Annotated in this window: 104 protein-coding genes; 52 read left to right on the top strand and 52 right to left on the bottom strand. The window is 55.2% G+C overall.

Translation table 11 applies throughout. The annotated features are described in order from the left end of the window. Window positions 1–257 precede the first annotated feature (257 nt). Window positions 258–920 (top strand): EF-hand domain-containing protein, encoded by a 663-nt coding sequence (locus ACHZB8_RS15285; RefSeq protein ID WP_316861574.1) that lies wholly within the window; start codon window positions 258–260, stop codon window positions 918–920. A 193-nt stretch (window positions 921–1,113) separates the two neighbouring features. Here ACHZB8_RS15285 and ACHZB8_RS15280 read toward each other — a convergent pair whose 3' ends face one another. From ACHZB8_RS15280 to ACHZB8_RS15260, 5 genes are all read right to left on the bottom strand, one after another. Beyond that, window positions 1,114–1,602 carry a GNAT family N-acetyltransferase gene (locus ACHZB8_RS15280; protein ID WP_316861573.1) on the bottom strand — a complete coding sequence of 163 codons (489 nt, stop codon included), beginning with the start codon at window positions 1,600–1,602 and terminating at the stop codon, window positions 1,114–1,116. Between the two features lie 38 nt (window positions 1,603–1,640). Then, window positions 1,641–1,907, bottom strand: a complete 267-nt coding sequence (locus ACHZB8_RS15275) for a hypothetical protein (protein WP_316861572.1) — start codon at window positions 1,905–1,907, stop codon at window positions 1,641–1,643. Between the two features lie 137 nt (window positions 1,908–2,044). After that, on the bottom strand, window positions 2,045–3,541 hold the full coding sequence (locus ACHZB8_RS15270; protein WP_316861571.1) for a sigma-54 dependent transcriptional regulator: 1,497 nt from the start codon (window positions 3,539–3,541) through the stop codon (window positions 2,045–2,047). Between the two features lie 240 nt (window positions 3,542–3,781). Then, on the bottom strand, window positions 3,782–5,479 hold the full coding sequence (locus ACHZB8_RS15265; RefSeq protein WP_316861570.1) for a hypothetical protein: 1,698 nt from the start codon (window positions 5,477–5,479) through the stop codon (window positions 3,782–3,784). A 218-nt stretch (window positions 5,480–5,697) separates the two neighbouring features. Beyond that, entirely contained in the window at window positions 5,698–5,895 is a 198-nt protein-coding gene (locus tag ACHZB8_RS15260; RefSeq protein ID WP_316861569.1) for a heavy-metal-associated domain-containing protein, read from the bottom strand. Between the two features lie 143 nt (window positions 5,896–6,038). Here ACHZB8_RS15260 and ACHZB8_RS15255 point away from each other — a divergent pair, with 143 nt between their 5' ends. Continuing rightward, entirely contained in the window at window positions 6,039–6,875 is an 837-nt protein-coding gene (locus tag ACHZB8_RS15255; protein ID WP_316861568.1) for a patatin-like phospholipase family protein, read from the top strand. A gap of 65 nt (window positions 6,876–6,940) precedes the next feature. On the opposite strand, the gene ACHZB8_RS15250 is transcribed toward ACHZB8_RS15255, so the two are convergent. After that, window positions 6,941–7,588 carry a DUF6101 family protein gene (locus ACHZB8_RS15250; protein WP_316861567.1) on the bottom strand — a complete coding sequence of 216 codons (648 nt, stop codon included), beginning with the start codon at window positions 7,586–7,588 and terminating at the stop codon, window positions 6,941–6,943. A gap of 285 nt (window positions 7,589–7,873) precedes the next feature. Here ACHZB8_RS15250 and ACHZB8_RS15245 point away from each other — a divergent pair, with 285 nt between their 5' ends. From ACHZB8_RS15245 to lpxK, 5 genes are all read left to right on the top strand, one after another. Beyond that, complete coding sequence (locus tag ACHZB8_RS15245; RefSeq protein ID WP_316861566.1) at window positions 7,874–9,244, top strand: TldD/PmbA family protein; 1,371 nt, start codon at window positions 7,874–7,876, stop codon at window positions 9,242–9,244. Then, complete coding sequence (locus ACHZB8_RS15240) at window positions 9,231–10,064, top strand: 3'(2'),5'-bisphosphate nucleotidase CysQ (RefSeq protein WP_316861564.1); 834 nt, start codon at window positions 9,231–9,233, stop codon at window positions 10,062–10,064. Before ACHZB8_RS15245 ends, ACHZB8_RS15240 begins: the two co-directional genes overlap by 14 nt. 203 nt (window positions 10,065–10,267) lie before the next feature. Further along, entirely contained in the window at window positions 10,268–10,966 is a 699-nt protein-coding gene (locus ACHZB8_RS15235) for a lysophospholipid acyltransferase family protein (protein WP_316861563.1), read from the top strand. 298 nt (window positions 10,967–11,264) lie between these two features. Then, complete coding sequence (locus ACHZB8_RS15230; RefSeq protein WP_316861561.1) at window positions 11,265–12,578, top strand: 3-deoxy-D-manno-octulosonic acid transferase; 1,314 nt, start codon at window positions 11,265–11,267, stop codon at window positions 12,576–12,578. A 23-nt stretch (window positions 12,579–12,601) separates the two neighbouring features. Continuing rightward, a complete protein-coding gene (gene lpxK, locus ACHZB8_RS15225) occupies window positions 12,602–13,621 on the top strand; it encodes a tetraacyldisaccharide 4'-kinase (protein WP_316861560.1) in 1,020 nt (339 codons plus the stop codon). Window positions 13,622–13,652: 31 nt separating this feature from the next. Here lpxK and ACHZB8_RS15220 read toward each other — a convergent pair whose 3' ends face one another. After that, window positions 13,653–13,874 (bottom strand): DUF2093 domain-containing protein, encoded by a 222-nt coding sequence (locus ACHZB8_RS15220; RefSeq protein WP_316861559.1) that lies wholly within the window; start codon window positions 13,872–13,874, stop codon window positions 13,653–13,655. 153 nt (window positions 13,875–14,027) lie between these two features. Then, window positions 14,028–15,500: an MATE family efflux transporter gene (locus tag ACHZB8_RS15215; protein ID WP_316861558.1), complete on the bottom strand. Its 1,473-nt coding sequence runs from the start codon at window positions 15,498–15,500 to the stop codon at window positions 14,028–14,030. On the opposite strand from ACHZB8_RS15215, the gene ACHZB8_RS15210 reads away from it, so the two are divergent. After that, window positions 15,388–15,618, top strand: a complete 231-nt coding sequence (locus tag ACHZB8_RS15210; protein ID WP_394706208.1) for a DUF6767 domain-containing protein — start codon at window positions 15,388–15,390, stop codon at window positions 15,616–15,618. The genes ACHZB8_RS15215 and ACHZB8_RS15210 overlap by 113 nt on opposite strands. A 117-nt stretch (window positions 15,619–15,735) precedes the next feature. Here ACHZB8_RS15210 and ACHZB8_RS15205 read toward each other — a convergent pair whose 3' ends face one another. Together ACHZB8_RS15205 and ACHZB8_RS15200 are read right to left on the bottom strand one after the other, a co-directional pair. Next, window positions 15,736–17,523, bottom strand: coding sequence for a DEAD/DEAH box helicase (locus ACHZB8_RS15205; protein WP_316861557.1), 1,788 nt, complete (start codon window positions 17,521–17,523; stop codon window positions 15,736–15,738). Window positions 17,524–17,834: 311 nt separating this feature from the next. Beyond that, the gene (locus ACHZB8_RS15200; protein ID WP_316861555.1) at window positions 17,835–18,143 is read right to left on the bottom strand and encodes a DnaJ family domain-containing protein; all 309 of its coding nucleotides are present in this window, start codon (window positions 18,141–18,143) and stop codon (window positions 17,835–17,837) included. Between the two features lie 229 nt (window positions 18,144–18,372). Between ACHZB8_RS15200 and ACHZB8_RS15195 the strand changes: the two genes are divergently transcribed. Further along, entirely contained in the window at window positions 18,373–20,055 is a 1,683-nt protein-coding gene (locus ACHZB8_RS15195; protein WP_316861554.1) for a cache domain-containing protein, read from the top strand. A 134-nt stretch (window positions 20,056–20,189) separates the two neighbouring features. Here ACHZB8_RS15195 and ACHZB8_RS15190 read toward each other — a convergent pair whose 3' ends face one another. Then, complete coding sequence (locus ACHZB8_RS15190; protein WP_316861553.1) at window positions 20,190–21,113, bottom strand: proline dehydrogenase family protein; 924 nt, start codon at window positions 21,111–21,113, stop codon at window positions 20,190–20,192. Window positions 21,114–21,350: 237 nt separating this feature from the next. Further along, window positions 21,351–22,850, bottom strand: coding sequence for a metalloprotease TldD (gene tldD, locus ACHZB8_RS15185; RefSeq protein ID WP_394706209.1), 1,500 nt, complete (start codon window positions 22,848–22,850; stop codon window positions 21,351–21,353). Between the two features lie 261 nt (window positions 22,851–23,111). On the opposite strand from tldD, the gene ACHZB8_RS15180 reads away from it, so the two are divergent. The 5 genes from ACHZB8_RS15180 (at window position 23,112) to ACHZB8_RS15160 (ending at window position 26,877) form a co-directional block, all read left to right on the top strand. Beyond that, on the top strand, window positions 23,112–23,540 hold the full coding sequence (locus ACHZB8_RS15180) for a hypothetical protein (RefSeq protein ID WP_316861549.1): 429 nt from the start codon (window positions 23,112–23,114) through the stop codon (window positions 23,538–23,540). A 224-nt stretch (window positions 23,541–23,764) separates the two neighbouring features. Then, window positions 23,765–24,865 carry an A/G-specific adenine glycosylase gene (gene mutY, locus ACHZB8_RS15175; RefSeq protein ID WP_316861548.1) on the top strand — a complete coding sequence of 367 codons (1,101 nt, stop codon included), beginning with the start codon at window positions 23,765–23,767 and terminating at the stop codon, window positions 24,863–24,865. Further along, window positions 24,862–25,332 (top strand): GNAT family N-acetyltransferase, encoded by a 471-nt coding sequence (locus ACHZB8_RS15170; protein ID WP_316861547.1) that lies wholly within the window; start codon window positions 24,862–24,864, stop codon window positions 25,330–25,332. The genes mutY and ACHZB8_RS15170 overlap by 4 nt, the downstream gene beginning before the upstream one ends. A gap of 76 nt (window positions 25,333–25,408) precedes the next feature. Further along, window positions 25,409–25,759 carry an antibiotic biosynthesis monooxygenase gene (locus ACHZB8_RS15165; protein ID WP_316861545.1) on the top strand — a complete coding sequence of 117 codons (351 nt, stop codon included), beginning with the start codon at window positions 25,409–25,411 and terminating at the stop codon, window positions 25,757–25,759. A gap of 227 nt (window positions 25,760–25,986) precedes the next feature. Beyond that, window positions 25,987–26,877, top strand: a complete 891-nt coding sequence (locus tag ACHZB8_RS15160) for a bifunctional helix-turn-helix transcriptional regulator/GNAT family N-acetyltransferase (RefSeq protein ID WP_316861543.1) — start codon at window positions 25,987–25,989, stop codon at window positions 26,875–26,877. Here the strand turns inward: ACHZB8_RS15160 and ACHZB8_RS15155 are convergent. Next, the gene (locus ACHZB8_RS15155; RefSeq protein ID WP_316861541.1) at window positions 26,859–27,320 is read right to left on the bottom strand and encodes a hypothetical protein; all 462 of its coding nucleotides are present in this window, start codon (window positions 27,318–27,320) and stop codon (window positions 26,859–26,861) included. The two genes, ACHZB8_RS15160 and ACHZB8_RS15155, sit on opposite strands and share 19 nt — an antisense overlap. Before the next feature lie 118 nt (window positions 27,321–27,438). Continuing rightward, entirely contained in the window at window positions 27,439–28,524 is a 1,086-nt protein-coding gene (locus tag ACHZB8_RS15150; RefSeq protein ID WP_316861601.1) for a site-specific DNA-methyltransferase, read from the bottom strand. Window positions 28,525–29,079: 555 nt separating this feature from the next. Here ACHZB8_RS15150 and ACHZB8_RS15145 point away from each other — a divergent pair. Next, window positions 29,080–29,631 carry a DciA family protein gene (locus ACHZB8_RS15145; RefSeq protein WP_316861540.1) on the top strand — a complete coding sequence of 184 codons (552 nt, stop codon included), beginning with the start codon at window positions 29,080–29,082 and terminating at the stop codon, window positions 29,629–29,631. Between the two features lie 80 nt (window positions 29,632–29,711). On the opposite strand, the gene ACHZB8_RS15140 is transcribed toward ACHZB8_RS15145, so the two are convergent. Continuing rightward, window positions 29,712–30,089: an SH3 domain-containing protein gene (locus tag ACHZB8_RS15140; RefSeq protein ID WP_316861539.1), complete on the bottom strand. Its 378-nt coding sequence runs from the start codon at window positions 30,087–30,089 to the stop codon at window positions 29,712–29,714. Window positions 30,090–30,237: 148 nt separating this feature from the next. Here ACHZB8_RS15140 and ACHZB8_RS15135 point away from each other — a divergent pair, with 148 nt between their 5' ends. From ACHZB8_RS15135 to ACHZB8_RS15115, 5 genes are all read left to right on the top strand, one after another. Continuing rightward, window positions 30,238–30,681 (top strand): MarR family transcriptional regulator, encoded by a 444-nt coding sequence (locus ACHZB8_RS15135; protein ID WP_316861537.1) that lies wholly within the window; start codon window positions 30,238–30,240, stop codon window positions 30,679–30,681. A gap of 205 nt (window positions 30,682–30,886) precedes the next feature. Then, on the top strand, window positions 30,887–31,312 hold the full coding sequence (locus ACHZB8_RS15130; protein ID WP_316861536.1) for an organic hydroperoxide resistance protein: 426 nt from the start codon (window positions 30,887–30,889) through the stop codon (window positions 31,310–31,312). Between the two features lie 290 nt (window positions 31,313–31,602). After that, on the top strand, window positions 31,603–32,229 hold the full coding sequence (locus ACHZB8_RS15125) for a class I SAM-dependent methyltransferase (RefSeq protein ID WP_316861535.1): 627 nt from the start codon (window positions 31,603–31,605) through the stop codon (window positions 32,227–32,229). A gap of 192 nt (window positions 32,230–32,421) precedes the next feature. Next, window positions 32,422–33,120 (top strand): thioredoxin domain-containing protein, encoded by a 699-nt coding sequence (locus tag ACHZB8_RS15120; RefSeq protein WP_316861533.1) that lies wholly within the window; start codon window positions 32,422–32,424, stop codon window positions 33,118–33,120. 129 nt (window positions 33,121–33,249) lie between these two features. Continuing rightward, on the top strand, window positions 33,250–36,756 hold the full coding sequence (locus tag ACHZB8_RS15115; protein ID WP_316861532.1) for an AAA family ATPase: 3,507 nt from the start codon (window positions 33,250–33,252) through the stop codon (window positions 36,754–36,756). Between the two features lie 6 nt (window positions 36,757–36,762). Here the strand turns inward: ACHZB8_RS15115 and ACHZB8_RS15110 are convergent, their stop codons facing one another. Together ACHZB8_RS15110 and ACHZB8_RS15105 are read right to left on the bottom strand one after the other, a co-directional pair. After that, the gene (locus ACHZB8_RS15110) at window positions 36,763–37,287 is read right to left on the bottom strand and encodes a GNAT family N-acetyltransferase (protein ID WP_316861530.1); all 525 of its coding nucleotides are present in this window, start codon (window positions 37,285–37,287) and stop codon (window positions 36,763–36,765) included. 66 nt (window positions 37,288–37,353) lie between these two features. Then, window positions 37,354–38,190 (bottom strand): methyltransferase domain-containing protein, encoded by an 837-nt coding sequence (locus tag ACHZB8_RS15105; RefSeq protein ID WP_316861528.1) that lies wholly within the window; start codon window positions 38,188–38,190, stop codon window positions 37,354–37,356. Between the two features lie 308 nt (window positions 38,191–38,498). Here ACHZB8_RS15105 and ACHZB8_RS15100 point away from each other — a divergent pair, with 308 nt between their 5' ends. Further along, window positions 38,499–39,197 (top strand): glutathione S-transferase, encoded by a 699-nt coding sequence (locus ACHZB8_RS15100; protein ID WP_316861526.1) that lies wholly within the window; start codon window positions 38,499–38,501, stop codon window positions 39,195–39,197. A gap of 102 nt (window positions 39,198–39,299) precedes the next feature. Here the strand turns inward: ACHZB8_RS15100 and ACHZB8_RS15095 are convergent, their stop codons facing one another. Beyond that, window positions 39,300–39,794, bottom strand: a complete 495-nt coding sequence (locus tag ACHZB8_RS15095; protein WP_316861525.1) for an NUDIX hydrolase — start codon at window positions 39,792–39,794, stop codon at window positions 39,300–39,302. Window positions 39,795–39,876: 82 nt separating this feature from the next. After that, window positions 39,877–40,386: a hypothetical protein gene (locus ACHZB8_RS15090; protein ID WP_316861523.1), complete on the bottom strand. Its 510-nt coding sequence runs from the start codon at window positions 40,384–40,386 to the stop codon at window positions 39,877–39,879. A gap of 322 nt (window positions 40,387–40,708) precedes the next feature. On the opposite strand from ACHZB8_RS15090, the gene ACHZB8_RS15085 reads away from it, so the two are divergent. Further along, entirely contained in the window at window positions 40,709–41,497 is a 789-nt protein-coding gene (locus ACHZB8_RS15085) for an SOS response-associated peptidase (RefSeq protein ID WP_316861522.1), read from the top strand. A gap of 374 nt (window positions 41,498–41,871) precedes the next feature. On the opposite strand, the gene ACHZB8_RS15080 is transcribed toward ACHZB8_RS15085, so the two are convergent. The 4 genes from ACHZB8_RS15080 to ileS all read right to left on the bottom strand — a co-directional run bounded on the left by ACHZB8_RS15080 (window position 41,872) and on the right by ileS (window position 47,994). Next, window positions 41,872–42,936, bottom strand: coding sequence for a porin (locus ACHZB8_RS15080; RefSeq protein ID WP_316861521.1), 1,065 nt, complete (start codon window positions 42,934–42,936; stop codon window positions 41,872–41,874). A 504-nt stretch (window positions 42,937–43,440) separates the two neighbouring features. Next, entirely contained in the window at window positions 43,441–44,220 is a 780-nt protein-coding gene (locus ACHZB8_RS15075; RefSeq protein ID WP_316861519.1) for a hypothetical protein, read from the bottom strand. Window positions 44,221–44,427: 207 nt separating this feature from the next. Next, window positions 44,428–44,964, bottom strand: coding sequence for a signal peptidase II (gene lspA / locus ACHZB8_RS15070; RefSeq protein ID WP_316861517.1), 537 nt, complete (start codon window positions 44,962–44,964; stop codon window positions 44,428–44,430). Between the two features lie 111 nt (window positions 44,965–45,075). After that, the gene (ileS, locus tag ACHZB8_RS15065; protein ID WP_316861515.1) at window positions 45,076–47,994 is read right to left on the bottom strand and encodes an isoleucine--tRNA ligase; all 2,919 of its coding nucleotides are present in this window, start codon (window positions 47,992–47,994) and stop codon (window positions 45,076–45,078) included. A gap of 535 nt (window positions 47,995–48,529) precedes the next feature. Here ileS and ACHZB8_RS15060 point away from each other — a divergent pair. Further along, on the top strand, window positions 48,530–49,405 hold the full coding sequence (locus ACHZB8_RS15060; protein WP_316861514.1) for an N-acetylmuramoyl-L-alanine amidase: 876 nt from the start codon (window positions 48,530–48,532) through the stop codon (window positions 49,403–49,405). Window positions 49,406–49,475: 70 nt separating this feature from the next. On the opposite strand, the gene ACHZB8_RS15055 is transcribed toward ACHZB8_RS15060, so the two are convergent. Continuing rightward, window positions 49,476–50,471: a bifunctional riboflavin kinase/FAD synthetase gene (locus tag ACHZB8_RS15055; RefSeq protein WP_316861512.1), complete on the bottom strand. Its 996-nt coding sequence runs from the start codon at window positions 50,469–50,471 to the stop codon at window positions 49,476–49,478. A 213-nt stretch (window positions 50,472–50,684) separates the two neighbouring features. Continuing rightward, on the bottom strand, window positions 50,685–51,200 hold the full coding sequence (locus ACHZB8_RS15050; RefSeq protein WP_316861510.1) for a hypothetical protein: 516 nt from the start codon (window positions 51,198–51,200) through the stop codon (window positions 50,685–50,687). 352 nt (window positions 51,201–51,552) lie between these two features. On the opposite strand from ACHZB8_RS15050, the gene ACHZB8_RS15045 reads away from it, so the two are divergent. Both ACHZB8_RS15045 and ACHZB8_RS15040 read left to right on the top strand, forming a co-directional pair. Then, window positions 51,553–53,016 (top strand): MATE family efflux transporter, encoded by a 1,464-nt coding sequence (locus tag ACHZB8_RS15045; protein ID WP_316861509.1) that lies wholly within the window; start codon window positions 51,553–51,555, stop codon window positions 53,014–53,016. Window positions 53,017–53,177: 161 nt separating this feature from the next. Beyond that, a complete protein-coding gene (locus ACHZB8_RS15040) occupies window positions 53,178–53,789 on the top strand; it encodes a DJ-1/PfpI family protein (protein ID WP_316861508.1) in 612 nt (203 codons plus the stop codon). 28 nt (window positions 53,790–53,817) lie between these two features. Here the strand turns inward: ACHZB8_RS15040 and ACHZB8_RS15035 are convergent, their stop codons facing one another. After that, window positions 53,818–54,270 carry a MaoC family dehydratase gene (locus ACHZB8_RS15035; RefSeq protein ID WP_316861507.1) on the bottom strand — a complete coding sequence of 151 codons (453 nt, stop codon included), beginning with the start codon at window positions 54,268–54,270 and terminating at the stop codon, window positions 53,818–53,820. 575 nt (window positions 54,271–54,845) lie between these two features. Between ACHZB8_RS15035 and ACHZB8_RS15030 the strand changes: the two genes are divergently transcribed. Together ACHZB8_RS15030 and ACHZB8_RS15025 are read left to right on the top strand one after the other, a co-directional pair. After that, entirely contained in the window at window positions 54,846–55,229 is a 384-nt protein-coding gene (locus ACHZB8_RS15030) for a response regulator (protein WP_114009869.1), read from the top strand. A gap of 357 nt (window positions 55,230–55,586) precedes the next feature. Beyond that, entirely contained in the window at window positions 55,587–56,315 is a 729-nt protein-coding gene (locus tag ACHZB8_RS15025; RefSeq protein WP_316861505.1) for a protein phosphatase CheZ, read from the top strand. A gap of 1,034 nt (window positions 56,316–57,349) precedes the next feature. Here the strand turns inward: ACHZB8_RS15025 and ACHZB8_RS15020 are convergent. Then, the gene (locus ACHZB8_RS15020) at window positions 57,350–59,035 is read right to left on the bottom strand and encodes an electron transfer flavoprotein-ubiquinone oxidoreductase (RefSeq protein WP_316861504.1); all 1,686 of its coding nucleotides are present in this window, start codon (window positions 59,033–59,035) and stop codon (window positions 57,350–57,352) included. 111 nt (window positions 59,036–59,146) lie between these two features. On the opposite strand from ACHZB8_RS15020, the gene ACHZB8_RS15015 reads away from it, so the two are divergent. The 3 genes from ACHZB8_RS15015 (at window position 59,147) to ACHZB8_RS15005 (ending at window position 61,065) form a co-directional block, all read left to right on the top strand. Next, entirely contained in the window at window positions 59,147–60,130 is a 984-nt protein-coding gene (locus ACHZB8_RS15015) for a uracil-DNA glycosylase family protein (protein WP_316861502.1), read from the top strand. 109 nt (window positions 60,131–60,239) lie between these two features. Then, entirely contained in the window at window positions 60,240–60,485 is a 246-nt protein-coding gene (locus tag ACHZB8_RS15010) for an excalibur calcium-binding domain-containing protein (RefSeq protein ID WP_316861500.1), read from the top strand. Window positions 60,486–60,672: 187 nt separating this feature from the next. Further along, on the top strand, window positions 60,673–61,065 hold the full coding sequence (locus ACHZB8_RS15005) for a hypothetical protein (protein ID WP_316861498.1): 393 nt from the start codon (window positions 60,673–60,675) through the stop codon (window positions 61,063–61,065). 141 nt (window positions 61,066–61,206) lie between these two features. Here the strand turns inward: ACHZB8_RS15005 and ACHZB8_RS15000 are convergent, their stop codons facing one another. The 5 genes from ACHZB8_RS15000 to ACHZB8_RS14980 form a co-directional block, all read right to left on the bottom strand. Continuing rightward, entirely contained in the window at window positions 61,207–62,922 is a 1,716-nt protein-coding gene (locus ACHZB8_RS15000) for a cell wall hydrolase (protein WP_394706207.1), read from the bottom strand. Window positions 62,923–63,754: 832 nt separating this feature from the next. Further along, a complete protein-coding gene (gene meaB / locus ACHZB8_RS14995) occupies window positions 63,755–64,735 on the bottom strand; it encodes a methylmalonyl Co-A mutase-associated GTPase MeaB (protein ID WP_316861497.1) in 981 nt (326 codons plus the stop codon). A gap of 101 nt (window positions 64,736–64,836) precedes the next feature. Next, entirely contained in the window at window positions 64,837–65,466 is a 630-nt protein-coding gene (locus tag ACHZB8_RS14990; protein WP_316861496.1) for a LysE family transporter, read from the bottom strand. Between the two features lie 452 nt (window positions 65,467–65,918). Further along, window positions 65,919–68,594 (bottom strand): pyruvate, phosphate dikinase, encoded by a 2,676-nt coding sequence (ppdK, locus tag ACHZB8_RS14985; protein WP_316861495.1) that lies wholly within the window; start codon window positions 68,592–68,594, stop codon window positions 65,919–65,921. A 57-nt stretch (window positions 68,595–68,651) separates the two neighbouring features. Beyond that, window positions 68,652–69,074 carry a GNAT family N-acetyltransferase gene (locus ACHZB8_RS14980; protein ID WP_316861494.1) on the bottom strand — a complete coding sequence of 141 codons (423 nt, stop codon included), beginning with the start codon at window positions 69,072–69,074 and terminating at the stop codon, window positions 68,652–68,654. A 389-nt stretch (window positions 69,075–69,463) separates the two neighbouring features. Here ACHZB8_RS14980 and ACHZB8_RS14975 point away from each other — a divergent pair, with 389 nt between their 5' ends. From ACHZB8_RS14975 to ACHZB8_RS14955, 5 genes are all read left to right on the top strand, one after another. Then, on the top strand, window positions 69,464–69,904 hold the full coding sequence (locus tag ACHZB8_RS14975) for a helix-turn-helix transcriptional regulator (protein WP_316861491.1): 441 nt from the start codon (window positions 69,464–69,466) through the stop codon (window positions 69,902–69,904). Window positions 69,905–70,105: 201 nt separating this feature from the next. Beyond that, window positions 70,106–70,612 (top strand): arsenate reductase ArsC, encoded by a 507-nt coding sequence (locus ACHZB8_RS14970; protein ID WP_316861489.1) that lies wholly within the window; start codon window positions 70,106–70,108, stop codon window positions 70,610–70,612. Further along, entirely contained in the window at window positions 70,612–71,274 is a 663-nt protein-coding gene (locus tag ACHZB8_RS14965) for an aquaporin (protein WP_316861487.1), read from the top strand. Before ACHZB8_RS14970 ends, ACHZB8_RS14965 begins: the two co-directional genes overlap by 1 nt. A 93-nt stretch (window positions 71,275–71,367) precedes the next feature. Continuing rightward, a complete protein-coding gene (locus ACHZB8_RS14960; RefSeq protein ID WP_316861486.1) occupies window positions 71,368–71,835 on the top strand; it encodes a GNAT family N-acetyltransferase in 468 nt (155 codons plus the stop codon). Between the two features lie 132 nt (window positions 71,836–71,967). Next, window positions 71,968–73,311: a DUF3422 domain-containing protein gene (locus tag ACHZB8_RS14955; RefSeq protein ID WP_316861599.1), complete on the top strand. Its 1,344-nt coding sequence runs from the start codon at window positions 71,968–71,970 to the stop codon at window positions 73,309–73,311. Between the two features lie 74 nt (window positions 73,312–73,385). On the opposite strand, the gene ACHZB8_RS14950 is transcribed toward ACHZB8_RS14955, so the two are convergent. The 4 genes from ACHZB8_RS14950 to ACHZB8_RS14935 all read right to left on the bottom strand — a co-directional run bounded on the left by ACHZB8_RS14950 (window position 73,386) and on the right by ACHZB8_RS14935 (window position 78,596). Then, on the bottom strand, window positions 73,386–73,658 hold the full coding sequence (locus ACHZB8_RS14950; RefSeq protein ID WP_316861484.1) for a hypothetical protein: 273 nt from the start codon (window positions 73,656–73,658) through the stop codon (window positions 73,386–73,388). A gap of 263 nt (window positions 73,659–73,921) precedes the next feature. Beyond that, window positions 73,922–74,806 carry a 4-(cytidine 5'-diphospho)-2-C-methyl-D-erythritol kinase gene (locus ACHZB8_RS14945; protein ID WP_316861483.1) on the bottom strand — a complete coding sequence of 295 codons (885 nt, stop codon included), beginning with the start codon at window positions 74,804–74,806 and terminating at the stop codon, window positions 73,922–73,924. A gap of 518 nt (window positions 74,807–75,324) precedes the next feature. Next, complete coding sequence (locus tag ACHZB8_RS14940) at window positions 75,325–77,274, bottom strand: tetratricopeptide repeat protein (RefSeq protein WP_316861482.1); 1,950 nt, start codon at window positions 77,272–77,274, stop codon at window positions 75,325–75,327. A gap of 296 nt (window positions 77,275–77,570) precedes the next feature. Further along, window positions 77,571–78,596: a polyprenyl synthetase family protein gene (locus tag ACHZB8_RS14935; RefSeq protein WP_316861480.1), complete on the bottom strand. Its 1,026-nt coding sequence runs from the start codon at window positions 78,594–78,596 to the stop codon at window positions 77,571–77,573. A 141-nt stretch (window positions 78,597–78,737) separates the two neighbouring features. Here ACHZB8_RS14935 and ACHZB8_RS14930 point away from each other — a divergent pair, with 141 nt between their 5' ends. The 4 genes from ACHZB8_RS14930 to ACHZB8_RS14915 all read left to right on the top strand — a co-directional run bounded on the left by ACHZB8_RS14930 (window position 78,738) and on the right by ACHZB8_RS14915 (window position 80,623). Then, window positions 78,738–78,932, top strand: a complete 195-nt coding sequence (locus tag ACHZB8_RS14930; protein ID WP_316861479.1) for a hypothetical protein — start codon at window positions 78,738–78,740, stop codon at window positions 78,930–78,932. A gap of 55 nt (window positions 78,933–78,987) precedes the next feature. Further along, a complete protein-coding gene (locus ACHZB8_RS14925) occupies window positions 78,988–79,224 on the top strand; it encodes a DUF2007 domain-containing protein (RefSeq protein WP_316861477.1) in 237 nt (78 codons plus the stop codon). Window positions 79,225–79,235: 11 nt separating this feature from the next. Beyond that, a complete protein-coding gene (locus ACHZB8_RS14920; protein WP_316861476.1) occupies window positions 79,236–80,084 on the top strand; it encodes a methyltransferase in 849 nt (282 codons plus the stop codon). Between the two features lie 137 nt (window positions 80,085–80,221). Next, complete coding sequence (locus ACHZB8_RS14915; RefSeq protein ID WP_316861475.1) at window positions 80,222–80,623, top strand: lysozyme inhibitor LprI family protein; 402 nt, start codon at window positions 80,222–80,224, stop codon at window positions 80,621–80,623. A gap of 46 nt (window positions 80,624–80,669) precedes the next feature. Here ACHZB8_RS14915 and ACHZB8_RS14910 read toward each other — a convergent pair whose 3' ends face one another. The 3 genes from ACHZB8_RS14910 to ACHZB8_RS14900 are packed head-to-tail and all read right to left on the bottom strand — an operon-like array spanning window position 80,670 to window position 83,450. After that, entirely contained in the window at window positions 80,670–81,215 is a 546-nt protein-coding gene (locus tag ACHZB8_RS14910) for an N-acetyltransferase (RefSeq protein ID WP_316861473.1), read from the bottom strand. A gap of 10 nt (window positions 81,216–81,225) precedes the next feature. Beyond that, window positions 81,226–82,425, bottom strand: a complete 1,200-nt coding sequence (locus tag ACHZB8_RS14905; protein WP_316861471.1) for an amidohydrolase — start codon at window positions 82,423–82,425, stop codon at window positions 81,226–81,228. Then, the gene (locus ACHZB8_RS14900) at window positions 82,422–83,450 is read right to left on the bottom strand and encodes a Gfo/Idh/MocA family protein (RefSeq protein ID WP_394706206.1); all 1,029 of its coding nucleotides are present in this window, start codon (window positions 83,448–83,450) and stop codon (window positions 82,422–82,424) included. The genes ACHZB8_RS14905 and ACHZB8_RS14900 overlap by 4 nt, the downstream gene beginning before the upstream one ends. Window positions 83,451–83,770: 320 nt before the next feature. Between ACHZB8_RS14900 and ACHZB8_RS14895 the strand changes: the two genes are divergently transcribed. From ACHZB8_RS14895 to ACHZB8_RS14885, 3 genes are all read left to right on the top strand, one after another. After that, window positions 83,771–84,673: a S49 family peptidase gene (locus ACHZB8_RS14895; RefSeq protein WP_316861469.1), complete on the top strand. Its 903-nt coding sequence runs from the start codon at window positions 83,771–83,773 to the stop codon at window positions 84,671–84,673. Between the two features lie 65 nt (window positions 84,674–84,738). Continuing rightward, window positions 84,739–84,954: a hypothetical protein gene (locus ACHZB8_RS14890; RefSeq protein ID WP_316861467.1), complete on the top strand. Its 216-nt coding sequence runs from the start codon at window positions 84,739–84,741 to the stop codon at window positions 84,952–84,954. Between the two features lie 594 nt (window positions 84,955–85,548). Beyond that, window positions 85,549–86,487, top strand: coding sequence for a hypothetical protein (locus ACHZB8_RS14885; protein WP_316861466.1), 939 nt, complete (start codon window positions 85,549–85,551; stop codon window positions 86,485–86,487). Between the two features lie 62 nt (window positions 86,488–86,549). On the opposite strand, the gene ACHZB8_RS14880 is transcribed toward ACHZB8_RS14885, so the two are convergent. From ACHZB8_RS14880 to ACHZB8_RS14870, 3 genes are all read right to left on the bottom strand, one after another. After that, window positions 86,550–86,927: a rhodanese-like domain-containing protein gene (locus tag ACHZB8_RS14880; protein WP_316861465.1), complete on the bottom strand. Its 378-nt coding sequence runs from the start codon at window positions 86,925–86,927 to the stop codon at window positions 86,550–86,552. Window positions 86,928–87,194: 267 nt separating this feature from the next. Beyond that, on the bottom strand, window positions 87,195–87,998 hold the full coding sequence (locus ACHZB8_RS14875; protein WP_316861464.1) for a hypothetical protein: 804 nt from the start codon (window positions 87,996–87,998) through the stop codon (window positions 87,195–87,197). A 39-nt stretch (window positions 87,999–88,037) separates the two neighbouring features. Beyond that, a complete protein-coding gene (locus tag ACHZB8_RS14870; protein ID WP_316861463.1) occupies window positions 88,038–88,967 on the bottom strand; it encodes a LysR family transcriptional regulator in 930 nt (309 codons plus the stop codon). 131 nt (window positions 88,968–89,098) lie between these two features. On the opposite strand from ACHZB8_RS14870, the gene ACHZB8_RS14865 reads away from it, so the two are divergent. Continuing rightward, the gene (locus ACHZB8_RS14865) at window positions 89,099–89,359 is read left to right on the top strand and encodes a hypothetical protein (RefSeq protein WP_316861461.1); all 261 of its coding nucleotides are present in this window, start codon (window positions 89,099–89,101) and stop codon (window positions 89,357–89,359) included. A 59-nt stretch (window positions 89,360–89,418) separates the two neighbouring features. Here ACHZB8_RS14865 and ACHZB8_RS14860 read toward each other — a convergent pair whose 3' ends face one another. Continuing rightward, window positions 89,419–90,000: an ATP-dependent Clp protease proteolytic subunit gene (locus ACHZB8_RS14860; RefSeq protein WP_316861596.1), complete on the bottom strand. Its 582-nt coding sequence runs from the start codon at window positions 89,998–90,000 to the stop codon at window positions 89,419–89,421. A 454-nt stretch (window positions 90,001–90,454) separates the two neighbouring features. Here ACHZB8_RS14860 and ACHZB8_RS14855 point away from each other — a divergent pair, with 454 nt between their 5' ends. The 5 genes from ACHZB8_RS14855 (at window position 90,455) to ACHZB8_RS14835 (ending at window position 97,098) form a co-directional block, all read left to right on the top strand. Next, complete coding sequence (locus ACHZB8_RS14855; RefSeq protein ID WP_394706205.1) at window positions 90,455–91,627, top strand: PA0069 family radical SAM protein; 1,173 nt, start codon at window positions 90,455–90,457, stop codon at window positions 91,625–91,627. An 812-nt stretch (window positions 91,628–92,439) separates the two neighbouring features. Further along, complete coding sequence (locus ACHZB8_RS14850; RefSeq protein WP_316861458.1) at window positions 92,440–94,458, top strand: EAL domain-containing protein; 2,019 nt, start codon at window positions 92,440–92,442, stop codon at window positions 94,456–94,458. Between the two features lie 229 nt (window positions 94,459–94,687). Then, window positions 94,688–95,545 (top strand): TIGR01459 family HAD-type hydrolase, encoded by an 858-nt coding sequence (locus ACHZB8_RS14845; protein ID WP_316861456.1) that lies wholly within the window; start codon window positions 94,688–94,690, stop codon window positions 95,543–95,545. Between the two features lie 184 nt (window positions 95,546–95,729). Continuing rightward, window positions 95,730–96,566, top strand: coding sequence for a folate-binding protein (locus ACHZB8_RS14840; RefSeq protein ID WP_316861454.1), 837 nt, complete (start codon window positions 95,730–95,732; stop codon window positions 96,564–96,566). Window positions 96,567–96,747: 181 nt separating this feature from the next. Further along, window positions 96,748–97,098 carry a hypothetical protein gene (locus ACHZB8_RS14835; RefSeq protein ID WP_316861452.1) on the top strand — a complete coding sequence of 117 codons (351 nt, stop codon included), beginning with the start codon at window positions 96,748–96,750 and terminating at the stop codon, window positions 97,096–97,098. A 96-nt stretch (window positions 97,099–97,194) separates the two neighbouring features. On the opposite strand, the gene moaB is transcribed toward ACHZB8_RS14835, so the two are convergent. From moaB to ACHZB8_RS14820, 3 genes are all read right to left on the bottom strand, one after another. Beyond that, window positions 97,195–97,737: a molybdenum cofactor biosynthesis protein B gene (gene moaB / locus ACHZB8_RS14830; protein ID WP_316861595.1), complete on the bottom strand. Its 543-nt coding sequence runs from the start codon at window positions 97,735–97,737 to the stop codon at window positions 97,195–97,197. A gap of 148 nt (window positions 97,738–97,885) precedes the next feature. Then, window positions 97,886–98,506 (bottom strand): YitT family protein, encoded by a 621-nt coding sequence (locus tag ACHZB8_RS14825; RefSeq protein ID WP_316861451.1) that lies wholly within the window; start codon window positions 98,504–98,506, stop codon window positions 97,886–97,888. A 707-nt stretch (window positions 98,507–99,213) separates the two neighbouring features. Next, complete coding sequence (locus ACHZB8_RS14820) at window positions 99,214–99,579, bottom strand: hypothetical protein (RefSeq protein WP_316861449.1); 366 nt, start codon at window positions 99,577–99,579, stop codon at window positions 99,214–99,216. Window positions 99,580–99,789: 210 nt separating this feature from the next. On the opposite strand from ACHZB8_RS14820, the gene ACHZB8_RS14815 reads away from it, so the two are divergent. Together ACHZB8_RS14815 and ACHZB8_RS14810 are read left to right on the top strand one after the other, a co-directional pair. Continuing rightward, window positions 99,790–101,088 (top strand): DUF4041 domain-containing protein, encoded by a 1,299-nt coding sequence (locus ACHZB8_RS14815; RefSeq protein ID WP_316861448.1) that lies wholly within the window; start codon window positions 99,790–99,792, stop codon window positions 101,086–101,088. A 657-nt stretch (window positions 101,089–101,745) separates the two neighbouring features. Beyond that, window positions 101,746–102,693, top strand: coding sequence for a glycine--tRNA ligase subunit alpha (locus ACHZB8_RS14810; RefSeq protein ID WP_316861447.1), 948 nt, complete (start codon window positions 101,746–101,748; stop codon window positions 102,691–102,693). Window positions 102,694–102,825: 132 nt separating this feature from the next. Here the strand turns inward: ACHZB8_RS14810 and ACHZB8_RS14805 are convergent, their stop codons facing one another. Together ACHZB8_RS14805 and ACHZB8_RS14800 are read right to left on the bottom strand one after the other, a co-directional pair. Further along, a complete protein-coding gene (locus ACHZB8_RS14805) occupies window positions 102,826–104,034 on the bottom strand; it encodes a FecR domain-containing protein (protein ID WP_316861446.1) in 1,209 nt (402 codons plus the stop codon). Between the two features lie 249 nt (window positions 104,035–104,283). Further along, window positions 104,284–105,348 carry a ChaN family lipoprotein gene (locus tag ACHZB8_RS14800; protein WP_316861444.1) on the bottom strand — a complete coding sequence of 355 codons (1,065 nt, stop codon included), beginning with the start codon at window positions 105,346–105,348 and terminating at the stop codon, window positions 104,284–104,286. Window positions 105,349–105,573: 225 nt separating this feature from the next. On the opposite strand from ACHZB8_RS14800, the gene ACHZB8_RS14795 reads away from it, so the two are divergent. Together ACHZB8_RS14795 and ACHZB8_RS14790 are read left to right on the top strand one after the other, a co-directional pair. Further along, entirely contained in the window at window positions 105,574–106,134 is a 561-nt protein-coding gene (locus tag ACHZB8_RS14795; RefSeq protein WP_316861593.1) for a LemA family protein, read from the top strand. A gap of 58 nt (window positions 106,135–106,192) precedes the next feature. Then, window positions 106,193–108,166 (top strand): DUF2207 family protein, encoded by a 1,974-nt coding sequence (locus tag ACHZB8_RS14790; protein WP_316861442.1) that lies wholly within the window; start codon window positions 106,193–106,195, stop codon window positions 108,164–108,166. A gap of 87 nt (window positions 108,167–108,253) precedes the next feature. Here ACHZB8_RS14790 and ACHZB8_RS14785 read toward each other — a convergent pair whose 3' ends face one another. The 4 genes from ACHZB8_RS14785 to ACHZB8_RS14770 form a co-directional block, all read right to left on the bottom strand. Further along, window positions 108,254–108,949, bottom strand: coding sequence for a ribonuclease HII (locus ACHZB8_RS14785; protein ID WP_316861440.1), 696 nt, complete (start codon window positions 108,947–108,949; stop codon window positions 108,254–108,256). After that, the gene (locus ACHZB8_RS14780) at window positions 108,946–109,998 is read right to left on the bottom strand and encodes an NAD regulator (protein WP_316861591.1); all 1,053 of its coding nucleotides are present in this window, start codon (window positions 109,996–109,998) and stop codon (window positions 108,946–108,948) included. Before ACHZB8_RS14780 ends, ACHZB8_RS14785 begins: the two co-directional genes overlap by 4 nt. A gap of 258 nt (window positions 109,999–110,256) precedes the next feature. Then, on the bottom strand, window positions 110,257–110,763 hold the full coding sequence (locus ACHZB8_RS14775) for a tyrosine protein phosphatase (protein WP_316861438.1): 507 nt from the start codon (window positions 110,761–110,763) through the stop codon (window positions 110,257–110,259). A gap of 229 nt (window positions 110,764–110,992) precedes the next feature. Next, window positions 110,993–111,601 (bottom strand): HD family hydrolase, encoded by a 609-nt coding sequence (locus tag ACHZB8_RS14770; RefSeq protein ID WP_316861437.1) that lies wholly within the window; start codon window positions 111,599–111,601, stop codon window positions 110,993–110,995. Between the last annotated feature and the right edge of the window lie 345 nt (window positions 111,602–111,946).

Raw genomic sequence — 111,946 nt, 5'->3', positions numbered from 1 at the left:
CGGCGAAGTTTTTCACCTAAATTGTAACGGTATGTATCAAGGCCTGAAGTTGACACAGAACGAGACAAAATTCAGGTTTTTCGGCAAAGAAAAGCGACAATCGGCTTCTATATTCAACTCATCAGCGCGGAGACGTTTGGGTGTGAAGCTTCGTCTGAAAACAAGGAGGAGATCTCAACGATCATCCTTCGTAACAATGAACTTTGATCAGACGCCAATGTGGAATTGGTAAGCAATAGTTAGAGGAACAAAGAGAGATGAAAAACGCAACGAAAATCGCACTTGCACTGGCACTCGTAACCGGTGTTTCCGCAACCGCCCTCACCATTGACAGCGCTTCAGCCTGGGGCTGGAACAACCAGCAGGGTCAGGGCCAGGGTCAGAACTGGAATGGTCCACGTGGCGGCGGTAAAGCCGGCTTCAACAGAGGTCCACGCGGTGGCCAGATGGGTCAGATGGGTCCAATGGGCGGCATGGGCATGGCTGGTGGCTTCATGGGCGCAGGTGGCCCTCAGGCTGGCGGCTTCATGATGCTGCAACAGTTCGATACCAATAACGACGGTGCTCTGACCAAGGAAGAACTGACCGCAGGTCTTGAAAAGAAAATCACCGAAAATGATACCGATGGTGACAAGTCCGTGTCTCTTGAAGAATTCAAGGCTGAATGGCTCAAACTGACCCAGCCGATGATGGTTCGCGCTTTCCAGCATATGGACCGTGACGCCAGCGGCAAGATCACGCTTGAGGAAGTCACCGCCCCTGTCGAAATGATGTTCACCTTCCGTGACACCAACAAGGACGGCAAGATCGACCAGAGCGACATGATCGGACGTGGTGGCAAATTCGGCGGCCGTGGATATTTCATGCAGCCAAATACCCCACCGGCTCCAGCTCTTGCTCCTGCTCCTGAAGCCCAATAATATCTCACACGTCACAAATCCTGCCCAAGACATCAAACCCTGCGGTTGGCAAACCAATCGCGGGGCTTGTCATGTCAGGCCTGATTCAGCCGTAGCCAAAGGGCTCGCAGCCACTCGATCGGTTGAGGGGCTCGCATTGAAGCGCCCGCATGCTGGATGGCCCATATACTGGATGGATTCTGTGAGGACAGCGTCAGTGGTCTTTTGCGTCCAGCCGATAGGCAAATTCCCAGGAATTAGACAGATCGCCCAGGAAACGCAGCACCGGAATTTTCTGAAAACCGATTTTCTCGTAAAATTGGTGGCCTTCGACAAAGCGCGTGTCGGTCCACAAGCGGATGGAGTGGCCATTGCGGCTGTCTACCAGATCCGTTGCGAGATTGAACATGGACCAAGCCAGCCCCTGTCCACGTGCCTTTTTGGACACATAGACCTTGAACAGCTCGAACACGCCCGGCGTGAGGCTTTCGGCAATGGCGAGTGATCCGACGATTTCGCCATCTTCCTCGGCCACCCAGATTTGACCTCCCATGGCAGCATAGTAGCTGGCCGGATGGGCAAGTTCGGCATATTCCTCATCCACGAAATGGCAGTTTTCATAATCCTTGAAAATTCCGGTGATCAACCGGGCAATGGCGGGGCCATCCTCGTCGGTTGCTGGGCGGATATAGCTGAAACTCATGGAGAAACGGGCCTTCGAAAATGAGATTTGGGGCGTATCTAGCGATAGATTGCTATGCCGACACCGTTGCGTCTTGCCTGATCGACGATCTCGGCAATGGCCGGATCCTCGACATTGCCCGTCACGGTCAGCACCCGCACGACGGTGACAAAGCTGTAGCCGTTCTTTTCCAGAACCTTCTTGGCCTCTTCGCGAGCGAAACCGGCATGCTCGCTCTCAATCGCCACAATGAAGTTGCGGCGCTGCAATTGCGTTTGCGGTGGTTTCGGGGCTTCACTGGCCCGTCCCTGAACACAGAAAATCATTCGCACGTCTCTTTGGAACCTAATAAAGCCGACTCATAAAGATAACAGCCCCGTCTGTCGAGATGTTATCCTTAACAACAGCTCTCAGGAGGGGGAAGTCTCCCCAACCAATGTGGGTTGCTTGCCTTTTGATCTGTTCAAGCGGTATCTTTCTGCGCCCAGCTCATGCGTTTGCGATAGATGGTCGAAGGGCTGATTTCGAGTGCTGCGGCGGCGCGGGAAATATTTCCGTCGAAATGGCTGAGAGCACCTTCAATGATCTGCTTCTCCTGTTGCCAGAATGGCTGAATCATCTCTGACATGGCCGAGCCGATCTGACGCAGTTCAACAATCGCCTGATCAAGATCCTGATCAAATCCCTCGTCCCGCTGCAACAGGTCCGGCAAGTGTTCCGCTTCTACCACCGCACCGTCAAACATCACGGTGAGGCGGCGGATGATATTCTGCAACTGCCGCACATTGCCCGGCCAGCGATAGGCCTTGAGCATCTGCTCGGCTTCAAAGCTGAACATCGAGAAGCTCTTGCCTTCCTCGCGGGCATATTGGGCAAGGAAGCTGGAGGCAAGTGACATGATGTCACCGGCCCGCTCGCGCAGGGGCGGCAGATGGATCGGCAAGACATGCATGCGATAGAAAAGATCTTCTCGGAACCGCCCGGCACGCACTTCCTTGAGCGGATCGCGATTGGTCGCGGCAATGAAGCGGATGTCGAGCTTGATTTCCTTCGAGCCTCCGACCCGGCGCAGGCTGCCGGTCTGGATGAGCCTTAACAGCTTGGCTTGCAGATCCAGCGGCATTTCGCCGATTTCGTCAAGAAACAGGGTGCCGCCGTCCGCCAGCTCGGCTGCGCCGGTGCGGTCATCCACCGCGCTGGTAAAGGCTCCGCGTACATGACCGAATATTTCCGATTCCATGAGATCGGCCGGAATTGCGCTGCAATTGATGGCAATGAAGGGGCCGGATTTGCGCGAGGAACGCGTATGCAGCGCCTGGGCGCAGACTTCCTTGCCAGTCCCCGACTCCCCGGTAATGAAAACCGGGGCCTTGGAATTGGCGATCCTCAGAATCTGGTCATAGACCCCCTGCATGGCCGGAGACTTGCCGATGAAACCTTCGAAATCGCGCATCACTTCGCTTTTCGGCGTGAGCGTTGCGCGCCCATTGCTGCTGCCGCTGATTTCAAATCCCCGTTGGGACAACATCTGTTGCGTCTTTGAGGGCTCGCTATGCGGGGCAGGGCGATGGTCGGCAAGCATCTCGCTCATGCGATGGCTGAGCGCTTCGGGAGAGACCGGACGGGCGATGAAATCATGCGCCCCGGCCTGCATTGCCGCAACAGCTCGCGAAACCGAGCCATTTTCGCTGAGAGCCAGCAACAGCATGTTGGGATGGCGCGAGGCGAGCCGCGACAGAAGCTTGAGCTCTTCATCCCCGTCAAATGTGATCAGGGCACAGGCTGGCTCCATCAAAAAACTGGCCGGAGCCTTGTCGTCAAACATCTGAAAATCACATGGCTGGTCCAACTTTTCCTCTAGAAGGCCCGAGAGCTGATCATTGATCACGCGGCGGAAAGTGGGATCAGAACTGACAACTGCGATGCGGACTGAATTTGGATCCGCGTGTCCTGATGACATGATGGTTGCACCCCTATTGAATTCTCTTCTGCTGCCATGTTGCGCAAACAGGGTAAACAAAGTCTTGTCATTTCCGATTATGGCGATAATTACCGCGCCTTTTTGCCGCAATTTGCGAAAATCCGCTAAACTATGGTGTGTAAACTATTGAGAAAACTCCGAACGCAGGGGCAATAAGCCAGCTTTATTGAGTTCCGAATGCAGAATTCAAAGAGCAAAGACAGGTGCCAGAGTCGTTTGTTAAAGGATATGCATCAGGTGCAATGCCCAAGAAACCGTGTCGAGCAGGAACATGGGGCCGTCTTTGAAATTGGCAATGATCCAAGGTCTGAGCTCCATGATCGCAAGGATCAGAATGAGCAGATAAAGCGTGAAGAACAGGGAGAAACCACCAAGCCCCAACGCGGTGTCAAACTCGTTGCGGGGACGCTGAATTTTCTCCTTGAAAAATGCTTTCCACGGCATCGGCAGCCATGTGGTGGCGCTCACAAGGACAATGCAAAGATGAAAGCTGGTGGGCACAAGAGTGCTCAGCAGACTGACATAAAGCCATGCGTAGCCTCCTCGTTTTTCTGAATCACCCAAATCTTGCAACAGCTCACCCAGCGGCAGGAACGGATGGACAGAAAGGGCGTTGATGCCTGCAATGATCAGGCAAAGCGTTAAGGACAGACCAAACAGATAGACAAGCGCCAGGCCAATATCCATCAAGCCATAAACAAGGGTGGGAAATCTGCCACCCTTGAGCCCGGCGCGCAATAGGCTAAGCGTGGTGCCATAGGATAAATAGTCAAACACCGCATTGACCAAGGGCAGGATACAAATCGCAAAGACAAAAACTTGTCTTGACTGGAAGTGTGCATATTGGGACAAGAAAAAAATCGCTAAAACTCCTGTAATCATTCCCAATATGCATATTAAAAAGTAAGTAAGTTTGCTATTTTTGCGCCAGATCAAATAACCAAATGCGGGGGCGATGGTAAATGTACCAACAGACGCAAATGATATTGTGCTGAGATCTGAGAGTGTGTTAGTGACTATGCCTGCAAACGCGATAGCTGTTATACCAGTACATACTCCTATAACTAAACCTTTAAATATAACTGAAAATACGATTAAACCAACGATTACGCTGACAAATGCTTCTTGGCCTGAGAACTCGTTTATAAAAGCTATTGAAACTATTATGAATGCTGCAACTGTAGCGCCATAAAGACTTTCCCAAAGCCTTTTCCAACGTTTATTTGGATTGCTTGAAGGAAATAATTCAGTCCAAAATAGAAAAAGAGGAGTGGCCATAAATACGAGGCGCCAATGCCACTCGGCAGGCAATAAGGGTTTGTACTCTCCAATCCCCGTTGGTTCATTGGTGATCGCCCATTGCAACAGCAGGAAATAGAGCGGATAGATGATTGCTAGCTTGAGGGCCACGTCCATCACCGGCCATGAAAAGGCGTCGCGTCTTAATCGCAAAGCCTCTCGTTTGCCATGCGCTTTCGGGTCCTGATACCAGAAAAAGCGAGCAAGCCAGCCTTTCGGTTTGGGAGCTTCGCGTCCATTCTCCGGCTCGATCATCCGCGAGATGGCCTTGTCAAACGAGCGCACCCGATGGGTATAAAGCGGCTTGAAATTATCCCGCTCGCCAACCCAGCTTGATAACTTGTCGCGATCAACAAGGCCCAAGGTGGCGATTACAAAAATGAAAAGCAGCAGCGCCACGGCAATCCAGACTGCAATCGGGCCTTCAGGCTTTATGGGCGTTAAAATGCCAACTGCAATTGCAATGATGATCGCCGCATAGATCTGCAAGGCCGTGGTGAAGCTGATGATGCTGCCGCCACCACCTTTGTCGCCTCCCTGGCGATGGCCTCCACCCGCATTTGCCTCTTGTGACGGCTCCTTGTCAGTCTCTTGCCTCGTCTTCCCTGCTCTTGCCATTCCCGTCCCCGGTCTTGCCTTTTGTCCAGGTTATCCTGCAATAGGATTATGACAGTTGCAATGGCCGTTGCTCGCAGGGCGTGCAAAAACAACAGCGCGGTCCAAAAAGGGGCCGCGCTGGTTGCGATAGTTGATTCCATTGAGAAAAAGGGGAGGCGGCTCAGGTTCGTTTCATTGAGACCCGGTTTGTTCAGATGCCGCTCTTCAGATGCTCTTGTTCAGGCAAGCTCTGCGGGAAAGCCTGCCTCCTCGATGGCATTGCGGATGGCGTCCGGTGCGGCGCTGGAGGCAACCGACACAGAGCCATTTTCAAGCTCGACGCTGACATCCGCGTCCGCATCGACCGCCTTGATGGCCTCTGTTACCGATTTGGCGCAGCCACCGCACATCATTTCCTTTACATTGAGTTTAATCATTGTTCGGCCTCTATTCGCTGGCAATTTGAATTGCTTCGATTAATGTTGAGTGCGAAAACTATATTTAGATTTGCAGGCAAGCGCAATGCGCGCGGTGGACCCGCCGGAAACGGGTGAACAAGGCAAAGAGAAAGACCAAACAAATGAGCGACAAAAAGGTGGCAATTGCTTTTGGTGGCGGCGGGGCTCGCGGCCTGTCCCACATCTGGATCATGGAGGCCCTTGACGAATTGGGCGTGCGCCCGAGCGCCCTGTCCGGCACCTCGATCGGCGCTCTGGCTGCGGTCTGCTATGGTTCGGGCATACGCGGCGCAGATCTGCGGGACTATTTGCTGGAAACCTTTTCCAACACGGGCGAAGTGCTGTCCCGCTTCTGGAAACACCGCCCGCGCAGCTTTTCCGATTTGCTGTCGGTGCAAAATCCCCGCGCCAGCTGGGCCCAGTTCGACCCTGAATGGGTGGTCGAGACCTTTCTGCCCCCCGAGGTGAAACGCGACTTCGCCGAACTGGAAATCTATACCAGCCTGTCGACAACCGACTATTTCGGCGGCAGGGAAGTGATACGGGACGAGGGCGACATCCTGCCAGCGGTTGCCGCCTCCATCGCCATTCCGGCCCTGTTCCGGCCAGTTGAGATCGACGGGTTGTTGCTGGTCGATGGCGGTTGTGTCAATCCGATGCCTGTCGACCATGTGCGCTCACGTGCCGATATCGTCATCGGGGTGGATGTGGTCGGCGTGCCGCTCAAGCCGGCAGAGGGCAAGTTGGGCGGATTTGAAATGGGCTTTGGCGCAACCCAGATCCTGATGCAGACGATCCAGTTGGAGAAAATGCGTCACGACAAGGTAGATCTGCTCGTCCAGCCCTATGTCAATGATTTTAAACCGCTCGAGTTCCTCAAGGCCTCTGACATTCTGGAAGCCAGCAAGGATACAAAGGAACAGGTAAAACAGAGCCTTGGGGCTTTGCTGGAGTGCTGAGGAAGGCAACAGCGGAGCCTTTTGCTCAGGACTCGACAATGGGGTGTGTGAAAGGGCTGCTCGGCTCAGTTGCGAGCGATGATTTCCCGGCCTGAAAGCTTAGGCAACTCGCCACGGTGACCAACCTTGCGCCGTGTCAGGAAACGCGGACGACGAAGCGCAAACTGGGCGTGATGGCGACGCGGTTTCACGGTTTCACTGCGGGCGTTATACAATGCATAGCCCTCGACAAGGGCCGGTTCATAACCGTCGGCTCCGAGGGGATGATGCAACAGGCGCAGGCCGTAGCGATTTGACCATGCTTTCCAGTCGATCGCAGCGTCTTCCAGATCCGTGGTCACCATCAGGGGAACCGTGAGCGACGGATCGTCATGCACCAGTTCCAGGATGCAGATGACCGGGTTGCCTTCCCGTTTGCCGACCAGAAAACGTGCGCCGATCCCCTTGTAGTAGGAGAGGGGAACCCGCACCAGAAGCGGCAGGCCACAGGAAAGGTGGCATTCCACCAGCAGTTGGTCATTCTTGATCTGGACAATGCCCGGAACCTGAGCTCCAAACAGGGCTGTTTCGCTGAAGCCTGACAGCTCCGCAGCCTTGCTGCGAATGTCTGCGGAGCGGAAATATTTTGCGATATTGTGGGGGTCGACTCGCGCCGCCCCCTCAACCTGATAGGAAATGGCTTTCGTGTAATTATGTTGTTCTTGACGCCTCACGTGCCTTCTCCTGTGAGCCCCGTTTCGGGTGCTTCTTTTTTGGATAGACACAGATTAGCAAAAGGATTTGTGAAATTGCTTAAGAGGCAGGGTTAAAAAAGCGTGATATTATATAGGGTTAGGGAATGGTTACCGCTGAGCGTCCTTTACGTTTTGGCAACCAGTTTGCTCCAAGAGTAGAGCAGGGTGCTGACGCCTTTTTGCTTGCCCAAGCCTCAGAGACGCCCTAAGACATATAGGATGGTTCCACACCGAACACCAACAAATCCAACAACAAGAGAATCCATGTCCGACCTCCTCGATCAGTCAATCATTCAGGACCGTGCACAACATCTGGTTCGTGCAGCCATGAAAGCGGGAGCCGATTCCGCCGATGCTGTCGCCGCAAGAGCCATTTCCAGTTCTGTGGGGCTTCGAGACGGCGCCCTGGAAGAGAATGAGCATTCTGAAAATGACTCTATGGCGCTTAGGGTGTTCGTTGATGGACGCAAGGCATCGATCTCGACCAACACGACGCAGGATCCCGCGATCCTGACCAAACTGGCCGAACGGGCCGTCGCCATGGCGCATTTGTCGCCGCCAGATCCCTTTGCGCGTCTGGCCGCAGAGAGCGACCTGATGGATCAGGCGAAAATCGCCCGGCGCGTGGCTGCCCTTGACCCCGCTGACATGACCGTTCCTTCCACGCAGAAACTGACGAAGATTGTCGAGGAAGCCGAAGAGGCCGCCCTTGCCGTGGACGGGGTGACCAAGTCGGGTGGCGCAAGTGCCGGCCATTATCTCGGTGGCGTCGTGCTGGCCACATCCCATGGTTTTGTCGGCTCCTATCTGTCCTCGCGCATTTCCTTTTCCGTCACCGCCATCGCCGGGCAAGGCACCACCATGGAGCGGGACTATTCTTTCTCCGCGACGGTTCATGCCGACGACTTGAAAACCCCGGATTATGTCGGCCGCCGTGCTGGCGAACGTGCCGTCGCGCGTCTCAATCCCGCCAAGCTTGAAACCGGCACTTATGATGTCCTGTTCGAGCCACGGGTTGCGACCTCTCTGATCGGCCATTTTGCCTCTGCCATCAATGGCGCTGCAATCGCTCGCCACACTTCGTTTCTGAATGACAAGCTGGGACGTCAGGTCTTCCCCAAAGGCATTTTCATCAATGATGATCCTGCCGTTTGGCGCGGTCTGGGCTCTCGGCCCTTTGATGGAGAAGGGGTTGACTGCAAGCCTTTGGCGCTGGTCGAGGATGGCTATCTCAATCAATGGATTCTCGATAGTGCAACGGCCGCCGAACTGGGCATGAAGTCCAACGGACGTGCCTCCCGCTCGGGCGCCAACCCCTATCCGGCGACCACCAACCTGCGCCTTGAAGCAGGCTCGCACACCAAGGAGCAACTGATCTCGGGCATAAAGGACGGTATCTACATCACCGACCTTATCGGGCAGGGAGTCAATGGCGTGACGGGCAACTATTCGCGCGGTGCGTCTGGCCTGCGCATCAAGGATGGCAAACTGGCCGAGGCCATTTCAGAGATTACCATTGCGGGCAATCTGGTCGACATGTTCGCCCGGATGATTCCCGCCGACGACCTGACATTTGAACATGCGGTCAATGCGCCCTCCATTTTGATCGAAGGAATGACCGTTGCCGGAAGATAAGACTTTGAAAGGCTCAGGTCATGTTTATGCCTTTCCCGAAGACAGGCAATTGCTCGAGGATATTGCACGCCAAGCCGGTCAGCTTGCCTTGCGGTATTTCAACCGCGATCCGGAAGTCTGGACCAAGGGCAACAACAGCCCGGTAACCGAAGCCGATATTGCGGTTGACAGATTTCTCAAGAAAGTGCTGCTTGAAGCCCGTCCGGAATATGGCTGGCTTTCGGAGGAAAGCGAGGACGACAAGATTCGCCTCGACAAGCAACGGGTTTTTGTCGTCGATCCCATTGATGGCACCCGAGCCTTTATCGATGGTGGTTCGGAGTGGACCATCTCGCTTGCCATCGTCGAAGACCATCGACCCGTTGCCGGGGTGCTGTTTGCTCCGGTGCGCGGGGAAATGTATACCGCTTCTCGTTTCGGTGGGGCCACTCTCAATGGGGTAAAACTGACCTGCCCGCGTCTGGCAAGCCTTGATGGCGCGCGCGCAGCCGGACCGCGCCCGGCAATTGCCAAGGGGCCGCTGGCTCGCGCCGGGGTCCGGAATGCCGGTTATATTCGCTCCCTTGCCTATCGTATTGTCATGGTGACAACCGGCGCTCTTGATCTGGCGTTGGCGCGTGAAGGGGCCCATGACTGGGATATCGCCGCCGCAGACCTTATTGTAGAGGAAGCCGAAGGCGTGTTGCGCGACAAATCAAACCGGGTGCTGCGCTACAACCGGGCGTCGGTCAAACATGACAGTCTTTACGCCTCCTGCCGCGCGCTTGGGCGCCTGGCTGCTCCCTGTATGCCCACCCTGCATTTCCCGCAAAGGCGTTAGGGCAAGCCACAAACAAGGATGGAGCGAGAGGCACTTTGCGTATCCGGGCAATAAGGGTCGAATCCTCCACGTAAGATCTTCTGGTACGGGTATCCGGTTCTTTTGGCCGGGGAAAACTCGATATGGACTTGCAAAATGAACTGCTGCGCCAAATTATGCGCGCAAAATAACCGCTTTGAAACCGAACTGGGAAAGACCTAATCGTGCGAGCCTTGCTCAAGAAAATTCTACGCTCAAAAACGGTTCTCACATTCGGTGGTCGCCTGATTGCGCTCTGGCTCAGACTCGTTCACAAGACCACCCGTCTGGTCAATGACCCCGAAGAGGGCTACCGCCGCGTTGAAGGGCACTATCCGGCCATCGTTGCGCTTTGGCACGGACAACATTTCATGGTGCCTCTTGTCAAGCGCAAGAAGGATCCCTTTCGCGCCCTCGTTTCGCGCTCGGGTGACGGGCATCTGAATAGCGTGGCTGCGGAAAGTCTCGGGGTTGGTGTGGTTCGCGGGTCAGGTGGTCGCAACCGTGCAAAGACCCTGTCCAAGGGTGGCATCTCTGCGCTTAAAAATCTGGTTTCCTGCCTCAAGGAAGGGGTAGGGGTCGTCATGACGGTCAATGTGCCCAAGACCGGTGCAAGAGAATGTGGCCTTGGTGTTGTGACCTTGGCCAAGCTTTCAGGCCGACCGATCATCCCGGCCGCTTACGCATCTTCAAACCGAATCGATCTCGATACATGGGACAAGGCCTCTATCAATATGCCATTTGGTCGCGCGGCCTTTATCATCGGCGATCCGATCTATGTCGAAAGGGATGCGGATGAAGAGACTCTCGAAATTATGCGACTAAAAGTTGAGTCGGCGCTGAACGACGTAACGCGCGAGGCCTATGGTCGGCTCAAAAACTGACTTGCCTGATTTCCCTTGAAACGGAATGGCTTTAGGCGATAAACTCCGCAGCGGGTTGCGTTCATGTCAAGGTCGGTTGATCATCAATATTAGACAAAAATACCGATACTTGTGATTGTAGGGGGTGGTCTGCGTCAAAGCTTCTGTGTAAAAAGCATAGTTTGCGGATTGCAGGAACGTCCAGACATAGTATGAGCCCCTTTAGGGGGGGACAGTTTTGGCTGTTCAAAACAGTTTCGCTGCCATCTTTTGGGCCAGAAGGTGGAGCCATACTGCAAAAAACAAAAATGGAAAAGTCATGGACTGGTCAGGACGTATAGCACTTTCTACTTATCGCATGGCAGGATATGCGTTGAGCCCTTTTGCTCCGCTTCTTGTGGCCCTTCGCAACCGCAAGGGCAAGGAAATCCCGGAGCGTCGCAAGGAGCGCTATGGCAAGACGCAGATCAAGCGCCCGAAAACGGCTCTGATCTGGGTGCATGCGGCCTCTGTGGGGGAAACCAACGCGGTGATGCCGCTCATCAATCAGATCGCCCAGAACGGTACGACCGTTTTGCTGACGACTGTTACAGTGACCTCCGCTGAGGTTGCGCGCAAACGTCTGCCCAAGAACGCGCTGCACCAGTTTGTGCCTTTCGATATCGCGCCCTTTGTCAATCGTTTCCTTGATCATTGGCAGCCCGATATGGCCTTGTTTGTCGAGTCCGAGATCTGGCCTTATATCATGACGGAACTCAGTCGTCGCGACATCCCGATGATCGTCGTCAATGGCCGCATGTCGGAACGCTCATTTGCCCGCTGGTCGAAATTTCCCACCGCCGTCAGAAGCATGTTCTCCAACGTCCCTCTTTGTCTTGCCCAGAGCGAGGAGGACCGGCAGCGATTCGCCCAGCTTGGGGTGGCGCAGGTGGAAACGACAGGCAATCTGAAATTCGATGTGCCGCCTCCGGCAGCCAATGAAGCCGAACTGCAAAGAATGCGGCAGATGATCGGCAACCGCCCTGTCTGGGTCGCGGCAAGCACGCATCCGGGCGAAGAGCGTCTGCTTGCGCAAGCCCATTATCGCATGGCGGTTCGCATTCCCAATCTGCTGACCATCATCGTGCCGCGCCATCCCGAGCGGGGCGAAGAGATTTTCAAGGAACTGAGCGGTATCGTGCCCTATAGCCAAAGGCGCTCGACAGATCCCGAGCTGTTTCCGAAGACACAGGTTTATCTGGCCGACACCCTCGGCGAACTGGGCCTGTTTTATCGTCTCTCGCGCGTTGCCTTTCTCGGCGGCTCCCTTGTGCGTCATGGCGGGCAGAACCCGATTGAACCTGCCCGACTTGGTTGCGCCATTCTGCATGGCCCCAATGTCAGCAATTTCTCGGAAATCTATCGGGCTCTCGACCAGTCCGGGGGAGGGGAAAGCGTCAACTCGGAACGTGACCTGACCAACATTCTGGCTCGCCTGTTTGCTTCGCCTGCCGAAATCGACCGCCGTGCGGAGTTGGCCCGGCGTGCCTTGCGGCCATTTTCCGGAGCTCTCGACACCACGATGGTTGCGCTCAATCCGTTTCTGGAGCCCCTCAAGATCAATGCCGAACTGAGAAGGACGAACAATCAGTAACGGTTGACGAAGGAGAGACGCGCATGAAGGCACCTGAATTCTGGAACGAGCGCTCGACGCTTGCCTGGTTGCTCTATCCTGTCAGTCTGATTTACGGTCGTTTCTCCTTGCAGCGCATGAACAGAAAAGTGCGCTACAAAGCCCACATTCCCGTTTTATGTGTCGGTAATCTGGTTATGGGGGGCGCTGGAAAGACCCCCACTGCGCTGGCTTTGGGCAAGGCCGCCGCAGACCTGCGTCTGTCGCCGATCTTTCTTACCCGCGGCTTCAAGGGCAAGGAAGCCGGTCCCCTTCGCGTTGATCCTCAGACGCACACAAGCGAAGATGTCGGCGATGAGGCCCTGCTTCTGGCCAAGGTTGCCCCGACTGTCGTCGCTCGGGATCGGGTTGCTGGTGCAAAGCTGGCAGAAGAGATTGGCAAACAATTGGGCGGAGCCCTCATCATCATGGATGACGGATTTCAGAATCCCTATCTGTTCAAGGATTTCAATCTGGTTGTCGTCGATGCCCAGCAGAGCATAGGCAACAGCATGGTGTTTCCCGCAGGTCCCTTGCGAGCGCCGCTCAACCCGCAGATCCGACGCGCCAATCAGTTGGTGATCGTCGGCGATGGGGCCCATGCTCCGCGTTTGCGGCAGTTGCTTGCAAAATTGGGAAAATCCACCACGCGGGCCTGCATCAAGCCCGCCAAATGCAGGATGCTTGGTGGCACGCGCGTCTTTGCCTTCTGCGGCATTGGCCATCCCGACAAGTTCTACCAGACGCTGGAAGAGCTCGAACTTGATATCATCGACTATCAGGATTTCGACGATCACCACGCCTTTACCAACGAGGAGGCCGAGGCCATTCTCGAAAGGGCAAAGGCGCAAAATCTTGATATCGTGACAACCTCCAAGGACCATGTGCGGTTGAAGCTGGCCGGTCCTGCGGGTGAGAAACTGGCCCGCAAGGCTCAGATCATCGCGGTGGAAATGGCCTTTGACGACAACGGTTTCCCCCGTCGCGTCCTGGAGCAGTGCAGCCGCAATTTTTCACGTCGCTAGTGCGCGCAAAAAGGCTCCTGAGCCAACCGCCTCAGGATTTCCTGGCGGCTGCTTCCTTCTCTGCCTTGTAGGAGGCAGCAGGATCGATATAGGGCTCCTGCCGGTCAACGGACCAGTATTTCAGATCGTCCAGTGGAATGGGCCTGCCCGTCACGGCGCACGTGACATAAGAGCCGCTCCGAATGATCTGATAGTCGCCATCCCTATATTTGATTTGAGCTTCCTTGCCGGAAGTGGGCAATGTAATCATCATGATTTCAGCCTGATTTCTTTTCTGGTCTTGTTCTCGCCTATGAGACTTTATCGCGTACCATGACGCCGAATACCAGACCTTGAGGCAGCAAAACTCAATTTAGTGCCGATCAGAGGCCGAGCAGGGGACAACCCGAGGCGGCACAGCGCAAACCTACATGTTGCCCTTGCCTGAGGAGAAGGGCGACAGGGCCCGGCGATACCAGACATCTTCCGAGCGTGCTTTTACCGCTTTGCCCGGCATGTCCCTGTCACGATGGATGACATAATAACAGGTCAGGATCGCCAGAAGTCCGAACAGCATCGACCCGGCCGCTTGACCGATCATAGCCCCTTCTGCGCCGGCAAGGCGCGTGCCCAGCAGGACGGTTGGTATCGTGCCAATCGTGGCCCGGCCCCAGTTGAAGAATGTGGAGTAGGCCGGATAACCCAGATTGTTGAAGGCGGCGTTTGAGACAAACAGAAAGCCCATGAATATGCCGCTCAAGGCAATCCAGTTACAGAAATAACGGACAAATTCCGCCGCATCGCCTGAAGCGCCGAAAATGTGGATGATGAGATCCTGAGCAAGAAACAGGATCAGCCAGACGGCAATGGTGTAACCGAAGACGAAAATCATGCTGTCGCGCAAGGTGATGCGCACCCGGTCATGCAGACCCGCCCCGAGATTCTGGCCAAAGATCGGGCCAACCGATCCGGAAAGCGCAAACAGAGCCGTCCAGGAGAGCGGGATAATACGCCCGACAATGGTCCATCCGGCCACCGCTGCGTCACCAAAATCGGCAATCGCCATGGTAACATAGGCATTGCCGACCGGGGTGGCGATATTGGTCAGTACCGCCGGAATGGCGATTGGGAACAGAACTTTCCAGTGGCCCAGAAGATCGCTGCCGCTCAACGGGCGGCTGATCATCCTGTTCGCAAACAGGGTCCCGCGGAGTCCCATGCCAATCATCACGCAACGCGAGAGCACCGAAGCGATTGCTGCCCCTTCAATGCCGAGATCAAGCGCGAAAATGAAAATCGGATCGAGAATTGCCGTCGTGAAACCACCGGCAAGGGTCACATACATGGAGCCTTTCGCGTCCCCGTTGGCGCGCATGATCCCGGCCAGCATCATCGAAACACCAAGCAGCGGCATCGAGGGAATGACAATCGACAGAAAGCGCGTGGCAATGTCTTTTGTATTGCCCGCTGCCCCAATGAAGCCAAGCAATTCCGGGATGAAGGAAAAGATCACGCCTGCCAGCACGATCATCAGCATCAGCACCGCGAGCAGGGCACTGCCCGAGCGCCTTTTTGCAAGCTCGTAGTCTCCCGCCCCAAGGGCTCGCGCGGTAATGGCTGACCCACCGATCACCATGCCGATACCAAGGGCATTGTTGAAAAACATGATCGTCGCCGAATAACCGATTGCCGCGGCGAGTTCGGCCTGCCCGAGCATGGAAATATAAAAGAGGTTGGCAAAATCGACCGCGAACACAGCCACAAGACCGACGGAGCCGGTTGCCGTCATGGTGATGACATGGCGAAAAATGGAGCCGGTGAGAAATTTCGCCTGCTCTCCCTGTTTCCTTGCCATCGACGGGCCGCTGGACTGTGGGGTTGGCACATTGTCTTTGGTCATGAGGGCACCTGAAATCGGGTTGTCGGAAAAGAGACATGAGAAAAGAAACCGCGCCCACCGCAAAGGTGAACGCGATCAATCATTATGTCCCCAATATAGGGCGATATTTCTGACTTAACAGGGCAAATCATCAATCACATCATACATGTGGCTGACTGAGCCCTCTCCAACGCCGAGGCTGGAGCCCAAAGATCCGACGAGTTGCACCCGAGACCGGGATGCCTTGAACGGTTCTTCAGTGTTTCCCGCCCGGCTTGCCGCGATGGCCTTTGCGCTCCTTGCGAGGCCCGTCATCAAATCGTGCCCGACCCTCGTGGCGCTTGTCTCCTCGCCGTGAGGGGCGGGTGGGATCATATTTGCGTTTGTTGTTGGCAGCAGGGCGACGTCCCCGACCGCCGGATGGTCCGGAGACCTCTGCTGGACGATCGCCGATCTTGTCGATCCTGAGGCTCTTCTCGCCCGTCCCTTCCGTTTCCATCACATCCTGAAAACGGTCGGCCACGTCTGGAGCCAGCTCGAACACGGTCTCGGATTCGAGAATGCGAATGAAGCCAACCTTTTTCTTCGAAAAACCGCCAACCCGGCAGATGATCGGCAGCAACCAGCGCGGTTCCGCCCGATGCTTGCGACCGGCATTGATCCGGAACCAGACGCCATCCTCGAAATCGGACCGCTCCTTGCCGCCACGCGGTTCGTCCATTTGCTGCTGGCTCAGCTCGATCAGTTCCTCAGGAGCCGGATAGTTGGCCTGCTGGCTTGCCAGGAAGGCATGCGCCACCTGTTCGGCCCCGAAGGTGGCGATCAGATTTTGCGCCAGCGCCAGTTCATCCCCTTCCGGGACTTCCTTCAGGCGCGGATAATCGAAGATGCGCTCCTGATCGCGTTTGAGAATGTCGTCGATATTGGGTACCGACTCCCAGTTCACCCGGATACGGGCAAATTTCAAGAGGCGATGAACCAGGTTGCGCTTGTTCTGTGGCACGACGATCGCGCAATTGCCCTTGCGACCGGCCCGGCCTGTCCGGCCCGAGCGATGCAACAGAACTTCCGAGTTGTTTGGCAGATCCGCATGGATCACGAGATCAAGATTAGGTAGGTCGATGCCGCGGGCTGCCACGTCGGTAGCCACACAGACCCGCGCCCGGCCATTGCGCATGGCCTGCAAGGCATGGGTTCGCTCGGTCTGGCTCAACTCGCCAGACAGGGCCACCACCGCAAAGCCCCGGTTGGACAGACGCGAAGACAAGTGCCGCACCATCTCGCGGGTTGAGCAGAAAATCATGCTGCTTGGCGCTTCATAATAGCGCAGCACATTGATGACCGCCTTTTCCTTGTCCTTGGGTGAGACGATATGAGCGTGATAGTCGATATCGGCATGCTGCTGACGCTGCTCTGCGGTCGTGATGCGCAAGGAATCCCGCTGATAGGTCTTGGCCAGCTCCTCAATCGGTTTTGGCACCGTTGCGGAAAAGAGGAAGGTCTGCCGGTCTTCTGCCGCGTTGGAGAGAATGAATTCGAGATCTTCGCGGAAACCCAGATCCAGCATTTCGTCCGCTTCATCCAGAACACAGACCTTGAGCGCTGACAAATCGAGCGAGCCGCGCTCGAGATGGTCCCGCAGACGTCCCGGCGTTCCCACCAGAATGTGACAGCCATGGGCAAGATCGCGCCGCTCGCGGCGAATGTCCATTCCCCCGACACAAGAGGCAACCTGAGCGCCACATTCGGCATAGAGCCATGTGAATTCCGCCTTGACCTGCAAGGCAAGCTCGCGAGTCGGGGCAATGATCATGGCCATCGGTTCTGCTGCGCGGGGCAGTCGTCCGTCATGGCCAAGCAGGGTGTCTGCCATGGCAAGGCCGAAGGCAACCGTCTTGCCAGACCCGGTCTGGGCCGAGACCAGAAGATCGCGCCCCTTGGCGTCAGCTTCGATAATGGCTTGTTGAACCGAGGTGAGGCTTTCATAGCCGCGATTGGCTAAAGCGGTGGCGAGCGCAGGATGTACGCTGTCGTGAAGAGTCATAAATAGGCTTTCCGGGAAATCCCTGCTGGCGCGGAGCCAGCCAACATTATTATGTTTCCCGCGTCTAGAAGCCGTCCCCTGTCATGTCTTGCTGAGCAAGACAGTCTCAAATGGCCATCGATTGCACGGGGTGAAGCCACTACATAGAGGAGGTTGGGCCAAAGGTCAATTGCCCTCCGGCGATAAGATGGGATGTATGGAAAAGACGGTCGTAACGATGACGGAGCAGGAGCGGGGCCTGTGTTGGACACGCGCGATGCTTGGTGGTCTTTTCACCTCAACGCCGTGCGGTTGACAACGGCAGAGGCCTGCTACCGATTGCGCTCCTTTTCAATCGCCATCCGGGTCCGCATGTCGGCGATCTGATTTTCAAGAGCCTTGCGACGAAGAGGATCCTTCACCTGATCCAGACGTTTGATGAGTGCCTGCAATTTGCCATTGAGAAGAACATAATGCGGCTTTCCTCCCTGCTCGGCAATGATCCGGGCAAGAATGTCATCCGTCGTCTGCAAAAGATCCTCCAGCGGCTTGCCGGCATTGTGCAGATCGGACAAATCGCCATTATCGATCGCTTCTTGAATACGTGTTTCTATCAAATGATCGAGAGGGTGCTTAATCATGGCATGCAACTAGTGAGTTGTAAATTACTAACAAAGTCATAACAGAAATCTATAGAAACATGAATTGTTGAATATATTCTGATATTTGCGTACGAAATTCGGCCCTCAAGGTATACTTGTAAACCATTGGGAAACAATTTTGGGAAATATTTTACTTAACGAAACTATCTTCTGAAACATAACAAAAAACTATGTAGTCCCCCAAATAGCTCAGTGCCGGAGCAAAACAATGACCTCGCTTTTGAAGAGCCTTTCAGGCCGTCTATATTCTCTTGTAGCCTTCTTTGTCCTCTCTTTCATCCTGTTGGTTGGGTATCAATTGGTCAATCTTGACAAAAACCTCAACGGATTTAAACAGCATGAGTTGCAGAGTGTCGTAGAAAGTGCCTACAACGTTGCTGGTGAATTCTACAACAAGGCTCAAAGTGGTGAGCTTTCGGAAGAAGACGCCATGGCAAGGGCCAAGGAAGCACTTCGGGGCATGCGATATCAGGGCAAGGATTACGTCTTTGTCTTTGATGGTGCTGGCCTCAATCTGGTCCATCCAGCCCAGCCGCAAAAAGAAAATACCAACATGATGCAGGACCGTGACGGAAACGGCAAATATCATGTTCGCGAATTCATCGAAATGGCCATAGCCAATGGCGAAGCCTTTGTCGACTATGTCTGGGCCGACAATAACGACAAGTTCCACGACAAGATCACCTATGTGAAGAGCTTCGAGCCATGGGGCTGGGTGTTGGGATCTGGTGTCTTGACCGAGGATGTGACCGCTGCCTTCTGGGAAGCGGCTCGAAATTCGGGCATCATCGCCTTGCTTCTGGTGGTCGTTGCCGGTGGATTTGGTTTCTTCCTTGCGCGTTCGATTGCTCGTCCGATCGCCAAACTGAATTCGGACATTCTGGCCATCGCGGATCATCAGCTTGATATCGAAATCGCCGGTCGTGAACGCGGTGACGAAATCGGAGCCATGTGCCGGGCGGTCGAAGACTTCCGCCTCGGTGAGAAAGAACGGCTGCGTCTGGCAGAGATGGAAAAACAGAATGACGCCGAACGCATGCGCGCAGCAGAAAGAACGGCTCAACTGATTGCTGCTTTCCGCGAAAAAATTCGCTCCAATATCGATGCCGTATCTTCTCGTGCCTCCGAAATGGAAGAGGCTGCCAATCAGCTCGAGGTGATTGCCAATCAGACCGAGGCAAGCTCCACACAGGCCGCCGCCTCCTCTCAGGATGCGTCCAACAATGTGCAGTCGGTTGCCTCAGCGGCTGAAGAATTGACCGCATCGATCAACGAAATCATGCAACAGGCCGTGCGCAGTCGTGAAGTGGTCGCCATTGCTACGGAAGACACCAAGATCTCCAACAGCAAGGTTGCCGAACTGGACGAAGCCTCACGCAAGATCGGCGAAGTGGTCAGTCTCATTCAGGCCATTGCCGAGCAGACCAACCTGTTGGCGCTCAACGCGACGATCGAAGCGGCAAGAGCCGGCGAAGCAGGCAAGGGCTTTGCGGTCGTGGCTGCCGAAGTCAAGGAACTGGCCAACCAGACCTCCAAGGCAACCGAGGAAATTACCGGCCTCATCAATGCGATCCAGCTTTCAAGCGGCGAGACTGTGGAATCCATCGCCAAGATCGCAAGGGTCATGGAAGAGGTGGACGGTTATACCTCCGCGATTGCGACCGCCGTCGAGGAACAGGGCGCAGCCACTGGCGAAATCGCCAGCAATGTTCAGCGCGCAGCAAGCAGCACCCATTCGGCTTCTGAAAATATGAGCGACGTTTCCGAAAAGGCAACTCTGACCACCCAGTCCGGTCAGACAGTCAAAGGAGCAACCGAACAGCTCAAATACAGCGCCCAGGAACTGCAAAATCAGATCGAAGGCTTCATCAAGGATGTTTCTGCGGCCTGATTTTTCCAATGAAGCAGACGAGCCGTCAAGGCTCAGCTGCACCTTCAGGATTGACGAAGAAGGGAGTGGTCTCAAGCCACTCCCTTTTGGTTTTGGGCCGTTTCCGATGCTTCCCGAAAAAAACGGTCAGACTGCTAGCAGACGCTGCCGAGCAATAGCCTGGCATTGCCCGGATGCTCCCCGATCCGGCGGATCGCATAAGGCCACCAGTCCTCGCCAAAGGGAACATAGAGCCTGACAAGGGCCCCTTTGCCCATCAGCTGTTCGGCCAGGTCCGGACGGATGCCATAAAGCAACTCGAACTCATAGCTTCCCGCATGCCAGCCGTTTCTGTCTGCCTGTTGCAGAATGTGGGCCTGTGTGCCGGTGTCATGCGTGGCGAATATTGGATAGAAGCCGCTCTCTCTGGCGCGATGCGAGAGCATCAGGTCGACCAGTTGCAGATAATTCTCTCTTATCGCCCTTTGATTGACATGGGAGACTTTTGCCGCGGCAGGGAATGCTCCCTTGACCAGTCTGACCTTGCCACCCGTTCCAATGATCCGGTCCAGGTCATTCGTTGTGCGCTTGAGATTGGCCTGCAAGGTGATCGCCACCGGATAGCCATCCTGATTGAGCCGATGATAAAGCTCAATCGTCTGCCCAACCGTGGAATGGTCCTCCATGTTGATCATCAGGCAATGCTGTCCATCTCTGCCGGTGGTGGCATGTTGCAGGCCAAAGGCAAGGGGCCAGAAAGTGCCCGCCCCGGTATCCCAATTGATCCCACATCCCATGTGGGAGGGAGAGACAGAGACATGCCCGTCAACTCTTGCAGACTTCAAAAGGGAGATCAGACAGTCGAGAACGGCCACATTCCGCTCGATGAGCGTGCTGTTTCTGGCGTCGTTGCCCAAGTGATGGAAGGAGGTTCTTATCCCCTTTTGCCGCAGTCTTTCGGCCATATCAAGCGCTGCCACCGCGTTACTTTCGCCCACGAAGTGTCTGGCAAGGCGTTTGGTATTCTTGCTGTTCTGCATATAGCTTTGGAGCGGCGCGGAGCGCGCCAGCGCAATCATGAGCGATTGCCAAGCCCTTTTCACAATGTGTCCCCCCCCCCATTGCATTGAGAAAATTTGGCTCTTCTTGCAACAAGGGAAAATAGAATGTCATTGTGACATTTGTTCGCAAGGCCTGTTGTCTGCATCAAATATGCAAAATCAGGAGTAGCGCGGTGGAAAAACACACCAGATGTCCGGTCTGTTGGCCTTGCCGGGAGGGAAACGGGGAAAGGAAAAGGCTTTCACGGGCCCCGATCAGGCCCGCGTTCCGCCAACCGTGATTCCATTCAGCCGCAAGGTCGGTTGCCCGACACCGACCGGAACGCCCTGTCCCTGTTTGCCACAGGTGCCGATGCCGGTATCAAGCTGCATGTCGTTGCCGATCATCGAAATCCGCTTCATCGCTTCCGGACCATTGCCGATCAGCGTTGCACCCTTGACCGCAGGGCCGATCTTGCCATCTTCGATCAGATAGGCTTCGGTGCAGGAAAAAACAAATTTTCCCGACGTGATATCGACCTGCCCTCCGCCAAAATTGACCGCGTAAAGGCCTTTCTTGACAGAGCTGAGAATTTCCTGCGGGTCATGTTCGCCCGCTTCCATGATGGTGTTGGTCATGCGTGGCATCGGCAGATGCGCATAGGACTGACGCCGACCGTTGCCCGTTGACTGACTGCCCATCAGGCGACCATTCTGACGGTCCTGCATATAGCCCACCAGAATGCCATCCTCGATCAGAGTCGTGCGCTGGGAGGGGGTGCCTTCATCATCGATATTGAGCGAGCCGCGCTTGCTCTCGATCGTTCCGTCATCGACAATTGTCACGCCCTTGGCGGCGACCTGCTGGCCCATCAATTCGGAGAAGGCAGAGCTTTTGCGCCGGTTGAAATCGCCTTCAAGACCGTGCCCGACTGCTTCATGCAGCAACACGCCCGGCCAGCCGGGACCTAGCACCACATCAAGCTCACCGGCCGGTGCCTCGATGGCGTCCAGATTGACCAGCGCCTGCCGGATGGCTTCGTCGGTGGCATTGCGCCAGCCGCCCTGAAGGCCATTTTCTTCAAGATAGAAATCATAACTGTTGCGCCCGCCAAAGCCATGGCTGCCCGCTTCCTTGCGTTTCCCATCGTCCACCACAACAGACACATTGAGACGCACCAGAGGGCGAACATCCTCGAACCACTGGCCATTGGGTCTGAGGATCGCCACACGGCGCCAGTTGCCCATGAGCGAGGCGGTGACCTGCTTGACCCGAGGATCCTTGTCGCGCGCGTAACTGTCGATTTCTTCCAGCAGTGCGATTTTTCGGCCCAGCGACAAATCATCGACCGGGTTGAAACTGCGATAGATCTGATGGTTCGTGCGCTCGGGTGCAAGAGCCCAACTGCCCGAATGGCCCTGAGCCACACCGCGCACAGATTCGGCTGCGCGACGAATGGCCTTCATGTCCATCTCGCCAGAATGCGCATAGCCCGCCATTTCTCCGGCGACCGCCCGCATGCCAAAGCCCTGACCCGTATCGAAGGCTGAGCTTTTCAGGCGCCCATTGTCAAAGACAAGGCTTTCCGACTGGGTTTGTTCAAAAAACAATTCGCCATCATCTGCCCCGTTCATCGTATCGGCGAGCAAGAGCCGCAATGCTTCCTTGTCAAGCCCGTAGCTGTCGAGCAAATCTCCCCCTTCTCCCTGTATGAGGCTCGACGCGGGAGCGATAACCTTTAGGGAAGCGGGCAAATGAGAGGATGAGGGATGCATGGGAGGCCTGTTGCTTGTGTGGCGGTTCTGTGACGTACTTCTAGACATAAGGTGCTTGCTGACCAATATCCAGCTAAACATTTAGTCAATCGCAAACGCAGCAGGAAAAAAGATGCACCTGTTAGGAAATTGGTGAAAATGCGTATTTCTGGATATAGACAAATATTGCTCGAGATTGAGGCGGCAACATTCGGTTAACCATATCCTGATAAAATCGTTAACCATAACGACATAGTGGCAAAATCCAGAAGGAGAATGGCCATGATCAGTGGTGCGTCAGCCTATATGCCGATCTTCAGGATCAGCAACAAGGACGCTGTCGACATAATGGTCAATAAATATGACACCGACCAGGACGGCTATCTCAATATTGACGAAGCGCAGAATGTGCCGATCCTCAGTCGAACCAATTTCGAGACTGCGGACTCTTTTGGCGACGGAATGCTTACGGATCAGGAATTCATCTCCTATCTCGATCAGATGAAAATGGAAATCGGGCAGGGCAACACAAACCCGATGGTGCTTTTGATGTCCGGTCAGGGCATCGACGAGGACACCTTTGCCGAGATTCTCGAAGAAGCGGAAGCTCAGGAAAGCAAGCAGACCTTCATCGAATATATGAACCACCTCACCGAGGAATATGAAGCGGCCCAGAAAGAAGTCGGCAGCGAACTGGATGTCTCGGCCTGATTGAACAAATGGTGCGACGATGGAGCGACCTTGATCATCCCGATGGCAGGGTCGCTTTCATTTGCCCGCATTCCCCCGTTACTACCCATACCCTCTTGACCCACAGGTCCCCCTTCGACAGACTGTCCCGGCTTTTGAACCGCGTATGGCGACTTCCATCTCTCGGAGTGTAAGCTTCTGAAAGAGCATGGAGAATGTGCGCCGAGGGGCTTTGGGAATCAGGAATGGACAAGGCTTTGCAAAGTGGCAAAACCGTCGGCAGGCCCGACGCCAACCGGCTGCTCGACTGGTATGACCGGCATCACCGATCATTACCGTGGCGTGTTGCCCCTCCAGACGCCAGGCTGGGTGTGCTTCCAGACCCTTATCAGGTCTGGCTGAGTGAAATCATGCTTCAGCAAACCACGGTGTCTGCGGTCAAGGACTATTTTACCAGATTTGTTGGCCTCTGGCCCACGGTAGAAGCACTGGCACAAGCCGGGGAAGACGAGGTTCTGAAGGCCTGGGCCGGTCTTGGTTATTATTCTCGTGCCCGCAATCTGCATAAATGTGCAGGCGTGGTCTGTGAACGGCATGCGGGCCGGTTCCCCGAAACCGTCGACGCACTGAAGGCATTGCCCGGCATTGGCGACTATACCGCCGCCGCCATCGCCGCCATTGCCTTTGATGAACCCGCGACGGTGGTCGATGGCAATATCGAGCGGATCATTTCGCGGCTTTGCCAGATAGAAGAGCCTCTGCCGGGGGCGAAAAAGCCGATCCGCATAAAGATGGCCGAACTGACACCCGAGAGCCGCCCCGGTGACTTCGCGCAAGGCATGATGGATCTTGGTGCCAGCCTTTGCAGCCCGAAAAAACCGGCCTGTTCCCTCTGTCCCTTCACCGGCTGCTGCGAGGCTGAAGCTGCGGGAACTATGGAGCGCTTTCCTGTGAAGGCCCCGAAAAAGGAAAAGCCGACCCGGCGCGGTGCGGCCTTTCTCATCAAGCGACAACAGGATGGCGCGATCTGGCTTCAAAAGCGCCCGGACAAAGGGCTGCTGGCCTCCATGAGTCAGGTTCCGACCAGCAATTGGTTCGATAAAAAGGAAGGGGAGGCATTTACACCGGATACAGCCCTGTTCTCAGCACCCGAAGGACTGGACTTCAGGAAAAGGACCGGGCAGGTGCGTCACACCTTTACCCATTTTCATCTTGAGCTTGATGTCTATGAAGCCGATACAAACCGTTCACAACCAACCCCGGATGGCTGGTGGTCGGAGCCGGCGGCGCTGGCTGGCGAAGCCCTGCCAACCGTGTTCCGCAAAGTGCTGGATCTGGGCCGATGAGAAAGCCAAAGGCAAACCGCTATAGCCGGAACGATGAACTTGCGGATATTCTTTTCCTGATCCGTCGGGCCTTTGCCTATATGGACGGGCGTATCGATCCTCCCAGTTCCATGCACAGACTGACGGTGGAAGACATCGCCCGACAATGCAAAACCGGTGAAGTCTGGGCCTTGGGAAATCCACCCGAGGCGTGCATTTTTCTCACTCCGAAAAGTGACTGCCTGTATCTGGGCAAAATGTCTGTCGTTGAGGAGGCTCGGGGCAGGGGACTGGGGCGCGGCCTCATAACCCTTGCAACAGAGCGTGCAAGGGCTATGGGTTTTCCGTGTCTGGAACTCCAGACGCGCATCGAGCTGGTGGACAATCACCGCATCTTCGAAGCCATGGGGTTTGAGAAATGTGGCGAGACAGCCCATCCGGGCTATGATCACATAACCTCGATCACCATGCGCAAGCGGATCGACTGACGCTGAAACTGACGCTGACCCCGACCCCGATCCCGACATTGACACTGACGTTGAAACTGACACTCAGAGGCCGACCATGACCAACCGTTTCGCTCCCATGCCCGAAGCTCCCTACTATGCGGTTATCTTTGCCAATCGCCTCAAGGCCGATCATGACGGTTATGAAGACATGGGCGAGAGGATGTTTGAACTTGCCATGGCCCAGCCGGGCTGCATCGGGGCAGAAAGCACCCGCGATGAAAGCGGCTTCGGGATCACGGTCTCCTATTGGCAGGACGAAGCAAGCCTTCTTGCCTGGAAAGCCAATATCGATCACCTCGCAGCGCAAAGGTCCGGCATGGAGAAATGGTACGAGCATTATCGCTTGCGTGTCGCAAAGGTAGAGCGAGGCTATTGCGGACCGGAAGGCCGAAATCTGGCACTCTGACACCCGCTTGCAAGCAAAGGGCTGTTGTTCCATTCGTCAGACTATCTGCGCCAAAACGCGGCAATGCTTCCGCTCTTGCCCTCTGGTCCGCGTGACATCGCCATGCTGGATTTTCCCGAGCGGCGCTTATCTCTGACTAAAGTCAGATGAAACTTGCTTTTCTCGGATTTCTGACTAATGTCAGCGACATAAGCAGAAAGTGAAGTGGTGAGAATGGGAAGTTGACCATGCTGAAAGATTCAATTGCGCGGACAAGGCGTTTCCACCGAGCGGTGACAACAGAAGCCGGTGTTCTTGATGCGTCTTTTCTGGGCCGGGGGCGCCCGCTCGGTCCGGCCCGTGTGCTCAATGCGATTGGCCGGGGCATCAGCGATGTTGCTGAAATACGGAAATATCTCCGGCTTGATTCCGGCCTTATGAGCAGGCTTTTGCGCGGACTGGAAGAGGAGGGCCTCATTACCGTTGAGACCAGCGACAGCGACGGCCGCCGCAGATATGCGCATTTCACCGAGGCGGGATACGCCGAGTTTGCCGCCTATGAAGCCCTTTCAGACAAGCAGGCCGCCGATATCATTGCACGGCACCCGCGACCGGAAATCCTGCTGGAAGCCATGGATATTGTCTCCACGGCTCTTGGTTTTGATCGGACCGTCTTTGAAGAGGTTTCCCCGCTCGATCCCCGCGCCATAGCCTGCCTTGAAGCCTATTATTCGGAATTGGCGCAGCGACTGGAAAACGGCTTTGATGTGTCCCTGTCCGCCGATCCTGAAGCCCGCGACATGGAACGTCCCAGAGGGAGCTTTTTCATCGCTCTGTCAGATGGCATGCCCATCGGCTGTGTCGGCCTCAAGGGAACGGACAAGGGCTATGCCGAAATCAAGCGGCTCTGGGTGTCGCCGTCTGCAAGAGGCATGGGGCTTGCCCGCACCATGATGGAAAAGGTCGAGCAAGCAGCGGTGCCGTTGGGCATAAACCTGTTGCGGCTTGATACCAACAGCGTGTTGCACGAGGCCGTCGCCATGTATCAAAAGCTTGGCTGGCGGGAAATCGAGCGTTTCAATGAGGATCCCTATCCGGACTTTTTCTTCGAAAAGAGGCTTCAAGCCGAGCAGAAGTAGGGGCATACAGGGATAAAGGGCAGGAAAAGAATAAGGCGTTCGAAGACCGCCCCGCCTTTATCCCTTAAAAGGAGGATGCCTTTTAAGACAGGGATAAAGGGCAGGAAAAGAATAAGGCGGTCAAAGACCGGCCCGCCTTTATCCCTTAAAAGGAGGATGCCTTTTAAGACAGGGATAAAGGGCAGGAAAAGAATAAGGCGTTCGAAGACCACCCCGCCTTTATCCGTTAAAAGGAGGATGCCTTTTAAGACAGGGATAAAGGGCAGGAAAAGAATAAGGCGGTCAAAGACCGGCCCGCCTTTATCCCTTAAAAGGAGGATGCCCTTTAAGACAAGGATAAAGGGCAGGAAAAGAATAAGGCGGTCAAAGACCGCCTTAGTTAGGTGAAAGTCAGGGTCGCAGTCAGGTTGGATCAGGGCCCTATCGCCTGCTACGCAAAACAAATGGCAGACGAATATCGGGTCTTGAACCAGGTTTCACCAAAAATGGAACTCAGAACATCTCCTTGATTAAGTCTTGCACATGCGCCCGCTTGGCGAGCCCATCGAAACAGTTTGGTCTTCAGGCTGCGTCGCGAACAATCTGGCGCAAGGCGTCGATCGGTTCGCGCGTCCCTTCCTTGTCGAAATACCAGTAGGTCCAGCCGTTGCAGGCATCCAGTCCCTGCACCAGTGCCCCCACTTTGTGAATGGAACCGGTATGGGCCCCGGAAATCAGGGAACCATCGGCTCGAACCATGGCAAAATACTTGCCCGCCTTGTCGGTGAGCACGGATCCGGGTTTCAGAAGCCCCGCTTCGAGCAAGCGCCCGAACGGAATGCGCGGCTCGGCGCGTTTGCCCTTGGAGACTTTCAGCGCCCCGTCATTGACCGGCTCGACCGCATCGATGCGTGTCTGGGCGGCCTTGATATAGTCGGCATCCCGCTCGATGCCGATGAAATGGCGGCCAAGTTTCTTGGCGACAGCACCCGTGGTGCCGGTGCCAAAGAAGGGGTCGAGAATGACATCCCCCGGTTCCGTCGAAGACAGCAGAACACGGTAAAGGAGGCTCTCGGGCTTCTGGGTCGGATGGGCTTTCTTGCCGTCATCCCCTTTGAGCCGTTCGTGGCCGGTGCAGATCGGCAGGGTCCAGTCCGAGCGCATCTGCACATCGTCATTGAAGGCCTTCAGTGCTTCATAATTGAAGGTATATTTGGCATCCTTGCCACGGCTGGCCCAGATCAGGGTTTCATGCGCATTGGTAAAGCGCTTGCCGCGGAAATTCGGCATCGGATTGGTCTTCAGCCATACCACATCATTGAGCAGCCAGAAATTGAGATCCTGCATGATTGCCCCGACGCGGAAGATATTGTGATAGGAGCCGATCACCCAGATCGAGCCATTGGGCTTGAGCACGCGACGGCAGGCAAGCAACCAGGCCCGCGTGAAAGCATCATAGGCCTCGAAGCTGTCAAACTGGTCCCAGTCGTTGGTCACGCCATCCACCTCGGACTGATCGGGACGGGTTAGACCGCCACCCAGCTGCAAATTATAGGGAGGGTCGGCAAAGATCGCATCGACCGAATGTTTGGGTAGGCTTTCCAGCTGGGCAATACAGTCGCCCCGGAGGATGGTATCAAGCCGACCGGCAAGATCGGCGTCGGACATGTCGTAACTCGACGCAACGGAAACTCTTGAACGCATACGCACACTCAACTCGACTTGAACTAAACTGTTTGGGGAGAAATTTGATCTTGTGCCCCTCTGACCTTCATCCTGAGCCAACATGGTAAACCATGGGTTAAGCAAAACTCGTCCTCGTCCATTTTTCAGGTTTTTTGACCAAAACGCTCACAAAATTCAAAAAATTATAGATAACAAATGGTTAACGAGAGGGGGCGTCGGCTCTCGCCTTTCTTTTGGGCCGCGCCAACGCGATGAAATGGCAAGGAAGGGATCTGCTTTCGGAAAGGTTGCAATCGGAAGGCGCAAGACTTTCCGCCGCGCAAGTCTTTCTTTTTAAAGAAAAACAGACCAGGATTTTCCCAAAATTGCCGCATTTTTTACTTTACTGTTGTCTCATGGGCTTAGTGACTGGTGCGACTTCGCAAATCAGCTTATCAATGACGATAGGGCAAATATCTTGCCCTCGCAGATTACGGGGACGACCCGTTCAGGGTCGCAATGATGCGAATTCAGTCGTGTGAAAGGGAGCGGCTGTTGATGAGTGACGACAAGGATAGCAAATCGGCTGGCAGTGAGCCTCGCAAGCGCAAGGCAGCGGTCACGGGCAAGCCCCCGAAGAAGGGTGTTGTTCAGCTTCGCGATGTCATCGGATCATCGCTTACCCCGCTTTGTCGCAAACAGGGCTTTGCCTCTGCCGATATTCTGCGCTACTGGGGTGAGATTGTCGGGCCGCAATTTGCCGATTGTACCGAGCCGGAACGCATTCGCTGGCCAAGACGCAGCCAGGAAGAAGGTTTCAAACCCGGCACTCTGGTGCTGCATTGCGAGGGGGCACGGTCTGTCTTCTTGCAGCATGAGCAGGCGGTGATCATCCAGAGGGTAAACGCCTATTTCGGTTATCCTGCGATTGATCGCATCCAGATCCTGCAACGCCCGGTCCATGCCAAACCCGACCGGCGACCGGAGCCGATCCGGCCTCTGACCCGCAGCGAAGCGAGCCGGTTGGACACGCAGCTTGAAGGGTTCAGCGATACGCGTATGGCCGCAGCGCTGCGACGCCTTGGTCACGCAGTCCTGGCCAAGGAATAGGCCTGAGGGCCAGATCAGGGCCAAATCAGGGATTGAGAGCGGGAATTGCGTGCCGCTCTCGCCTGGCCGTCTTTCTGCTTTCACGGACAATCTGAATCCCGCACATAGCGTGCCTTCACCCATCCGCTTGTGACGCCTTCGCCACTGTAATGGGTGACCGGGCACCAGCGGGCTGACCAGAGCCGGGTGCTTGGAACGCAAGGGGCATCAAGATGGATGATGCCATGGCTCTGCGGTCTCAGTTGATCGACAACCGGAGCCTGGGCGGAGGCTTGAGCACGCATATTGAGCACATCCCAACTGGCGACATTGACGACAAAAAGGCAACCCGGTCCCGAAGTGGCATGGCCTTTGGGAATATGAAGGCCCAAAAGGCATCCCGGAAGCATGGCAGACAAAACAGCAAAAGACATGGCTTTTTGCCAGGCAGAGCCTGTACTGTTACATATCGTGATCATTCTTTCCCCCTCTGGCAGTTGAATAGTTTCAATCTATTGCACTAACATATGACATTATGTCTCAGTGTCTTGCCACAAGGGCAAGATTGGCTTGTCATCGCACCTTAAGAGATTTATGTCTGCACCAATTAAATAGGCTGAGAGTCTCATGACGAAGAACCAACCCGGTACGATCGACCAGCAGCTATGCTTCTCCCTCTACTCTGCCTCACTGGCAATGACACAACTCTACAAACCCCTGCTTGAACCCCTTGGGCTGACCTATGCGCAATATCTGATCATGCTGATCCTTTGGGAAAAGGATGGCATCAGTCTGAAAGATATCGGCGAACGGCTTGGCCAGAAATCCGGTGCCTTGACCCCCGTCCTGAAGCGCCTTGAACAGGACGCTCTCGTCGAGCGCATTCGCGATACCAGGGATGAACGGGCGCTTAGCATCAAGCTTACCACCAAGGGCGACGCGATGCGACATGAAGCGGCCAGCGTTGGCCCCTGCATAGCCCGCGCCTGTGGCATGCCCCTGCCGGATCTGATTGATCTGAAGGCAAGGCTTGATCTTCTGCGAAGCAATTTGCACGCCGGGCAGGAATGACGGGTCGGAAAAACCTATCGCAATAATTATTTTATGGAATTCCTGCAAAAGGCCCCTTGACGCCGCCAGAATAAAGCCTATTTGTTATTGCGATAACTAATTATGGCCTGTCTCTTGTAACGGCTGGGCCAGATTGGCGACAATCGACCCGGAAACAGGGAACGCGGTGTTGATTGCAAAAGCAATGCCGACAAGGAGAAAGAAGATGAAGACACTTTACAGCACCAGCGCAACCGCTCTCGGCGGGCGAGAAGGCAGCGCGAAATCGCAGGATGGCAAACTGGCCGTCACTCTGGTCACTCCGAAGGAACTCGGTGGTCCCGGCGGTGAGGGCACCAATCCCGAGCAACTCTTTGCAGCCGGTTATGCCGCCTGTTTTCTCAGCGCCTTGAAGCTTGTTGCATCCCAGGACAAGATCAAGCTGACCGATCCGAGCATTACCGCAACTGTCGGCATCGGGCCGAATGAAAATGGTGTCGGATTTTCTCTCAAGGTTGATCTCGTCGCCGATCTTGCTGGCCTTGATGGCGCAGTTGCCTCGGCTCTGTTGGAAAAGGCCCATCAGGTTTGCCCCTATTCCAATGCGACCCGCAACAATATCGAGGTTTCCGTCTCTGCCAAACAGGGCTGAGTTGCAACAGGAATGAAACAAAAAGGCGTCGTATTCTGCGACGCTTTTTTTTTGCAAGATCCAATTAGGGCATGTCATCTCAGACAGCGGTTGATACGGTCTGCCTCTGCCTCTGCCTCTGCCTCTGCCTCTGCCTTCTGTTCAGATCCGGCTCTTCTCGCTGAAATCGTGACGCGGGTCACACCTTGATCATTTACATTTGCTATCGCCAACCCCATCTGGATTGAAATAAGGCACACGTTAAGCGGATTCAAATTCTTGCCACACCATTTTGCCGAAGGGGGCTGACAATGCCGACTGCCAAGGAATTCTGGGAAACCGAAGCGGACAAATATGTCGCGCGGCCCATCGCCAATATGCCTGCCTACGAGATGACCATGGAGCGAACCCGCGCCTATCTCAAGCCCGACGACAAGGTGCTGGAGATGGGATGCGGTTCAGGCAACACCGCCATGTTGTTGTCACGCCATGTCAGTCATATCTGGGCCAATGACCTTTGTTCGCGCTTCATAGAAATCGGAAGTAGCAAGGCAAGGGAAAAGAATATTACCAATATCGACTTCATCGAGGGGGACATCATGGCCCCCGAGCTTGACAACCACGCTCCTTATGACTGCCTTCTGGCCTTCAATCTCATTCATCTTTTCAAGGATATTCCCGGCGCGATTGAGCGAATGCACGCGCTAATCAAGCCTGGCGGCATTTTTATCTCGAAAACCGGGTGTCTATCAGGCATGCGAGGCTTGCTGCGCATTCCCATTGCTATTATGCAGGTGTTTGGGAAAGCACCGCATGTGAGCTTTGTTTCCGCCAGCAAGCTTGAAGCGATCATGCGCACGCAAGGGTTCGAGATTCTGGAGTCACGAACCTTTCCAAAGGCCGGGGGATCGCAATTCATCATTGCGAGAAAGCTCTGAGTGAATGGTGCGCAGAAAATGGCACGTTGTTGAATAACCGGATTACAAATTTGTAATCTAAGACATTATGTCGCAGCTTGCCCCGACGCTGCCAAAATGTGATTGATAGATAAGATCAGAAAAGAAAAATGGATCGTCCTACCCCTAAGGAAAAAACAGGATGATCAGGCCGCAACTTTTAAGGAAGACATCATGGCTTTGAACCGTAGAGATTTTCTTGTAACTGGCGTAAAGGCGACGACGGCACTGACCGCAATGGCAAGTTTGCCGCTTTTCATGGCCGCCCCGGCAGCAGCGGAAAGCTATCCTATCGATGAATTGCTTGAGACCGTTGAGCTCAAGTCGGTGGATCCAAAAACCAATGAAGTGACGATTGGGAAGCTGGAAGACATCACTTATGGCAAGGAAGATGCTCCGGTCGTGATCGTCGAGTATTTTTCGTTGACTTGCAGTCACTGTGCCCATTTCCATGAGACAGGGTTCAAGTTCATCAAGGAAAACTATATTGACACCGGCAAGGTCCGCTATATCGCCCGCAATTTCGTCTCCGACGATCTTGCGCTCGTCGGGGCCATGGTCACCTACAAGATCCCAAGTGGCCGACGCACGGCAATGCTTGATCTGTTGCTCCGCCAGCAGGAAAAGTGGGCTTTCTCCAAGGATCCGCTCGTAAATCTTCAGCGTCTCGCAAAATTTGGCGGTTTCTCTCAGAAAGCGTTCGAAGAAGCGACAAAAGATCAGGATCTTGTCAACGCGCTTAATGCGTCACGCAAGCGTGCGAACAGCGAGTTTGGCGTAACGGCAACACCGACCTTCTTTGTCAATGGTGAGAAATATGTGGGTGCCATGTCCGACAAGGATTTTGATAAGATTCTCCAGCCTCTGATCTAGCATCACGATATTTGGCAAATCCGACTTTACCGAAAAGCGCAAGGCGTGCCACAATCCCCGGGAAGGGAAAATGGCGCGCCTTTTTGATTCGGTCCCTGGAATCTGGCGGTCAAGGCCGGAGAGGGCACGATGAAATTCACCAAATTGCGGTTGCTTGGCTTCAAGTCCTTTGTCGAGCCCATGGATTTTGTCATCGAGAGCGGCCTGACCGGGGTCGTCGGGCCCAATGGCTGTGGCAAGTCCAATTTGGTGGAAGCCCTGCGTTGGGTGATGGGGGAAAACAGCTATAAGAACATGCGTGCCTCCGGTATGGACGACGTGATCTTTGCCGGATCCACCAATCGTCCCGCCCGCAACACCGCCGAAGTCACCGTTTATCTCGATAACAGCGACAGGACTGCCCCTGCCGGTTTCAACGACAGTGACGAGTTGGAAATCATCCGCCGGATCGAGCGCGAGAGCGGCTCGAACTACAAGATCAATGGCAAGGATGCCCGCGCTCGCGATATTCAACTGCTCTTTGCCGATGCCTCCACCGGAGCCCGCTCTCCCTCGCTGGTCGGGCAAGGCCGGATTGGCGAGATCATCGGCCAGAAGCCGACCCAGCGGCGCAGCCTTCTGGAAGAAGCTGCTGGCATTTCCGGGCTTCACAGTCGCCGTCACGAGGCAGAGCTGCGCCTCAAGGCTGCCGAGACCAATCTCGAGCGCCTCGAAGATATCATGGCGCAGATCACCACCCAGCTTGAAGGTCTGAAGCGTCAGGCGCGGCAGGCCAGCCGCTATCGGAACCTCTCCGCCGACATTCGTGCCGCCGAAGCGACCCTTTATCATTTGCGCTGGCAGCGCCTTCTGGACGAAGAGCAAAAGGCAAGGGCGGAAGAGCATGCGGCAAGTCTGAAAGTGGCAGAAGCGGCCACGGCACAAGGCGCAGCAGCTCGCGAGGAAGCGGTGGCCAATCACGCCCTGCCAGACTTGCGCAACGCGCAGGCCGAAAAGGCCGCCGCCCTTCAACGCCTGACCCTTGCTGCACGCGAACTTGATAATGAAGAAAAACGGGTTGAAGAGAAGCTCAGGGATCTTGCCCGCCGCATCGAGCAGCTCAAGGCGGATAAGCTGCGCGAACAGCAATTGGTCGCCGAGAATGCCGATCTTCTCAAGCTGCTCAACGAGGAACGGGCGCAGTTGCTTGGCGAAGACAAGTCAAGCGTCGAGACCCAGAATGCGGCCAACCAGACCCTCAAGCAAAGCGAGGCGGATCTTGCCGAAGCGGAGAGCCACACCAGCAGCCTGACCTCACGCCTTGCCGAGGCCGAAGGGCTGGCCCGACAGCTGCAACAGGCAACAGAGGCCGCGCGCGGACGGCTTGCCCGCCTTTCCAACCAGCGCGCCCAGACTGAACGGGATCTCGAGCGCATCACTCAGGAAATGGACAAGGACAAGGGGATTGAGACCCTGCGCCAGCAGGTCGAGGACATGAGTGCCAGCCTCTCAAAACTCGAAGAGGAAACCGAGGCCGCCAGTTCCGAGGTGGCAAAGGCTCGCGGGTCCGAGACCGCAGCCCGCCGGACGCGGGCCGAAGCGGAAAATGCATTCAACCGTCTCGATACCGAGGCCCGCACCCTTGCCAAGATCGTCGAGGCGGGGCAGGACAAGCGTTACCCTCCCATTCTTGACAGTCTCAAGGTGGATGCCGGGTTCGAGGTCGCTCTGGCCGCTGCCCTGGGCGACGATCTCGATGCGCCGATGGATGCTGCCGCCCCCCGTTTCTGGGGCGAGATGGTCCGGGCCGATGATGATCCTGCCATGCCCCATGACCTGCCGCTTCTCGGCTCCCACGTAACGGGACCCGAACGTCTCAAACGTCGCCTCGCCCAGATAGGCATTGTCAACAAGAGCCTTGGTACGGGACTGCAAAAGCTGCTCAAACCCGGCCAGCGGCTGGTCAGTCGGGAAGGGGACCTTTGGCGCTGGGATGGCCTGTCCATTGCCGCCGGAGCGCCAACCCCCGCAGCCCAGAGGCTGGAACAGCGCAATCGTCTTGAAGAACTGGAGGAAAGCCTCAGCGAGGCCGAAGAGCGGCTTGACGTGGCTCGTCAGGCTTTTCAGGAGCAGCGCTCATTGGCCTCGCAAAAGGCAGAGGCCGAGCAAAGTGCGCGTAATCGCTGGCGCGATGCCCAGAAACGCCTGAGTTCCCTGCGCGACAGCCTCAGCAAGGCCGAACGCGATGTCAGCCAGATCATGGCCCGCAAGGCAACGCTCGAGGCAACCCTTGGCCGCCTGGTCGAAGAGGAAGGCGAAGCGAAAAAGGCACTTGAAGACGCTGAAAGGCAACAGAAGGAGCTGCCCGACTTTGCACATCTGGAACGCGAGCGCGATCAGGCAAGAGCCGTTCAAAGCGAAAAACGGTCCATTCAGGCCGAAGCGCGTGCCCATTTGCAGGGCCTGATACGCGAGGCGGAGTTGCGCGGCAAACGGCTTGCCTCCATCGAGCGGGAAAAGGCAAGCTGGGTGGCGCGGGCTGAAAATGCCGGGGCGCAAATCGCCCGTCTCGATGAACGCCTTGCCGAGAGCGAAAAGGAGCTGACCGAGCTGAGCAGCAATCCCGATGAGTTCGCGGTCAAGCGCCGTTCCCTGCTATCAGAAATTGCCAAGGCCGAAAGCGCCAATATGGAGGCCAGCGACAAGCTGGCCGCCGCAGAGCGGGCCGCGATGGAGGCCGATCTCGCCGCCAAGACTGCAATGGAAGCTCTCAGCAAGACCCGCGAGGACCATGTGCGGGCCGAGGAACGCGTGAAAGGCATCAAGGCCCGCAAGGAAGAGCTTTCACGCCAGATTGCCGAAGCGTTGGACTGCGCGCCTGCTGCCACCTTTGGCCTATCTGGCCTTAAAAAGGATGCGCCCCTTCCCACTGTCGCCTCGATGGAAGGCAAACTCGAACGTCTGAAGAATGAACGCGAACGGCTCGGTGGTGTGAATTTGCGTGCCGACGAGGAAGCCGGTGAAATCGCCGAACAGCTCACCTCGATGGAGACCGAGCGTGATGACCTGATCGAAGCGATCAAGAAGCTGCGGACCGGTATTTTCAGCCTCAACAAGGAGGCCCGGACTCGGCTTCTGGCTGCCTATGATACGGTCAACAGTCATTTCAAATCGCTGTTTGAAAAGCTGTTCGGTGGTGGTGAAGCCGACCTGATCCTGACCGACGCCGAAGATCCCTTGCAGGCGGGGCTCGACATCATCGCCCGACCACCGGGCAAGAAGCCTCAGACCATGACCCTGTTGTCCGGTGGAGAGCAGGCACTGACGGCAATGGCACTGATCTTTGCGGTTTTCCTTACCAATCCTGCGCCGATCTGCGTGCTCGATGAGGTTGACGCGCCTCTTGATGATGCCAATGTGGAGCGCTTCTGCACCCTGCTTGAGGAAATGCGGGGGCTCACCGCAACGCGCTTTGTCACCATCACCCACAATCCCATCACCATGGCGCGTATGGATCGTCTGTTCGGTGTGACAATGGCCGAAAGAGGGGTCTCGCAACTGGTCTCGGTCAATCTGGAAGCGGCCGAAGAGCTGATCAGCGACGACGAGGCAAGAGCTGCCATCGCGACCGTGCCGCCGGGCTATCCAAGGCCCTGACGCGCCTTATGCCATTCGATAGAGCACGTGGCGCCGCAAGCGATGCCCATGCTCAAAGGCTGGATGGTCGAAGTCGCCTTGCGGATCATGCTTCAACCCTATTCGTTCCATCACCGCCCGTGATCGTGTATTTTGCGGCACCGTGAAGGAGACGATATTGGAAAGACCAAGGGGGCCGGTTGCATGGACTAGAACCGCCCGGGCGGCTTCCGTGGCGTAGCCAAAGCCCCAGGCGGAGCGTGCCATGCGCCAGCCAATTTCGATCGCAGGCATGAAGGGAGCCTCGAACTTCGGTACGCTAAGGCCCGTATATCCGATAAATTGCCCGCTTTCCTTCACCTCAAGGGCGTAAAGACCGAAGCCGTGGGTTTCAAAATGCGCGATGATCCGCCCGGCCATGGCGTCCGAGTCCGCTTTGGCGATCTGGCCGGGAAGATGCTCCATGACGATCGGGTCGGCATTGAGATCGGCAAATGGCTCAAGATCACTGTCTTTCCATTCTCTGATGAGAAGGCGGGATGTTTCCAGCATGGTGACACTCCTGTGGGTGGAAAGCAAACTGGCGGCAAGGTGCCGCCAGTTCCGTTCGCGTGCAGATCAGGCGCTCAGAACAACACCGAAATCCATGCCATAGTCGGATTCCAGTGCTGCGCCTGTCAGTATGTTGATAAGCTCGATATCCTTGAACCCCAGATCCAACAGCTCCGCCATCAGGCTTTGTGGCGAGAAATATTGCAGCCAGTTGAAGATTTCGAAACTCCCGGTTTGCTCGACAATCAGATAATGGTCGAGCACCAGTTTCTCTCCCTCATAGAGCCAGCAGCGTTGCAGACCGACGTAAGGAGAGGGGGCCCAGAACCCGCCCATCAAGTCTTTTTCGATGACCAGAGACGCTTCCCGCGTGTCGAAAAAGCGCTCCGAGAAGACATCAAAGACAATATGCCCACCCGGTTTGAGCTGAGCTTTCATCTTGGCAAGGAGGCTTCTGCGTTGAGCCGGAGACAAGGCACAATAATCCGCATAGATCAGCAGAACGAGATCCTGCTCGCCGGGCAGCGGATCTTCCAGATAATTGGCAAGCGCGAAGCGGGGCGCCCCGGCATCTTGTCCATAAGTCTGTCGGGCATAGTCAATTGAGGTGGCAGAGATATCGAGCCCGGTCACCCTGGCGCCTTTTTCAGCAAGGCGAGCGGCATAAAGGCCCGGACCGCAGCCAAGGTCACAGACAGCTTTGTCGGAGAGATCAAACCGGTCCGCCAGCCAGTCCGTGATCGAGGTGATACTTGCCGCGCGGCGAGAGGCCACATCATGCTGACCATCAATGTGATAGTTGAGCATTTGGTTGGCAATATGAGGTCGGGTCCATAGCTCCGGTGCGGTATAGCGGCAAAAAGCGTCCGGGCGTTCAGTGAGGGACATCAGTGTGTCAAACATGGTACATCCAGTTTCAGCACATCATCAAAACCGCAGCCGCCAACACATGAAAAGCGGGATCGGCATGCAGATGATGATAGAAATTTTTGAGATAAAAACCCCCATCCGGCAAAAGCGGGACTATCCTGGGGCAAATGGCGCACACCGCATCGGGCTGCACCCATGTCATGCTGAATAAATGAAAGTAAATGTTACCTAGACCAGTATCTTGCACAGTTCAAGAGAAAAAGCATGCGAATTACCACTTTTCTGGCGGCCGGTTTTATGTCTAACCTTGGGTGAAAAGCAGCATGAGGAGAGGCCTTGAAATGACCAACAGCTTGAAAGACGATAGCATGCAACTGACACTCTATATCGCCAACAAGAATTACTCCTCCTGGTCTTTCCGGCCATGGATTGCCCTCAAAGCCAAGGGCATTCCCTTCACCGAGCATTTCCTCCGGTTTGATGAGGCAACCGGTCACGCCCATTTCATCGAATATTCGCCGACCAAAAAGGTGCCGGCCCTGAAGATCGAGCGTGACGGCAAAGACCCTGTCATCATTTGCGAAAGCCTTGCCATATTGGAAGTGCTGGCTGAGCTGTTCCCCGAAGCCGGTCTTTGGCCAGACGATCTGATCAAGCGGGCAGAGGCGCGCGCCTTTGCTTCCGAAATGCATGGCGGCTTTTTCGGTCTGCGCGGGTCCTGCCCGATGAATATGCGACGCCCCGTCAAGCGGCTGGATCTTGATCCCTATAGCGCCGCTGCGGTGGTCAAGAATGTCGAGCGGATCGAACAGATCTGGCGCGGATGCCTTGATGCGTCCGGGGGGCCGTTTCTCTATGGCTCCTTTGGTGCCGTTGATGCGATGTTCGCGCCGGTCATCAATCGGTTTGAAAAATACGAACTCACCGATAGCCAGACTTTCAATGCCTACCGGTCCGCCATGAAGGCCTTGCCCGCCTGGAAGGAATGGGAAAAGGCGGCGCTCGAAGAACCCTGGATCGTGGAAGAGGACGAGGCCTGAGGTGGCTGTTGATGTAAACGGACGCGTGGCTGTGGCGCGGAAGGATCGCGACACGGCCACGTCGTCAAGTGTAGATGGGACGCTGTCTTCCAGGGAGCGGCATCAGGAAACAGGGTTTATCGAGGCCCCGGCGAGAATATGCGTGATGACATCAAGCGTGCCGTCCGTCAACTCGACACTGCCCAGTTGATCAATGGTAATCCAGCAGGCGTCAGCCGCATCATCGCCCGCGTGCGGAATGCGATTGGTGGCAAGCCTTGCCGACTCAGGGCCTGAAGCCGTGCTGTCATCGCCTACGGTTCCCAAAAAAACGGCCAGAACAAAATGCCGCTCGCACCGCTGGTCGCTGTCATGCTGAATGATTTCAACGAGATCTGCCAGATCGTGCGGGATAAAAGAGAGGCCGGTTTCCTCCATCACCTCCCGCTTGACCGCCTCCTTCAGGCTTTCACCGACCTCGACCACTCCACCGGGTAAACTCCATCGACCTTTAAGGGGAGGGTTGCCCCGCTTGACCAGAAGAATCTGATCCTCAAAGCGAACAAGTGCACTGACCCCCAGAATGGGATGATCAGGATAATGGCGAGGCGATTTCATGCGTGATGATCACAATCAAATACGGATCGTCTGCCTTGGGAAAAAGGCCCACAAGCCAGCCATCCATGGCTTTGTCCGGGAGTTAGTCGAACAGACGGTCAACCTCGTCCTGAGCGGTTGGATGATCGATCGCCAGCATCCAGTCGGTTGCGTCTGCGGTGTCATTGATCAGGGCGCTCGCCCTGTCGATAAGAGGACGGATTTCGGTCGAGGCGGTAAAGGCAATGGCTTCGAATGAATGGCTGGAAAGATCACCATTGAGAGCCGAGATCTGTTCAATGAGATTGAAGATTTTTTCGTTGATTTCGGTAATCAACACTTCAAACCGTTCCCGCAATGCCTGTTGGACAGCAGAATATAGCGAGATGGCCAGCTGCTTTTCCTTGAAGGTCGATTGTACGAAATAGTCCGAATAGGTCATGGGGCGCCAGGAAAAGACGTCTTCAGCACAGTCAGGCATGGTCGGCAACATCTCGATCAGCATCAATACTTCATTGAAATGATTGAGATAGTCGGTCGCCAACAAGGTTGCCGGATTGATGTTAGCCTCCAGCAGCACCTCTTTATCAGGGAGGGCGGACATGTCTGACATATTCGAACTCACATACACTTGGTAAAGGGCCCTGACCAGGATCCCCAGACTTTCAAGACCGATAGCGCCACCGCCGATCACTCTTGCCCCATATCCGGTGGCCGATCAGGCTCCTGGTCCTAACAAGACCGTGCAAAAGCATGCACACTTGGCTCAAAGTCCATGGTCAATGTGAAAGACGACTGCAAGTCTGGTTGCCATCGGATCCAAGCATAACCATAAGAGGGTATAGTTTCCAAAAGCTTGACGATAACAAAAGATAATGAAAAAGATGAAGCGCAACAATGCAGAGCCAACAAATGGACCTCAAAAGAGGAATGACATGGCGAGAACACTCCATCTTGTGGCCGAACAGCCCGATTTCGTCCAACTCTTTGGAAAGAATGGCCAATTGGTGGGGATGCATCCCATGCCTGCGCGGCAGGTGATCTCTCCCGGCGAGCCGATTCTGACGATATTGCATGCCAATCAAAGACCTGTTGCGCGGCTCATGAAATGGGCTTTTCTGCCCGACTGGGTCAAGGATCCCGGTGACTTCACCAGCATTTCGAGCGCACGCATGGAAACGGTCGAGAAAAAGCCGTCATTTCGAAATGCCATCCGATATCGCCGATGCCTTGTCCCCGCAACCGGGGTCTGGCAGTTTCCAAAGCGGGGGGCAGAAGCCTGTCAGACACCGCAACTCCTCACTCACCCCGATGGAAAACTCTTTGCCATCGCGGCCATTTGGGAAACCTGGATGGGGCCCTTTGGCGAGGAGATGGACACTGTCGCCATTCTCACCGCACCTGCCAAGGGTGATTTGGCAAAGACTTGTGATCGAGTGCCTCTCGTCATTCGTCCTGCGGACTTCGATCTCTGGCTTGATGTCCTGTCGGGCCGGTTTCATGAGGCCCGTCCGCTATTGCAGCCCGTTACCAGAGACAAGCTTTGGATCAAGGACCTTGACCGGATGATGCAAGAGCAGACAAAGGGGCAATCACAGACAAAGGGAACGGCAAGGAGCCCCGAAGAGGACCGAATTCCACTTCCTGGAGAGCTTGGGTCTGATGATGAAGAGACGGTCAAAGGCGGAAAAAGAGGCAAGCCCCGACAACTGAAGCTGTTTTGATTCCAGCTGTTTTTATCCAAAGCGCTTTTCTTCAGGTGAAATACCTGTCGCTCAATGCCTTTTGCCAAATTGTGCTTGTCGCACCGCGCGTCTCGTGCAGTCCTCCCGCTGGGAGTAGGGCAATAAGCAAGCGGCTTCCAAGATGCAAGCGGCTTCCAAGATGCAAGCGGCTTCCAAGATGCAAGCGGCTTCCAAGATGCAAGCGGCTTCCAAGATGCAAGCGGCTTCCAAGATGCAAGCGGCTTCCAAGATGCAAGCGGCTTCCAAGATGCAAGCGGCACAAGATGGGAAGAGCCACATAAAGAAAAGGCCCCAAGAGATTTCTCTCTCGGGGCCCGTAATCTAACACCTATCTAGGCTAAGCTACGCTTAGATTAGAAAGAACGTTTGATGTACATTTTAGCTGCTACGTCGTCCCAATCAGCAGTGTTGCTGTTGTCGTAGTCAGTTTTCTGGTAACCGATTTTACCACCGATTTCGAGGTTAGCTACAGGAGTGTAACCGAAGCCAGCAGATACGCCCCAGTTTTTGTAGTTTTCGTCGATGTAGTCGATCAAGCCAGCGTCAACACCGAAAGTCAGGTTGTCAGCAACTGCGAAGGAAAGACCACCGGAAACAGCCCATTTAGCATACAGGTCGCCAGTTGCGCCGTTTGCTTTGTAGCCTTTGTCGTAACCACCAGCGATGCCGAAGGTCAGAGCGTCGGTCAGGTTGAAGGTGCCTTCACCGCCGATGAGGAAGCCGAGGTCGGTGTCAACAGCTGCGTTAGCATAACGATGCTGGTAAGCAGATGCACCGAGTTTAACAGTGCCCCAGCCCTGTTTAACTTTCAACAATGCAGCTACGGAAGGCATGGACATGCCAGCGCCAGCAAGGGTGCCGAATGCGTTGTTTGCATCGTAGTCTTCCAGAGCGATCGCAGCGGAAACGCCGTTACCGAAGGAAGCAACATAACCGATAGCGTTCAGGTCGCCATGGCCGATGCCGAAATCATCGTAGTACAGGCCTTCGTTGAAGTCTACGAGAGAGTCGGTAACACCAGCATACAGGCCGCCGATCTGCAGATAAGCTTTATCGAATGCAGTGTTGGTGCCTTTGGTGATGTTGTCTTCGTCGTCGAATTCCATGTGCAGAGCGAGAGTGCCCAGCTCGGTTTCTTCTTTAGCGTCGAAGGTGAAGGTGGTTTCAGTGTAGAAATCAACCAAACGATCGGAACGAGCTACGTTAGAAGAGAAGCCGTGGGAAGAAACACCGAATTCAACTTTACCGGAGATTTTCAGGCAAGTGTCGGTACCAGGAATGAAGAAGTAACCAGCGCCGTATGCATCACATACTTTAACGTAATCTACTGGCTCAGCTACTGGCAGGTCTGCTGCCTGAGCGGCACCACCAGCTACCAAAGCAGCTGCGGAACCAAGGATAAGGCTCTTGATGTTCATGTTTCTGACCTTCATATGTCATAACAAAAAAAATTATTTGCAGTGACCAGTCCAGTCAGACCGTTAGTTCACTGCTTGCGACAAGGTTGACAATACTCGTTTCTCTCCGCGTATCAATCATCTCTCTCGCTTGCCGATATCGGTTTGCCATGACTGTTGCACAAAAAACACAAAACCTGCCTTAGCCCTTGGATTTCTACCGTTTCGTTACCGGGAAGTTAATGTCTGGCATGTGAATTTTGCCAAAAAAATTAGTCCTGATATTGCAGGCTGAGAAACAAAATCGGCTTTTGTCGTAGAATCGCGGATGGATTTGAGCCTGTCAGGGTTAACAAATGTTGTTGCAATTCCATCACTCGGCGTGGGCGGGATTCCAGAATCATTTCCGCATCGAGCGCGAATGCGTCCGCCTCCGGGGATCAGGCAGCCCCATCAATAACAAAACCGCCCTTCCCATTTAAAATGAAAAGAGCGGTGTTCATGTCTGAAAGTGGCGAGATCAGGTTAGCTGCCGGAGCGGAAAGGCCAGAGGCGGGCAAAGAAACTCTTTTTCTCTTTGTTCGATCCTGATTCCTGCGACAGACGTTCCATTTCTGCCTGTACTTCAGGTGAGGTGTTGGTAAAGCGCTCTGGCGGCTGGGTCAGATAGGCGCGTTTTGCCGGATCGCCATTCTGCTGCGACTTGATCAAGGCCAGGCGTTTTTTGACTTCTTCCTGATATTCCCGCATTTCGCCAGCTGCTGCCGGACCTTTGGAGAGGTCTGGTTCCTGAATCGACCGGGCGAATTCGGAAGAGGCCGTGTTGTTCTTGATGATGGAATCGCGCTGCTCGGGCGGCAGGCGCCGGATCGCGGCAAGCAAGGCAGCGCGCTCCTCGTCCGTCATGCTTTCAAGACGTTCATTATAGAGTTGGCGCAAGGTGTCGGGATCCTGTGGCCAGTTGGCCTGATTATAAGAAGCCTGCTGATTCACACTTTCAGGATCTGGCAGGGGGGTTCCATCTGGTGGAAGCACCAGCCCGGCCCGCGCCTGATAATCATATGTGGTCTTCTTCTGATCACCGGGAAGGGCGCCCAGAAGGTTGGTCACATCGCCCAGCAATTCCTTTTCATGGGTGACGCCGGTGCCATAGGTTGAGCTGCTGATGCCGGAACAGCCGACAAGACCAAGGCCCAAGGTACCCAGAAGCGTGAGCGACAGCATGGCACGAGATGATGACCTCCAGCCTTCGTGCATACTGCAACCGGTCGTAACAGCTTTTTCCCTGAACTTGATATCAGTCATGACATTTCCGCCTCAATAAAGAAACAGGGCACCCGTTTTCCTGCCCCTTACGCAACCCAACTCGACATGCCACATTAGATGGCATTGGGCCCTAGACATACTTCGTAAAAGGGGGAGAGATCAAGAACTAGCTTGGTCTCAAGCCCCGCCCTTGTATAAGACAAAAGCAATGGCAGTCTTTGCCGGGCCCTTCCAGACCAAGACTAATCATCCCTTTGCGGCATCTTTGCGGCTGGAATCGCCATCTTCTGGACGATTTCCGTTCCCGCTTGTGCCAAAGAAGCTTTCATAAACAAGCAAAAGCGCACCCAGTACGATGAACAGGTCCGCAATATTGAACACATACCAGCTGAATGCGCGCCAGTGAAAATGGAAAAGATCCACCACCGCGCCATGCAGAATGCGATCAATCCCGTTGCCGATCGCTCCGCCCATGATCAATCCGAGCGCAAGGGCGGTGAGCCGATCTCTTGTCCGCCAGATCCAGATGGCAAGCACAATGGAAGCGACAAACGCCAGGCCGATGAGAAAAATGCGACCGATCTCGTCATCCTGTTGCAGCCAGCCGTAGGAGATGCCCCGATTCCACACCAGCACCAGATCAAAGAAAGGTGCCAGCGCCACCGGCCCATGCAACCGCATGACCTCTTCGATCTGGTAGATCCAGAGCATCCAGAGTTTTACGGCCTGATCAAGCGCAAGGCCAATGAAGGCTGCGAGATAGCCTGTCGTGCGGTATGACATCAACTCGATTCCGGTTCGGCCAACAATGGGTAAAGCCGGGGAAGAAAGCACCTGTCCCCGGCTTTGTTCATATCAATCAAATGTGTCCCGATTGAGGGGACACCAAAAGCCTCAGGCTGCCTCGATTTCGCGCATGGCAGCGGCATCGCGCAAGGACAGATCCGGATAGTCCGGATCGGTTCCGACCTCTGGCAGGATTTTCCAGCTGCGCTGGCATTTCTTGCCCTCGGCCAGTGTTGGCACAACTCCGACCCCTGCGACTTCCTCTATGACAAACGCGCCTTCGGGAGCCTCGCCCTCGATCAACTCTGCCTGCGAGGTGATCGAGATCTCGGCCAGATCGATTCCCTTCATGGCCGCAAGGATATCCTTGTCGGAAACATAGACCTTGGGAGCGGCTTCCAGCGACGAGCCGATGCGTTTTTCCTTGCGCTCGACTTCCAGCGCCCCGGTGACGACCCGGCGCAGCTTTCTGACGCGCTCCCATTTTGCGGCCAGTTTCTCATTCTTCCAGTCCGAAGGTACGCTCGGGAACTGACGGAAATGGACCGAATCGCTATCGGACGGATATCGCGTCAGCCAGGTTTCTTCCATGGTGAATGGCAGAATTGGAGCCAGCCACACCGTCAGATGCGTGAACAGCTGATGGATGACATAAAGCGAAGCCTTGCGGCGTTCCGAGCTTGGCGCGTCACAATAAAGTGTGTCCTTGCGCACATCGAAATAGAAGGCGGACAGCTCGATGCCCATGAAATAGTTGAGTTCATGCATCACGCGCTTGAAGTCGAAATTGTCATAGGCCTCACGCACCATGGCATCGAGTTCATGAAGACGGTGCAGCATGAGCTGCTCAAGCTCTGGCATATCCTCGACGCAAACCTCGGTGCCGTCATAATGGGCGAGCGAGCCCAGCATCCAGCGGATGGTGTTGCGCATCTTGCGATAGGCATCGGCGATGGTCTTGAGGATTTCCGGCCCGATGCGCTGGTCGTCGGTATAATCGGAACTGGCGACCCACATACGCAAGATGTCGGCCCCGAACTGCTTGATGATATCCTGAGGGGCCACGGTGTTGCCGATGGATTTGGACATCTTGCGTCCTTCCTCATCCATCGTGAAACCATGGGTCAAGACAGCATCATAAGGCGCGCGACCGCGGGTGCCGCAGCTTTCCAGAAGAGAAGAGTGGAACCAGCCACGATGCTGGTCCGTGCCTTCCATATAGAGATCGGCTGGCCATTTCAGATCGTCACGCTGTTCCAGCCAGAAGGCATGGGTCGATCCGGAATCGAACCACACGTCCAGAATGTCCATGACTTGCGTCCATTCAGCCGCGTCATAGTCCGAGCCCAGGAACCGCTCCTTGGCGCCCTCTGCAAACCATGCATCGGCTCCCTCTTCAAGGAAGGTGTCGAAAATGCGTTTATTGACGGCGCTATCCTGAAGAATGACGGTCGGATCGTCTTTCTTGATGAAGATCGTGATCGGCACGCCCCATGCACGCTGGCGCGAGATCACCCAGTCGGGACGGGTCTCGATCATCGAGCGCAGACGGGACTGCCCGGTTGCCGGTACGAAGCGGGTTGCATCGATGGCATCAAGAGCGCGTTTGCGCAGGGTATCCCCCTCGCCATCGATATTGCGATCCATGGCGATGAACCATTGCGGGGTGTTGCGGAAGATCAGCGGTGCTTTCGAACGCCAGCTATGGGGATAGCTGTGCTTGATCTTGCCGCGGGCCAGCAGCGAGCCCACTTCGACCAGCTTGTCGATCACTGCGCCGTTGGTCGTTCCCTCGCCACCCTTGCGATTGAGGATATAATGTCCCTGGAAAAGCGGAACATGGGGGAAATAGGCACCATCTTCCATCACGGTGTGCGGGATTTCAGGCGTGCCGCACTCTACGAAGCGCTCACGGTTGGCTACGAAAACCTCATAGTCATCCGCGCCGTGGCCCGGAGCGGTATGAACAAAGCCCGTACCGGCCTCCTCGGTCACATGGTCACCCGGCAGCATCGGCACGTCGAAGTCATAATAGCCGTCGGTGCCTTCCAGTCCATTGAATGGATGGGCGCACTCGGAGATCTGGGACGGATCAACATCGAATTTGCGCACATACCCCTCGACACGCGCCGCCTTGAAAACGCTCTCGGCCAAGGCATCGGCCATGATCAACTTGTCGCCAACCTTGCCCCAATTGTCATCGGCTGCCTCGGTGATCTCATAAAGACCATAGGAGATTTCCGGAGAAAAACAGATGGCGCGGTTGCCCGGAATGGTCCATGGAGTGGTCGTCCAGATCACTACATCCGCGTCGAGCAGCGCGTCCATCTTGTCTTCGTCAACCGTTCCGTGGATACCGGAGATCGGGAAACGGACCCAGATGGTGAAGGATGTGTGGTCGTGATACTCAACTTCTGCCTCTGCGAGAGCGGTTTTCTCGACGATCGACCACATGACCGGCTTGGAGCCCTGGAACAGCTGGTTTGACATGGAGAATTTCATCAGCTCGTTGGCAATACGGGCTTCGGCATCAAAGGTCATTGTCTTGTAGGGCGTCACGAAATCGCCGAGCACGGCAAGGCGTTTGAATTCCTCGGACTGGATGCCGACCCATTCCTGAGCAAAGTCGCGGCATTCCTGACGGAATTCGATAACCGGCACGGCATCCTTGTTCTTGCCCTTCTTGCGGTATTTTTCCTCGATCTTCCATTCGATTGGCAGACCATGGCAGTCCCAGCCCGGCACATAGTTTGAATCATAGCCGCGCATCTGGAAAGAGCGGGTGATGATGTCCTTGATGGTCTTGTTGAGGGCGTGCCCGATATGCAGATTGCCGTTGGCATAGGGAGGGCCGTCATGCAGCACATATTTCTCCCGTCCGACAGAGCGGTCGCGTAACTGGCGGTAGAGATCCATCTTCTCCCAGCGCTCAAGAATTTTCGGTTCGTTCTTGGGAAGGCCTGCACGCATCGGGAAGTCGGTCTGGGGCAGGAACAGCGTTTGGGAATAATCGCGTTCTTCGGTCATGATCTGTCACTTTCGTGAATGTTCAAACTCCGACGGCACCCTCGAAAAGCGGTTAGTCAATCCAGGCTGCCCATCATGGGCGCTGTCAGGGTCGGTCTTACTATCTGATAGGTTGGGAGGAAGCAACAGGCAGCGCTTTGGCGACCCGTGCCTCTTTTCGGTCCCGGTCCCTCGCGGGCGCGTGTCTGCGCCGATCACACGAAGGCCGGGCCAGTAATTCGGCGGGCAATCTGGCCAATGGGGCCGGGAACAGGCGGAACAAGGATCCGGAATGTGGCAAGTTTCATCATTGGTTTCATGCCCAAGGCATGTCTCATAAGCATAGAATGCGTGCCCTAATCTCGCGCGCGACATTAATTGAAGCGCAAGGCAAGCACAAGCCCCCCGTCCCGCATTCTTTGCGGTTCGTGCCAATTCATGCGTTGCGCGCAAAGACGTGAAAAGGCAATGCCTCGACAAATCCCAATAATCCCCGCCTTTGCTCTCCGTGAGAGGCTTGCCGTGATTGATATTCGCAACAAGGGGAGCCTCCCAAATGATCAACCAATTCCCGACCAACCCATTTTCCATCCGCAACCATCGCCTCTTTACAGGAAATGAGCCTGTGCCATTTCTGCGTTCGCCGAACCAGTCGGGGGATTTTGCGCCGCGCGGCATCATCATTCATGATACCGCAGGCCGCCTCGACAAGGGCAATGCCGTTGGCTGGTTTCTCTCTTCCGAGGCCAGAGCGTCGGCCCATCTTGTGGTCGAGCGCGATGGATCCGTGACCCAGCAGGTGGGTTTTGAGCGTCGCGCCTGGCATGCGGGTAAAAGCAGCTATCAGGGGCAGAGGGACGTCAACGTCTTCGCCTTCGGTATCGAAATGGTCAATCTGGGCAAATGCAGCAAACAGCGGGACGGCTCTTTCCAGCCCTGGTTCAAGGGCTCCTACTGGGATGGGACCGACGGATTTTCCTTTTCCTTTGCCGCAAGCCGCGCCCACGGCAAGGGCTGGTGGCTCGACTATAGCTCCGCCCAGATCCGCACAGTCACACATCTTTGCGCCGCCCTCATCGGCAAATATGATCTCTCTTTCATTGCCGGGCATTGGGAAATTTCACCTGGTCGCAAGATCGATCCCAATCCGCTCTTCCCGCTGGATGCCCTGCGCACCAGATTGCTCGGAGCGGAGCGTGAGGACGAGGTTTCCTCGATCCTGCTTGCCGACGCCAATCTGCGCCGCTGGCCGTCCTATCATGACAATGTCATCGCGGTCTTGGCAAAGGGAACCCCCGTCGAGATCATCCGCTCGGGCCACTACAAGCCTCTGGGGCAGTCCGAGATTTGGCATCTGGTTGAAGCTGGCGATCAGCAAGGCTGGATCAGTGGCACATTGATCGAGGCTCCATGCTCGGCAACCCTTCACTAGTGCGGGGTGTCGGACTTGAAAAGCGCCTTGCCGGTGATCTTCAAAAAGACCGGCAAGGCGTTCCAAAGTCTCAGGCGCTCCAAAGTCTGGCATCAAGCTCCGAGAGTGGTTCGGAATAGCGCAGGATCGCGCGCGCCTGGACACTGTCCGTATCCATCTGCTTGATGAGACCATCCAGACCATTGAACTTCATTTCCGGGCGCAGATAGTCATGCAACACGACCCGGACTTCTTCACCATAGAGATTGTCGTCAAAGTCAAATACATGCACTTCGAAGACTCGCGGTCCGTTGTCGAACATCGGTCGACGGCCAAAGCTTGCCACCCCGTGATGCACCGAGCCATTGGCGCGGATGAACTTGACCGCATAGACCCCTTCGCACAGGCGACAATTGTCCGGCAGCGCCATGTTGGCGGTCGGATAGCCCAGCTTGCGGCCATTCTTGGCACCATGGATCACCACGCCGGAGAAGAAAAAGCGATAGCCAAGCAGCCGGTTGGCTGTCTCGACCACCCCGTCCTCAAGCGCCTGACGCACGCGGGTCGAGGAAACGGCGTCCCCTGACCGGTCCGTCTTCATGTCGACGATGGTTACGTCAATGCCCTGCGCGGCACCCTTTTGCCTGAGATAATCGGGATTGCCGGTCCGGTTCTTGCCAAAATGGAAGTCATACCCCGCGATCACCTGTTTGGCGTCAAGGCCTTCGATCAGCATGTCATGGAAGAACTTGTCCGGTGACTGGGAAGAAAAGGTCTGGTCGAACGCCATCGAGATCATGCCGTCGAGCCCCAGTGCATGGGCGATTCTGGCCTTCTCCTCGTGTGGCGTGAGGCGGAATATGGGTCTGTCCGGGCGGAACAGGGTTCTCGGGTGTGGCTCGAAGGTCAGCGCAATGGCCTTCAACCCCTTTTGTCTGGCTTCCTGAAGCGCATCTTCGAGTACCGCCTGATGACCGCGATGCATGCCGTCGAAATTGCCAATGGCGACAACGCCCCCCTTGAGCTGATCGGGCAATGGCTGCTCAGGGTGCTTGATATCAACAAAAGACGATGTCATGGCCATCATTTCAGGCGGCTCCATGTTGCTGGACGCATGGTCCGTGATGCTTCACAAGGAAGGGCGGATCGAGAAAATGCGCTGAGAAATGTGCGGCGAAGGTGCACAACTCCTGGCCCGAGGTCAAGAGCATGATTTGATATAGCGCTTTCCGGGATCAAATCAAGGAATGATCTGACCCGGTTAACTGAATGATTTCAAGGCACGGTCTTGAACAATGGGCTATTGATAGACCGGCTTGGGAAGCGGCTGCAAATTGCCGGTCTTGACCGGTTGGACATTCGGTTGAGCGCCAGATTTGAGCGGTAGATCTCCGGTCTCGGGAGCAAAGCCCGCCGGGCTGATCTCGATTACCGGGTGCGAAGAGGTCGTGTAATAGGCAAAGCCTGTTGCCATGACGGTTTCGCCATTGCGCAGCTCGGCCAGATAGCGGCAGGTGCCGCCTGCCTGACATCTGGTTCGGTCCGCTGTTGACGCCTTCAGGCCAAAGGAAACATGCTTGACGCCCGGAGCCGCCACGATCTCGACGGAGCGCAACGTGCCCCTTGCTTCCTGCAAGGCCACGAAGACCACATCGCCGCTTCTTGCTGCAAAGCCCCACTGAACCTCACCGGTGATGGTCGGTTCGGACGAGAGGACATCGCCCATGTCTCCCATGCTGGTTTCGATGCTTTGGCAACCTGCCAGCACCATCGCAAGACTTGCGGCAGACAGCAGAAAACGCATTGAGCTTCCCATGATGACCTCTTTTCGTTCAGGCAAAAGCGGCGGCTCGCAAGGCGTTCTCACATTCCGCTTCTCTATAACAAAGACCTCTCGCATTTCTATAATGTGACAGACGTGGTTGCCAGTTTTTTTTATCCCATGAGACTTTGCAAGGGCGAAGGCTCAAGGAAGGGTTGCAAAAGGACGGGATTGATCGAATTGGGGCTATACAGCACGCCACAAGCCGTTTAGGGTGGGCCTTCCGAACAACACGCAAGGGTCCAGAACCGGGCGAGTGCGGCGCTCTGCCGCCAACTGGGAGGGCTATCGCCTTTTCCCGTCGAACGGTTGATCTACTGGACGATTTTCAAATTCTGGTGACACCATGACGAACCGGCCACAAGGGCAGGGGGGGAAACCCGACACCGAAATTCTGTCAAGCCCGGAGACACGTGACAATCAAGTCGCTCCCATTTCCTGGGGAGAGGAATTCAAGGCAACACTCAGCCTTGCCTGGCCGCTCGTTCTGGCGCAGTTGGCCCAATTCTCTCTTCAGATTACCGATGTCATCATGATGGGTTGGCTCGGGCGTGAAGCTCTGGCCGCCGGATCGCTGGCCGCCTCCCTGTTGCACCCCACTGCCGTGTTCGGCATTGGTGCCTTGACTGCGGTCAGTCCCATGGTCGCACAGTCAATCGGTGCCAAAGACATCACATCGGTGCGCCGTTCGGCCCGTCAGGGCATCTGGGTCGCCGGTCTGGTCGCTGCGGTCATCATGGGCATTCTCTATCAAAGCGAGGTGATTTTTGCCTGGGGTGGTCAGATGCCACACATCGCAAGAGAAGCGTCCGGCTATCTTGATTATGCGGCCTTGGGTGTTTTCCCCTCGCTCGGTTTCGTTGCCTTGCGCAGTCTGGTTACCGCTCATAGTGAAACGCGCATTATTCTGGTGACAACCATCGCCAGCTTCTTTGTCAATTTTGCAGGCAACTATGTGCTGATGTTCGGCAAATTCGGTTTTCCGGCTCTCGGTCTTGCGGGGGCTGGCATTGCGACATCCATCGTCCAGACCTTCGTCTTCATCCTGCTCGTGCTTTATGTCGCCTTCAAAGAGAACTATCGCAGATATGACATTTTTGCCCGTTTCTGGAAGGCAGACTGGCCGCGCTTTTTCGAAATTCTGCGCGTCGGCATCCCGATCGGCCTGATGGTCATGGTGGAAGTCGCCTTTTTCGCTTCCGCCGTCTTCCTGATGGGCTGGCTGGGCACCGATCAGATGGCCGCCCATACGGTGGCGGTTCAGCTTGCCTCGCTCGCCTTCATGGTGCCGCTTGGCATGAGCCAGGCGACAACGGTGCGCACCGGCCTTGCCTATGGCGCACGTTGTTTCGAGGGCATAAGGCGGGCCGGGTGGATCTCTGTTGTCATCGTGGGGCTGTTCAATTCGATGAGCTGCGCCAGCTTCCTTCTGTTCCCGCATTTCCTGATCAGTCTTTACCTGGACCCGAACGATCCGGCCAATGCTGTGCCCTTTACCTTGGCCGTGAGCTATCTGCTCTATGCCGGTTTCTTCCAGCTGGTGGATGGATTGCAGGCCATGATGGCCGGTGCCTTGCGTGGTCTCAGCGACACCAAGATACCGATGATCATCGCGGTCGTTGGCTATTGGCTGTGCGGGCTGCCCATTTCCTATTTCTTCGGTTTCACGCTTGGCTGGGAAGGGGAGGGGATCTGGCTGGGGCTGGGCATTGGTCTGGCCGTCACCGCCGTCGCGCTGGCCTATCGCTTCATCAATCGCGAAAAACTGGGCCTTGTCGACGGGATGAGGCCGGTTCGTGTTGCAGCCTGATCCCTCGGCGGGGTCAGCTCGAAGGGCGGCACCTGCGAATAGGGGCCTTCGGCACACCTGACCTCTGGCGCGGGGCATTTTGAATGCCTGTGGTCAGCTCTCAATCCTTGTGTCATGATCGCGGCCCGCTCCGAAGCGATCTGAAACAGGGAGAATGACGAATGACCAGAAGAATCGGGATCCTTCTTTATGAGAATGTCGAAGTGCTCGACTTCAGCGGTCCATTCGAGGTATTCACGACCGCCGTTCGCGTGGCCGAAAAGCTGGGCGAGAGTTTCGTCTATCAGCCTGTGCTGATTGCCTCCTCCAGTGAACCGGTTGTGGCAAGGGCTGGCTATCGCGTCCTGCCTGATCATGACTTTGCCACCCATCCGGCCCTTGACTGCCTGCTCGTGCCCGGCGGGGTGCATGAGCCCCAATTGGAAAATGGCCCTCTTCTTGACTGGATCAGAAAACAGGCCTCTGACCTGTCCCTGCTCGGCTCTGTTTGCACGGGTGCCTTTCTTCTGGCCGAGGCCGGGCTGATCGATGGCAAGACCGTCACCACCCATTGGGAGGACATCCCAGACTTCAAAAAACGCTATCCGGCTATCCATGTTCATGAAAGGGTTCGCTGGGTCGAGGATGGCGCTCTTGTCACCTCGGCAGGCATTTCCGCAGGCATCGACATGGCTCTCTATATGGTAGAGCGGCTTCATTCGCGCGCGCTGGCGGAACAGACCGCCGGCCAAATGGAATTTGACTGGACGCGCTCGGGCTATCAAACCGCCTGAGCGCAGCCGGTCTTTTTCAAGAGCAGGATCAAGCCGCTGGCTTTTTGGGAGCCATGACCTTTGCTTCACCGCAAAGAACGACTTGCCCATCAACCTCGGCGAGACATTCCAGCGTTACACGACGTCCCTTGTCCGACATGTCCTTGACCGTCGCGCTGACTTTGACATTGTCGCCGGGACGAACAGGGGCCTTGAATTGCAGTGTCTGGGAAATATAGATGGCCCCCGGACCAGGCAAACGCATTCCCAGAATGGCCGAGAACAGGCTGGCGGTATAAAGTCCATGAGCGATATTGCCGCCAAAACGACTGGCCTCGCCATAGGCCTTGTCCACATGCACCGGATTGTGATCTCCCGAAACAGTGGCAAATGCCGCGATATCCTCATCGCTGACGATATGGTTGAAACTCTCGCATTGCCCGATAAAGGTGTCCTCGTAATAGACGGTTCTGGCGCTGACGCCTTCCAGTGGTGCCGACATGATCCTCTCTTTTCCCCTTCCTCAAGGCCGGTCTCCCCATGGCTCAGACTTGGCACCGGCCCTTCCTGATCAAGAGATGTATCGATTAGTCGGAACTTTTGCAATGCAGCAATTGTGCGCATGTGCAGCACAAATATCGTGTGGCGACGCTGCGACCAAAACAACCGGGGTGATAAAACACTAACAATGCACCGGGCTCCCGGTAGAGGGATAGAAGACGCGGTTGAACAGATTTCCCGTTCTTCGAAAAATCAAGCTGGCTGCTTGTATAACTGTCTGAACAAAAGGTCTTTTATGGTTAATCGAAATAAAGGTTAGTGAACTCTGAACGAATTACTACGACTCAGTAAATTTTGAAGCAAATTCCGATATTTTTCTATCAAAACGGGTGTATTTTGACCCAGACGAAAGTTTTGGCTGTAAGTGCAATTAACCGGTTTTTTAAATCCTTGGGCTAGTCTGTGTTTCAGGTCAGGGGAGTAGAATCCCTGAACAAGAAGTAAGACCAACAGTCTAAAAAGTCGAAAAATCCGCAATGCCAATGCGGAAACGCAGTGTGAGTTTGGAGTAAACAAATGGCCCTCGATCTTTCTATGCCGGTTCTGGTCGTCGACGATTACAAGACCATGATCCGCATTATCAAGAATTTGCTGAAGCAGCTGGGTTTTGAAGATGTAGATGATGCCGCTGATGGCACCGAGGCGCTGGCCAAGATGCAGGATCGCCGCTACGGTCTGGTCATTTCCGACTGGAACATGGAACCAATGACCGGTTACGAACTGCTCAAACAGGTTCGGGCAAGTGACAGCCTGTCGAAAACACCATTTATCATGGTGACGGCGGAATCCAAGACTGAAAACGTGATTGCTGCCAAAAAGGCCGGTGTGAACAACTACATCGTTAAGCCGTTCAACGCAGCGACCTTGAAAACCAAAATCGACGCAGTCTTCGACAACTAAAGCCGCGTAGATCTGTTTCGGCAGGATCGCCGCGTGGATTGGGCGATGCCGGAATGAAGAGTTTTTGATTGTTTGGTTGGGCCAGAGAGCCGGGCTTGCATGCCCGGCGCGCTCTCTGCAAAAACAAACACATCCATCCCGGCGCAGAAAGCAGCCGGAAGATGAAACAAGCCCAGACCGAATCTGTCTGAATGGGCAAGCTCCCCGCTGATACTTGCAACGGGGAAACGGGAACGCCTGTCTTCTGTTGGGTCATCGCAACGGAAAAGGCGCTTTAGGTGATCAGGACCATAGAAGCCAGAAACGCTTCGTCCGTTCAGCTAAAAGAGGATGAATTTACCCAGAAGGGACAGAAAAATGGTGAAAGCAGACCAGATCAGTGCAAACAAGGTTGCGCAACTTGTTGCTTTTCTTGAAGAGAATAAAGGGCATGAGGTGTCCTTGAATGATATCATGTCTTTGGCCGAAATGATGGCCGATAGCCTTGATTCCTATTTGCAGGCCATGGATCAGTCGCTCTATCAGGAGTTCACCGCCATTGCGAACGAGATTTCCTCGATGAAAACGGAGATCGCTGCGTTGCGTCCGGCCGAGATGCGCCATGCTGCCATCCCCGATGCGGGTCGCGAACTGGACGCCGTCGTTGAGGCAACCGAGTCGGCAACCAACGTTATCATGTCTTCGGCTGAAGAAATCATGGGCGCTGATACCAGCGACAGTGATGCCTATCAGGCGTTGGTCAATGACAAGATCATCGAGATTTTTGAAGCCTGTTCCTTCCAGGACATTACCGGTCAGCGTATTTCCAAGGTCGTCAATGCCTTGAACGCGATCGACAAACGCGTATCCACTTTCATCGAGCGCATGAAAATGCAGGATGTTGCAGACGCCGCGATCGAGGAAACCGAAGAAGATCGTCGCAAGCGCGAACTCATCCTGCACGGACCTCAGCATGCAGGCGAAGGCGTTGACCAAAATGAGGTGGATGCCATGCTGGCCGATCTCGATTTCAGCAACAAGAAGCTGAAAGACGATAAGGATGACGGCGAGAGCAATCAGGACGATATCGACGCACTGTTCGGCTGATCGGCCAACAGGACAAGTGACATGTGGGAGCGAGGACATGAAAGGCCGGATCATTCGATCCGGTTTTTCTGTTTGGGGGCCGGGGAGTGCGAGCCTTCCCGCCGTTTGTCCGCAAACAGGCGGGCCCCCGCTCGGTGAGACCCCGGACGGACACTTCCTAGCCGAAAGACTCCCGACACATTTGGCACGCGGGCCAATGTCTGGCCTGCCGATCCGGGGAGCATTGCAAGACAGTGATGGAAATCCGAGGGTTGCGAGGGCCTCGCGGGCGCTGGCCAAGGCTTCAGAGAGAATGCCGCCAAAGCCAGTGACACTTGAGAGCTGCTAATCTCGTTTTGATCGTGACTCACGCGGAGACTTGATCCAGTTCATCGCAAGCCAGAAGACGCCGATAGCGAGGACGATACCGAAGGCAACCCAGTAGATATTCGCAAACATGTCTTCCCTCCAAGCAGTTAGACGTGGAAACAAGTCTAACATGATTCAACTCTGAAACATACGCATCGATAGATGAGCCTTTGTTATCTCCTCAGATGGGGATTTTCTGTCTGGCCGGCTGGAAGGTTGACCGAGAAGCGAGTGTGTCTCCTGCCTCACAAGCGAGAAAAAGGCCCTTGCAGGATTCTGCAAGGGCCTTTCCTTGTTAGGGTGCAAATCCTTACATGTTAGGATAGGTCGGTCCCCCGCCGCCTTCTGGGACTGTCCCAAGATAGACCTCGCAGCCTGGCTGCGAGATCAGTCTATCGGCGAAGAATGTGATATTTCCGTTCGGGGCTTTGATGTCACCAGACAGGCCTTGCGGCAAGGCCGCAAGACAAGCCTATCGCGGCAAGATGTGTGACATCCTTACATGTTGGGATAGGTCGGCCCCCCGCCACCTTCTGGGACTGTCCCAAGATAGACCTCGCAGCCTGGCTGCGAGATCAGTCTATCGGCGAAGAATGTGATATTTCCATTCGGGTCTTTGATGTCACCAGATAGGCCTTGCGGCAAGGCCGCAAGACAAGCCTATCGCGGCAAGATGTGTGACATCCTCACATGTTCGGATAGGTCGGCCCCCCGCCGCCTTCTGGGACTGTCCATGTGATATTTCCGTTCGGGTCTTTGATGTCACACGTCTTGCAATGGACGCAGTTGGCTGCGTTGATGACATAATTCATCTGGCCGGGATTGGCGTCATCCTCGACCCATTCATAAACACCTGCCGGGCAGAAGCGTGCGGACAGTCCGCCATAAACGTCATGCTCTGAGCTTTTCTGCAAAGCCTCGTCCTTGACCACCAGATGGCAGGGCTGATCCTCTTCATGATTGGCCCCGGACAGATAGACAGAACTGAGGCGATCAAAGGTCAGGACACCATCCGGCTTTGGATAGTCTATCGGCTTGCATTGGGACGCGGGCAGGGTGCTCTGGGCATCCGTCTTGCCATGCTTCATGGTGCCGAATGGCGAGAAGCCGAACAACTGATTGAGCCACATGTCGAGCCCGCCGAGCCCAACGCCGACAAACAGGCCGAATTTCGACCAAAGCGGTTTGACATTGCGAACCTTGACGAGATCCTTGCCAATCGGGCTCTTGCGCCAGCTCTCTTCAAAGGCGACCAGATCATCATTGGCGCGGCCTGCCTTGAGCGCATCGACAAGCGCGGATGCTGCCAGCATGCCCGAATCCATGGCGTTATGGATGCCCTTGATGCGGGCCACATTGATGAAGCCAGCCGCACAGCCGACAAGTGCACCACCGGGGAAGCTCAGACGCGGCACTGATTGATAGCCGCCTTCTGCGATGCATCTCGCACCATAGGCAACCCGCTTGCCACCAGCAAAGACATCCTTGACCAGCGGATGGGTCTTGAAGCGCTGGAATTCCTCAAACGGTGAGAGATAGGGGTTTTTGTAGTTGAGATAGACCACAAGCCCCACAGCCACCTGATTGTTTTCCATATGATAGATGAAGGAGCCGCCACCCGTGCTGTTGTCCAGTGGCCAACCGAAGCTGTGTTCGACCAGACCTTCCTGATGCTTGGCCGGATCGACATCCCAGATTTCCTTGATGCCGATGCCGAATTTCGGCACATCGCAATCCTTGTCGAGGCTGTATTTGGCGATCAGCTGCTTGGCGAGCGAGCCGCGCACGCCTTCCCCGATGAGGGTATATTTGCCGAGCAATTCCATGCCCCGCATATAGGTGTCCTTGGGCTGACCATCCTTGTCAATGCCCATGTCGCCGGTGGCAACGCCCCGAAGCGCACCGTCCTCGTCATAGAGCAACTCGGCGGCTGCAAATCCGGGATAGATCTCGACGCCCATGCCCTCGGCCTTTTCGGCCAGCCAGCGGCAGAGATTGCCAAGAGAGATGATGTAATTGCCATGATTGTTCATGAAAGGCGGCATCAGCAGACCGGGAATGGACATCCCTCCTGTCGAGCCCAGAAGACGAAATCTGTCTTTCTTGACAGCCACTTTCAGCGGGCAGCTGTCATCCTCTTTCCAGTCCGGGATCAGACGGGTGAGCGCCGCCGGATCGATCACGGCCCCTGAAAGGATATGCGCGCCAACCTCTGAGCCTTTTTCAAGCACCACCACCGAGATGTCTTCGCCCGCTTCTTCTGCCAATTGCTTGATGCGAATGGCCGCAGACAGGCCAGCAGGCCCCGCGCCAACGATCACAACATCAAATTCCATGCTTTCCCGCTCGGGAAGTTCCATCATCTCTGTCACCTGCCGGTCCTTTTCAGTCTTCAGTCGAAGGAGATCCTATCGACAGCATTTGCAGTTGGCCCTATAAGAGTATCATTAGCGGAAAGTGAAGACCGAATCCAAGTGTTGAATATGCATAATATGGTGACAACAGCTCATGATCTGAAAGCGCTCCTCGAATGGTACGAGGCGGTGGGTGCGGATTGTGCACTCGATGATGCGCCGCAAAATCGCTTTGAGGAGAGTCAGGCTCACGCAAGATCACGGCAGGCAGTCAAATCTGAAAAAATGTCACCAAAAGGGCAGTCTTCCTCCGCTTCTAGTCCTTATGGAAGGCTAAACCCTGAGGCCCCTTCGGATCAATCCCGCCCTTCGTACAATGCTGCATCGCACAATGATGTGCATCAGGCTGGCTCATCTGCCCCAAATCAGGCTGGCGGCGAGGGGGCTCCGGCTCCAAGGCAGGCTGCGAGAGTCGGAGTGGTGGCCTCCGTTGATGATACCCGCGAGATCGCCCGTCAGGCCAGAAGCCTTGAAGAATTGCACAGGGCCGTGGCTGCCTTTGACGGATGCAGCCTGAAGCTTTCGGCCAAGTCGCTGGTCTTTGGCGACGGCAATCCAGATGCCGATGTGATGTTTGTCGGCGAAGCGCCGGGCCGGGATGAGGATTTGCAAGGCGTGCCCTTTGTTGGCCGGGCCGGGCAATTGCTCGACAAGATGATGACCGCAGTCAATCTGGATCGGACCAATTCCTATATCACCAATATTCTGCCATGGCGTCCGCCGGGCAACCGCAAGCCCAGTCTTGACGAACAGGAATTGATGCAACCCTTCATTCACCGGCATATCGAGCTGGTCAACCCGAAAATCCTGGTCTTTCTGGGTGGCACCGCAGCTCAGCAATTGCTTGGATCGAAAGACGGCATCATGCGTCTGCGGGGACGGTGGAAAAGCTACGCGGTCGGTGGCTCCGATCTGCCTGAACGCGACATTCCGGCAATGGCCACGCTGCATCCGGCCTTCCTGCTGCGCACCCCCGCCCAGAAGCGTGCCGCCTGGCAAGATCTGCTGGAAGTCGCCGCCAAGCTCAAGATGCTTGCAAAGGAAAATGGCTAGCCGCCATTGGCAAAGATCAAGCGGTGCCGTGCAATGACGTGAAGCACTGCAACTGCCCTCAATTTTGGGTGTGTGGCTGCAAAATGCACAATTTGATAGAGTGGCTCCCATGGCTCAACTCATCAAAATGCTGCTGCTTGCCTTTCTCTTCACGCTACCGTTCGAGGTCGCCATGGCGCAAAGCTGTGCGCGCCAGAAAACCTGCTCTCAAATGAAGAGTTGCAAGGAAGCAACCTACTATTTCAAGGTCTGCGGGCACAGCCGCCGAGACGGTGACAATGATGGCATTCCTTGCGAAAAACTGTGTGGCAAGACCATGAGCCAATATAAAAAGCGTCTCGCCGCAGGTCGCTAGAGCATGCCGGACTTGAGGTCCCGCTTCAGGCTTACACCTTCCATCCTTCATGCGGAATAGCAAGACAGTGATACAATGTCGCGTGGCAATGAAGCCTTTTGGCCCCAGCGGCAAGCTGTGCTATTGGCTCGCGAGGGAAACGGTTTCCCTCTTGCTTTTATTCCATCGGATAATCTGGATTTTTGACATGAAACTTTTGAGAGTTGTGCTCGTGCTGTCTTCCCTGTTGCAGCTTTTCCTTTTCTATCAATTGCTTGCCATGCCCGAAGCGATCATTGCCGGTTTTGGCATTCCTGAAAGTGCCTCGGCGGAAATGATCGCCCGCCGCGCAGGCATCCTGTTTCTGGTGGCCGGTCTGTTCGGGCTTGTGATGGCCTGGAAAGTGAAGGGTCGGCAGCTCATGGCCCTGAGCCTGGTCATGGCCATCGGCTGGCTTGCCATGGCGTCGGAAAGCGCATTTGAATGGAGCCGAGGCTTTGCCGGTGATGGCACCTTGATGCCAATGGGAGCCGAAGCATTGTTCGGCCTGCTTATGCTCTTGGCGTGCCTTCGCATGCTGTGGATGGAAAAAAGGAAGTAGGCCGCCTCCGTTCACGCCCGCCGCCATTTTCCTGGCGGGTTCATCGCCCAAAAGCTGCCATGCCGAAACACAAATAGAAAAGCGGGCCATGTGATGCCCGCTTTTTGCTGCCTGAAGGCGAGATGAGAACACCGATTGGCTCTAGCTCCAGCCGCCGCCATAGGTGCGATAGAAGATATGCAGGCCGATCTTTTTGAGCTTTTTCATAGAGCTCGCCCACTTCGGACGCACATAGGTTGCGTGGTAATGGGTAGAAGAACCGACAGATTTCAGCCAGACTTCTTCCTTCACAACCCGGTTGGCGATATCCCATGCCAGATCCCATGCTTTCTTGGAGCGCACGCGGTCAGCGATGCCGTCACAGGCAAAGGAGAATTGGCAGGCATTGCGTTTGTGCTGATTCTGGTAGACCACGCCGCAAATGCTGTTCGGATAGGTCGGGTTTTTCACCCGGTTCATGACCACCTGCGCGACAGCGATCTGACCGTCTTCCGGCTCTGAGCGGCTTTCGAAATAAATCGCATTGGCAAGGCAGGTTTTCTGCTTCTTGGTATAGGAAGATTTCGGGATCTTGTTGGTGATCCAGTCATGCTCACCGCGAGCGTCGATCTTGGCCTTTTTCGGGCTTGAGAAATTGAACCAACTGGCCCAGCGAGACTTTTTCTTTTCCTTGTCGTCCGTATCACCGGACAGGCTGGCTAGCTGCAATTCCGCCCGGCGGGCCTGGCTTTTGGCCAGCGTCAGTGGCACGGTCTTTTTTGTGTCCTCTTCGCTTGCGGCCTCTGGTGACGACGCAAGTTCAGGTTCGATATCGGCAACGATAGGCGAGATGTCGAGCGGTTTGCTGACCTTGATCACTTTCTCCGCCTTGGCAACCTGTGTTGTCAGTGGCACGCGTGGCCGCGGCAGGGCCTCTATCGGGGCAATCGAGGCAAAGCTTTCTTCGGCGGCCGGGACCGCCTGATCCGCTCCACTGCTGGCGAGCCTCTTGTTATAGGCTTCAACCGCACCAAGAACGGTAAGCGGACCATCGTCCACTTCTGTCACGTCCGTCTGATCCGTCAGAATCGCAGAAAAGGGCGCATCAAGACTATCCTCGGGAGATGGCGCATAGGCCAGCGCCTCGCCGGTCGAGCCGGTCACGACAGGGTCCACGCCCTGTTGCGTGATTGCCGGGTCGGTTTCGTTTTGCGCGTAAAGGGTTGGCGTATCTTCAACCGGAGAGACTTGCAGCAGGAAGCTCTTGGCATCCGCCATTGCCATGCTCAGGTCATCGGAAGGAGCGAAAGCGATTTTGGGGAGCTGGACATTATCCTCGTCGGAAAACAGGCTCGGCATCGACCAGACCGCGCCAGACCAGTTCAGCGAAATCGGACGCCTGCCATGGGCGACCTTGAAAGGCTCCCATTTCCAGGACTTGCGTCGATCCGATTTGGCTGCACGATTGACCGTGAAGCCTTCTTCCAAATCCAGAAAACTGGCGACCGCATAAGGATCTCTTGCAGGGCCTTTGACGGGGGCAGGGGCATCGATTGCCGCCTCGGAAAGCTGGACATAGGTTTGCGATTGAGGGATCGGGCGTGACCTGGCTGCCGATCTGGCAACCGCCAAACGCTCCTTGGCCAGTTGTTTGTCTGCCAAGGTCTGCGCTTCGACGACTTTTATTGCATTTTGCAAACTGCCAGAGCTGCCTTCAAGAATCGCCTTTGTCCATGCCTGTTGCTGAAGGGACAGCAATCGTTTCTCTGACACCGCATCTTCATGCAGGGATTGAGCTGAAGCGAGCACCAGACTTGACCCGATAAACAGGCAGTTGGTCAGACTGAGGCATTTCTTGCCGAGCGTGGCTTTCGACATTCTGTCACCAATTACCAAATACGCAACTACTACACTCTATCGCGAGATCCAGAAAAACGCAGAAATCGCGAACGCACCGTGCCTGCTGCAAATCCGGGAAACGCGAGATCCCGAAAAACATCGCCGCAAAGTCCCATGATCCACAGACCACGGAAACAACACTTGGTGTAATAATGCGCTATTAACCTTGAGAGAGCGTTAACGTGAAATTGTCCCGTCAGGATTGGCTAAAGTGCCAATGAGGCGAACTGAGGGCGATGGGGCAAACGCATCCCTTTGCCTGATGTTTCGGGAAATCGGCTTCGGGAAAACCGAGCCCCTTGCACGATCCTTATGACGGGACGGGCGCGCAGCCGCAGGCGGCATCCAACAGCAGTGGAAAAAATAAAAGGCCCGGACCGATATTTCAGGTCCGGGCAAGTAAACCCGCAAGTCCACTCAATTGTTCAGGCTCAAACCAGCAAAGAGCCCTTTGACAAAAGGGGGCGCTTGTCAGAACAGTCCCCGCAGAAAGTCCGCACTACACCTAGAGCCAAACAAGGTGACGCTCCCCTGAGAGTCTAGCAGGTGATATAAATCTAACTGATCGTCTTGATCAAATCACCCTAAATTTTTGTTTTTCTCATGTAGAATCGTCCTATTTTATGATTTTTTCATCTTGAAAAGACTTCGCAAAAAAAATTTTCTAGTTATTTTTAACGAATCCTCACCAAATCCGTAATAAATGCGTGTCCGATACGATTTGTCTACACAAATCAAATCGCAATTTGTTTCTGTTTTTTTAGCTGTCGCCTGATTAGAAGCGCTTCAGGTAATTTGGGGTAACGATTTACTATATTGAACAACTTGGACCGGAAAGGCGTTCGAGGAAGGTTTTACTCAGAATTTGATCTGCTTTGAAGGGACCTTTTGCCTGATCGATTTCCGTTTCAATGTCGACTTGGGCAAGACCAACCTCGCCAAATTTCCGACGGATGCGGTCCGCCAGCCAGACTTTCTGTTGGCTCTCTCTCAAAGCGGCGAGTTTCTGCTCTGCCTTCAGGTATCGCAAATGGTCATCGACGCTGACGGTCAATTGCTCAAGACCGATTGCCTTGAGTGCGGAAATGAGAAGCACCGGAACCCGCCAATGGGCAGCGCTTGATTTGGAAAGGGAGAGCGCCCCTTCGACATCGGCTTTCGCACACCGAGCCAGCCCCTCCATGTCCGCCTTCGTTACCGCTATGATATCGGGCAGCTCCATCACGCCAGCCTTCATGAATTGCAGGCTGTCGCCCGATCCGGGCTGGATGCACAGAACGACGCTATCGACGGCAAAGGCGATGTCGGCTTCGGATTGACCGATCCCGACGCTTTCCACCAGAACCCTGTCGAACAGGGCCCGCATCAAGACGATTGCGGCCACCGCTTCATGGGAGAGGCCTCCCAGCCGGTCCCGCGCCGCCATGGATCTGACGAAAATATTCTGATCAAGCGGATCGGTGTCGAGCCTTGTCCTGTCGCCCAGAAGAGCCCCCATGGAAAAGCGCGAAGACGGATCGACCGCGAGGACGCCAACCCGCTCTCCATTCTTGCGCCATTGCCGGATGAGGGCATTGATGAGCGTCGACTTGCCGACGCCCGGAGGACCGGTGAGTCCGACCACATGAGCCGTTGCACAGGCCACCGCTTCATCCAGAAGCGTCGCGACCTCCTGACTGCCATCTTTCGCTTCGATCTGGCTGAGGGCTCTTGCGAGCGCCTTTTTCCCGCCCTGACGGATCGCCTCGAGGTGAAGCGTCGGGGCGCTTGATGCTTCTGTTTCCGGGGCCATGATGCACTGCTCCAACAGGGGTGAGTTTCCTTCGCATAGCATAGGAAAAATCAACCTGCCAAAGCGACGATAGACTTAGAAACAAAGTCCGAGGCGCTTGCCTATAGCCACAATTTTGCACTTTGCCAGATGAGGGAAAGGCCCCAGACCGAGAGAATGAGGCCCGACAGAAAGTCGATCAGGCGCATGAAATGGTCTGATATCAGCCCCCGGATGAGCGACGTCATGCCAACCAGAATGAACCACCAGAGCGCGGAGCCGGAAAACACCCCGAAGACCAGCCAGTAAGCTGCGCCGGGACCCTGTTCCAGGCCCTTCGACAGGCCCGAAATCATGCCGATAAAGGCGATGATGGTGGCCGGGTTTGAAACCGTCAGCAGGAAGGTGGTCGCGTAGGCTCTGAGTGGAGCCTGAGCCGAGGGAGCCTTGGCCGGATCGTGAGGCTGGCTGTCGAAGCCTCTGAGGAACGTTGTCACGCCCAGATAAAGAATCAACAGGCCACCGCCGAGCCGCATCCAGTCCCCATGGCTGACAAGCAGGCCGGAAATCGCCAGCCCGGTTGCCGCGATAATGCCATACATGCCATCCGCGGTTGCCGCCCCCATGCCGGTGGCAATGCCGACAAGCTTGCCTTCACGCAAGGTGCGCCGAATGCATAACAGTCCGATGGGCCCGACCGGTGCCGCAATGGCAAGGCCTATGAGGCCACCTTGAAGAAAAATTCCTGACATGATCACGCTCACACCAAACAAAAAGAGCTCCCCGATCTGGCGGTTTGGCCGCCGACATCGGGGAAGCAAGGCTGCTAATTTGCAAGGCAAAGTTTAGTCTTTGTGCAGAAGATGCGCAATAAGTTGCGGTTTGTTTGGCGAAAATACCAAAATCATGCGGAAATTTTACATTCATCAGGATATGTTGCGGAAGGGCCTGTGCAAGACCTGCTTGCCACCGCAAATCTTGCGGCGCTGCTCCATGCTTCGAACAGGCCTGACGCGCACGTCCCCCGGCATATGTCGGAATGTGAGTGCAAAAAACAGACAGGCGTCAGGTGTAGGCGTAAAAAAGCGGGTGCAAAAAGCAGACGCAAGCAGGCGGCGTCAGAAGCAGGCGTCAGGTCAGGGAGATCCGGGCTCAGGACGGCGATTTGCAGTCATGCTCCCGAACCCGATAGCAGGATCATGCCCTAGTTGAGCTGCCGCAAGGTGGCCTGCGCCGCCGAAAGACGGGCGATTGGCACACGGTAGGGTGAGCAGGAAATATAATCCAGCCCGACCTGTTCGCAAAAGGCAATAGAGGCCGGATCACCGCCGTGCTCGCCACATATGCCAAGCTTGATGTCCGGTCGGGCAAAGCGCCCGCGCTCGGCCGCGATCTCGATCAGTTCCCCCACACCTTCGATATCAATCGAGATGAAGGGGTCCTGCTCCAGAACTCCTGCGCGGATATAATCGGCGATGAAGCGTGCGGCATCATCGCGGCTGATGCCATAGGTCGTCTGGGTCAGATCGTTGGTACCGAAAGAGAAGAATTCGGCACTCTCGGCGATCTTGCGAGCCTGCAAGGCGGCCCGCGGCAGCTCGATCATGGTGCCGACCTTGTAAGCAAGCTCCCGCCCCATTTCCTTCATCACCGCCTTGGCCGTTGAATCAATCCTGGCCTTGACGAATTCGAGCTCTTCCTGGATCGAGACAAGCGGGACCATGATTTCCGGCTCCGCAGGGGCTCCTGTCTTCTCGGCCGCCTTCAGGGCCGCTTCGAACATGGCACGCGCCTGCATTTCGACCACTTCCGGTCTGGAAATGGCGAGGCGACAGCCTCTGTGACCGAGCATCGGGTTGAATTCATGCAAAGCATTGATCCGGTCGGTCACGATTTCCACATCAAGCCCCAGAGAGCGGGCCATTGCGGCAATATCCGCAGGCTGGTTGGGAAGAAATTCATGCAAAGGCGGATCAAGCAGGCGGATAACGACAGGCATGCCGGCCATGGTTTCGAACAGCGCCTCGAAGTCGGCCCGCTGAAGCGGCAGCAGCTTGTCCATCGCTCGCTTGCGATCATCTTCCGACGTGGCAATGATCATTTCGCGGAATACCGAAATGCGGTCATCCTGAAAGAACATGTGCTCTGTTCTGCACAGCCCGATGCCTTCGGCACCGAAATCGCGGGCCGCCTTGGCGTCTTGCGGTGTGTCTGCATTGCAGCGAACCTTGAGGCGTCGGATATTGTCCACCCAATCCATCAGGGTAGCGAATTCCTCGCTCAGTTCCGGGTTGTGCATCTGCACGTCGCCATTGAGCACATCGCCCGTGCTGCCGTCGATGGTAACCAGATCCCCCTTGCGCAGCAGCTTGGAGCCCACTTTGACGCATTGATTGTCATAGTCGATATTGAGGGCGCCAGCGCCTGTGACACAGGGAATGCCCATGCCGCGTGCCACCACCGCAGCATGGCTGGTCATCCCGCCGCGTGCGGTCACGATGCCACGGGCAATATGCATGCCGTGGATATCCTCGGGGCTGGTTTCAACCCGCATCAGGATGACCTGACGACCGTGATTGACAAACTCCTCGGCGTCTTTCGTCTGGAAAATGAGATGTCCGGACGCGGCACCCGGTGAAGCGGCCATGCCCTTGGCGAAAATGTCGCGCTTTTCGCTGTCCGAGATGGTCGGATGCAGCAGTTGGTCGAGCGAACGCGGATCAATCCGGTTGACCGCTTCGGCCTCCGAGATCAAACGTTCCTTGGCCAGATCCACCGCGATGCGCAAGGCTGCCTTCGGACTCCTGTTGCCAGCGCGGGCCTGCAACATCCACAGCTTGCCATCCTCAATGGTAAATCCGAGTTTCATCATGTCCTTGTAGTGATGCTCCAGCTTGTCGCATATGGCCACGAACTCGCGAAACTGTTCGGGCAGCGCTTCCTCCATGCTGAGCTCTTCGGAGCCATGATTCTTTCTTGTTTCCCGCGTCAGGGGCAGGGGCGGACGGTTGCGGGCGAGCATGTCCTCGCCATGTGCATTGATAAGGAAAGACCCGTCATAAGCCTTCTCTCCCGTCTCGGCATTGCGGGTAAAGGCGGTTCCGACAGCCGAGCGTTTGTTGATATTGCCAAACACCATGGCCTGGATTGTGGCAGAGGCACCCCAATCCTCGGGGATGTCATGTAAATGGCGATAGGTGATGGCGCGGGCATTCATCCAGGAAGAAAAGACGGTTCCGACGGCATCCCACAATTGCCGCTCCACATTCTGCGGAAAAGGATCATCAAGCTCGTCAAGGATCATCGCCTTGAAAGAGGTGATGACCAATTGCCAGTCCTTGGCCGACATGTCCGCATCAAGCAGAATATCGCGCTCGTCCTTGTAGGCCTCGATGATCTCCTCGAATTCGACCTGATCGATGCCGAGCACGACATCACTATATTTCTGGATGAAGCGGCGGTAATTGTCATAGGCAAAGCGGGCATCGCCGGTTTGACGCGCCAGAGCCTCGACCGTTTCGTCATTCAGGCCAATATTGAGAATGGCTTCCATCATGCCGGGGATGGAGGTTCTTGCGCCGGACCGGATGGACAGCAACAGAGGCGACTTGGGGTCGCCAAAGCCCTTGCCGGTGATCGTTTCCACAAAGCGGATTGCATCCTCGATCTGGGCTTTCAACCCGTCAGGAAACTGATGCCCGTTGGCGAAATAGGCGTTGCACAGGTCTGTCGAGATTGTGAAACCGGGGGGCACAGGCAAGCTCATATTGCTCATTTCCGCCAGATTGGCCCCCTTGCTACCCAGCAGATTGCGCATGGTTGCATTGCCATCGGCGGAACCGCCACCAAACTTGAAGACCCATTGATGCGCCTGACCCATCGTTCCGTTCCTTTTCACGTTCAGTCTTGTCTACCTGTCCTGCCCCACAGTTCAAGGTCAAACTTGCTGGAAATTCACTTTTGCTCCCCTTTTGCTCTTTTTGAAAAAGAGTTCGGGGTCTCTGTCGTCAAGTCCGTCCAACTGGCCGCAGGCGCGATAGCCGCGCCCGAGCAGCAGGGAGATCATTGGCCCGTTTGTCAGGTTTGTCGACGTCCACAGATCCCCGTCCAGCAAGCGCTCCACATGCTCAAGCAGGGCAAAGCCAAATCCCATTTTCTGGAATGGCTGAGCGACGATGAGCAGTGAAACAAAGGCCTGACCAAGGAAATAATTGAAATCAACGCAGCAGTCGCCGACCGGTTCTTTGCCTTTGTGCGCCAGATACAGCCCTGTGCGGAACGCGACGGAGCGGATATGGTCGGCTCGACCCGCATGCTCCAGAACATCCATATCAATGCGCAAGGCTGCATTAATGTCCATTTGCGTGAGGGCTTGTCTTATCCTTGTCAATGTGCAGCGAACCCGAGGTGAAATAAGAAACAGCAAAGACCTTGCCAAAGCGGAAGGCGGAACAAATAACCTAGACTTTGGGATGGTTATATCGTGCTTCGAAGATCAATGCATCACAAAAGCAACCCGTTCTGCGTCCTGTGTGATCTTTTCAGGAACATGTCACGCTGCTGTCATTCGGTGTCGATATTTCTCGACGCGAGAATAGGGCCGGATCGGTCTGGTTTTCCCGTTTCGACAATCAGGGTCTGGATCGTCAAGACAGGGATTTTGCAAATGTCACCTTGGGGCTTCTGCCATATATGCCGCCGGTGCATCGCGAATGGACGGTCTGGCGACATGGTGCAAAGGTGAGGTCGATGACACACGCAATCCCTTCCCTCATGACCTCGCAAACCAGAACACGCCAGATCTTGTCTGCGCTTTCCCAGTCGACGCGCCTTGAAGTCTTTCGGCTTCTTTGCCAAGCCGGGGATGAGGGGCTTGGTGCCGGTACCATCGCAAGGCTGCTCGACATCCCGCACAACACCCTGTCGACCCATCTTGCCATCTTGCAACGGGCTGAGCTGATTTGCGCCAAACGGCAGGGCCGCAACATCACCTATATTGGACGCGCTCAAGGCCTTTCCGAACTGATCGCATTTCTGTCCCGCGAATGCGGCTATGCGATGCCGCATCCTGACGAAGCGTTTGGAGTGACTGACGGGGTAACTGGCAGGGTGACTGGCGGGGTGACTGGCAGGACCTCTGGCCGACGGGACGAGGCTGCAAACAACCAGACGGAGGGTCCGAACCGGTAGCGACAGGCGAGCGCAGCGGGTATGCCGGGATACTCGTTTCACACCCTTCGGATAATAGCGCTTCATAACAATTTGACTTATAGCCCCTGCTTTGAGAATCGCGTGAATTGAGTTGAGGAAAAGTTACCCAACTCTGCCAGGGTGCAATATCTGCTGCGATTGATGCAAAGCCAGTTCCAAGTGAGCCACAGGGAAATTCAAATGAAAAACATCCTTTTTCTATGCACCGGTAATTCCTCTCGTTCCATCATGGCCGAAGCGATATTGGGCCGCATCGGAAAAGGGCGTTTCAGGGCCTATTCGGCTGGCAGTCAGGATGTTGGCGAGCCCAACCCCTGGGCAATCCTGCTGCTTGAGAGTTTCGGCTATGATGTGGGCCGCCTGCGCTCCAAGAACTGGAGCGAATTTGCGCGTGAAGGCTGCCCCGAGATGGATCATATCATTACGGTTTGCGACCATAAGGTGGAGGAATCCTGCCCGGTGTGGCCCGGCCATCCTGCAATTGCTCATTGGGGGATTGCCAATCCGGCAGAGGAAGTTGGCGATGACAAGGATATGCAGCTTGCTTTTTTAACCACTTATGCGCAATTGTCTGATCGCATTGGCCGCTTCGTCTCACTCCCGATCGAGACCATGAGCGAGGACGAACTCATGCAGACGATGCGCGAAATAGGCGATTTTTCAGGGACGACGCAAGGCAGGACATAATGGCATTCACCGAAAGGGCTCAATTGCTGGCCGAATTCATGGGCACGGGAACTCTTCTTTGCACCGTTATCGGATCCGGCATCATGACCGACATGCTTTCAAATGGGAATGGCGGTGTAGCCCTTTTCGGAAATACCTTGCCCCCTGCGGCGATCCTGTTTGTTCTGATTACCACGCTTCGCCCCGTTTCCGGGGCTCAATTCAATCCGGCCGTTACATTGACCTTTGTTCTGCTTGGAGAGATAGCAGTGCCCAAGGCGCTGCGATTTGTCCTCGCCCAGATTGCGGGTGGCATTCTGGGCACCATGCTGGCCAATTACATGTTTGAGCTGGATATCTTCCAGATTTCAGGAAATGAGCATTTTGGTCCTGCGCAATGGACCGGCGAACTGGTTGCCACTCTGGGCCTGCTGCTCACGATCCTGACGTGCCAGCGCTTCAAACCCGATGCGATACCGGCCTCGGTGGCGCTTTATGTGACGGCTGCGATCTGGTTCACTTCCTCGACCTGTTTTGCCAATCCGGCCGTTTCCATCGGCCGTATTTTTTCAGACAGCTATGCTGGCATTTGTCCGCGCGATGCCGCCTTGTTTGCGCTGGTGCAACTGGCTACCGTCTTCATTGCGCTGCCGCTTTCGCGTGTCCTGCTCGAAGAAAAATAAAATGCTGGCCAGCTTTTTGGGGCCTTCAGAGACGCAGCCTCTTTCCTGCCATTCAGGGGCCAAGGATCAGGGACCAAGGACCAAGGGCCAACAATGATTGAAATCATAAATTGCCGGGACTATGCGCAAGGCCTTGAAGCGGCAATGCGGTATATTCACGGCAAATGGGGAGCCGAGGGCAATTTCAACAGCTATCTGGATTGTGCTCGTAACGCTTCCCCCCAGACCGGATCCATTCCGCAATTCTTCCTCATGCTCAGGGATGGTGCGATTATCGGCTGCTACGGACTTGTCATCAATGGCATGATTTCCCGCCACGATCTGCATCCCTGGTTCTGCTGTCTCTTTGTTGAACCGGACCACCGGGGCAATCGCTATTGTGTGCAAATGTTCGACCATGCTCGCAACCAGCTGGCAGAGACACCGTTCAGCACGCTGTATCTGGTAACCGAACATGACGCGCTTTATGAGCGCTTCGGCTGGACCCGGATCGAGGATGGCTTCTCGATGAGCGGCGAGCGGATGAGACTCTACAAACTGGCCATTCATGACGCGCCATGAGCGTCCCTTGGTCGCGATAAAGTGAGCGATTGGTGCTTTGCCCAAGTGTCTCTGCCGGGTTATATTAGAGCAATTCCAGCAATTGACCCCGCAAGTGACTCCAGTGGGAAAAGGACCCTTTTCGTGTCAGACATGCAGACCAGACAGGCCAAGCTGCGCCTCAATCATTCTCAGCGGGCTCCCATGATCCGCGAAATGCATGCGCGGCCATTCCTCCGGCTAGGGACTTCCAGCAGGCTTGCCTTCATCGCCCTCAAACCGGAGGCGGATCGCGTCCACACAAGACAACTGGCTCATGAGCAGCTGATTGCCTTTCTGGATCGCTTCGGAGCAGAAAAACCTGATGAAGAGGCGGTTTATCACATCGCGGACCTGGGTGACATGGTGCTGAAGTGGGAAAACCACTCCGAATTTGCCACCTACACCCTTTACTCCTATGCGCCGCGTCCCGAGATACTTGGCAGCAACAGTTTTGCAACGGACCTGCATAATCATTTTGCGGTTGACTGGTTGCAGGCTTTTCCGGGGCGGATCATTTCCTCGGTCTCGGCCCGCATTGAGGATGTGCGCAACAAGAAGATTCTCGAAGCGCAGATGTCCGGCGTTGTCCATAGCTGGTTCGGCTCGACGTCGAGCTTTGCCGCGGCCTATGTCAGCGATGGAGATGCCGCCATTGCCGCTGATTTCGACCTTGACCACAGGGGACAGATTCGTCTGGCAGTTCTTGCCTGTAGCGAAATAGGTCCGGGTCGCCTTGGCCGGATCGTCCAGCGCTTTCTTGAGGTCGAGACCTATCGTGCGATGTCGATGTTGACCCTGCCGGTTGCCCGCACCATTCTTTCCAAGCTTGTCAGCCTTGAGGATCAGCTCAGTCAGACGGTTGCCCAGATCGGAGATGATGCGGAAAGCGACAAGGCCGTGCTTGATCGCTTGCTTGAGATCTCCGCCCAGCTTTCGCTCCTGGCGTCCTACAGCTCTTCTCGCTTCAGCGCGGGGCGGGCCTATGAAGCCCTTGTCATGCAGCGCATTGAATTGCTGCGTGAGGCCCGCATTCTGGATCGTCAGCTATTTTCCGAATTCATGAAGCGGCGTTATCTGCCCAGCATGCGCACCTGCCAGTCAGCTCGCGATCAATTGTATGATCTGCGCGAGCGGGCCGCTCATGCCTCAGAGCTGCTCGGCACGCGGGTTCAGGTGACGACCACCGACCAGAATAGATTGCTTCTGGCCAAGATGGACAGACGTGCGGCCCAGCAGGCCCGCTTGCAGGAAACGGTTGAAGGCATTTCCGTTGTCGCCATCTCCTACTATGCGGTCAGCCTGCTGACCTATCTTCTGGCCCCGGTTGCAAAGCTCGTGCATATCGACAAGGCCTATGTCGCAGCGGCTCTGGTCATTCCGGTCGCCGCTGCCATCTGGATATCCATGCATCGGCTCAAGGAACGCCTGATCCGCAAACCGGATGTCGGCAAGTAACCGCCCGGCCTGACGGGCTCGAAAAAAACGCCGGGCAAAAGACCCGGCGTTCTGACTTGGCTTTGGCCAAACCACTATTCGAAGCAGGCCGAATTCATGCAATTGTTTGAACAGCAATCGGAGTTGGTCATGCAAGGCATGGCGATGCCAGCGCAACCGGCAAGGATGAGGCGACCGTCTTTGTCGCGAACCAATTTGGGTGTGCATTTCACAGCCGAAGAAATGACGGTAGGGGCTTTGGTCGCGATGGGCTTCACTTTTTCGCTGACATTGTTGGCAGCAGAGCTTGCGCCGGCAAATGCGGCAAGAGCGGCAACTGCGACAAAAATACGAAGTGTAGATTTCATGATGGTTCCTCTTTCCGGATGCGCAGGATCGGCGCGTTGGCTTTTTACATGTTTCGGCGGGTTGATTTGTTTGTCCCGGCGGAAATATTCAGAAAGAATAAGAACGAAATGCGAAAGGCTCAATTGCGACGTTTGTACCTAAGGATATTCACGGTGTTTTTCGAACGAGTCTGAAAAGAGGGGAAAAATAGAGAGAGAGCAACGACTTGGCAAATGCCGCAAAAAGGCGATTGCCAGACATGAGGCCATGAAAGGAGAGGACTCTACTGCACACCACCGTGGCTAACCCACCAGTTTGGATGGGAGAAGGCGAGGCGGCGGGCTGCAAATTCGGCATGCTTGACGCTGGCAAAAAGACCGAAACAGGTCGCGCCAGATCCCGACATGCGGGCAAACTGGCAATCTTCATCATCCTCCAGCGCCTGCAAGACCGTTTCGATGATCGGTGCCTGCTCCATGGCGGGAAGCTCCAGATCATTACGCTGCACCTGCAACCAGTCGATGAGCGCGCCAAGAGACAGGAAGGCGGAGGGAACGGGCCCCATGGGATTGTTTGTCTTGTTGCGCAAGGCCTTGAAGATCTTCGGCGTCGAGATGGGAATTCTGGGATTGACCAGCACCATACCGATATCCCTTGGCAGACGGGGGCCCTTTTCCAGTTCATCTCCGATGCCTCGTGCGATAAGGCAACTGCCTTCAAGGCACATCGGAACGTCGGCCCCGAGAGAAATCGCGATGGTGCGGAGTTTGTCGTCATTGATGGTACGCTGCCAAAGGCGCAACAGCCCCAGCAATGTCACGGCCGCATCGGCCGAGCCGCCTCCAATCCCTGCGGATATCGGCAGGTTCTTCTCAAGCGTGAGTTCCGCCTTGGCCTCGCAATCGAGCGTGCGTGCGAGCAACCTGGCGGCGCGTACCATGAGATTGTCCGGCTCCTGATTGAGCCCCTTGGCAAAGGGTCCGGTAACCGACAAATGCAAATGCGAAGCGGGCTTGAAAGTAATCTGATCCGCAGCGCCTCCAAACACGACGAGCGATTCAAGCAAATGATACCCGTCCTCGCGCTGCCCGGTGATATGCAAGGCAAGATTCACCTTGGCCGGTGCGGGAAGTTTCAGAACTGAGGTGTCGGACTGCACGATTGTCATTGCAAATAATCGGGTTTGAGCTGTCTTGTCTGTGTCTCTATTCTAGTCTGATGGTCTCTCTTTCGCCACATGCTCGGGAACAGGCGCAAGCTCCAGGGCGGGCGATCCTCATGATGGATGCAACATCGGGGCCAAGGCGTATGGCCTGATCCATGACCTAAGTTATTCTGACTAGGTTTTGATTAGCATTAAATGATTCTCGGGGTTTTGTCGCCATCCTCCTTCCGGCTTATGGTAACGAATTGCAACCTGAGCGATTGGGGTTTGTGCTGTCGCATGGCTACATTTTACTCAAGAATGTCCATCTGCGTGGCAAATGACCTCGCAGTCCTTTTACACGCAGATCCTGTCGTGTGGTTGAAACCATCCCTCATCAACACCGAAGGGAGGTGTGTCATGTGTTGCCCGTCTCATGACACACGAAAACGAACGCCAGCCATGCCCTCATGAAAGCAAATGCGGGGCTACAGGATCAGCCCATGAAGGCAGGACTTTGCGGGTCATGACCATGACGCGTTCTATTTGCTTTTTTCAAGACCATGTTCGATCTTGTCGTCCACCTGTTCCAGAAGCGTGTCGACCGGATCGAGAGTCTTGACGCGGTTCCACTGGAACACGGCCTCGTTTTTCCGGCCCACGCGCCAATAGGCATCGCCCAGATGGTCGGTGATGGTCGGATCTTCCGGCCGCAATTCCACCGCCCGTTCCAGAAACTTGACCGCTTCCTCATATTGCTTGAGGCGATAATGGGCCCATCCCAGAGAATCCACAAAGAAGCCATCGAACGGACGCAAGGCCACCGCCTGCCGGATCATTTCGATGGCCTTGTCCAGATGGAGCCCCCGGTCAACCCAGCTATAGCCAAGATAGTTGAGCACGGTCGGCTGGTTGGGAAACAGCTTCAGAGCGGATTGCATGTCCTTTTCGGTGTTCGGCCAATCCTTGACCTGATCATAGGCCGAGCCACGCAGGAAATAGAGAGACCAGTGAATGTCCTGCTTGGCAGGCAGGCTGTCGATTGCCTGGCTGAGAATGTCAATCGCGTCACGATAGCGTTCCTCGGACTGATAGACCCGAGACAGGATCTTGACGGTATCGATGTCGGTTGCCTTGCCGTCAAGCAACGCCTTGAGCCGCTCGATGGCCTCGTCTGGATGATCAAGACGGGCCAGCGCCAGCGCTGCATGTCTTTGCGCCTGACGATAGACCGAGCTGTCCGGCTTGATGAGATCATATTTTTCGAGCGCCGTCTCATTCTGTTTCATCCGCTCAGACAATTGACCAAGCGCGAACAGGGTGAGATCGTCATTGGGGCGCAGATAATCGGCAAACTGAAGATAGAGCGCGCCTCCTTCAATCGCCCCTTCCTGGGCGAGGGCATCGCCGAAGGTCGAGAAGAATTCTGCTGCTCCATCCTGCGGTGAGCGGATCGGGGAGGCGATCGGCTTGAGCTCGCTAAAGGCTTTCTTGAGCCAGAGGATATCTTCCTCGTCAGCGGAACCTGCTGAAAATTCCGAGATGACTTCTTCAGCCCGCTGCTTGTTGTCCGCCTTGAGCAGCGTGTTGACCAGCGCCGTGGCTGTCAGCAGCGAAGAGGGATCGGCATCCAGACTCTGTTGCAGCAAGGTTGCCGCCTTCTGATAGTCCCTTGCGTAACAGGCAATCAGGCCCGCATGCAAGGCATAGAAAAACTGGCTGACATCGCTTTCCTCATCCGGTGCCAGAAGGCTGAGCGCATCGTTGAGCTTGTCCCTGTTCTGCCCCACAATGGACCATGCCTTGAGGATCGTCTGGGAAATGACGGCAAAAGGTCCATATTGAGCCGATGCGCTAAGCATCCGGGGATCGCTCAGGCTACGCCGGTGCGGTGGGCGACCGGGCCGCTCAATCGGTTCCTCGATCAGAATCTTGAGGCCATTCTCGAAATTGATCGACGCGCTGCCGTAATTCTTTCCCTTGAAGGCCTTGATGCCCAGCGCCATGTGAACCATCGGTACGACACGATTGCTCACGGCTGCATCATCTTCGTTTTCTTCCTCGCCGTCCTCGGCGGTTGCTTCTTCGCCCGTCTGTTCTTCATGGCCGAGCATCGCCGCCATCCGGTCGGCCAGCGCAAAAGCGGTCGAGTGGTCGCCTATGGCGAGGGTCAGAGCGAAATTTCTCTCAAGCAATAGCGGATTTTCAGGATCCTTTTCCAGCGCCTGCGCATAGAAATGGGCGGCCAGCTCAAGATTGTCTTCATCCTGCGCCAGACGTGCAGAAAGATAAGTGCCCGTCAGGGTCGTCGGACTGTCGGCAAGATCTTCGGCCACAGTCTCTCGCGTTTCAGCTTGGGCCTTGTCAACAAGATGAGAGGTCGGAGTGACAAGCAAGGTGGTTCCAAAGAGGCTGCAAAGCAGGAATTGTCGAAGCATCTTCAGGGAAAATCGAAACTGCATATAGTAAGCCTTGCTGTTAATCAACGTCACATGTCACCGCCCGTTCCCTTGGAGCATCGCGCCCGGTTTCCTGCATCGGGGAACAAGGACCGGCAATGAATAGGGCAACGGATCACTTTCGCCATCTAGACTCCTAGCATGGCTTTTTTAGGGCTTGCGGGCAAGTCCCCAATCAAATCATGTACATGATAAAAGCTTACCAAGTCTCAACGTCATGCAAACGGGCTGAGGGCACGGCTTTCGCGCCCTGTTGCCCATCATGATCAGGCGGGCCAGGAAGCTGATTATCGCAAATGCGGAACGCGGAAAATCGAAGGAGACGCCGCTTAATGGCCCCGTGCGATGCAGAATTCGACGGCATTGATGAGGGCGGACTTGCTGGCCCCGTCCTCGAAAATGTCGAGCGCCTTGATCGCCGCTTCTCCATGTGCACGGGCCTGATTCAGCGTATCCTTGAGGGCATCGCTCTTGTCGATGAGGCCCATGGCAAAGTCTAGGGCTCCGTCGGTCACATCCTTGCGCTCTTCCATCACCCGTTTCCAGAAGGCTTTTTCGTCCGCATTGCCGCGCTCATAGGCCAGAATGACCGGCAGGGTGATTTTGCCTTCGCGGAAATCATCCCCCACATTCTTGCCAAGCTCCGCCGCAGAGCCGCCATAGTCAAGGGCGTCGTCGATCAGTTGAAAGGCATTGCCCAGCTCAAGGCCATAGTTGCGCATGGCGACAATGCTGGCTTCGTCACTTCCGGCCAGGATGGGCCCCACTTCGCAGGCAGAGGCGAACAAGGCTGCGGTCTTGGAGCGGATCACCTGCATATATTGCTCAACACTGGTTTTCATATTCTGGGCGACGGAGAGCTGGAGAACTTCGCCTTCGGCGATGACGCAGGCCGCCGTCGAGAGGACATCAAGCGCCCGGATCGAGCCGACATCCACCATCACCCGGAAAGCCTGACCGAGCAGAAAGTCTCCCACAAGCACGCTGGCCTGATTGCCCCACAGCATCCGCGCTGCCAGTTTGCCGCGACGCATGTCGCTCTCATCGACCACATCATCATGCAGCAAGGTCGCCGTATGCATGAATTCAACTGCCATCGCGAGTTTGATGTGACCATCCTTTGCAGAATCATATCCGCACAGATTGGCCGAAGCGAGTGTCAGCATGGGCCGGAGGCGCTTGCCGCCGGAATCGATCAGATGCTTGGCGACTTCCGGAATCATCTCCACGTCCGACCCGGCCTTTTCCAGGATCAGCTCATTCACGCGGCCCATATCTTGCTTGACCAGCTCAACGAGGGGCTGAATGCTGGCCTGGGATTCTTTTGTCTTTTCCATGGATGGGACAACGCTCACGCGGGTGGCTCCAAATCTGTCATGTCGTGGTCACGAATTCGGGGCGAGAATAGGCGGCGAGCTTCTTGACGACAAGGGGCTTGTGTCGACTTTATCGCTTATTCAAGACTAAATTCGAAGCATTTTGGCGATATGCGGTATATGAAATTTGCATCAGGGCGACATTCGGCGCTCTGGTTGCAACCTTCGTCTAGCGCCACCGTCCTTGGCAAGGCCAAATGGGGCCATCCGGAAAGAACCATTTCCGCCGCAGATCGTGTCGAGGATGGAAAGATCGGGGTAAGGGGAGGCGTGCAGATCTTCTCATTGAGACAAGAAGCGCTTATGGTGCGCTGACCATGCGTGATGACCGGAACAGAACAGCGTTCCGATTTGCCGACAGGAACAGGCCATGAAAGAATTGCTCAAGACCAACAATCCCGTGACCCTTTCCTTCGCGGAAGCCTTGCTGCGCGATGCCGATATTCCGTTTCACTCCCTTGATCACAATATGAGCACGCTTTATGGCAACACGCTCAATCACATTGCGCGGCGGCTTCTGGTGGACGATGCCTATCTGCTACAGGCAAGGCGATTGCTGACAGATGCCGGGCTGCATCAGGATCTGGCTCTCGACAACGAAGACTGACCGGACAGACCATGAAGGACACCATAGACATGACCAACCCGGTCGCCCCGTTGCTGACAGATCTGGCCAGTCTGTCCCGTCGTGATCTGCCCGTCGGGCTCGCCTTGAGTGAGGACGAATTTCTGGGTGGCAAGCTCAACCTGTTGCAGCCTCGAAAAGGTCATCATCGCTCCGGCACAGATGCGGTACTGCTGGCTGCCTGCACACCGGCAAAAGGGGGCGAGCTGGTGGTCGATCTGGGCTCCGGCGTCGGGGCCGCTGGCCTTTGTGTCGCCGCAAGGGTTGCTGGCATATCGCTTCTCGCCGTCGAGATCGACCCTGATGTGGCCGCCATCGCTCATGCAAATATAGAGCGCAGTGCCGCCCATCTTGCTGCTGCTTCTGTCCTTTGCTGCGATGTTTCCTTGCGCGGTGAGCCGCGAAAGGAAGCTGGCCTTGTTGAGAATATGGCCGATCACGTGATTGCCAATCCGCCCTATTACCGTCCTGACAGATTTCAGACCTCGCCCAACGCTCCGCGCGCAACCGCGCACATGCTGACCGATGAGGGCATGGAACCATGGTTCCGTACCGCGGTTTCAATTCTCAAAAAGGGAGGAACCTTCACCCTTGTCCAGCGCGCCGATGAATTGCCAGAGCTGTTGCGGCTGATGGAAGGTCGCTTTGGCGGCATCACTGTGCAGCCCTTTTCCGCGCGGCAAGGGGAAGCGGCTCACCGCGTTGTTGTGCAAGGCAGGAAACAGTCCCGTGCCCCTTTCCGTCTGCTGCCGACGATTGCCTTGCATGATGCTGATAGCGACACTCCCGGAGCAAAAATAGAAGCGGTGCATCGCCATGGGGCTGGCATCGATCTGACCTAGTTTGATAACCGTCAGGCTTCCTCTCTTGGACCGTCATCTTTGTGGCAAGGAAAAGGGATAGGCTGGGTATCACCTTCCTCTGCGATTGAAGCTTGTCATTGGAGAAACGGGCGGAAAGACGAGCGGAGAAACGAACAATGAAAAAGACACCTTCAGGACAGATCCGGCTGCCGGTCGTGATTGCCGGCCTGATTTGCACCCTTGCATTTGCCCCCGCCAGGGCTCTTGATTGCGAGAATGCCAGCACAACCATCGAGATGAGCCAGTGTGAGAAACGCGCCTATGAAGTGGCCGACGCGGAACTGAATGAGGTTTACAAAGCGTTGCGTGCCTCGCTTGACGAAACCGGCAAGAGCCTCCTCAAGGATGCGCAACTGGCCTGGATCAAGTTCCGCGATGCCGAATGTGCCCGTCAGGTGGATTATGCCCGAGGCGGCTCGATTGTGTCTGTCATCTATCCGGGATGTCTTGCGCAAATGACAAGGGCCCGTATTGAGGACTTGCGCATCAATCCCCTGACCACAGACCCCCCATTTTAGAAAAAGCGAGCCAATGGAACCGGCAACCGGGCGCGCAGCCGTGGGGTTAGACAAAGTCTTTTTGCAAAACCAGATTGCGGTAGCGTCCACCATCGATCTCGAAATGGGTTTCACCGATTTCTTCAAAACCCAAATGGAGATAGAAGGCGGCTGCCGGTACATTCTCTGCATTCACGCTCAGGAATGCAGAGCGGTGCCCTGCCTCTTGCATCTCTCTGTAGCTGGCCGAGAGCAACGCCGAGCCGATGCCTTGCCCCTTGTGCCTGTCTCGCACATAGAGCGTGACAATTTCGGCTGCGGGACAACGATCTAGCGGAGGGCTAATCTTGTCGCTCCAATGCAGAAGGCCGCGCAGACCTTCCTGCTTTGCGTCAGGATAATCGACCGTTTCAACCAGCAGATGGGCATCCGGGTCTTGAATAAGGCAGGCGAGATTGGCCTTGCTGTAGGTGGCAAGCGCATAATCGGCAAAGTTGGATGGAATGCCCGGGCGGCAATAGGTATGCAGCCAGACCTCGATGCAAAGGCCCGCAAGAGCGCTCGCGTCTTCCGGACGCGCCTCTCTCACCATTGATGTCAGGTCTGACCCCATGTGTTCCCTGTCAGCCCAACTGGTCGCGAATGATCCGCTCGAAAACCCTCACCGCGATGGGAATGAGCGCATCGGGGAAGTCGAAGTCGGGATTGTGCAACTGCGGATGCCCCTCGCCAGAGCCAAGGACAAACAGGGTGGAGTGGCAATGTTGTCCCAACCGCCCGAAATCCTCTGACCAGCGCATCGGGTCGGAAAGTTCATGGATGGCTATCTGTTCTGCTTTGAGGGCCTTTGCGACGATTTCCGTTGTCACCTGTGCATTGGTGCAGGCATCAAACACGTCATCTTCTTCAAGCTCGAGATAGAGCTTGAAGCGATCGGCCTCCGACTTGGCAAGGGCATGGGCGGATTTGACAAGCTCATCCATCGCCCCATCGGATACCGTGCGCAGGGTCGCCCATAGCTCTCCCGTCGCAGGCGAGACACCAAAGCAGGGCTCGCCCATGGTCATGTGCGTGATGGTGACCAGCTTGTAGTTGTCATCAAGGCCCTGACCTTCATCAAGCCCGTTTGACATCGCTGCCAGCCCTTCGGCAATGGCGATGAGGGCACCGACCGGAGAAATACCGTCCTGCGGCATCGAAGCGTGGGATGTCTTGCCCTCAAGACAAATGCGGATGCCGCGCGAGGCGCAACACATGGCGCCCTGTTTGAGGCCAACCTCTCCCAGCGCCAGACCGGGTAGATTGTGAAGGGCAAAGGCCATGTCCGGAATATGGTCTTGAAAGGCAGGATCGGCTAGAAGGGCGCGGGCCCCCTTGCCGGTTTCCTCCGCCGGCTGGAACAGCAGAATGACCTTGCCTCGTTCCGGCCGTTGCTCCTGAAGGCGCATGGCCAATCCCATGAGGATCGACATATGCCCGTCATGTCCGCACAAATGCGCCTTTGTCGGCACCTCTGAGCGATAGGCGAGATCGGAAATCTCCTCGATGGGAAGACCATCCAGCTCCGAGCGAAAAAGCAGTGACGGACCTTCTTTGCCGGAATCAAAAATCGCGATGACCCCCGTTCCGCCAAGGGCATTGCCATCGGGCTCCAGCCATGGACCGAGCCCCCCGACAATCTCGTCGGCGCCCAATTGCTCCAGTTCAGAGATGATGCGCTGGGCCGTATTCAGCTCTTCGCCTGACAGTTCAGGCTGGCTGTGCAAATCATGCCGCAGGCGGATCAACTGATCCATTTGAAAATTGCTGAGGGCTTTTGTCATGATGTTAAATTTCCGCGACGGGCTGCCTGCATCTGTGCCTTGATGGCCAGTTCCATGACAGTGAAGCTGTGTGCCTGAGGGCAGGCCCGTTCCGTGCGCTCCCTGATATCTTGCGATAAATTATGAAAATAGGTCAGTTTTTCTTTTGAGCAGTCGAAATAGTCATAGTCCTGATTGTTGACGAGGAACAGATGATCGGTTCCCGGACGACCGCAGAAATCGAGATATTTCCGGATTTCGATGGTTCCTTCCGTTCCAAGCAGAAACAGCCTGCCATCGCCCCAGTTGGGCAGGGCATCGGCGGTGAACCAGTCGACCCGGATATAGGCCTGCGCATTGCCGGAGACCAGATTGACCTCGCCGAAATCCTCAAACAGCGGATAATCGGGATGGTTCACGTTGGAAACCGCCGAATGGGCAATCTCGGCATTCTCGACACCGGCAAAATGCAGAAACTGGTCGATCTGGTGCGAGGCGATGTCAATCAGGATGCCGCCATACCGTTTGGGGTCGAAAAACCAGTCCGGACGTGACGGCAGCCGCAGACGATGCGGCCCCATGCCGACCATCTGGATGACCTTGCCAATCCGTCCTTCCTGGACCATTTGCGTGGCGACACCCACCGCAGGCACCTGAAAGCGTTCGGAGAAATTGACCGACCAGATCCGGCCCGTTTCCTTGACGCAAGTCCGGATCGCCGCAAGCTCTTCAAGGCTGACGCAACCGGGCTTGTCGACCATCACATCCTTGCCCCGCTTCATGGCTTCAATGGCAAGAGCCGCACGCTTGTAAGGCGGGGTCGCGATGAGGACAAGGTCGACGGATGGGTCATCAAGCAATCGCTCGCATTCGGCTACGCGCTCGATATCGGGATAGCGTTCCGTATAGGCCTTCATGGTCAGCGGCTCGCCGTCGGTCCAGTATCCGGCACACTCGGCCCCTGCCTCAAGCATGCCCTTGGTCATGCCAAGAATATGCCCGTGGTCTAGCCCTAGGGCTGCAAAACGAAGGGGTGTCATGCTCATGCGATATCTCCTTGAGGGAATGGGCAAACGAGTGGTGGGGCTGTGAGAACGCGGCGACTGGCATTCTCTCAGACCATAGTCGCGAAACGGGGCAGGGGCAAAGAAAAAGAGAAATCTGTATAAAACCTCATGCTCCGCGTGAAAAGCCTCGGGATTTCAACAAAACCTCAATAGCTTGACGGTATCGCTGACGAAAGGGCCTTGATGCCGGTGGTCTGGAAAAATGCCCTTTCGAGCACTAGATACTAGACAAGATATTGCGCCAGCCGGGATGGAGCCACCCATTTCCGCCGAACCCGGTCAATTTGAGGATGTCTGCCGTGAAGATTAAAAAACTGATCAGGAAAATTGCTCCCGATAGTCTCCTGCCGGAAAGCTTTACCGAGGAAACGGTGGTCATTCCCGTTGTCCGCATGGTTGGCCCCATCGTTCCCCAGCAGGGGCATGGACCGCGCAACAAGCTCTGCCTTGCCAATGTGGCCGGCCCGTTGCAAAAGGCCTTCGAGATGAAGGATACGCCCGCGGTTGCCATTTCCATCAACAGTCCGGGCGGCTCGCCGGTGCAAAGTCACCTCATTCACAAGCGCATTCGCCAGCTGGCCGAGGAACATGGCAAGCAGGTTCTCGTCTTCTGCGAGGATGCGGCTGCATCAGGCGGCTACATGATCGCGCTCGCCGGAGATGTGATCGTTGCGGATCCCAGTTCTGTCATCGGCTCGATCGGTGTCATTTCCGGCGGCTTCGGTTTTGTCGAGGCCATTGCCAAGCTCGGTATCGAGCGCCGCGTCTACACCACTGGCAAGCAAAAGGCCATGCTCGATCCCTTCAAGCCGGAAAATCCCGAACATGTCGCCCATCTGGACGACTTGTTGCAGGATCTGTTCGAGAGCTTCAAGGAACTGGTGCGCTCTCGCCGTGCCGGACGCCTGAGCGAAAGCGAAGACATCCTTTTCACCGGTGCCTTCTGGACCGGCAACAAGGCGGCCGATTTCGGTCTTGTCGACGAGCTTGGCGATATGGCAGGCTATATCAAGGAACGCTATGGCGAGAAAACAAGGCTGAAGCTGATCTCGCCCCCTTCGGGCATCATGAATGTCTTCAGCTCTGGCGCAGTGTCGAGCCGGTCCGCAGATCCGCTGGCACAAGTGGCCGCCGGCTTCACCGCCGATGCCGTGCTTGCAAGCCTTGAAGAGCGGGCCCTGTGGTCTCGCATCGGCCTTTGAAAACTCGACGCGGCAACCGGTGAGGAAAAGACACGTGAAGAAGAAAGACGGGCAGTAACTGAGCGATGACTGCAAAACTTTTCGTAACTGCCGCAATGCTGGCCGTCATCTGGATCATATCGAAATTGCTGCGCAAGATCGTCGAGCAAAGAGCAGAGCTGCGAGTCCACCGCCAGCATGAGGCCGCAAGCCGCGAACAGCACAGAAGAGAGCGAGAAGCCGACATCATCGATCTGGAACAGGATCCTGAAACCGGCAGTTTCCGGGAAAAGAGGAAATGAGCGGCAAACTTCGCGCTCATTGCTTCGGTTTTCGCGTCACTCTTTTTTACGAAGGCTCTGGCAGTGGCACTGTCCTGAAAAGAGACGGTGAGTCTTCGTGCGGTAACGAGCCTTAAGAGAAATTCTTGACGGGCCTTTCGGCCTGATTTTTCCCAGCGGATAAGTTTTTAACTTATCCTCACCTGCCAGATTCATGAAACAAAGGAAAAGGGAGCGAGCGCACCGATATCGGCTTGCTCCCTTTTGCTTTGTTTGGCTCCTTGCGATTTTTCGCGATTTGTCCACCTGTGAACCACAGATCATGAACAGGTTTTTGAACACCCCGTCAAAGGGCGAGTGATCAGGAAAGGGGGGCGGGCTTTCGGAACCACCTCTCAAGGCCCTATGCGTAAAGTCAACTCATGAAGCCCGGCCCTCCCTGCGGGCGTGCTTTGCATGCTGTGCCATTGATCGCGATCACCAATCGGGCAGCCTGCCTCCAGCCCGGATAATCGATCGTCTTGGTTTCGTTCTCATTGTGTGCCAGAGTGTTTTGAAAGCGCGGTCCGGTCCGGCTTGAGCGAAGGCCGCATCATGCGCGAGGGGGAAAGCGCCATGACCATTCTCGACCAAATTCTGCCTATTCTGTTTCTGCTTCTGGCAGGCATGTGTTTGCGCCTGTTCGATGTTCTGTCCGCACCGATCATGGAGGGGCTGACCAGACTTGTGGTCACGCTGGTGCTGCCGAGCGTGCTGTTCATCGTCTTTCTCGACATGGAAATGAAAGCCGCTTATCTGGGTGTTTTCGTCGTTGTTGCCGCCATTTGTGGCGGTTTCTATGTGCTGGGGCGTCTGCTGGGGCGAAAGTTTGCTCCCGACCATCCCTATTTTCCGTTTCTGTTCACCGGGTTTGAATATGGCATGCTCGGGGTGAGCCTGTTCGGCGGTGCCTATGGGCTTCAGGCCGTGGGCTATATCGCGGTCGTGGATCTGGCCCATGAGCTGTTCATCTGGTTCCTCTTTGCTCCTTTGCTGATGATCAGGCGCGATGGGCGCAGCAATCCCTCCACCATCCTGAAGATGTTTGCGACCTCGCCCGTGGTGATCGGTCTGGTCGCTGGATTGCTGTGCAATTTTCTTGGCCTTGGCGAGATCATCAAGTCTGCGCCGGTGCTCTCGAGCCTTTATGGCACCATGAAACTCCTCTCCGGCATGGCGATCCCGCTCATTCTGCTGGTGGTCGGTTATGGTATTCGCATAAGGCGCGAGGGGCTGGGCGATGTCTTGCGGCTGGTTACCTTGCGCTATGGCTTGCTTGTACCGCTGGCGTTGCTGCTCAACATCTTTGTGCTTGACCGGATGTTTGGCCTGACGCGGCCCTTTCAGATGGCCTTCTTCACGCTGATGATCCTGCCGCCACCCTTCATCATCCCGCTTTTCATGCAAAAGGCATCCGATGAGGAGCGCGCCTTTGTGGTCAACGCTCTGGCCGTATCAACGGTGGTCAGCCTTGTCGTCTTTGCCATTTATCTCAGCCTTTACCCCACCATCTGAATGAAAAGGCCGCCTGTCGCGGAACGGGCGGCCTTTCACTGAAACGGGTTTGATCCGGATCCTCAGTCGCACTTGATGACCGGTGCGCCACTGGCCATGTCAGTGCCGATATAAGGCTGTTTGGCCGCTTTCCAGGCTGCAAAGCCACCTTCCAGATGGGCCATATGGGTATAGCCGGCAGCAAAGCAATCATTGGCGATCTTTGCCGACCGCACCCCTGATCCACAATGCAGCACAATCCGCTTGCCATCCTGTGTCGGGTAGGATTTCGGTTCCGTGCAGTGCATTGGAGCGAGCAGTGATCCCTGGATATGCTCAAACATGTATTCCTGCGGTGTGCGTACATCGATCAGTACGATTTCATCGGACTTCAGGGCTTCAAGGACTTCTTCCGGGGTCCAGGCTTCAACAGTACCGTTGGCGAGTTCCTGATTGTTCATCTCTCGATCCTCCTTCGAGCTAACTCTTGCCCCTCAAGACGGCTTCATCTGTCCAGGATGTCGTGCAAACTCAAAAGCGGACCCTCTGAAATCATCGAGAGACCGAGGCAGAACAATTAAAAAATGACTGATTTGGGCGAGCAAGGCATTGGTATGGGCGTGGGAAACCTAAAAGTGGCAGATAGTATGAAAGTATAATGGTTATAAATGAAATTGCCAGACCATTCCCCCACGCTATACCCGCTCGAAAGGTGCATTGATCCTGATCTAGTTTGAAAGATCTGCCGCTATATAGGAGCGATCATCATAGGAAATGCGCCCCGGACCAAGGCCCTTGCATTGCATGTTCTCGTTGATGCAAAGAGGATCGAGCGTGAGCAGCTGTTGCAGGCTCGCTTCGGTTTGCTCAAGCGTTTCATGAATGGCTGGATAGCCGTCCGATGTAATGACGAGCCGCCCGGTCTGGGTCGGGATGCGCTCGATATAGGGGCCGGGAACAGGGGCACCATTGATGGCGCCGAAACTGCGGCTGTCATTTTCCCTGTTGAGAAATGATGCCGCGACCTGAAGCAGATCATCGATCATGTGATCATAGTCGGCAAGCGCCTGAATGTCTGCAACCGAAAGCCCCTTGTTGAGAAGGGCATGGACTTTCAGCGCGCGGGCCTTGGCGCAGATGTCCTCGGTTGACCAGAATTGCGAAAACTCCCTGCCGCCATTCAGGATCTTGCAGTCGCCAACGCGCCAGATCTCATTATGGTATCGCGAATAGAGGGAGAAGACGAATCCACCGCTGGTGCGATGGTCTTCGAACCCGGCCTTTTTCTTGTGGCTGACCGCCAGATCGACGAGTTGTTCGACACAAGCCTCGAGCGTGATGTCCTCGGAAAAATGCTCGATCAGCCCCTTGGCGTCATCAAGCATCGCGGCAATGACGTCCGTGCCACGATAGAATGGGCCACGAGAGCCATCCAGAATGCCGAAATGATTGTCCGAGGAAACAAGCTTGTCTTCGTTATAGCCGCTCGTTGCCTTGCCACAACTGAATGTCTCAACGATTTTCATCCGCATTGCTTCGTCTCCGCATTTCGTCCGGTTGCGTCTTCATTTCTATCCCCACACCGGATCAAGCACTTCTGGCGCCAGATAGCCATCCTTGTCGAGCCGACCATGCGAGCCGAGCCAGTCAAGAAAGATTTGCGCATTCCTGCTCGGCACCGGTTTTTCCATTGAAGGTCGAACAATCAACCCTTCCTTGAAACAGTAGAAGCCGACAGGTGCGATGAGTGTACCGCTTTTAAGTTCTTTCTCGACAAGAAATTTCGGAGCCAGCGCTACTCCCATCCCCTGTTCCGCCGCTTCATAGGTCAGCCCTGCCAGATCGAGGATGATTTCATGCTCGGACGCAATCTTCATCCCCGTGAGATTTGACCAGTTTTGCCAGCCAACTTCCGAGCCGCGCCGGTTGATTTGTGTCGAGAAGGAGAACACACCCTTCTCCAGCTTGTAATCATATGTGGGCGAGAGTACCGGCCCGATATGGACATCCCCAAGGGAAATGGAATTCTCGGTCGGTTCTATAGGGCTGGCAAGACGATCCCATGACAAGACCAGATCGACTGATCCATCAATGCCATGCGGATTTGTCGGAACCGTCAGACTGAGCTGGATTTCGATATCAGGATGATGCCTGTTGAAGCGCGCAACGGTTGGAATGGCCCAGGCCCGTGCAAAGGTCGAACTGACCTTGAGCGTCACTTTCTGCCGATGATGGGCGAGCTGCAATGTCTCATAGGCCTTGCGCAAGTCGGCAAAGCTGCCAGCCACCACCACTGCAAAGGCTCGCCCTTCCATTGTCAACTCGATCCCCGAGCCGCTTTTCTCGAACAGGGTGACCCCGGCATGGTCCTGTAACAGATGAAGCTGTTTGCTCACTGCACTGTGGGTCCGTCCGAGCATGTCCGCAGCTCTGGTAACAGAGCCGGTGCGATAAAGTGCATCAAAGGCAAGAAGTGAGGCCAGCGGTGGAAGCTTTTGCAAATTCGTCTCCTGTTATGAGAGGAGTATGTAACTTTTTCTCACACATTCATCCATATTATTCAATTTTTTTATTTTGCAAAAGGCGCAATACTTGCGCCATGTGAAAAGCAATAAAAATAAAGGAGAAAATAATGAAGGCAGCCTACGAGGGCGATGTTACGCGCTATGGAAGTGATGAGCTGGTTGCTCTGATCAAGGCTAACGGCAAGAAAGACAGCCTCCTGCACAGGGCCGGAGCAACTTTGAAACTCTGGTGGGACCGCAGCAAGGAACGCCGTCAGATCAAGCGGGATTTGCGTAATTTCTGTATCACAGAGGCCGTTTGGGAAGATTTCGGCATGACCCGCGCCGAAGCTCAGGATCTCGCACGCAAGCATTTTTGGCAGGTCTGAGACCCGCCAAAAATGAAAGATTGAAGCATCAACAGCCAACAAAAGGTTGGCCGTCCTCTCTAGCCGACCTCTGCGTGCGACGTGATGATCCGAGAGACGAGGCCATAGTCTTTTGCCTCTTCCGCAGACAGCCAGTAATCGCGGTCGGTATCGGCCGCGATTTTTTCCATCGGCTGACCGGTCGCCTCGGAGAACAGCTTGTTGAGGCGTTCATTCATCTTGATGATTTCGCGGGCCTGAATTTCGATGTCGGATGCCATGCCACGTGCGCCGCCCGATGGTTGATGCAACAGAAAACGGGTGTTCGGCAGGCACAGGCGCCGCTCAAGCGGTACGGAGATATAGATCAGGGCGCCTGCGGAGGCGACCCAGCCCGTTCCGATGATCCAGACCTTGGGCTTGATGAACTTGATCACATCATGCATGCAATCCCCGGATTCCACATGACCGCCGGGCGAGTTGACGAAAACGCGAATGTCGTCGTCGCTATCTGCCGCAAGAGCGATCAACTGCGCACAGACTTTCTGCGCCAGTTCCTGGGTGATTTCGCCATAGATGAAAACCGACCGGGCCTTGAAAAGGGCCGCTGATGCATCTTTGCCTATCGACTCATCCGACTTTTTTTCATTCTCTTCGCTCATATGCGTCACTCCAATCTGAAAGTCCTGCTTGTCTGCCTGTCGGCTCATGTCGTCATGACGGGTAAAAATGCCAGAAGCCATTTGAAACACACCGCCATTGCATCCCGACAGCAAACCCTGACATCGCATGATGGTCCTGTCCGATATGGGTCTCTTCACCATGGAATTTCAAGAGCTGCTGCCAGCACTCGAATCAGGACCCATTGGCTGACAAACTAACGGCAACAGGTAAAGAAGTCATTGTCTGGGCAGCAGAAGGCCGACCACTTGCGTAGCGAGGACCCAGGCCAAGGCACAAGCGAGCAGAGGGGACCGGCTCAAACTCAACAGGCAAAAAGAGATCTGTTGAAATTTGTTCTTGATGTGTTCTTGTTTTTACATCATCCTTGATGAGAACAAACCGCTAACAGAGTCGGAGAGGGGCCGGTACAGAAAGCCCCGCCGATGCGATGGAGTGCAGAGCATGGCAACTGTCAAGGCAGGCGCCCAAGCCGCAAGCAAAATCGAAGATGCAGAGCCCTTTGTCGGCTTTCAGGTCGACCCCGACCTGCATAATGGCCGCCGGATCCGGGGACGTGGCACTCGCAGCAATCAGTCCGGCCGCTTTGAGCCCTATAGCCGCGAGCCGGTCGATGATGGCTGGGAGACCTCCGGTTTTGAGGAAGATCCGCTGCCGCCCCTGCGTACGGAAGTGCAGGAGGAAAAGTCTCGCACGGTCATCACCCGCAACGAGTCTCCCGACATTCCCTTTGATCGCTCGATCAATCCCTATCGGGGCTGTGAACATGGGTGTGTCTATTGCTTCGCCCGTCCCTCTCACGCCTATATGGGCCTGTCAGCCGGCCTCGACTTTGAAACCAAACTGTTTGCCAAACCCGATGTCGCCCGGCAATTGAAGAAAGAATTGTCCGCGTCGGGCTATCGTCCGCGCCCGATTGCCATCGGCACCAATACCGATCCCTATCAGCCCATCGAGCGGCAATATCGTCTGATGCCCGATATTCTGGATGTGTTGAATGAAACGGGACACCCGGTCGGCATTGTTACAAAATCGGCCTTGATCCTGCGCGATCTGGATCGCCTGAAGGTCCTCAATGAGCGAAATCTCGTCAAGGTCGCGATATCTGTGACGACCCTAGACAATCGCCTGTCCCGCGCGATGGAGCCGCGGGCCGCTGCGCCGCAAAGACGGCTCGAGACCATCAAGAGGCTGACTGAGGCGGGCATTCCGACATCCGTTCTCGTCGCTCCGGTCATTCCTGCGCTGAATGACGAGGAACTCGAGAAAATCCTGCAAGCCGCCCATGAGGCGGGGGCAAGGGAGGCTGGCACCATCCTGCTAAGGTTGCCCAATGAGGTGAGTGGTCTGTTTCAGGACTGGTTGCTGCATCATTATCCGGACCGGTATCGCCACGTCATGAACAACTTGCGCGCAATGCGGGGTGGCAAGGATTATGACAGTCGAATGGGTCACCGCGCCCGCGGAACAGGGCCTTATGCCGAAATCCTGCACAAAAGAATGGACGTTGCCTGTCGGAAAATCGGCTTCAGCACAAGACGAACCCGTCTATCTCTCGCTCATTTTGTCAAACCGGCAGAGAATGAGGCACAATTGTCTTTATTTTGACGTATTTTGCATGAAAGCTGCAACGAAAGAGGTGATTTATTCTTGAAGAAGAATGGCAGTTTTCTTGTTTCACAAGATCCTGTCTGAGTTTCACATGCTCCGGAATGAACAGAGTGCACAATTTTCAGGTGTTAAGTCTTGTTGAATTCTGTACATCATCGAATGATTGACGTAAGTCAAATGCAGCCGATGTAGAATCACTTATCGAACAGCAGTGTTCAAAATGAAGACACGCAATATTATTTGAGTTTTCAAAGCAGGGACACGCCGCATCGTTCCTGCCACGCGGTGAATAAAGCTTCCATTCATCGCGTCTAGCGCTACCCCATATCATTCTGCATGCAGTGTGATATGGGGTCGCTTCTTTCAGGACCTCCAGAATTCAGGACAACCCGATTTCGTGCCAGCTGATCCGTTCCTGCGTCAGACAGATGGTGAGGCAGAGCAGCTGTGCCCTTGTATGAAGATCCTGAATGCCTCCTTCCGGCAAGGAACAGATAGAGCAAAGCCGCTCGATATTTTCACATCGCTAAAACAATTTGGCGAAACCCTTTCTTCTGTGCAGGCGACATATTAGGCTAATAAAAGGTTAACGTCGTGATTCGCTGATCAGTGTGGCTGAAAATTGAAAAGTCCGGGAGCTGGCCAGGTTGGACGACAAAAAAAGCGAAAGAACAAGCTCTTGGGATGAGCGGGATTGGCCTCGTAAAGCGCTGCGTTTGGCAGTCTGGGCAATCCCCGCCCTTCGTGGCAATGCTGTGTTGTGAGTTAGGTAGGCCGGGCGTCAGGCGCTCCGCGACGGAGAATATAATATGCAAAGGCTGGGTGCGGTTTTTATTGCCATTTGTATAGTCGCCATTTCCGTGTCTGTCGGAGCGATTTCCCATTTCAAATTCGGCCTCACGATTCCCGAAGCGTCTCCCATTGCCTTCGGGATTCTCGTCACTCTTCTCATCATCCATTACCAGATTTCACGTGTCCGCGACCGGGTCATCCTTGATGAACAGATGGATGACATCACGCGTCTGAAACTGACTCTGACCAAGGAAGTGCAGGACGTCAGGGAATTGGCGCGCGATCTCAATGATACGCTGTCCGAGCGGCTCGAGAAGGAAGTCGAGCCAGTGCTGGGCGAGATGGAAATTCTTGGCACGATCGTCAAACAACTGGCCGAAAGCTGCGCAGAACTCGATGAGCGGATGGACAAGGGTGACGAGCGGGTCGAGGCTGTCAACGCCAAGCTGAAATCGGCAACGACTTCGGTCAAGGAACTGGGCGATCTGTTGCGTGCCAATATGCGTGCCAATGGCGGAAGGCTGGTCCGGGAAAACACCCCGCAACCGCCTCAGGCCAGTGCGCAGGAAAGCCGTCCCTTTCCGGATGGGGCGGGACTGACCCCCCAGGCTGAACAGAAGAGGGATGAAAGTCCATCCATGCCGTCAGCGGCCAGCCGTGAGGGGGATCGAGAACCGGTCATCACCGAAGCCGATGAAGCTGCGGTGCGACGGGCGCTCGCCCTGGGGCAGATCGAGATGTTCATGCAGCCGGTCGTCACCCTTCCCATGCGCAAGCCGCAATTTTACGAAGCGCTGACACGGCTCAAGACAGACGGAGATCAGGTCATCACTCCTGATATTTTCCTGCCCGTGTGCCGTAAGAACAGTTTCATGCCGATGCTGGACCGTTTGGCGATCAACGAAACATTTCGCTTGCAGCGCCGTCTGGCAGATCGCGGTCGTCCTGTTGACTGCTTCTGCAATCTGTCTTTGCAGAGCCTTGCAGATAGCGATTTCTTTGATCTCATGCGCGAGCTGTTCGACCAGAATCAGGATCTGGCTGAGCATGTCATTCTGGAATTCTCTCAGGCCGACATGCGCAATTTCGGCATCATGGAAGATGAGACGCTTCGACTGCTCAACAGTATGGGGTTCCGTTTCTCGGTTGATCACCTGACCGATCTTGGAGCCAATTTCGATCAGCTGGCGTCCAAAGGCGTTCGCTATGCCAAGATCGCAAAACCAGTTTTGACCCATCGCGATGCCGGGCAGGGGATGGATATTCATCCGGCGGATTTCTCTCGCGTATTGGCTCGCAAGGGCATTGATCTCATCGTTACCCATGTGGAAAATGAAAGCGATCTGGTCAGCCTCATCGACTTTAATATTCACTTTGCGCAAGGCAACCATTTCGCTCCGGCACGCGCCTTGAAGCCGACCTCGGGCATCGAACGGACCGCTGGCCCGCGTGAAGACAGCCCCCAGGATCTGAGATCTGGCCGGGATGGCCGCTTTGCCTCGCCCGCTCAGACCCGGACTGTGGCAGCACCGGCACGCACGCAAATGACCGGCCAACAGGGTGCCGTCAACAGAGGCGGCTCACCTTCGGGCAGCTTGGCCAGCACTCAAGCCGGAACCAACCTCAGACAGGAACAAGCCAATCCCGCAGGCGGGTCCAACCGGACCCTTGGTGAAAATCCCAAGATTGCCAGAGCCTTGCGGGCCATGGCGGCCGAAGACAGCAACCCCGACGCTTCGCGGGATCAGTTTCGAACCGCACTGGCTGAGGCGGCCGGCCTGATCGAGCCCGCGGGGTCCCGACCCTCTGCCGCCCGCAATGGTGCAGAGCGCCGGTCTCTGCCTTCGTCAGCCGCCGCGCCTGCCTCCCGCACCGTTGCCGATCGCCTGCCAGCGTCCGATGATTTCGGGCTCAAGACAGGAACGGACAGGGGACAGTTTGTCGAGCTTGGAACCGGCACCAGAGGGGCTGTTTCCACCGATCCGCAGACCGAGGCCGCGCCGCGTCAGCCCACGTTCGAACGGCTGATCCGCTAGAGCGGGGGGCTTTGTTCCACGACCATTTTACCAGTCCCTGACCGGAACTTTTTCTTGACCTCGCCGCTTGAACAAGTGACAAGAAAGACCGGGCTTGGAGCTATTCTTGAACAGGCAGTCCGCCTGTTGCCAGGAATGACCCCAAGGGGCCCTCCACGGAGCATTCATGTGAAGCTGACGCGAATGGGAAACGCTCTCGTTTGGCGTCACATCAAGTAAAAGGATCGCCATGACTTCCCGCCTAGCAGGCCTGTCTGCCATTGCGCCGAACTACAAAGGAATTTTGTCCGACATCTGGGGTGTTCTGCACAATGGAGTTGCGTTCGACATTTGCGCTGTCGACTCCCTCACCCGGTTTCGCAAGGACTATGGTCCGGTGATATTGCTCACCAATGCGCCACGTCCTTCAGGCTCGATCTGTGAGCAGTTGGACCGTCTTAAAGTCCCTCGGGATTGCTACGACGCGGTCGTCACCTCGGGCGATGTGTCCCGCAAGGCGCTTCTTGATACAGGCAAGACGAAGGTGTTGCATATCGGGCCGGAGCGGGATTTTCCCCTCTATGAAGGGCTGGACTTGCATCTGGTCGGGGAAGACGAGGCAGAAATGGTCTCTTGCACGGGCCTGCTGGACGACACCATCCAAACGCCTGACGATTATGATGAGCTGCTCAAACGGCTGGCCCAACGGGACTTGCCCTTTGTTTGCGCCAACCCGGACCGCATCGTGGACCGGGGCGGAAAGCTGGTCTATTGCGCAGGATCTCTGGCGGACCGGTTCGAAGCCTATGGCGGAGAGCCCACCTTTGTGGGCAAGCCTGAAGCTCCGATCTACAAGGCTGCCATTGCCGAACTGAACAAGGCCAACGGAGCCCCCGTCGACAAGTCGGACATGCTGATCGTCGGCGACTCCCTGCCGACCGACATGCGGGGCGCGCACTATCAGAAGATTGATGCCCTGTTCATCACGTCCGGCATCCATGCCGAGGATTTCGGGCCTACCCATGATCCTGACGATGAGCGCGTGACCTTGCGCCTGACCCATGAAGATGTGGAAAGCATCGGCTTCATGACACGTCTGGCCTGGTAAAGCCGTGGTGCGGGCATCGTTCTGATCATCACGCAAAAGCAGTGCGCTTGGTCAGTTGCGCTCGGAACAGGGCTCGTGCACGCAAACAGGGCCCTTGCAGCCCAATATATGTGTTCATATATGGGAAAAACACAGAGACCGGCCCCTGCCGGTCGCCATGCTTCCGAGCCATTGGAATAATGCCATGCCAAATCTGCCGATCCTTCTTCTTGATGACCGTTCCGTGGTGCTTATGTCGGGGGAGGAGGCCGAGCGCTTTTTGCAAAGGCTGATCACCACGGATCTCGACGATCTGAAGGAAGGGCAGGCCCATTATGGTGCTCTCCTGACGCCACAGGGCAAGATATCGATGGATTTCCTGATCTCGCGTACCGGGGCGGGCTTTCGGTTTGATCTCGACAAGGGCATTGCCGACGCCTTCATGAAGAAAATGATGCTCTATCGCATGCGCTCCAAAGTGGTCATCGAGCAGAGCGATGAAGCGGTTGGTGTGCTGCTGTCGTCCGACAAAGACGAGGCAAAAGCGCCGGACAGTGCGTTCAAGGATATGCGCTCGGACCTGCTGGGCACACGGCTCTATGCCGATGGGGCAGGCTGGCTGGCAGATGGCGATCTGGCAGAGGCCTATCTCAAGCGGCATATTGATGCGGTGGTGGCCCAGGCCGGGCTCGATTTCCAGCTCAATGACAGCTTCCCGCATGATATCAATATGGACTATCTGGGAGGGCTTGATTTTGACAAAGGCTGCTATGTCGGTCAGGAAGTTGTCTCCCGCATGCAACATCGCGGAACCGCGCGACGCAGGCTGGTGCGCGTTGAGGCCAACAGCCCGATGCCGGCAACCGGCACAGTGATCCTTGCAGATGGCAAGCCGATCGGGACTCTTGGCGCGGTTGTCGGGCATCAAGCCCTTGCCATCCTGCGTATTGACCGGGTTTTGGCAGCAAAGGGAGCTGGTTGTCCAATACGGGCTAACGATCTGGAGTTGTCGGTTATTGTTCCCGATTATGCCGATTTTTGAGGGAGTTAGGGTCCAAAACCAGAACCTGTCAAAAATACCAAGTTGCCCGGCATGAGTGGTCATGTCGGGCATTTTGCTTTTCCTGAACCCGACTGCCGACCCCCTACCGATTTCCCTCGTAAGCCTTTGTTAATGTTAATTCTATACAAAGATCCCAAGCGGGGACATTAGGGGACAGAAGATGTCAGCAGAGTTATTGGTACTGGACAGTTTGGTCGCAGACATCGCAAATTATGCTAAATTGCAGTTGTTTGAAGGCAATCATTCAGGCGCCTATTTCGCCGCCTATGTGAAACTGTCCTGGAGCGCGCAATCCGGATCTCCCTGCTATACGGATTGTCAGAACATCATCGATGCTCTTGGCATGTTGCGAGACTTGAAGAGTCAGGATGACTGCGAAGACGAACAGATAGACGGCTATTTCGTGGCAATGACTTCCGCTCTGTGCGAGCATTTCCCGGAAATCGACAAGGTTCCAGGCGATATCGATGCGATCCGCCGCATGGGCGCAGCCCTGCGCAAGGTTGCCTGATCAAACCCGAGACCAGCCTTTTCAATTCATTTCCTGCGACGCGAAAGACTGATGCCGGAGCGCCAGGCGAGGCGCCCGCGCAAGACCGATCCCCCCCTATTTGAGATGCTCGTCAAGCCGCGGCATCAATTCCACGAAATTGCTTGGCATGTGCCGATAGTCGAACTGCGGCTCGAAAATTCCGTCCCATGCGTCCTTGCAGGCACCCGGAGAGCCTGGAATGCAGAAAATGAAGGTCGTGCCAGCGAGCCCGGCGGTGGCGCGGGACTGAATGGTCGTGGTGCCGATTTTTTCGAACGAGATTTTATGAAACAGCCATGAAAAACCATCCATATGTTTGTCGAACAGCGGCGACATCGCTTCCGGTGTGATATCGCGTCCGGTGAAACCCGTTCCGCCGGTCGAGATGATCACCTGAATAGTGTCATCTGCGATCCACGCCTTTGCCTGCGCCTGAATGGCTTGCCGGTCGTCCTTGACAATGGCCCGGTCGCTCAAGATATGTCCGGCGGCGAGCAACCGCTCGACCAGAATGGTGCCAGACCGGTCATCCTCCTGCTGGCGACTGTCCGAGACGGTCAGAATGGCAAATTTTACAGGCACAAAGGGGCGAGGGGCCCCGGCATCGATTTGGGTCATGGTCTTGACGTCCGCAAAGGAGGGGAAAGCCAAAGCAAAGCCTGTTTCCGGGGCCTTGTCAAGCATGGGCCATGTGCATGGTCATGTGTATGGGCCATGTGCATGGGGCGGAACGGAATGCCAGCGCCTTGCAGGTGTAAACACAAGCCTATCGTCCGATATAGCGGTCTCGACGATGATTGATGGCAATGATGGCGTTGACGATGACCGAGCCGAATATCGACCAGGCAACAATCTGCCATGGGAAATAGAACAGAGCCGAACCGAAAATGACCAGATCCAGCAATTGCTGGGCATAGCCTGCCTTGAAACCGGTAAATTCCTGAATGGTAACCGCCATGGCCCCGGCTCCGCCAAGGCTTCCCTCGTGACGGATAATGGCCAGTAGCCCCGCGCCGCAGCTGGTGCCGAAAGCCAGCATGCCCGCCAGCGGATCGAGATGGTCAAACTGGATCAGCGGTGGCAGCCACTTCATGGTGACGGAAAGGGCCACCACACATAGCACCGACTTGATTGTGAAACGCAGTCCCATGCGATGATAGGTGAACCAGTAGAATGGAATGTTGACCAGAAAGAACATCGTGCCGAAGTCGACACCTGAAATGTAGGAAATCAACAGCGCGAGCCCGGCAGTCTGGCCTGTCAGAAAACCCAACTGGGTCAGAAACACCATACCAAGCGCGCAGGTGAATACGCCAAAGGCAAGGCCCTGAAGGTCTTCAAGCAGACTGTGTCTATCACTGTCATTGATGGCTGGCTGATCACTCATGCATTCATGCTTCCGGTTTGGGGCTGGCTCACAGCAGCATGTACAGAACCCGAGGCCCATACGCCAGTTCTAATTGGGAAATTTCATAAATGCGCAAAAAGACTTCCAAGGCCCGCAGGCGCGAGGCACTGCAATCGGCAAAAACAGAGCGATCCGTCTTCGAAAAACCATCGGGAGTTTGGGGGACAAAGGATGGCTCATCCCTGAATGCCCAAGCATGATGCAAGCCGGTCTTGGGGAGACCGGACTTGCCGCTCTGGCATTCGGTGTCAAAGACGGATCGTCGGTTCGGCGAACCAGGCAAAGCCAAGTCCAGCCGTACCGAAAAGGATAAATTACTTTTCTGATGTTTTTGCTGGAACGGGCCAAAGCCGCATCGCCCGTGTCCAATGTGGAAGGCTTATAAACTAGAGCATCTGAACAAGATCTGAGTTCCTTGTTCATTATGTATTCATATTGGCAACAAAGAGATGATACTTGTTGCCATAAAGGGGCCAATAAGAGCCTTGCTGAAAGCTTGCCCGGACCAAAAAGAAACACACCAAACCTCAATATGTGGCTTTGGAGGTCAATTCTTGGTGAGATCGGCCCGCTGCGCGATCTGAAAGGTTGGGCCACGCTGTTTGATGTACTGAATGTCCACGAGGTACAAGACAAAAAGAGGTGCTATGGCGGAGAAGGAAACGGAGAAGCGAAGGGAGGCTTTTCTATTCAAACGTAACATGACCACTATCGAAGCTTCCTACCGCACACCTTGCTGAGATTGGATTTCGATACTGATCTGAGTTTTCAGCAACGATGGTCACTTTTCGAACTTCCCTAGGCTTGAGGTTTCTTGCATTACCCTCTCCCGACCAAGTGAAACCATCTTTGTTTTCTAGCTGACATTGGAAAGAGATGGTTCTGACATAGCTAGTGCCGTTTTTCACAGAGAGCAAAACTCTTGAATAGTCTGGATCGATTTTACTCGTTTCTACCTTTTCTACTAAAAAGGAAAACGGACATGCGCAAGAATCTGCGGCAAAGACTTGTGAGGAAATCAATATAAACAGAGAGGCAAAAGCGATGCGCATATCAATAGAACCTCTGTTCGTGAGTAGCTAGATCTTCGAAGACGGAACAAATCAAGATCGCCACTGTCGGCCTTTTTTAACTCAGTCCTGATCATTCTTCAAACTCATTCCGTAGCCAGTAGCGGTATATCCTTCTTCTTCTAAAAACGACTCCACAATAATTGACGGTTGTAATAGCGTAGATGCGCTACCGAAAACAGTGAGGTCCCCATGTCAGAAGATGCCGTAATTCTAGTCTTATTGTTTCTATTTTTTATTGTTGTTCCGGCAATCCTGATAGCTGCAATTGTTAAGCTTAGGAGAAGAAACAAAAAAATAGCTAAACTAAAGCAAATGCTGGATCCTTTGCTTTCCATTAATGAACAAGTTGAGCAGGCACAAAAAGAGGTCGTTAAAAAAGAACAAGAACGAAGGGAAGTAATCGCAGAAGTTAATCGTGTTAAGGATGAACTTCAGAAAATAAAAGAAGATTTGAACGGTCTGGAAAATGAGTACGAATTATATTTGAATGGTTATTCTGCTCCAGAGTTTTCGCTTGAAGACAGTGCCGCCTATGTCATGGCCATCAAGCTGAATAAAGAGGAACAAAAGGAACTGATTCGACAAAAGATTGCGGTTGTTTGTTCTACAGACTGGGAGGTTCATGGCTCAAGAAAAGATGGGAAAACCATGGTCAACAGAGCCATTCGGCTCACTCTACGGGCATTCAATAATGAAGCGGATTTATTGATTAGCAAGGTTACCTGGAGAAATGCGAGCAAAACAAAAGAAAAAATCCAAAGGGTGGCGGAGATACTGAATGACCTAAATAGCGGTTTGACCATCTGTATCCAGCCGCAATTTATTGCTTTGAAGCTAAAACAAGTTGATTTAGTCAACGAACAGGCACTGAAAAAAGAAGAAGACAAGGAACGGCTTCGCGAACAAAGAGAACTTGAGAGGGAAGAAGCTAAGGCCCAACGCGAAATTGCTGCTGAAATGAAAAGGCAGGAAAAGATAGAGCGAGAAAAGCAACAAGCTTTGGCCGAAGCGCGAAAAAGGCTTGAAATTGCCAGTGGTGAGCACAGGGCGGCATTGGAAGAAGAAATTTCAGCAATTGAGGCAGAGCTGGCCGAAACCATGCATCAAAAAGGCCGTCTGCTCTCAATGGCAGAACAAACAAGGATTGGCCATGTCTATGTTATTAGCAATAAAGGCGCCTTTGGTGCCGGTGTTGTTAAAATCGGAATGACACGCAGACTGGAGCCTCTGGACCGCGTAAAAGAACTTGGAGACGCTTCCGTTCCTTTCCCGTTCGATGTTCACGCTATGATTTTTTCTGATGATGCTCCTAAGCTGGAGAAAGAACTTCACCATGAGTTCGCACAATATCGCGTCAACCGGGTTAACAACAGGAAAGAATTTTTTAGGATTGGGCTCGACCCGATCAAAGAGGCGATTGAAGAAAGAGTTCCGGGAACTCCTTTCAAGATAGATGCCCCATCAATGGAATACATGCAGTCCCAATGAATATGTAAGGGGTAGACAAGAAGGTCGCCATATGCGGACTTTCTTATTTAATAAGATTGTAGTTCTTCGCAGTCCTCGAAACAGAGGAACAGTGAGTCCTTTTTGCGTTCAGGTCATTTGAAAAAAGGCAGCAGCCTCCATGCGTGTCGTGTTCTGGAGGTGGCTTGGAAAGCTCATAACCTTGGCTCCCCCTCCTTTTTTATCAATGCGTATTACAGCCGTTAGTCGTTTTGATGCGTCTGATGGTCTGAAGCGGATGTCTGGTTTTGGGCTCTTGGAGCGATCCGGGCAGTTGGTACACTCAGTCATCATTTGCCAACGATGACAGAGGAATGGTCCCTGAAATCGGACCGTGACCGTGTAGCTCATGTAGTGTCTTGACAATCCACATGGCACTGTTTCAGAAAAACTGTTCGCAGTACATATTGCGCTGATCATGGAAACAAGGAAAAATCCGGCTTTTCTTATGATCCCGATTGCATTAGGGTCCGCGGCGAGCCTTCGGGTTTCATGGCCCGAGACGTGGCCGCTCGCAGTCCTTGTCTTGCCCTTGTCGGGTGAGGCAACAACAGACCGTACCATTTGAACAATCAGTTCCGTTCCTCGCGCTTCAAATCTGAGCGCCGGAATTGCTCCAAGACGAGATGCTTTAGAAAAATGACCGACATTCTTGCCCCCCACATGCAGCCGAAACGCTCTTTCCAGGGTATGATTCTGGCCTTGCAGAATTATTGGGCCGATTACGGCTGCGCAGTTCTTCAGCCCTATGACATGGAAGTCGGCGCCGGTACGCTTCATCCTTCGACGACCCTCAGGGCGCTGGGGCCTCGCCCCTGGAATGTTGCCTATGTGCAGCCCTCCCGTCGTCCCACCGATGGCCGCTACGGTGAAAACCCCAACCGACTGCAACATTACTATCAGTTTCAGGTGCTGCTGAAGCCGAGCCCGAAAGACTTGCAGGATCTCTATCTCGGCTCCCTTGCCGCGATTGGCATTGACAGCTCTGTCCATGATGTCCGTTTTGTGGAAGACGACTGGGAAAACCCCACCACCGGATCCTGGGGGCTTGGCTGGGAATGCTGGTGCGATGGCATGGAAGTTTCACAGTTCACCTACTTCCAGCAGGTGGCTGGTATTGAATGCGCCCCGGTTGCCGGTGAGCTGACATACGGCCTTGAGCGCCTTGCGATGTATGTGCAGGGCGTCGACAATGTTTATGATCTCAATTTCAACGGTCGTGATGGGGCCGAGCGGATCACCTATGGTGATGTGTTCCTGCAAACCGAACAGGAATATTCGCGTCACAATTTCGAATATGCCAACACCGAAATGCTGTTCCGCCACTTTGCAGATGCCGAGGCCGAGTGCCGCGCTCTGCTGGAACAGGGCGAGAAGGCTGGCGCGGAAGCGGGCCTGCATTATTGTGTATTTCCCGCCTATGACCAGTGCATCAAGGCGTCCCACACCTTCAATCTTCTGGACGCACGCGGCGTGATCTCGGTGACCGAGCGTCAGAGCTATATTCTGCGGGTGCGCGAACTGGCAAAAGCCTGCGGCGAAGCCTTCCTCAAAACCAAGGCCGGTGGTCTGGGCTGGGAAGGCTGACGGGAGCCTCCCGCTCCTGGCAAGGTGCTGCTCTCTCTGAAAACGGGGAACGACACCCCACAAGACAGCAAAAAACCGGCATTGGAACCCTCCATGCCGGTTTTTTATGTGTCGAACCGAGAAGGCTGATCGTCAGTCTTCTTCTTCTTCCTCGTTATCGTCACTTTTGCTTTTGCTGCGCGCTTTGGCGCTGGCATTGCTGTTTTCAGAGTTGCCAGCCCCGTTGCTGTTGCCCGGACTTGATGTCACGGTTGAGCTGGTGCTGCTGGTCAGTCTCGCAATGGCATTGGCGATGGCGACAGAGCTGGCGTTCGAATTGGAGAGCGCCACCAGAGCATTGCTTTTATTGCTGCTGCTTGCGCTGGCAAGGGCCGCGGCAATTGCGCTGGATGTGACCGTGCTTGAAGCGGTTGCCGTGGATGTACTGGAGTTGGAGCTAGAGCTAGAGCTTGAATTGGAGATTGCGGCTTTCTTGGCAGACTTGCCTCCCGCATTGCTTGTCTTCACCTTTGCGCTCTGTTCCGAGTTGGATTCAGAAGACTTGCCACCCGACGAAGATGCGCTGTTGAGCGACGCCTTGCTATTGGCCGACTTGCCGTTCGCATTGCCGTTGCTCTGACCTGACGCGGTTACAGCCGCCTTGACCTGGGCGATCGGGGCTGTCTTTTTGGCAGATCCCGGCTGAAGGGCCGTTTTCTTGCCATTGACAGTGACGGTCGCGTAGAAATTGGGCTTGGTCACCTTGGATTTCAGCTTGCGGATTGCGGGTTTCTTGCCCTTTGCCTGCACCGACAGTTTCGTCGTTCCGTTGGCCGCTTTCTTGACACTTGCTTTCTGCCCGCGGGTGATTTCCGTGGTATTGCCGGTCTCACCGTTGGAAACCTCCACCCGGCCAGACGAAACGCTGACTTCGGAACTGCTGCCCCCAACCGCAACAGTGAAAACGGTTCCCTTGACGACCGCCGTCAGATAAGGGGTTTTGACCGCAAAATGCTGCACATTCTGTTTGTTGACAGAAAGCTGCAAACGGCCACTCTGCTGTAGGATCAAGGTCTTGCCCGGCTTGATATATTTGGCTGGCGGGATCGCCATGATGGCCCCTGGGCCCACCTGAATGCGTTCCTCCCCGCGCTGAAGCAGCAGGCGGGTCCTTGCCTGAGTGGAAAGCGTCTGGCCGGGATTGAGAACAGATCCCTTTTTGACGAGAATGGCCTTCTCGCCCTTTTCCGCGATATAGGCTGTGCCGGTGATTTTCTGGACAAGCCAGCTATTCGTTGTTTGCGCTATCGGTTTTCCAGTAAACAGAAATAACGACAACACCATCAGAGCAACGCGCCACATATGCTCTTCCTTCCTTCAAACCTTTCACATTGTTTTCATTATCAACACTCAAATGAAAACAAGAGGTCTATCTACTTCTTATGAATTCACTTGCAACCTTTGCTGCATGTCGCAATTTATACGGATGGAAAAGTTAAATATTGACGACTTTTTGATCGGATGTGATGATTTCTCTAGCCTTTTCAAAGACATTGCTTAATTAAGTATTTAAAACATTGATTGTTGTGACAATGTCAAAATTATAGTGCCTCAAGGGCGGTCATTTTTGTCTTTCATGGCTTTCAATTGAGCGCGGAAACGTTCGCAAGGGTCCTCTTCATCGACCCTTGGTGTAAACCAGATATAATCATAAAGCGCCGGGCCAAAAGCTGGATAGGCGCGGGCGTTCTCCTCTCCGCGAACCACTTCCACAAAGGCAATGCGCAGCTGTTTTTCGGGCCGATCCAGAAAAATCGGCACCCCTCTGTCCTTGCGAACATGCCCGTTGCCCGCGATCAGAATGACGACATCGCTTTCTCTCTGTGCCCGTCGCATGGCGCGTGCCATGTGCGCATCCTTGAAGCGTTGCATTGAAACCATGGGCGACACCGCGTCCCGACCGATCATGCCGCAATGGGCCTCGACCAGCTCATCGACAAGATCCTCCCTTTGTGCCTCGCTATAGGTCTGGTCCCAGCGCAGATCATCAAGAAGTCCGTCGGAAAGCTGAGACCCGCGTCCGACATCCATCAAGGTCTTGCGGTCAGGATTGCCAGCCCCCAACACCATCGAATGGCTGAGGGCCTGTCTGAAGATCGGCTGATAGATCGCCCAGTCCGGCCAGCCGCGTTCCTCCCATTCGAGAGCCTCGCCAAGAGCCGCGAGCCTGGCATCAAGCATCTCGGCGGCGGATCCCGCAGCACCATTCTCTCCTGCAAGGGGCTTTGCCCGTCCGGCATTGACCTCATCAAGGACCTTGCTCTGGCCCGGTTCAAGCATTTCGAAAATCACATGCGCCCTGTTGCTCCACTGGCCGATACCGTCCAGCATCTTTGCCTGCAAAAGATGGTGACGCGGATTGTCATGCTTCTCGCCCAAAAGGATCATCTCGGCGGATTCAAGGGCTGTTTCAATCTCTTGAATCGTAGCGGGCGCAGCGTCTGAGGTGCGCCAAATCGTCTCGGCGAGCGGATGGTCATGGAGCAACATCGGTATATGGTCCTGTTCGGTTTTGGCCATATGCAAGGGGACAAAGGCACCAATAGCCACAATGAATGCAACATATAGGGGCGCCATGGGGAGGAAGATCGAGCGAAAATTGCATTGTGAGCGCATTTCTGGGTCTCCTTGACCATCTCTTGCGGGGCGATGCGGCATCATATGGCATTTGGATGAGCCCCGCAGCAAGGAACTGCGCTGCTACAATTGGACCATGGGAGGTGTCCAGGAATAATGCATCAGGTGACAAACTCAGGCTTGCACTTTGATCTGGCTCCGGTAATCTCCATTCTGAAGACCGATCACGTGGGAAAACGGTCTGGAAAAAGGGGAGAAGAAAACATGCTGTTCAGTTGGGTCCTGCTCGGAATCGTCGTTGTTCTGGGCTTGTATGCCATATCCATCTACAACAAGCTGGCCAAGACACGGCAGATGGTCAATGAAGGTTGGTCCGGAATTGACGTGCAGCTCAAACGCCGCGCCAATCTCATCCCCAATCTGGTGGAATCTGTCAAAGGCTATATGAGCCACGAGCGCGAAACGCTTGAAAAGGTCACCGAAATGCGGGCAAGGGCCTCAAATGCAGCATCCGGCGGGGCCGCAGAACGCTCTCAGGCCGAGGGCAATCTCTCGAAGGCGCTCGTCAATCTGATGGCTGTTGCGGAAAGATATCCCGATCTCAAGGCCAATGAGGGGTTCCAGAATCTGCAAAAGCAACTCTCCAGCGTCGAGGATGATATCCAGCTCTCGCGTCGCTATTACAACGGAACGGTACGGAACCTCAACGTCATGATTGACCAGTTCCCGTCCAACATCGTGGCTGGTTTCTTCTCCTATGCGAAGAAAGATTATTTCGAACTCTATGATGAAGAAGACCGCGTGGTGCCCAAAGTCCAGTTCTGAAAAGGGCCCTGAGGCAAACGATCACAAACAATAACAGGAAAAAGAGCAGAGGACAGGAATGATGCAGTCTCGCAGTGGAACCGGAAAAGCAATTCTGACCGGTATTTTTGCGGTCTGCATGCTCGTCTTGGGCGTGCTGGAAGCCGCAGCTTACGAGCGTATCACGGACTATCAGGTTGTCATTTCGGTCCACAAGGACCGTCATGTCGACATTTCCGAATATATCGAGGTCGAGGTCGAAGGTAACATTTTCCAGCGCGGGCTGTTGCGCGACATTCCCGTCATTTATCGCTCTCGGGACGGCTCGGTCGAAAATCTGAGCCCCAAAATCCACGCCATCAAGCGCAATGGGCAAGATGAGCCCTATCAGACCAGCCATGATGGGCGCTATTTCCGCATCCGCATCGGGGACGCCAATATTTTTCTTCCCCACCAGCGGCATCGTTATGAAATCCATTATTCAGTAGAAGATTCCATCGGTTTTTTTGAGAATTACGATGAAATCTACTGGAACGCCATCGGTGACGAATGGGCCGTTGGGATCGATCAGGCAAAGGTCACTGTGCGCCTTCCCGACGGAGCTGAGATCAAGGACTATTCGGTTTATACCGGCAGAGCGGGCCAGAAGGGTGACAATTATCAGTTGGTTGAAAAATCAGCCGGTGAGGTGACCATTCGATCCAATCATTCGCTTCCATCCGGTGAGGGCATCACCATTGCCGTTGCCTGGCAAAAAGGCATTGTCGAGGCTCCCAGTGAGGTTGAGCAGGCCTGGAACAAATTCGTCGACAACAGCCCGATCATGGTGCTGATCCTTGCGGCGCTCGCCCAGTTGGCATGGCTTTACAGCGCATGGCGCAAGGTCGGACGCGATCCCGAAGGCGGCGCGATCTTTCCGCGTTTCCATCCTCCCGCACATGTGTCCCCCGCGGTTGCATCTTATGTCACCGGGCTGGGGTCTTTCCAGAAAAGCAGCCAGACCTCTTTCATGGCGGCGTTGGTCGACCTTGCCATCAAGGGCTTTGTTTCCTTTGTTGAGGGAAAGGGGCGCAAGAGTGACATGACGGTCCGGCGCGAGAGCAGCGCCTGGAGTGAAGGGCTTCCCGCCGGTGAGAAGGCCCTGTTTGCAACGCTGATGCGTGGCAGCGATTCTGTTCGGTTCTCCGACATGCAATTCAACACCATGGCGCGGATCATGCGAGCCTTCACGGGGGCGGTTGAGCGTGAAACCGATCAGGTCTATTTCCGCCGCAACACCGCCTATCTGGTGCCAGGTTTCATTCTGGCCTTTCTTGGTATCCTCGGTTTCATCGTTCTTTCGGTCGGCTTCGCCTCGCCCTTCACCTTTCCCTTCTTCGAGTTGGTGTCCGCTGCGGTCATTAGCGGTTTTCTGTTGCTTGTGATCAGGCTTGTCAACGCCGCGCGAGGCAAGGGAACCGGCTTCCGTCTGGGAAAATTGAGCTTTGTTCCCTTCATGGTGATTGTTTTCCTGGGAGCCATCGTCTCAAGCGAAATTTCCCTCAATGACAGTCTCGGGGTCACAAATATCCTTGCCGTGATTGTCATCATCCTCATGGTGCTTGGCCTCGCCTTCTTTTCCGACTGGATGAAAGCTCCGACCAAGCTCGGCAGGGAAATGCTTGACGAGATCGAGGGGCTGAAAATGTTCATGACGGTGACAGCCGCGCAAAATGCCCAGCAGGCCGAAGCTGCGGGCATGCCGGAATTGACGCCCAAGCTTTATGAGGATCTTCTGCCCTATGCCATCGCGCTTGGAGTTGAGCGGAAATGGTCAAGGATTTTTGAAGAGAAAGTCTTCTCCCAACTGCCTCCCGATCAGCAATATCATCCCCATTGGTATGTCGGCCATTTTGACCCGATGCGACCAACCCAGTCGCTGGCCCATATCACCGAGACCATTGGTACGGACCTGTCCAGCGCCATGACCCCTCCGGCAACCCAGAGTTCGGGTTCCTTCGGTGGTGGCATGTCTGGCGGTGGCGGCGGCGGTGGTGGCGGCGGCGGCTGGTGAAGTGCCTCGGCAATGGAGATCAACGGGACGGGACGGGAAGAGCCGTCCCTTTTCATTTGCCGGAACGTCACTCCCGCCTATCCTGCCTTATCCCTGATGGGAAAGGCGGTCCGAGACGGGGCGAAAGCTGCGTCTGTGATGGGGGCAGACCCCGAGCCGGTCCAGCGCTTCCAGATGTAGCCGGGTGCCATACCCCATATGCTGTTCAAAGCCATATCCGGGAAAGGCGCGCCCGATCCGCATCATCAAGTGATCCCGCGTCACCTTGGCAACGATTGACGCGGCGGCAATGGAGACAGACCGGCTATCCCCCTTGATCACGGACCGGCCCGGACAAGGGGCTCCGGGAGCCACATCCCTGCCGTCAAACAGCGCATAGGCGGGCTCGATGGCAAGACCTCGCAAGGCCCGCGACATCGCCCACAGGGTTGCCCCGCGAATATTCAGCGCATCGATCTGACGGGGCGAGGCCGAGGCAACACAGACGTGCGCCGTCTGGCAAATGACATCGAACAGCATTTCCCGCCTGGCTTGCGTGAGTTTCTTGGAATCATCAAGTCCCTCCGGGATCGCGTTCGGATCGAGGATAACTGCGGCGGTGACGACAGGACCGGCAAGCGGTCCGCGCCCCACCTCGTCAACGCCCGCAACCGGTCCGGCAAAGCGGGCCATGGCTTCGCTTTCCAGTGCGAAGTCCGGCCCCATCTGCCTGTCTTCAAACAGCGAGCCCTGTCTGTTGGCGTCCTTGCCGGTGGATTTGCCGGATGTCTTTCTGGCACTCATTGGCTTGTCTCTTTTCCGACTGGTCCGACGCTGCCAAATCGCAATCCCGGAGCCGGACGCTCAACCTGTACCGAGCGCCGAAAGCGATAGAGCTTGGCCGGACGTCCGCCCGTGCTGGTGGAACTGGCCCCTGTTGGTTCCACCAACTGGCCTTGCTCGACCAGACGACGGAAATTCTGCTTGTGCAGATGCTGGCCCGAAATCGCCTCGACCGTCTCCTGCAACTGTGTGAGGGTGAAGCTCTGGGGCAACAGCTCGAACACCACCGGGCGATATTTCAGCTTGCTGCGCAGGCGGGAAATGGCTGTTGCCAATATGCGCCGGTGATCCATCTGCATGGGCTGTCCGAAAAGCGGTTTGGCAGGGTCTGGCGCAAGGCCGCGATCCTTGTAATGCTCGGTCACGAGGCCCGCCTCATAGAGCAGTTCATAACGCTCCAGCACGCGCTCCTCATCCCAGACCGGACCATCGATGCCGAAAGACAGGCGGAGCCTCTGTTTCGGACTAAGCGGCTTGTTGCCATCATCAGGTGCATCCCTGGCCCATTGCTCAAGGGCCGGGATGATCTGCTCGTCGAGCAGGGCAGGGCGGTCTGCACGCCAGTCTTCCCAAGGGAAGTGGCTGTACCAGCTGCGCCAGCCCCAGCCAAGTTCCGACAATTGCGCTTCGGCCCCGCCATCGGCATGCTCTCTTAGCTGGGTCAGGGCAAGATAGCCGATGGAAACTTCATGGGGCTCGCTCTCATCGCTCTCCAGCCGACGTCCGCGATCACCGAAGGTATAGAGTTGTTCGACATATCCCAGTCTGAGGCCGGTCAGTTGCTTCACCCAACTGCGCAGGCCCATTTCCAGCGTGCGATGGCGTCGCGGCTCGAACGGTCCGAACGGCAGGGCGGCCAGGTCGGCATCCGCCGCATAGGGACTTGTCGGGCTTGGCTGCGATGCCCGTTGCTGTGCCATGCCGGGCAGCCGAACCTCAAGAATGACCGGGCTGAGATCACGGATCGCGATGATCGCGGCATTGAGGCCGATGGAAATCGGGCGCGGCATTTCGGACGGGGAACTCTCTTGCAAGGGGCACCTGTCAAATCATGAAGGGATACGGCCCTGATTCTGGCCTCGGCTCGCCAGAACTATAATCCTTTGCAAGGCAATGGAAAACCGGCTTTGAGCAGACAAGGCATACTGCCTCGACCGGTTTGGCCTTCCTCGCAACGGCTTTGAGGCCAGTGGTCTGGAATGGCCCCTGACACCGCAAGACGACAATGCCGCATGAAAAGGAGCGGCACGAGAAGGAAAAGAGAGCGCTCAGATATGTGGCATGGCAAAGACATTGCCTTCATAGCAATCGACACCCCGGCCGATGCTGCTGATCGCTTCGATCATTCTTCCGTCTCTTTGCAAAATCCGGTCTGCCAATTCCACCAGCCGCTTGTTCGGTGTCGCAGGGGGCGATGCCTCGCGCAGATCTCGCGCGAGCTGCATTTCGTCAAGATCGGGTCGCAAGGCACAGGCGGCAATATAGGCCGAGGCAGTGGACCGGCTCACCCCGGCCCAGCAATGCACCACCATGGGTTCGGCCTTGTCCCATTTCAGAAAGAAGTCAATGAGGATCCTGACCTGCTGCTCGCTGCTCAGTTTGAAGCCCGGCATGCTGACGCCAATATCATTGAGGCCGAGAAAAAGATGATTGTCTTTCGCGATTCGTCTGGGCCGCCGAACTTCCATTTCGGGATTGACCACGCTGACAAGGTAGGACGCCTGAACACGCTCCACGACTTGATCGAGTTTTGCAAGTGGGCAAACATAGAGCATGCTGCAACACCGTTCCTTTATTTCGTTATCATGGGAACCGGTTTCATCCGGTTCCTGCTTGGGGACCGAAAGGCCCGGCCCGAGTGGTCAAAGAGTAGCAGCAAAGCATCTGTTCCGCTTGTCCATGATGCTACCTCTTTGGTCGAAAGGACTGCCCCGCAAGACCAATGAACAATCCCTCTGCGATTGCCCCGGCAAGGTGCCTTTGAAGATGTTTCGCCCGTTGCGGCTACGCATCCAGTTGCGCGAAGAGTTGATGAAAGCGCTCCAGAAATGCATCCTGAGCCTGCTGTGTGCTCCAAGGCTTTATCGGCAGTGGTAACGTTTCAGCTCCGTTGGGTGCACCAAACAGCTGCAAGGCTTCCTCTTGTGCAAAACCGGCCAGATGGATTGCTTCGAAATAGGCAGAGATCCTGTCTGCCTGCTTGATCTTGCGCTTGAGTTGGCTGCTCAGGCGAGGCGACAGACCAAACCGGATATGGATCGCTGCCTCAAGGCGTTCTTCGATTCGCTTGTAATCCTGTCCGATAGCCGACTTGAAGGGAGAAATCATGTCACCGATCACATATTCCGCCCCGTCATGCAGCAGTGCCGGCAGCAAACTGGAAGCCGTCATGTCGGGATAGGTGTGCTTGAGAATCATTTCGACGATCAGGCTGTGTTGCGCAACGGAAAAGGGATGTTCCCCGAGCGTCTGCCCATTCCAGCGGGCCACCCGCGCCAGGCCGTGCGCGATATCCTCGATTTCGATATCGAGCGGCGAGGGGTCGAGCAGATCGAGCCGTCGACCTGACAGCATTCTTTGCCAGGCTCTTGGCATGTCCGGTTTCAAAGCCATGAGTGTCTCCATTCTTCTCGCGTTTCGTTTAGCGCACTGGAGCGCAAAATAACATCGCGAATCCACGATGAGAGGCACTTTGTCACCAATGCCGATCAGGCTCTTGATCACACTGGCGATTTGTGAGCAATGCCGCGCTTCATCGCAGGGTGCCGGAAGCCGAATGTCTGCGGCAAATGCTTCCCCCGATCTGACTTGTAGATTTCTAATATCCGAATATATGAACAAATTTATGAAACAGGGCCTTCTTCACCAGGCAATCGACCAATGAAAAAGATGAGATTTTTTTTCAACAATAAATGGTTTGGCTTTTTGATTCTATTTTTTGAGGTTTAAATACAACAA

Origin of the sequence: uncultured Cohaesibacter sp. (assembly GCF_963556055.3) — a bacterium.
Taxonomy (GTDB): domain Bacteria; phylum Pseudomonadota; class Alphaproteobacteria; order Rhizobiales; family Cohaesibacteraceae; genus Cohaesibacter.
The sequence above is the reverse complement of the archived record's forward strand: the minus strand, read 5'-3'. Positions and strand labels throughout refer to the sequence as shown.

What these genes read in the sequence shown, in the direction of transcription:
- ACHZB8_RS15050 (WP_316861510.1), bottom strand. Translation starts at nt 51,200, where the DNA reads ATGGGAAGCTCAATGCGTTTTCTGCTGTCTGCCGCAAGTCTTGCGATG.
- ACHZB8_RS15200 (WP_316861555.1), bottom strand. Translation starts at nt 18,143, where the DNA reads ATGATTAAGCACCCTCTCGATCATTTGATAGAAACACGTATTCAAGAA.
- ACHZB8_RS15000 (WP_394706207.1), bottom strand. Translation starts at nt 62,922, where the DNA reads ATGTCGAAAGCCACGCTCGGCAAGAAATGCCTCAGTCTGACCAACTGC.
- ACHZB8_RS14890 (WP_316861467.1), top strand. Translation starts at nt 84,739, where the DNA reads ATGACTGCAAAACTTTTCGTAACTGCCGCAATGCTGGCCGTCATCTGG.
- ACHZB8_RS15055 (WP_316861512.1), bottom strand. Translation starts at nt 50,471, where the DNA reads ATGATGGCCATGACATCGTCTTTTGTTGATATCAAGCACCCTGAGCAG.
- ACHZB8_RS15130 (WP_316861536.1), top strand. Translation starts at nt 30,887, where the DNA reads ATGAAGACACTTTACAGCACCAGCGCAACCGCTCTCGGCGGGCGAGAA.
- ACHZB8_RS15275 (WP_316861572.1), bottom strand. Translation starts at nt 1,907, where the DNA reads ATGATTTTCTGTGTTCAGGGACGGGCCAGTGAAGCCCCGAAACCACCG.
- ACHZB8_RS15245 (WP_316861566.1), top strand. Translation starts at nt 7,874, where the DNA reads ATGTCCGACCTCCTCGATCAGTCAATCATTCAGGACCGTGCACAACAT.
- ACHZB8_RS14825 (WP_316861451.1), bottom strand. Translation starts at nt 98,506, where the DNA reads ATGAGTGATCAGCCAGCCATCAATGACAGTGATAGACACAGTCTGCTT.
- ACHZB8_RS15280 (WP_316861573.1), bottom strand. Translation starts at nt 1,602, where the DNA reads ATGAGTTTCAGCTATATCCGCCCAGCAACCGACGAGGATGGCCCCGCC.
- ACHZB8_RS15260 (WP_316861569.1), bottom strand. Translation starts at nt 5,895, where the DNA reads ATGATTAAACTCAATGTAAAGGAAATGATGTGCGGTGGCTGCGCCAAA.
- ACHZB8_RS14980 (WP_316861494.1), bottom strand. Translation starts at nt 69,074, where the DNA reads ATGGACATTAATGCAGCCTTGCGCATTGATATGGATGTTCTGGAGCAT.
- ACHZB8_RS15205 (WP_316861557.1), bottom strand. Translation starts at nt 17,523, where the DNA reads ATGACTCTTCACGACAGCGTACATCCTGCGCTCGCCACCGCTTTAGCC.
- ACHZB8_RS15040 (WP_316861508.1), top strand. Translation starts at nt 53,178, where the DNA reads ATGACCAGAAGAATCGGGATCCTTCTTTATGAGAATGTCGAAGTGCTC.
- ACHZB8_RS15125 (WP_316861535.1), top strand. Translation starts at nt 31,603, where the DNA reads ATGCCGACTGCCAAGGAATTCTGGGAAACCGAAGCGGACAAATATGTC.
- ACHZB8_RS14800 (WP_316861444.1), bottom strand. Translation starts at nt 105,348, where the DNA reads ATGCGCTCACAATGCAATTTTCGCTCGATCTTCCTCCCCATGGCGCCC.
- ACHZB8_RS15170 (WP_316861547.1), top strand. Translation starts at nt 24,862, where the DNA reads ATGAGAAAGCCAAAGGCAAACCGCTATAGCCGGAACGATGAACTTGCG.
- ACHZB8_RS14910 (WP_316861473.1), bottom strand. Translation starts at nt 81,215, where the DNA reads ATGGGGTCAGACCTGACATCAATGGTGAGAGAGGCGCGTCCGGAAGAC.
- ACHZB8_RS15080 (WP_316861521.1), bottom strand. Translation starts at nt 42,936, where the DNA reads ATGAACATCAAGAGCCTTATCCTTGGTTCCGCAGCTGCTTTGGTAGCT.
- mutY (WP_316861548.1), top strand. Translation starts at nt 23,765, where the DNA reads ATGGACAAGGCTTTGCAAAGTGGCAAAACCGTCGGCAGGCCCGACGCC.
- ACHZB8_RS15215 (WP_316861558.1), bottom strand. Translation starts at nt 15,500, where the DNA reads ATGACCAAAGACAATGTGCCAACCCCACAGTCCAGCGGCCCGTCGATG.
- ACHZB8_RS14770 (WP_316861437.1), bottom strand. Translation starts at nt 111,601, where the DNA reads ATGGCTTTGAAACCGGACATGCCAAGAGCCTGGCAAAGAATGCTGTCA.
- ACHZB8_RS14975 (WP_316861491.1), top strand. Translation starts at nt 69,464, where the DNA reads ATGACACACGCAATCCCTTCCCTCATGACCTCGCAAACCAGAACACGC.
- ACHZB8_RS15165 (WP_316861545.1), top strand. Translation starts at nt 25,409, where the DNA reads ATGACCAACCGTTTCGCTCCCATGCCCGAAGCTCCCTACTATGCGGTT.
- ACHZB8_RS15265 (WP_316861570.1), bottom strand. Translation starts at nt 5,479, where the DNA reads ATGGCAAGAGCAGGGAAGACGAGGCAAGAGACTGACAAGGAGCCGTCA.
- ACHZB8_RS14775 (WP_316861438.1), bottom strand. Translation starts at nt 110,763, where the DNA reads ATGCTCTATGTTTGCCCACTTGCAAAACTCGATCAAGTCGTGGAGCGT.
- ACHZB8_RS14795 (WP_316861593.1), top strand. Translation starts at nt 105,574, where the DNA reads ATGCTGTTCAGTTGGGTCCTGCTCGGAATCGTCGTTGTTCTGGGCTTG.
- ileS (WP_316861515.1), bottom strand. Translation starts at nt 47,994, where the DNA reads ATGACCGAAGAACGCGATTATTCCCAAACGCTGTTCCTGCCCCAGACC.
- ACHZB8_RS15145 (WP_316861540.1), top strand. Translation starts at nt 29,080, where the DNA reads ATGAGTGACGACAAGGATAGCAAATCGGCTGGCAGTGAGCCTCGCAAG.
- ACHZB8_RS14840 (WP_316861454.1), top strand. Translation starts at nt 95,730, where the DNA reads ATGCCAAATCTGCCGATCCTTCTTCTTGATGACCGTTCCGTGGTGCTT.
- ACHZB8_RS14990 (WP_316861496.1), bottom strand. Translation starts at nt 65,466, where the DNA reads ATGTCAGGAATTTTTCTTCAAGGTGGCCTCATAGGCCTTGCCATTGCG.
- moaB (WP_316861595.1), bottom strand. Translation starts at nt 97,737, where the DNA reads ATGACCCAAATCGATGCCGGGGCCCCTCGCCCCTTTGTGCCTGTAAAA.
- ACHZB8_RS15230 (WP_316861561.1), top strand. Translation starts at nt 11,265, where the DNA reads ATGGACTGGTCAGGACGTATAGCACTTTCTACTTATCGCATGGCAGGA.
- ACHZB8_RS14905 (WP_316861471.1), bottom strand. Translation starts at nt 82,425, where the DNA reads ATGACAAAAGCCCTCAGCAATTTTCAAATGGATCAGTTGATCCGCCTG.
- ACHZB8_RS14785 (WP_316861440.1), bottom strand. Translation starts at nt 108,949, where the DNA reads ATGAGTGCCAGAAAGACATCCGGCAAATCCACCGGCAAGGACGCCAAC.
- ACHZB8_RS14835 (WP_316861452.1), top strand. Translation starts at nt 96,748, where the DNA reads ATGTCAGCAGAGTTATTGGTACTGGACAGTTTGGTCGCAGACATCGCA.
- ACHZB8_RS15015 (WP_316861502.1), top strand. Translation starts at nt 59,147, where the DNA reads ATGCATAATATGGTGACAACAGCTCATGATCTGAAAGCGCTCCTCGAA.
- ACHZB8_RS14875 (WP_316861464.1), bottom strand. Translation starts at nt 87,998, where the DNA reads ATGCGGATGAAAATCGTTGAGACATTCAGTTGTGGCAAGGCAACGAGC.
- ACHZB8_RS14900 (WP_394706206.1), bottom strand. Translation starts at nt 83,450, where the DNA reads ATGAGCATGACACCCCTTCGTTTTGCAGCCCTAGGGCTAGACCACGGG.
- ACHZB8_RS14970 (WP_316861489.1), top strand. Translation starts at nt 70,106, where the DNA reads ATGAAAAACATCCTTTTTCTATGCACCGGTAATTCCTCTCGTTCCATC.
- ACHZB8_RS14960 (WP_316861486.1), top strand. Translation starts at nt 71,368, where the DNA reads ATGATTGAAATCATAAATTGCCGGGACTATGCGCAAGGCCTTGAAGCG.
- ACHZB8_RS15035 (WP_316861507.1), bottom strand. Translation starts at nt 54,270, where the DNA reads ATGTCGGCACCACTGGAAGGCGTCAGCGCCAGAACCGTCTATTACGAG.
- ACHZB8_RS15025 (WP_316861505.1), top strand. Translation starts at nt 55,587, where the DNA reads ATGGTGAAAGCAGACCAGATCAGTGCAAACAAGGTTGCGCAACTTGTT.
- tldD (WP_394706209.1), bottom strand. Translation starts at nt 22,850, where the DNA reads ATGCATCCCTCATCCTCTCATTTGCCCGCTTCCCTAAAGGTTATCGCT.
- ACHZB8_RS15195 (WP_316861554.1), top strand. Translation starts at nt 18,373, where the DNA reads ATGACCTCGCTTTTGAAGAGCCTTTCAGGCCGTCTATATTCTCTTGTA.
- ACHZB8_RS14790 (WP_316861442.1), top strand. Translation starts at nt 106,193, where the DNA reads ATGATGCAGTCTCGCAGTGGAACCGGAAAAGCAATTCTGACCGGTATT.
- meaB (WP_316861497.1), bottom strand. Translation starts at nt 64,735, where the DNA reads ATGGCCCCGGAAACAGAAGCATCAAGCGCCCCGACGCTTCACCTCGAG.
- ACHZB8_RS15030 (WP_114009869.1), top strand. Translation starts at nt 54,846, where the DNA reads ATGGCCCTCGATCTTTCTATGCCGGTTCTGGTCGTCGACGATTACAAG.
- ACHZB8_RS14920 (WP_316861476.1), top strand. Translation starts at nt 79,236, where the DNA reads ATGAAGGACACCATAGACATGACCAACCCGGTCGCCCCGTTGCTGACA.
- ACHZB8_RS15160 (WP_316861543.1), top strand. Translation starts at nt 25,987, where the DNA reads ATGCTGAAAGATTCAATTGCGCGGACAAGGCGTTTCCACCGAGCGGTG.
- ACHZB8_RS14780 (WP_316861591.1), bottom strand. Translation starts at nt 109,998, where the DNA reads ATGCCGCGCCCGATTTCCATCGGCCTCAATGCCGCGATCATCGCGATC.
- ACHZB8_RS15135 (WP_316861537.1), top strand. Translation starts at nt 30,238, where the DNA reads ATGACGAAGAACCAACCCGGTACGATCGACCAGCAGCTATGCTTCTCC.
- ACHZB8_RS15140 (WP_316861539.1), bottom strand. Translation starts at nt 30,089, where the DNA reads ATGATCACGATATGTAACAGTACAGGCTCTGCCTGGCAAAAAGCCATG.
- ACHZB8_RS15115 (WP_316861532.1), top strand. Translation starts at nt 33,250, where the DNA reads ATGAAATTCACCAAATTGCGGTTGCTTGGCTTCAAGTCCTTTGTCGAG.
- ACHZB8_RS14925 (WP_316861477.1), top strand. Translation starts at nt 78,988, where the DNA reads ATGAAAGAATTGCTCAAGACCAACAATCCCGTGACCCTTTCCTTCGCG.
- ACHZB8_RS15190 (WP_316861553.1), bottom strand. Translation starts at nt 21,113, where the DNA reads ATGATTGCGCTGGCGCGCTCCGCGCCGCTCCAAAGCTATATGCAGAAC.
- lpxK (WP_316861560.1), top strand. Translation starts at nt 12,602, where the DNA reads ATGAAGGCACCTGAATTCTGGAACGAGCGCTCGACGCTTGCCTGGTTG.
- ACHZB8_RS14930 (WP_316861479.1), top strand. Translation starts at nt 78,738, where the DNA reads ATGAAATTTGCATCAGGGCGACATTCGGCGCTCTGGTTGCAACCTTCG.
- ACHZB8_RS15010 (WP_316861500.1), top strand. Translation starts at nt 60,240, where the DNA reads ATGGCTCAACTCATCAAAATGCTGCTGCTTGCCTTTCTCTTCACGCTA.
- ACHZB8_RS14860 (WP_316861596.1), bottom strand. Translation starts at nt 90,000, where the DNA reads ATGAGCGAAGAGAATGAAAAAAAGTCGGATGAGTCGATAGGCAAAGAT.
- ACHZB8_RS15285 (WP_316861574.1), top strand. Translation starts at nt 258, where the DNA reads ATGAAAAACGCAACGAAAATCGCACTTGCACTGGCACTCGTAACCGGT.
- ACHZB8_RS14845 (WP_316861456.1), top strand. Translation starts at nt 94,688, where the DNA reads ATGACTTCCCGCCTAGCAGGCCTGTCTGCCATTGCGCCGAACTACAAA.
- ACHZB8_RS15180 (WP_316861549.1), top strand. Translation starts at nt 23,112, where the DNA reads ATGATCAGTGGTGCGTCAGCCTATATGCCGATCTTCAGGATCAGCAAC.
- ACHZB8_RS14915 (WP_316861475.1), top strand. Translation starts at nt 80,222, where the DNA reads ATGAAAAAGACACCTTCAGGACAGATCCGGCTGCCGGTCGTGATTGCC.
- ACHZB8_RS14950 (WP_316861484.1), bottom strand. Translation starts at nt 73,658, where the DNA reads ATGAAATCTACACTTCGTATTTTTGTCGCAGTTGCCGCTCTTGCCGCA.
- ACHZB8_RS15005 (WP_316861498.1), top strand. Translation starts at nt 60,673, where the DNA reads ATGAAACTTTTGAGAGTTGTGCTCGTGCTGTCTTCCCTGTTGCAGCTT.
- ACHZB8_RS14820 (WP_316861449.1), bottom strand. Translation starts at nt 99,579, where the DNA reads ATGCGCATCGCTTTTGCCTCTCTGTTTATATTGATTTCCTCACAAGTC.
- ACHZB8_RS14955 (WP_316861599.1), top strand. Translation starts at nt 71,968, where the DNA reads ATGCAGACCAGACAGGCCAAGCTGCGCCTCAATCATTCTCAGCGGGCT.
- ACHZB8_RS15210 (WP_394706208.1), top strand. Translation starts at nt 15,388, where the DNA reads ATGGTGATGACATGGCGAAAAATGGAGCCGGTGAGAAATTTCGCCTGC.
- ACHZB8_RS15095 (WP_316861525.1), bottom strand. Translation starts at nt 39,794, where the DNA reads ATGAAATCGCCTCGCCATTATCCTGATCATCCCATTCTGGGGGTCAGT.
- ACHZB8_RS15220 (WP_316861559.1), bottom strand. Translation starts at nt 13,874, where the DNA reads ATGATGATTACATTGCCCACTTCCGGCAAGGAAGCTCAAATCAAATAT.
- ACHZB8_RS15060 (WP_316861514.1), top strand. Translation starts at nt 48,530, where the DNA reads ATGATCAACCAATTCCCGACCAACCCATTTTCCATCCGCAACCATCGC.
- ACHZB8_RS15105 (WP_316861528.1), bottom strand. Translation starts at nt 38,190, where the DNA reads ATGTTTGACACACTGATGTCCCTCACTGAACGCCCGGACGCTTTTTGC.
- ACHZB8_RS14810 (WP_316861447.1), top strand. Translation starts at nt 101,746, where the DNA reads ATGACCGACATTCTTGCCCCCCACATGCAGCCGAAACGCTCTTTCCAG.
- ACHZB8_RS15110 (WP_316861530.1), bottom strand. Translation starts at nt 37,287, where the DNA reads ATGCTGGAAACATCCCGCCTTCTCATCAGAGAATGGAAAGACAGTGAT.
- ACHZB8_RS15150 (WP_316861601.1), bottom strand. Translation starts at nt 28,524, where the DNA reads ATGTCCGACGCCGATCTTGCCGGTCGGCTTGATACCATCCTCCGGGGC.
- ACHZB8_RS15090 (WP_316861523.1), bottom strand. Translation starts at nt 40,386, where the DNA reads ATGTCAGACATGTCCGCCCTCCCTGATAAAGAGGTGCTGCTGGAGGCT.
- ACHZB8_RS15045 (WP_316861509.1), top strand. Translation starts at nt 51,553, where the DNA reads ATGACGAACCGGCCACAAGGGCAGGGGGGGAAACCCGACACCGAAATT.
- ACHZB8_RS14945 (WP_316861483.1), bottom strand. Translation starts at nt 74,806, where the DNA reads ATGACAATCGTGCAGTCCGACACCTCAGTTCTGAAACTTCCCGCACCG.
- lspA (WP_316861517.1), bottom strand. Translation starts at nt 44,964, where the DNA reads ATGTCATACCGCACGACAGGCTATCTCGCAGCCTTCATTGGCCTTGCG.
- ACHZB8_RS14805 (WP_316861446.1), bottom strand. Translation starts at nt 104,034, where the DNA reads ATGTGGCGCGTTGCTCTGATGGTGTTGTCGTTATTTCTGTTTACTGGA.
- ACHZB8_RS15085 (WP_316861522.1), top strand. Translation starts at nt 40,709, where the DNA reads ATGGCGAGAACACTCCATCTTGTGGCCGAACAGCCCGATTTCGTCCAA.
- ppdK (WP_316861495.1), bottom strand. Translation starts at nt 68,594, where the DNA reads ATGGGTCAGGCGCATCAATGGGTCTTCAAGTTTGGTGGCGGTTCCGCC.
- ACHZB8_RS15120 (WP_316861533.1), top strand. Translation starts at nt 32,422, where the DNA reads ATGGCTTTGAACCGTAGAGATTTTCTTGTAACTGGCGTAAAGGCGACG.
- ACHZB8_RS15255 (WP_316861568.1), top strand. Translation starts at nt 6,039, where the DNA reads ATGAGCGACAAAAAGGTGGCAATTGCTTTTGGTGGCGGCGGGGCTCGC.
- ACHZB8_RS14815 (WP_316861448.1), top strand. Translation starts at nt 99,790, where the DNA reads ATGTCAGAAGATGCCGTAATTCTAGTCTTATTGTTTCTATTTTTTATT.
- ACHZB8_RS14850 (WP_316861458.1), top strand. Translation starts at nt 92,440, where the DNA reads ATGCAAAGGCTGGGTGCGGTTTTTATTGCCATTTGTATAGTCGCCATT.
- ACHZB8_RS14880 (WP_316861465.1), bottom strand. Translation starts at nt 86,927, where the DNA reads ATGAACAATCAGGAACTCGCCAACGGTACTGTTGAAGCCTGGACCCCG.
- ACHZB8_RS14965 (WP_316861487.1), top strand. Translation starts at nt 70,612, where the DNA reads ATGGCATTCACCGAAAGGGCTCAATTGCTGGCCGAATTCATGGGCACG.
- ACHZB8_RS15270 (WP_316861571.1), bottom strand. Translation starts at nt 3,541, where the DNA reads ATGTCATCAGGACACGCGGATCCAAATTCAGTCCGCATCGCAGTTGTC.
- ACHZB8_RS15100 (WP_316861526.1), top strand. Translation starts at nt 38,499, where the DNA reads ATGACCAACAGCTTGAAAGACGATAGCATGCAACTGACACTCTATATC.
- ACHZB8_RS14885 (WP_316861466.1), top strand. Translation starts at nt 85,549, where the DNA reads ATGACCATTCTCGACCAAATTCTGCCTATTCTGTTTCTGCTTCTGGCA.
- ACHZB8_RS15075 (WP_316861519.1), bottom strand. Translation starts at nt 44,220, where the DNA reads ATGACTGATATCAAGTTCAGGGAAAAAGCTGTTACGACCGGTTGCAGT.
- ACHZB8_RS14865 (WP_316861461.1), top strand. Translation starts at nt 89,099, where the DNA reads ATGAAGGCAGCCTACGAGGGCGATGTTACGCGCTATGGAAGTGATGAG.